The organism is Psychrobacter proteolyticus (assembly GCF_003350005.1).
Lineage (GTDB): Bacteria > Pseudomonadota > Gammaproteobacteria > Pseudomonadales > Moraxellaceae > Psychrobacter > Psychrobacter proteolyticus.
Genome location: NZ_QLKS01000001.1, coordinates 115,343 through 229,935, shown reverse-complemented (window position 1 = coordinate 229,935; position 114,593 = coordinate 115,343). Strand labels below are relative to the sequence as shown.

General features: G+C 43.1%; 88 protein-coding genes and 2 pseudogenes (1 of these 90 cut by a window edge). 59 read left to right on the top strand and 31 right to left on the bottom strand.

What is annotated here, in order from left to right:
• Positions 1 to 941: YadA family autotransporter adhesin (locus DXK30_RS12860; protein WP_211181311.1), on the top strand; the 941-nt coding region annotated here is incomplete at its 5' end.
• Positions 942 to 1,071: 130 nt separating this feature from the next.
• Here DXK30_RS12860 and folE read toward each other — a convergent pair.
• Positions 1,072 to 1,668 carry a GTP cyclohydrolase I FolE gene (folE, locus tag DXK30_RS00885; RefSeq protein WP_191113649.1) on the bottom strand — a complete coding sequence of 199 codons (597 nt, stop codon included), beginning with the start codon at positions 1,666 to 1,668 and terminating at the stop codon, positions 1,072 to 1,074.
• Between the two features lie 543 nt (positions 1,669 to 2,211).
• On the opposite strand from folE, the gene DXK30_RS00880 reads away from it, so the two are divergent.
• Together DXK30_RS00880 and DXK30_RS00875 are read left to right on the top strand one after the other, a co-directional pair.
• The gene (locus DXK30_RS00880; protein WP_114700054.1) at positions 2,212 to 3,021 is read left to right on the top strand and encodes an enoyl-ACP reductase FabI; all 810 of its coding nucleotides are present in this window, start codon (positions 2,212 to 2,214) and stop codon (positions 3,019 to 3,021) included.
• Between the two features lie 134 nt (positions 3,022 to 3,155).
• Positions 3,156 to 3,851: a YoaK family protein gene (locus tag DXK30_RS00875; protein WP_057760330.1), complete on the top strand. Its 696-nt coding sequence runs from the start codon at positions 3,156 to 3,158 to the stop codon at positions 3,849 to 3,851.
• Between the two features lie 93 nt (positions 3,852 to 3,944).
• Here the strand turns inward: DXK30_RS00875 and DXK30_RS12750 are convergent, their stop codons facing one another.
• On the bottom strand, positions 3,945 to 4,097 hold the full coding sequence (locus DXK30_RS12750) for a hypothetical protein (RefSeq protein ID WP_166739249.1): 153 nt from the start codon (positions 4,095 to 4,097) through the stop codon (positions 3,945 to 3,947).
• Between the two features lie 466 nt (positions 4,098 to 4,563).
• Here DXK30_RS12750 and DXK30_RS00870 point away from each other — a divergent pair, with 466 nt between their 5' ends.
• The 6 genes from DXK30_RS00870 (at position 4,564) to DXK30_RS00845 (ending at position 13,794) form a co-directional block, all read left to right on the top strand.
• Complete coding sequence (locus DXK30_RS00870; RefSeq protein ID WP_114700053.1) at positions 4,564 to 5,985, top strand: SLC13 family permease; 1,422 nt, start codon at positions 4,564 to 4,566, stop codon at positions 5,983 to 5,985.
• Positions 5,986 to 6,143: 158 nt separating this feature from the next.
• On the top strand, positions 6,144 to 7,142 hold the full coding sequence (locus tag DXK30_RS00865) for an alpha/beta fold hydrolase (RefSeq protein ID WP_114700650.1): 999 nt from the start codon (positions 6,144 to 6,146) through the stop codon (positions 7,140 to 7,142).
• On the top strand, positions 7,135 to 7,929 hold the full coding sequence (locus DXK30_RS00860) for a metallophosphoesterase family protein (protein WP_114700052.1): 795 nt from the start codon (positions 7,135 to 7,137) through the stop codon (positions 7,927 to 7,929). Before DXK30_RS00865 ends, DXK30_RS00860 begins: the two co-directional genes overlap by 8 nt.
• 85 nt (positions 7,930 to 8,014) lie before the next feature.
• Positions 8,015 to 8,605: a DUF1543 domain-containing protein gene (locus tag DXK30_RS00855; RefSeq protein WP_114700051.1), complete on the top strand. Its 591-nt coding sequence runs from the start codon at positions 8,015 to 8,017 to the stop codon at positions 8,603 to 8,605.
• 206 nt (positions 8,606 to 8,811) lie between these two features.
• Entirely contained in the window at positions 8,812 to 13,044 is a 4,233-nt protein-coding gene (gene hrpA / locus DXK30_RS00850; protein ID WP_227670824.1) for an ATP-dependent RNA helicase HrpA, read from the top strand.
• A 147-nt stretch (positions 13,045 to 13,191) separates the two neighbouring features.
• Positions 13,192 to 13,794, top strand: a complete 603-nt coding sequence (locus DXK30_RS00845) for an SAM-dependent methyltransferase (protein ID WP_201637793.1) — start codon at positions 13,192 to 13,194, stop codon at positions 13,792 to 13,794.
• Between the two features lie 150 nt (positions 13,795 to 13,944).
• Here the strand turns inward: DXK30_RS00845 and DXK30_RS00840 are convergent, their stop codons facing one another.
• Complete coding sequence (locus DXK30_RS00840; protein WP_114700050.1) at positions 13,945 to 14,274, bottom strand: hypothetical protein; 330 nt, start codon at positions 14,272 to 14,274, stop codon at positions 13,945 to 13,947.
• 264 nt (positions 14,275 to 14,538) lie between these two features.
• Positions 14,539 to 15,390 carry an AraC family transcriptional regulator gene (locus DXK30_RS00835; RefSeq protein WP_114700049.1) on the bottom strand — a complete coding sequence of 284 codons (852 nt, stop codon included), beginning with the start codon at positions 15,388 to 15,390 and terminating at the stop codon, positions 14,539 to 14,541.
• A 166-nt stretch (positions 15,391 to 15,556) separates the two neighbouring features.
• On the opposite strand from DXK30_RS00835, the gene DXK30_RS00830 reads away from it, so the two are divergent.
• Positions 15,557 to 15,970: an organic hydroperoxide resistance protein gene (locus DXK30_RS00830; RefSeq protein ID WP_114700048.1), complete on the top strand. Its 414-nt coding sequence runs from the start codon at positions 15,557 to 15,559 to the stop codon at positions 15,968 to 15,970.
• Positions 15,971 to 16,110: 140 nt separating this feature from the next.
• Here the strand turns inward: DXK30_RS00830 and DXK30_RS00825 are convergent, their stop codons facing one another.
• Entirely contained in the window at positions 16,111 to 16,782 is a 672-nt protein-coding gene (locus DXK30_RS00825; protein ID WP_114700047.1) for a hypothetical protein, read from the bottom strand.
• A 300-nt stretch (positions 16,783 to 17,082) separates the two neighbouring features.
• Entirely contained in the window at positions 17,083 to 17,991 is a 909-nt protein-coding gene (locus tag DXK30_RS00820; RefSeq protein WP_114700046.1) for a DMT family transporter, read from the bottom strand.
• A gap of 323 nt (positions 17,992 to 18,314) precedes the next feature.
• Here DXK30_RS00820 and DXK30_RS00815 point away from each other — a divergent pair, with 323 nt between their 5' ends.
• Positions 18,315 to 18,998, top strand: coding sequence for a DUF421 domain-containing protein (locus DXK30_RS00815; protein ID WP_114700045.1), 684 nt, complete (start codon positions 18,315 to 18,317; stop codon positions 18,996 to 18,998).
• A 192-nt stretch (positions 18,999 to 19,190) separates the two neighbouring features.
• On the opposite strand, the gene DXK30_RS00810 is transcribed toward DXK30_RS00815, so the two are convergent.
• From DXK30_RS00810 to pnuC, 3 genes are all read right to left on the bottom strand, one after another.
• Positions 19,191 to 19,715, bottom strand: coding sequence for a TIGR00645 family protein (locus DXK30_RS00810; protein WP_101204361.1), 525 nt, complete (start codon positions 19,713 to 19,715; stop codon positions 19,191 to 19,193).
• Between the two features lie 95 nt (positions 19,716 to 19,810).
• Positions 19,811 to 20,419 (bottom strand): AAA family ATPase, encoded by a 609-nt coding sequence (locus DXK30_RS00805; RefSeq protein ID WP_114700044.1) that lies wholly within the window; start codon positions 20,417 to 20,419, stop codon positions 19,811 to 19,813.
• Positions 20,370 to 21,080: a nicotinamide riboside transporter PnuC gene (gene pnuC, locus DXK30_RS00800; protein WP_114700043.1), complete on the bottom strand. Its 711-nt coding sequence runs from the start codon at positions 21,078 to 21,080 to the stop codon at positions 20,370 to 20,372. Before pnuC ends, DXK30_RS00805 begins: the two co-directional genes overlap by 50 nt.
• A 309-nt stretch (positions 21,081 to 21,389) precedes the next feature.
• On the opposite strand from pnuC, the gene DXK30_RS00795 reads away from it, so the two are divergent.
• The 6 genes from DXK30_RS00795 to DXK30_RS00770 all read left to right on the top strand — a co-directional run bounded on the left by DXK30_RS00795 (position 21,390) and on the right by DXK30_RS00770 (position 29,087).
• Entirely contained in the window at positions 21,390 to 22,535 is a 1,146-nt protein-coding gene (locus tag DXK30_RS00795) for a beta-ketoacyl-ACP synthase III (protein WP_057760302.1), read from the top strand.
• Positions 22,536 to 22,769: 234 nt separating this feature from the next.
• Positions 22,770 to 23,858 carry a peptide chain release factor 1 gene (gene prfA, locus DXK30_RS00790; protein WP_114700042.1) on the top strand — a complete coding sequence of 363 codons (1,089 nt, stop codon included), beginning with the start codon at positions 22,770 to 22,772 and terminating at the stop codon, positions 23,856 to 23,858.
• A 109-nt stretch (positions 23,859 to 23,967) separates the two neighbouring features.
• Entirely contained in the window at positions 23,968 to 24,321 is a 354-nt protein-coding gene (locus DXK30_RS00785) for a hypothetical protein (RefSeq protein ID WP_162799498.1), read from the top strand.
• 52 nt (positions 24,322 to 24,373) lie between these two features.
• Positions 24,374 to 25,909 carry a lysine--tRNA ligase gene (gene lysS / locus DXK30_RS00780; protein WP_114700040.1) on the top strand — a complete coding sequence of 512 codons (1,536 nt, stop codon included), beginning with the start codon at positions 24,374 to 24,376 and terminating at the stop codon, positions 25,907 to 25,909.
• 173 nt (positions 25,910 to 26,082) lie between these two features.
• Positions 26,083 to 27,954, top strand: a complete 1,872-nt coding sequence (gene dnaX / locus DXK30_RS00775) for a DNA polymerase III subunit gamma/tau (RefSeq protein ID WP_114700039.1) — start codon at positions 26,083 to 26,085, stop codon at positions 27,952 to 27,954.
• 233 nt (positions 27,955 to 28,187) lie between these two features.
• The gene (locus DXK30_RS00770) at positions 28,188 to 29,087 is read left to right on the top strand and encodes a LysR family transcriptional regulator (protein ID WP_114700038.1); all 900 of its coding nucleotides are present in this window, start codon (positions 28,188 to 28,190) and stop codon (positions 29,085 to 29,087) included.
• Between the two features lie 120 nt (positions 29,088 to 29,207).
• Here the strand turns inward: DXK30_RS00770 and DXK30_RS00765 are convergent, their stop codons facing one another.
• The gene (locus DXK30_RS00765) at positions 29,208 to 30,389 is read right to left on the bottom strand and encodes an aspartate aminotransferase family protein (RefSeq protein WP_114700037.1); all 1,182 of its coding nucleotides are present in this window, start codon (positions 30,387 to 30,389) and stop codon (positions 29,208 to 29,210) included.
• A gap of 40 nt (positions 30,390 to 30,429) precedes the next feature.
• A complete protein-coding gene (locus DXK30_RS00760; RefSeq protein WP_057760289.1) occupies positions 30,430 to 30,621 on the bottom strand; it encodes a DNA gyrase inhibitor YacG in 192 nt (63 codons plus the stop codon).
• Positions 30,622 to 30,810: 189 nt separating this feature from the next.
• On the opposite strand from DXK30_RS00760, the gene DXK30_RS00755 reads away from it, so the two are divergent.
• Positions 30,811 to 31,485: a class I SAM-dependent methyltransferase gene (locus DXK30_RS00755; RefSeq protein ID WP_114700036.1), complete on the top strand. Its 675-nt coding sequence runs from the start codon at positions 30,811 to 30,813 to the stop codon at positions 31,483 to 31,485.
• Between the two features lie 134 nt (positions 31,486 to 31,619).
• Here the strand turns inward: DXK30_RS00755 and DXK30_RS00750 are convergent, their stop codons facing one another.
• Complete coding sequence (locus DXK30_RS00750) at positions 31,620 to 33,014, bottom strand: ABC1 kinase family protein (RefSeq protein WP_114700648.1); 1,395 nt, start codon at positions 33,012 to 33,014, stop codon at positions 31,620 to 31,622.
• 449 nt (positions 33,015 to 33,463) lie between these two features.
• Positions 33,464 to 34,780, bottom strand: coding sequence for a phosphoribosylamine--glycine ligase (purD, locus tag DXK30_RS00745; RefSeq protein ID WP_114700647.1), 1,317 nt, complete (start codon positions 34,778 to 34,780; stop codon positions 33,464 to 33,466).
• Between the two features lie 458 nt (positions 34,781 to 35,238).
• Here purD and DXK30_RS00740 point away from each other — a divergent pair, with 458 nt between their 5' ends.
• Positions 35,239 to 40,086, top strand: coding sequence for an NAD-glutamate dehydrogenase (locus tag DXK30_RS00740; protein ID WP_114700035.1), 4,848 nt, complete (start codon positions 35,239 to 35,241; stop codon positions 40,084 to 40,086).
• A 124-nt stretch (positions 40,087 to 40,210) separates the two neighbouring features.
• On the opposite strand, the gene DXK30_RS00735 is transcribed toward DXK30_RS00740, so the two are convergent.
• The 6 genes from DXK30_RS00735 to DXK30_RS00710 form a co-directional block, all read right to left on the bottom strand.
• Positions 40,211 to 44,101 carry an AAA family ATPase gene (locus DXK30_RS00735; RefSeq protein ID WP_114700034.1) on the bottom strand — a complete coding sequence of 1,297 codons (3,891 nt, stop codon included), beginning with the start codon at positions 44,099 to 44,101 and terminating at the stop codon, positions 40,211 to 40,213.
• A gap of 83 nt (positions 44,102 to 44,184) precedes the next feature.
• Positions 44,185 to 45,807 carry an exonuclease SbcCD subunit D C-terminal domain-containing protein gene (locus DXK30_RS00730; protein WP_227670739.1) on the bottom strand — a complete coding sequence of 541 codons (1,623 nt, stop codon included), beginning with the start codon at positions 45,805 to 45,807 and terminating at the stop codon, positions 44,185 to 44,187.
• 152 nt (positions 45,808 to 45,959) lie between these two features.
• The gene (gene cysG / locus DXK30_RS00725) at positions 45,960 to 47,600 is read right to left on the bottom strand and encodes a siroheme synthase CysG (RefSeq protein ID WP_114700032.1); all 1,641 of its coding nucleotides are present in this window, start codon (positions 47,598 to 47,600) and stop codon (positions 45,960 to 45,962) included.
• 288 nt (positions 47,601 to 47,888) lie between these two features.
• Entirely contained in the window at positions 47,889 to 48,527 is a 639-nt protein-coding gene (locus DXK30_RS00720) for a phosphoadenosine phosphosulfate reductase domain-containing protein (protein WP_114700031.1), read from the bottom strand.
• 84 nt (positions 48,528 to 48,611) lie between these two features.
• Positions 48,612 to 49,232, bottom strand: coding sequence for a DUF934 domain-containing protein (locus DXK30_RS00715; protein ID WP_114700030.1), 621 nt, complete (start codon positions 49,230 to 49,232; stop codon positions 48,612 to 48,614).
• Complete coding sequence (locus DXK30_RS00710) at positions 49,225 to 50,916, bottom strand: nitrite/sulfite reductase (RefSeq protein WP_114700029.1); 1,692 nt, start codon at positions 50,914 to 50,916, stop codon at positions 49,225 to 49,227. The genes DXK30_RS00715 and DXK30_RS00710 overlap by 8 nt, the downstream gene beginning before the upstream one ends.
• A gap of 343 nt (positions 50,917 to 51,259) precedes the next feature.
• Between DXK30_RS00710 and sat the strand changes: the two genes are divergently transcribed.
• Complete coding sequence (gene sat / locus DXK30_RS00705; protein ID WP_114700028.1) at positions 51,260 to 52,510, top strand: sulfate adenylyltransferase; 1,251 nt, start codon at positions 51,260 to 51,262, stop codon at positions 52,508 to 52,510.
• Positions 52,511 to 52,645: 135 nt separating this feature from the next.
• Here the strand turns inward: sat and DXK30_RS00700 are convergent, their stop codons facing one another.
• A complete protein-coding gene (locus DXK30_RS00700) occupies positions 52,646 to 53,188 on the bottom strand; it encodes a hypothetical protein (protein WP_114700027.1) in 543 nt (180 codons plus the stop codon).
• A gap of 370 nt (positions 53,189 to 53,558) precedes the next feature.
• Between DXK30_RS00700 and DXK30_RS00695 the strand changes: the two genes are divergently transcribed.
• The 5 genes from DXK30_RS00695 to DXK30_RS00675 all read left to right on the top strand — a co-directional run bounded on the left by DXK30_RS00695 (position 53,559) and on the right by DXK30_RS00675 (position 58,925).
• Positions 53,559 to 54,686 carry a sulfate ABC transporter substrate-binding protein gene (locus DXK30_RS00695; protein ID WP_114700026.1) on the top strand — a complete coding sequence of 376 codons (1,128 nt, stop codon included), beginning with the start codon at positions 53,559 to 53,561 and terminating at the stop codon, positions 54,684 to 54,686.
• 268 nt (positions 54,687 to 54,954) lie between these two features.
• Entirely contained in the window at positions 54,955 to 56,046 is a 1,092-nt protein-coding gene (locus tag DXK30_RS00690) for a sulfate ABC transporter substrate-binding protein (protein ID WP_102093604.1), read from the top strand.
• Between the two features lie 223 nt (positions 56,047 to 56,269).
• On the top strand, positions 56,270 to 57,154 hold the full coding sequence (gene cysT, locus DXK30_RS00685; RefSeq protein WP_114700025.1) for a sulfate ABC transporter permease subunit CysT: 885 nt from the start codon (positions 56,270 to 56,272) through the stop codon (positions 57,152 to 57,154).
• Between the two features lies 1 nt (position 57,155).
• Positions 57,156 to 58,106, top strand: coding sequence for a sulfate ABC transporter permease subunit CysW (gene cysW, locus DXK30_RS00680; RefSeq protein ID WP_114700024.1), 951 nt, complete (start codon positions 57,156 to 57,158; stop codon positions 58,104 to 58,106).
• A 96-nt stretch (positions 58,107 to 58,202) separates the two neighbouring features.
• Positions 58,203 to 58,925, top strand: coding sequence for a sulfate/molybdate ABC transporter ATP-binding protein (locus tag DXK30_RS00675; RefSeq protein ID WP_114700023.1), 723 nt, complete (start codon positions 58,203 to 58,205; stop codon positions 58,923 to 58,925).
• A 165-nt stretch (positions 58,926 to 59,090) separates the two neighbouring features.
• Here DXK30_RS00675 and DXK30_RS00670 read toward each other — a convergent pair whose 3' ends face one another.
• The gene (locus DXK30_RS00670) at positions 59,091 to 59,420 is read right to left on the bottom strand and encodes an ArsR/SmtB family transcription factor (protein ID WP_114700022.1); all 330 of its coding nucleotides are present in this window, start codon (positions 59,418 to 59,420) and stop codon (positions 59,091 to 59,093) included.
• A 389-nt stretch (positions 59,421 to 59,809) separates the two neighbouring features.
• On the opposite strand from DXK30_RS00670, the gene DXK30_RS00665 reads away from it, so the two are divergent.
• From DXK30_RS00665 to bfr (DXK30_RS00655), 3 genes are all read left to right on the top strand, one after another.
• A complete protein-coding gene (locus DXK30_RS00665) occupies positions 59,810 to 60,001 on the top strand; it encodes a (2Fe-2S)-binding protein (protein WP_101205900.1) in 192 nt (63 codons plus the stop codon).
• Positions 60,002 to 60,363: 362 nt separating this feature from the next.
• Positions 60,364 to 60,852 carry a bacterioferritin gene (gene bfr / locus DXK30_RS00660; protein WP_114700021.1) on the top strand — a complete coding sequence of 163 codons (489 nt, stop codon included), beginning with the start codon at positions 60,364 to 60,366 and terminating at the stop codon, positions 60,850 to 60,852.
• Between the two features lie 68 nt (positions 60,853 to 60,920).
• Positions 60,921 to 61,400 carry a bacterioferritin gene (bfr, locus tag DXK30_RS00655; protein ID WP_114700020.1) on the top strand — a complete coding sequence of 160 codons (480 nt, stop codon included), beginning with the start codon at positions 60,921 to 60,923 and terminating at the stop codon, positions 61,398 to 61,400.
• Positions 61,401 to 61,581: 181 nt separating this feature from the next.
• Here bfr (DXK30_RS00655) and DXK30_RS00650 read toward each other — a convergent pair whose 3' ends face one another.
• Entirely contained in the window at positions 61,582 to 62,958 is a 1,377-nt protein-coding gene (locus DXK30_RS00650) for a DHA2 family efflux MFS transporter permease subunit (protein ID WP_114700019.1), read from the bottom strand.
• 342 nt (positions 62,959 to 63,300) lie between these two features.
• Between DXK30_RS00650 and yghU the strand changes: the two genes are divergently transcribed.
• The 5 genes from yghU to uvrA all read left to right on the top strand — a co-directional run bounded on the left by yghU (position 63,301) and on the right by uvrA (position 72,182).
• Positions 63,301 to 64,122, top strand: coding sequence for a glutathione-dependent disulfide-bond oxidoreductase (gene yghU, locus DXK30_RS00645; RefSeq protein ID WP_114700018.1), 822 nt, complete (start codon positions 63,301 to 63,303; stop codon positions 64,120 to 64,122).
• Positions 64,123 to 64,386: 264 nt separating this feature from the next.
• Entirely contained in the window at positions 64,387 to 65,682 is a 1,296-nt protein-coding gene (locus tag DXK30_RS00640; RefSeq protein WP_227670741.1) for a DUF1176 domain-containing protein, read from the top strand.
• Positions 65,683 to 66,266: 584 nt separating this feature from the next.
• Positions 66,267 to 67,937, top strand: a complete 1,671-nt coding sequence (locus DXK30_RS00635; protein WP_114700017.1) for a DEAD/DEAH box helicase — start codon at positions 66,267 to 66,269, stop codon at positions 67,935 to 67,937.
• A gap of 182 nt (positions 67,938 to 68,119) precedes the next feature.
• Positions 68,120 to 69,364, top strand: a complete 1,245-nt coding sequence (locus tag DXK30_RS00630) for a DUF819 family protein (RefSeq protein WP_114700016.1) — start codon at positions 68,120 to 68,122, stop codon at positions 69,362 to 69,364.
• Positions 69,365 to 69,614: 250 nt separating this feature from the next.
• Positions 69,615 to 72,182 carry an excinuclease ABC subunit UvrA gene (uvrA, locus tag DXK30_RS00625; protein WP_114700015.1) on the top strand — a complete coding sequence of 856 codons (2,568 nt, stop codon included), beginning with the start codon at positions 69,615 to 69,617 and terminating at the stop codon, positions 72,180 to 72,182.
• A 37-nt stretch (positions 72,183 to 72,219) separates the two neighbouring features.
• On the opposite strand, the gene DXK30_RS00620 is transcribed toward uvrA, so the two are convergent.
• The 3 genes and pseudogenes from DXK30_RS00620 to DXK30_RS12790 all read right to left on the bottom strand — a co-directional run.
• Complete coding sequence (locus DXK30_RS00620; protein ID WP_114700014.1) at positions 72,220 to 72,960, bottom strand: peptidase; 741 nt, start codon at positions 72,958 to 72,960, stop codon at positions 72,220 to 72,222.
• 35 nt (positions 72,961 to 72,995) lie between these two features.
• Complete coding sequence (locus DXK30_RS00615; RefSeq protein WP_114700013.1) at positions 72,996 to 73,781, bottom strand: transglutaminase family protein; 786 nt, start codon at positions 73,779 to 73,781, stop codon at positions 72,996 to 72,998.
• Between the two features lie 951 nt (positions 73,782 to 74,732).
• Positions 74,733 to 76,331: pseudogene (locus tag DXK30_RS12790) on the bottom strand (circularly permuted type 2 ATP-grasp protein); the annotation flags it as partial.
• A 230-nt stretch (positions 76,332 to 76,561) separates the two neighbouring features.
• Here DXK30_RS12790 and DXK30_RS12785 point away from each other — a divergent pair.
• Complete coding sequence (locus tag DXK30_RS12785; RefSeq protein ID WP_227670742.1) at positions 76,562 to 76,699, top strand: hypothetical protein; 138 nt, start codon at positions 76,562 to 76,564, stop codon at positions 76,697 to 76,699.
• Positions 76,675 to 77,169, top strand: coding sequence for a GDSL-type esterase/lipase family protein (locus DXK30_RS00605; protein WP_227670743.1), 495 nt, complete (start codon positions 76,675 to 76,677; stop codon positions 77,167 to 77,169). Before DXK30_RS12785 ends, DXK30_RS00605 begins: the two co-directional genes overlap by 25 nt.
• A gap of 184 nt (positions 77,170 to 77,353) precedes the next feature.
• Here the strand turns inward: DXK30_RS00605 and DXK30_RS00600 are convergent, their stop codons facing one another.
• Positions 77,354 to 78,454 (bottom strand): DUF2855 family protein, encoded by a 1,101-nt coding sequence (locus DXK30_RS00600; RefSeq protein WP_114700012.1) that lies wholly within the window; start codon positions 78,452 to 78,454, stop codon positions 77,354 to 77,356.
• 33 nt (positions 78,455 to 78,487) lie between these two features.
• Positions 78,488 to 79,927, bottom strand: a complete 1,440-nt coding sequence (locus tag DXK30_RS00595) for an NAD(P)-binding protein (RefSeq protein WP_114700011.1) — start codon at positions 79,925 to 79,927, stop codon at positions 78,488 to 78,490.
• A gap of 118 nt (positions 79,928 to 80,045) precedes the next feature.
• Between DXK30_RS00595 and DXK30_RS00590 the strand changes: the two genes are divergently transcribed.
• The 4 genes from DXK30_RS00590 to DXK30_RS12955 all read left to right on the top strand — a co-directional run bounded on the left by DXK30_RS00590 (position 80,046) and on the right by DXK30_RS12955 (position 82,512).
• Positions 80,046 to 80,618: a TetR/AcrR family transcriptional regulator gene (locus tag DXK30_RS00590; protein ID WP_114700010.1), complete on the top strand. Its 573-nt coding sequence runs from the start codon at positions 80,046 to 80,048 to the stop codon at positions 80,616 to 80,618.
• Between the two features lie 83 nt (positions 80,619 to 80,701).
• Positions 80,702 to 81,445 carry a M90 family metallopeptidase gene (locus DXK30_RS00585; RefSeq protein WP_114700009.1) on the top strand — a complete coding sequence of 248 codons (744 nt, stop codon included), beginning with the start codon at positions 80,702 to 80,704 and terminating at the stop codon, positions 81,443 to 81,445.
• 74 nt (positions 81,446 to 81,519) lie between these two features.
• The gene (locus DXK30_RS12960) at positions 81,520 to 81,843 is read left to right on the top strand and encodes a hypothetical protein (RefSeq protein WP_240314047.1); all 324 of its coding nucleotides are present in this window, start codon (positions 81,520 to 81,522) and stop codon (positions 81,841 to 81,843) included.
• A 24-nt stretch (positions 81,844 to 81,867) separates the two neighbouring features.
• Entirely contained in the window at positions 81,868 to 82,512 is a 645-nt protein-coding gene (locus DXK30_RS12955; RefSeq protein ID WP_240314045.1) for a type II toxin-antitoxin system death-on-curing family toxin, read from the top strand.
• A gap of 146 nt (positions 82,513 to 82,658) precedes the next feature.
• On the opposite strand, the gene DXK30_RS00575 is transcribed toward DXK30_RS12955, so the two are convergent.
• Positions 82,659 to 83,327: a hypothetical protein gene (locus DXK30_RS00575; protein WP_114700008.1), complete on the bottom strand. Its 669-nt coding sequence runs from the start codon at positions 83,325 to 83,327 to the stop codon at positions 82,659 to 82,661.
• Positions 83,328 to 83,529: 202 nt separating this feature from the next.
• Between DXK30_RS00575 and DXK30_RS00570 the strand changes: the two genes are divergently transcribed.
• The 4 genes from DXK30_RS00570 to DXK30_RS00555 all read left to right on the top strand — a co-directional run bounded on the left by DXK30_RS00570 (position 83,530) and on the right by DXK30_RS00555 (position 91,013).
• Positions 83,530 to 84,021: a hypothetical protein gene (locus DXK30_RS00570; protein WP_227670744.1), complete on the top strand. Its 492-nt coding sequence runs from the start codon at positions 83,530 to 83,532 to the stop codon at positions 84,019 to 84,021.
• A 1,309-nt stretch (positions 84,022 to 85,330) separates the two neighbouring features.
• Positions 85,331 to 86,596, top strand: a complete 1,266-nt coding sequence (locus DXK30_RS00565; protein ID WP_114700007.1) for a tyrosine-type recombinase/integrase — start codon at positions 85,331 to 85,333, stop codon at positions 86,594 to 86,596.
• Between the two features lie 212 nt (positions 86,597 to 86,808).
• Positions 86,809 to 89,589 (top strand): phosphoenolpyruvate carboxylase, encoded by a 2,781-nt coding sequence (gene ppc / locus DXK30_RS00560; RefSeq protein WP_114700006.1) that lies wholly within the window; start codon positions 86,809 to 86,811, stop codon positions 89,587 to 89,589.
• Positions 89,590 to 89,846: 257 nt separating this feature from the next.
• The gene (locus DXK30_RS00555; RefSeq protein ID WP_114700005.1) at positions 89,847 to 91,013 is read left to right on the top strand and encodes a TauD/TfdA family dioxygenase; all 1,167 of its coding nucleotides are present in this window, start codon (positions 89,847 to 89,849) and stop codon (positions 91,011 to 91,013) included.
• Between the two features lie 222 nt (positions 91,014 to 91,235).
• On the opposite strand, the gene DXK30_RS00550 is transcribed toward DXK30_RS00555, so the two are convergent.
• Together DXK30_RS00550 and DXK30_RS00545 are read right to left on the bottom strand one after the other, a co-directional pair.
• On the bottom strand, positions 91,236 to 91,688 hold the full coding sequence (locus DXK30_RS00550) for a hypothetical protein (protein ID WP_114700004.1): 453 nt from the start codon (positions 91,686 to 91,688) through the stop codon (positions 91,236 to 91,238).
• Positions 91,689 to 91,849: 161 nt separating this feature from the next.
• Complete coding sequence (locus DXK30_RS00545; protein WP_114700003.1) at positions 91,850 to 92,785, bottom strand: hypothetical protein; 936 nt, start codon at positions 92,783 to 92,785, stop codon at positions 91,850 to 91,852.
• 226 nt (positions 92,786 to 93,011) lie between these two features.
• On the opposite strand from DXK30_RS00545, the gene DXK30_RS00540 reads away from it, so the two are divergent.
• From DXK30_RS00540 to DXK30_RS00480, 13 genes and pseudogenes are all read left to right on the top strand, one after another.
• Positions 93,012 to 94,037 (top strand): LysR family transcriptional regulator, encoded by a 1,026-nt coding sequence (locus DXK30_RS00540; protein ID WP_114700002.1) that lies wholly within the window; start codon positions 93,012 to 93,014, stop codon positions 94,035 to 94,037.
• Between the two features lie 284 nt (positions 94,038 to 94,321).
• Entirely contained in the window at positions 94,322 to 95,608 is a 1,287-nt protein-coding gene (locus DXK30_RS00535; RefSeq protein ID WP_114700001.1) for an NRAMP family divalent metal transporter, read from the top strand.
• A 380-nt stretch (positions 95,609 to 95,988) separates the two neighbouring features.
• Positions 95,989 to 96,882 carry a methylisocitrate lyase gene (prpB, locus tag DXK30_RS00530; protein ID WP_114700000.1) on the top strand — a complete coding sequence of 298 codons (894 nt, stop codon included), beginning with the start codon at positions 95,989 to 95,991 and terminating at the stop codon, positions 96,880 to 96,882.
• Positions 96,883 to 96,982: 100 nt separating this feature from the next.
• Positions 96,983 to 97,639 carry a DUF2059 domain-containing protein gene (locus DXK30_RS00525; RefSeq protein ID WP_114699999.1) on the top strand — a complete coding sequence of 219 codons (657 nt, stop codon included), beginning with the start codon at positions 96,983 to 96,985 and terminating at the stop codon, positions 97,637 to 97,639.
• A gap of 96 nt (positions 97,640 to 97,735) precedes the next feature.
• Positions 97,736 to 98,863 carry a bifunctional 2-methylcitrate synthase/citrate synthase gene (prpC, locus tag DXK30_RS00520; RefSeq protein WP_114699998.1) on the top strand — a complete coding sequence of 376 codons (1,128 nt, stop codon included), beginning with the start codon at positions 97,736 to 97,738 and terminating at the stop codon, positions 98,861 to 98,863.
• Positions 98,864 to 99,160: 297 nt separating this feature from the next.
• Entirely contained in the window at positions 99,161 to 101,794 is a 2,634-nt protein-coding gene (acnD, locus tag DXK30_RS00515) for a Fe/S-dependent 2-methylisocitrate dehydratase AcnD (protein WP_201508035.1), read from the top strand.
• A 228-nt stretch (positions 101,795 to 102,022) separates the two neighbouring features.
• A pseudogene (locus DXK30_RS00510) lies at positions 102,023 to 102,283 on the top strand (type II toxin-antitoxin system Phd/YefM family antitoxin); the annotation flags it as partial.
• A 107-nt stretch (positions 102,284 to 102,390) separates the two neighbouring features.
• Positions 102,391 to 102,651, top strand: coding sequence for a Txe/YoeB family addiction module toxin (locus DXK30_RS00505; protein ID WP_037025847.1), 261 nt, complete (start codon positions 102,391 to 102,393; stop codon positions 102,649 to 102,651).
• A gap of 80 nt (positions 102,652 to 102,731) precedes the next feature.
• Positions 102,732 to 104,003 carry a 2-methylaconitate cis-trans isomerase PrpF gene (gene prpF / locus DXK30_RS00500; protein ID WP_114699995.1) on the top strand — a complete coding sequence of 424 codons (1,272 nt, stop codon included), beginning with the start codon at positions 102,732 to 102,734 and terminating at the stop codon, positions 104,001 to 104,003.
• Positions 104,004 to 104,076: 73 nt separating this feature from the next.
• Positions 104,077 to 104,841, top strand: a complete 765-nt coding sequence (locus tag DXK30_RS00495; protein ID WP_114699994.1) for a hypothetical protein — start codon at positions 104,077 to 104,079, stop codon at positions 104,839 to 104,841.
• 32 nt (positions 104,842 to 104,873) lie between these two features.
• Entirely contained in the window at positions 104,874 to 106,727 is a 1,854-nt protein-coding gene (locus tag DXK30_RS00490) for an ABC transporter ATP-binding protein (RefSeq protein ID WP_114699993.1), read from the top strand.
• A gap of 71 nt (positions 106,728 to 106,798) precedes the next feature.
• Positions 106,799 to 107,425 (top strand): GNAT family N-acetyltransferase, encoded by a 627-nt coding sequence (locus DXK30_RS00485; protein ID WP_057760177.1) that lies wholly within the window; start codon positions 106,799 to 106,801, stop codon positions 107,423 to 107,425.
• Between the two features lie 154 nt (positions 107,426 to 107,579).
• Entirely contained in the window at positions 107,580 to 109,133 is a 1,554-nt protein-coding gene (locus DXK30_RS00480; protein WP_114699992.1) for a bifunctional 2-methylcitrate dehydratase/aconitate hydratase, read from the top strand.
• A 38-nt stretch (positions 109,134 to 109,171) separates the two neighbouring features.
• On the opposite strand, the gene DXK30_RS00475 is transcribed toward DXK30_RS00480, so the two are convergent.
• Entirely contained in the window at positions 109,172 to 109,963 is a 792-nt protein-coding gene (locus DXK30_RS00475; RefSeq protein WP_240314044.1) for an SDR family oxidoreductase, read from the bottom strand.
• Positions 109,964 to 110,182: 219 nt separating this feature from the next.
• Here DXK30_RS00475 and DXK30_RS00470 point away from each other — a divergent pair, with 219 nt between their 5' ends.
• From DXK30_RS00470 to DXK30_RS00460, 3 genes are all read left to right on the top strand, one after another.
• Positions 110,183 to 111,583, top strand: coding sequence for a DUF2868 domain-containing protein (locus DXK30_RS00470; protein ID WP_114699991.1), 1,401 nt, complete (start codon positions 110,183 to 110,185; stop codon positions 111,581 to 111,583).
• A 145-nt stretch (positions 111,584 to 111,728) separates the two neighbouring features.
• Positions 111,729 to 112,700 (top strand): sterol desaturase family protein, encoded by a 972-nt coding sequence (locus DXK30_RS00465; protein WP_114699990.1) that lies wholly within the window; start codon positions 111,729 to 111,731, stop codon positions 112,698 to 112,700.
• Positions 112,701 to 112,940: 240 nt separating this feature from the next.
• On the top strand, positions 112,941 to 114,593 hold the 5' portion of the coding sequence (locus DXK30_RS00460; RefSeq protein ID WP_114699989.1) for a DUF3482 domain-containing protein. 21 nt of this gene lie beyond the right edge of the window; only the first 1,653 of its 1,674 coding nucleotides appear in the window; it begins with the start codon at positions 112,941 to 112,943; its stop codon lies beyond the right edge, outside the window.

Sequence of the window (114,593 nt, the reverse complement as noted above, 5' to 3'; positions counted from 1 at the left end):
TGACTGGCGCTAAAGGTGAAACTGGTGCTCAAGGTATTCAAGGTCTGACTGGCGCTAAAGGTGAAACTGGTGCTCAAGGTATTCAAGGTCTGACTGGCGCTAAAGGTGAAACTGGTGCTCAAGGTATTCAAGGTCTGACTGGTGCTAAAGGCGAAGCGGGTAAGGATGCTAACATCAATGTTGCTGTACAGACCTCTAATAGCACAGCCACACCAGCCCAAGCGACAGGCAAAGATGCTATCGCGATAGGTAATGGGGCAGTAGCTGAAGGCAGTCAGTCTATTAGTATCGGTGTAGGTAATTTGGTAACAGGTAAAAACTCTGGTGCCATTGGTGATCCAAGCACAGTCAGTGGTTCAGGCAGCTATAGCTTTGGTAATAATAATACGGTAACTGGCAATAACACGGTCGTTTTAGGAAACGGCATTAGTACCGCAGTCAACAATGCAGTCGTTGTTGGAAGTGATTCAACATCAAACCGTGATAACACAGTGTCGGTTGGATCAGCGGGTAGTGAGCGTCAAATCATCAACGTAGCAGATGGAACCCAGAACACAGATGCAATCAATCTCAGACAATTGAATACAGCAAGTGTTAAAGCAGTAACCGATGCTAACACTTACACGGACAACAAATACGATGTCCTGAATAGTAGTTTTCAAAGCTATTCTAATGACGTGAACCGCCGAGTGGATGATGTAGAGAAAACGGCAAACAGTGGTGTGGCAATCTCTTTAGCGACACAACAGGCTATTCCCAATCTAAGCCCAGGCAATGTTGCTGTGTTTGGTGGCATGGGTCATTACGAAGGAGAAAGTGCTATTGCTATTGGTGCGGCTACAATGTTAGAAAACGGTCGCACATCAGTTAGTGGCGCCTTTGGCTTTGCTGATTCAAGATTCGGTGGGCGAGTCGGCGTATCTTATATCTTTGGTCAATAAGTATTTTTTAGTTCATTCCTATATTAAACTATTTGTAACCACACACTAGGTTTTAACCAAATAAAAAGGACGCATAAGCGTCCTTTTTATTTGGTTGTTATTCACAACAGCCTAAGCAATTAACAGCGACTTAAAACGCTGGCTGACGCTTAGGTACCGCACCTAAAAATTCATTACGTGCTTGATTATTGTGTTGATATTCGCCAAGCATCGCGGTGCTGCGCGTGGTTGAATGCTGTTTGCTAACACCGCGCATCATCATACACATATGCGATGCGTCCATAACGACTGCTACGCCGCGGCAGCCAGTAACATCCATGATGGTCTGCGCAATCTGCTCACTTAGGTTTTCTTGTATCTGCAAACGACGAGCAAACATATCGACGATACGGGCAAATTTTGACAGTCCCAGTACTTGGCCGTCAGGTAAGTAGCCGATATGAGCGACACCATGGAACGGTAGCATATGATGCTCACACAGTGAATAAAACTCAATGTTCTGTACCAGTACCAGCTCGCGATTGGCTGATGGAAACACAGCATCATTGACCACTTCTTCTATGCTTTGATGATAGCCTTGGGTCAGATGGGCAAAGGCCTTTGCAGCACGTACAGGCGTATCTAGCAAACCCGGACGATCTAAGTCTTCGCCAGTTGAAGCAATCAGTTGGCGATAAGATTCGGTACTTTCTTTATAATCTGGGGTTATGATGGGGGTGTTACTCATAAGTTTGGCAGCCATCCAAAATGTGGGTGTAGCTTAACGTTGAATCCTATCATGTGAGGATTCTTATAAAAATTGTGCAAGCTGGGAAGGGCTGTGATTATACTCGAAATCTGCTGAACTTCATACTGCTGTGGCTAGCAGTTGAGTCTTTAATCAATAAAGGAGTGTTTGGTACTCAGTCTGAACGGTTACAGTATTAATATTCGAAGTGCAGTTTTTCTCATAAAATAAGCAAACTACTATAGTTTGGGTATTTTATCTTGAAGCGTTGATGCTAAAATGCAATCTAATAACTCACGAAAAACTCTCATTGTCGATACTACTTCAAGTGATAAACTGCTATATAGTCATTTTGACATCATTAGTTGTTTTTATTAGTCAATTCAATAACAAGAACCAAATACAGTTTACGACTGTTTACTTAAATTAATTCGTGTATAATAACTCATCTTTTCATTTGTACTATTTAGTAGTCTCAATCTTCTAATTACTCTAAATAAATTCTTATTCTAAATCGTCTCGATTGATTCAAAAGGAAATCTTATGCTACTGCAAGGACAAAGATTTGTCGTAACTGGCATCGCAAGTAAACTCTCTATCGCTTGGGCTATCGCAGAAGCGCTGCACCGCGAAGGGGCTTCACTAATTCTGACTTACCCGAATGACAAAATCAAAAAACGCGTCGATATGGCTGCTGAAAAGTTTGAAGCAGATTTGGTTCTAGAATGTGACGTAGCTTCTGATGAGTCAATTGCTGCATGCTTTGAGCAAGTGACTGCTCACTGGGGCGACGGTATTGATGGTGTGGTACATGCCATTGGCTTTGCACCGATGGATCAGTTGGATGGGGATTTTGTTAGCGCAACGACTCGTGAAGGCAGTCACATCGCGCATGATATCTCTAGCTATAGCTTCGTTGCATTGGCTAAAGCGGCTCGTGAGTTACTAGCCATGCGCCATGGTTCTATGTTGACATTGACCTACGAAGGCAGCATTTCAGTATTGCCAAACTACAATGTCATGGGTATGGCAAAAGCCAGTTTAGAAGCCAGCGTTCGTTATTTAGCAACGTCTATGGGCGGTGAAGGTATCCGTGTTAATGCGATATCTGCAGGTCCTATCCGCACGCTAGCGGCTAGTGGCATTAAGTCTTTCCGTAAAATGCTCGATATCAGCGAAAAAATTGCGCCATTACAACGCAACATTACACAGACAGAAGTAGGTAACGCCGCATTATTCCTATTGTCTCCGTGGGCATCTGGTATCACAGGTGAGATTATGTTCGTTGATGCGGGTTTCAATACAGTTGCTATCAGCGAGCAGTTGATGATGCTTGATGAACCAGCACAGTAATTGTTATAGATGATTCGTTTGATAATAGAAAAGGCAGCCAATTGGCTGTCTTTTCTAGTTATACTATGAGTCTTTTTGGCTACGTGCTTTTTTAGCAATGCGCCTTTTTAGCTACGTGCCTTTGGACGAGGGATATGATAACCAAGTTACCAAAGTGGATACTATGGGGCGGGGCAGTATTGGCATTTAGTGCTGGTTGCGTGAATACGACGGCGTTAATGGGGTTTGCCAATTTATCAGTGTCGCATGTCACGGGCAATGTAAGCTTGTTTGCAGCGGCTATCGCTCATTCAGACGCGCGTAGTATTTTATATATTGGTACCTTGTTGCTGTCCTTTTTGGCAGGGGCTATACTAAGCGGCTTTGTCATTGGACAGACCTCATTGAAACTCGGTCGTCGTTATGGACGAGCGCTATATCTAGAAGCAGCACTACTTTTAGTTAGTTATTGGCTATATCAGCAGCATGATTACTTGGGGCAATTAGCAGCAGCAATGGCATGTGGACTGCAAAATGCGATGGTCGCAACTTATAGTGGGGCGGTCATTCGTACCACCCACTTGACAGGGCTGACCTCAGACATGGGGGCGGCAATTGGTAATTGGCTTGCTGGCCGTTCTATTAGTAAGCCAACCTTGGGGTTCCAAGCCATTATCTGGTATTGCTTCTGCGGCGGTAGCGCAGTAGGCGCTTTCTTGTTTGCAAAAGTCAGTTATGATGCTTTGTTTGTTCCCATCGCCATTGTGTCGACAGCAGCATTTGTATACAACTATGTCTCAGATCATCTGCCAGAGGTTAGAGAACCAAAAAAAGATAGGCGCTTATCATAGTGATAAACGCCTATTGTGTTCATTATTGACCGTATTGGTTTTTGCATGTTTATTTAGGTGTAGAATAGCGAGCTATCAAAACACGTTTTGGGCTTATTCTTTATGATCTTCGTGCTCATGCATCCCTTGCATCATATCGAGCATAGAGTCATCAGTACGTTGCTGATCTTCTTTGGCTAGGCCATCTTGATTGATGTCTTTTGGTGCCATTTTGGTCGTTGAGTCTGTTTTATTTGAGTCTGTCATAAAGTACTCCAGTAGTTTTATTTACTTCTTAATAGAGATGTTTTAATTAAATCTTTATTTGTTGACGCTCGTATTTAGTAGCGCTTGGCTTTTATTTAACTTATCTAGTATGCAGTGTGACCATAGTCTTGTACATATACAGAGTACACTTGTTTAGTGACTATGTGTAACTAATGCTGCAATCAACCATGCAGCTGATCACATGGTTAATGACTAAGTTTGCGAATTACTAGCATAAGTTGTAGAAAAGCGAGTTTCGACGTATATATCCCAAGTGATGTCTGCAGATAATTAGATTTAAAATATCATTAAAAACAAGTATTAATAAAAATCTGTAAGTTTCCTAGCAGTACTTTCGATTTTAGATTTACTTCAATGGTCATGTGTCTATTAAAATACACTAACCGATAATTTATGTTTTATTTTTAGGTTTCTTACACCGTCTTTGATTCAATAAGGACATTCTATGTCAGAGCAAAAGCTAGATAGCCATCTTCCTAATGATGGCAATGAATATTTATTTACTGATACTTTCCCAAAAGGTACAGGCAAAGGGCTGATCGTTGTCGCTATTGCCGCGATTGTTGCGTTGATTATTTATAATGTATTGCCGTTCGATATCAATGCTAATAAAGGTCTCGCAGTCTTGTTTTTTATTGGGGTACTTTGGCTTACAGAAGCTGTTCATGTAACCATAACGGCGCTACTTGTCGTAGTAATCGGAGCCTTGGTTGGTATACCAGATTTCGATGCTGAAATTGGACTGCAAAGCTTTGCCAATCCTACTATTTATCTGTTCTTTGGTGGTTTTGCTTTGGCAGCAGCATTGCATGTGCAGCAGCTAGACAAAAAGATCGCACTAAAGATTCTATCGATGTCTGGTGGCAAACTGAGTACAGCTGTATTTTTGATATTTGGTGTGACGGCATTTTTGTCGATGTGGATATCGAATACTGCTACAGCTGCGATGATGCTCCCATTGGCACTCGGTATCTTGACACAAGTTGATCGTGAAAAAGACCGCGGTACGTTTGTTTTTGTACTATTAGGTATTGCTTATTCAGCCAGCCTTGGTGGTCTAGGTACGATTGTTGGTTCGCCGCCCAATGCTATTGCAGCAAAGGCGCTCGATATTGCCTTTGTAGACTGGATGAAGTTTGGTATTCCGATGATGTTGGTACTGTTACCATTATTGTTGGGTGCGATGTATGTGTTCCTAAAGCCGAACCTAAATCGTACTATTGTCCTCGTTGACGATGCGCCGATTGCTTGGAACAAGCCACGTATCGTCACTATCATCGTCTTTATCGTTACGGCATTGAGCTGGATATTCTCCAAAAAGATCGGAGCAGCTTTAGATATCACGGATACTGATGCTATCGTTGCACTAACAGCAGCGGCAGCAGTAGTGAGCTTAGGGTTAGTGTCTTGGAAGCAAGTATCAGATAATACGGATTGGGGTGTGCTCATGTTGTTTGGTGGCGGTATTGCGCTATCGACAATTTTGAAAGTATCTGGGGCGTCTTTGGTACTAGGGGAAACTGTAGCAACTGCGTTGTCTTCGGCACCACTTATCGTTGTGATGATGGCTGTCTCAGCATTCATTATTTTCTTGACAGAATTTGCTTCCAATACAGCCTCGGCAGCATTGTTAGTACCTGTATTTGCTGCTATTGCAGGGCAGATGGGTTTGCCACATGAGGTACTCGTATTGGTCATTGGTATTGGTGCATCGTGTGCCTTTATGTTGCCAGTTGCAACGCCGCCAAATGCTATTGTGTTCGGTACAGGTTTGATCAAACAGACAGAAATGATTCGTACAGGTATCATATTAAATATCATTGCCACTATCGTTATCGGGCTATGGGCGTACTTTTTCTTGATATAATCAAGTAGTCATTACAGTCGTAGTCATATTTGCTTAGCGAAAATGAAACCCCAATGTTCAAGACAAATTGAACGTTGGGGTTTTTTATGGCTTATCGTATGAGATAACGGTATAGAATGTTTATTATTAACGTCATCTTATTGAATGGAATTGATTACATGACACAGTATTTATTAAAAGCAACTGTTCTGATATTACTAGGCGCAATTGCCGTGTTAATGGTATTTATAGCAAAATACTGGGCACCTGATCGTACCGTCGCTGAGCTAAAACAATGGCAACTACCCAACAGCGAATTTATAGACATACAAGGTATGCAGGCACATGTATCACAGTCAGCTAATTGTCATAAAAATCGTGACAATGCAGCCGAAAAAAACCGACCTGAAACCATCGTTTTATTGCATGGTACATCGGCAAGTTTGCATACATGGGAAGGTTGGACCAAGGCTCTGTCTGATCAATACTGTGTCGTGAGTATGGATTTGCCAGGGTTTGGTTTGACCGGTCCTTATGTGGACGAAAGCACGCGATACAGCAGCGAAAATTATGCGGCGTTTGTTATTGAAGTACTCAATCATTTGAAATTGGATCGTGTCACGCTAGCCGGTAATTCATTGGGAGGCAAGGTAGCGTGGCGTACTGCAGCTTTGTATCCTGAGCGTGTCAGTCAATTGATATTGGTAGACTCAGTTGGTTATCCAGCAACGCCAAAACATGTCCCTATTGGTTTTAAACTTGCTAAATATCCAATGATGTCACCAATTTTAAATCGTATCCTACCCAGAAGTGTTGTTGAGAAAAGCGTTTTAAGCGTGTATGCCGATGACAGCAAAGTCGATGAGAAGTTGATTAATAGATACTATGAACTGACCTTGCGCCAAGGTAATCGGCAGGCTTTGAGTCGTCGCCTAAATGAGACTGATGATGACAGTGATCAAGCTCAAATAAAGCAGCTGGACATACCGACTTTGATCTTATGGGGTGCAAAAGATGATCTTATTCCTGTAGAAAACGCTGCGTTATTTCATAGAGATATACGTAATAGTCAGCTTAAGATATTTGATAACTTAGGTCATGTACCGCACGAAGAAGATCCGTTAGCAACCGTTGACGTTGTAAAGCAGTTTTTGATTAGTGAGTCAGAAAATGGATAACTTAGAAAAGAAACGGATAACAACCATCGCTGCGATTTCAGATATTCATAGTAATGTTTACGCCCTTGAAGCTGTGCTTGCCGATATAAGATATCGAGATGTTGATCAGATTGTCAATCTTGGTGATATTTTATACGGGCCAATAGCACCTCATGCTACCTATGAGCTATTAATGGCAAATCGAGATGATATTATTACCATTAGAGGTAATCAGGATAGACAGATTTATGAAGCCACTACGGCAGAAATTGCTAATAGTCCAACCATGGGTTTTATTATCAAAGATCTCTCTAAAAAAGCGATTGAATGGATGCGGTCTTTGCCATTTGATTTTCATGTCAGTGAGGATGTATACCTCTGCCACGGTTCGCCGACCGATGACATGATATATTTACTAGAGGATATCGAAACGGGTCAACCAATAGTGCGTAATGATGCGACTATATTGGCGTTACTTGATGGTATTGATAATGATCTTATCTTATGTGGTCATACACATATCCCGCGAACAGTAGTACTATCGTCAGGACAAACTATTGTGAATAGTGGTAGCGTTGGCTATCCAGCTTACGAAGATGATTTGCCTATTATTCATAAGATGCAAACTTATTCGCCTCATGCTAATTATGCTCTTATCAAGTGTATTGAGACTCAACAAGGTAAACATTGGCAAACTGAGCATGTCAAGGTGGCTTATAACCATGAAGCAGCAGCAAATATGGCTCTAAGAAACGGACGTGAAGATTGGGCATTTGTATTGAAGACGGGTAGAGTAGTTCCAGTATGACAGTACTTAAAAACATTCTATCCTAGCAATGACAGCATTACCTTTAGATTAACTATGGATTTTGATTTAATAGAGATTACGTAAAATGCTAACACTATATATGGTTCAACTGGGCGGTCGTCCTAAAGGCCGTCTGATTGAGCAACACGATATTTTTTTTGGCGCAGCCAGTCAGGTGAGTAACTTGATAGCAGATATCAATGAACATTGGCCTGAGGTAAAAAATAAATGGCATATTGATTCATATCGAGCGATTACCAAAGTTAATGATTACACTATCAAACTTATTGAGTCAGATGAGCAAGTAAGCAAAAATACTGATTTAAAGTTATTCTTTATCAATCTAGGTGGTTATCAGCAGGACAGTTTTGAAGAATTCCATTATAAGCTACTCATCGTTGCACCTAACCAAGCTGACGCGATCAAACAAGCAAAAAAAAGTGATTTCTATAAGCAATTTACTTTTAAAGATGAAACGTTACCTTTCGATGCAGCTTCTCATATTGATGATAAGTTTGCAGTAGATATAGATGACATATATAACGTAAATGATCTTATCTCAAGTGTTCAGCTTTCGATTGAGCCTATTAGTGATACAGATGAGCTGAATGCTAAAGAAGACAAAGAGTACGTCGGCTATCTAAGCATCAAGAATTTAAAGCGATTGGCATTATAATAGGTTTGTCTAAAGCTTATAAAAGTAGATTTATATATACCTGATTAAATGAACTTAATGGATAGTTTAAGTTCGGATACGTTCTGTAATGTGTGATAGTTTCAGCATTATTGATACAAGAGTAATCAGGACTCGACTAACTTGAATCATACTCCAATTACCCCCATAATCTAACCACTTCTACATAATAAATAGCCTAAGCAAATATGCCCAATACTTCTAAGCCCAATATTCCTGAAAACAGCGATTCAGATACATCTACTGTAAATGAAACTCAAGATACTAAGAAGCCAGCAGTACCACTGGCGGATCTACCAGTACTTGCAAAGGATAGCTATTACTTAAGCCGTCTTGAGCGAGAGCTGGCACGTGCTGCTGTGTCTAAAAATAAAAAATCTAATCATGATTCTGAGCGAAAGAACAACTCAGATGATGTACTCGCCAAGAAACGTGCTCAGTACGAGAAAATAAAAACGCGTTCTCAAGAAGCTGTGCAAGCACGTATCGATAGTATTCCAAGTGATTTACCTGCCAAGCTAAATCTAGATCTGCCTGTTAGCCAACGTGCAGAAGACTTAGTGCAAGCGATTATCGATAATCAAGTTATTATTGTCGCTGGTGAGACAGGTTCTGGTAAAACGACGCAGCTGCCTAAGCTTGCGATGTTGGCAGGACGCGGTATCACTGGGCAGATAGGGCACACACAGCCAAGACGACTAGCCGCTCGCAGCGTGGCAAACCGTATTGCAGAGGAGCTGGGCGAGCCATTAGGTAATACGGTCAGTTTTAAAATTCGCTTTAATGAGCAAGGGACAGCACAATCTGTTGTAAAGCTCATGACGGATGGTATCTTACTCGCTGAATTGGGTCACGATCGGTTTTTGAGCAAGTACGATACGATTATTATCGATGAGGCGCACGAGCGTAGCTTAAACATTGATTTTATTATGGGTTATCTCAAAAAGATGCTGCCCAAGCGTCCAGATTTAAAAGTCATTATTACCTCGGCGACCCTTGATACCAAGCGCTTTAGTGAATACTTCAGCCGTTATGACAATAAGCTCAAACGGCAGGTCCCTGCGCCTATTTTTAATGTAGAAGGGCGTAGTTTTCCAGTAGAAGTCCGTTATCGTCCGTTGACAGATGAGCCAGTAAATAGCTCGGAAGACGACAGCTATGATGATTTTGAAGAGAACCTGCCGCGCGCTGTGGTTGCCGCTGTCGAAGAGTGCTTTAGCGACGCGCAGAGTAAAGGTCACGCCGATCAAGCTGATATTTTGATATTTGCTGCGACTGAAGCGGAGATTCGCGAAACTCAAGAGGTGCTTGAGCGTCATGGTCCGCGCCATACAGAAGTGCTGCCCTTGTTTGCACGGCAGACGTATGAAGAGCAGCAGCGTATCTTTCAGCCATCGGGTCGAGGTCGCCGTATTGTTATCGCAACCAACGTTGCTGAGACTGCATTGACCGTGCCGGGTATTCGCTATGTGATTGACTTAGGTTTTGCGCGGATTTCACGTTATTCGTATCGCTCGCGCGTACAGCGTTTACCGATTGAAGCAATTTCCCAAGCAGCGGCCAATCAGCGTAAAGGTCGCTGTGGCCGTGTTGCTCCAGGTGTTTGTATTCGTCTTTATAGTGAAGAAGATTTTAGTGGTCGCCCTGAGTTTACTGAGCCTGAGATTCTACGTACCAACTTAGCGTCAGTAATCCTGCAAATGGCCAATCTACGTCTAGGTAGTGTGGATGACTTTGAGTTCATTGAGCCGCCTGATAGCCGATTGGTTACTGATGGTCATAAATTGCTAGATGAATTGGGCGCTATTACTTCTAAGAAAGACATTGCTGCTCAGGACAAAACCAACAAGCCAAAAACTAGAAAAGGGCTTGATCATCTGCGTTTGACAGCAACTGGTCAGAAAATGGCACGTATGCCAATCGATCCAAGGCTAGCACGTATGCTGGTGGCTGGTTCTGATTTTGATTGTATTCGTGAAATGCTGATCGTTGTGGCCGCGCTCGCTGTACAGGATCCACGCGAGCGGCCTGCCAATAAACGCACACAAGCCGATCAAAAGCATGCGGTCTTCCGTCAAGACGACTCTGACTTTCTGTTTTATTTAAGTCTGTGGAAGGCGCTGTTTGAAAAAGATGAAGACGGCAATAAACTGTCTGGCAATCAGCGTAAGCAGTTTGCTAAGAAGAACTACCTGAGCTTCCCGCGTGTACGTGAATGGCATCAGACACACCGTCAATTGGTACAAATGGTCACTGAGCTGAAGCTAACTGATGTTAATGAGTCAAAAGCTGCTGATAAAAATGTGGCTGTCAATGATCCGACAGCGATCGAAGATGAAGAGTTAAAAGCGGTCAAATATGCCAATCTGCATAGAGCGTTATTGACGGGTTTATTGTCTATCATCGCGCATAAGACCGAAAGCCGCGGTGAGTATTTAGCTGCGCGTCAGCAAAAGGCCAAGATATTCCCAGCCAGTACGGTGTTTAAACAAATACCCCCTTGGGTGATGGCGTTTGAGATGGTGGAGACTTCACAAGTCTTTATGCGTACTGTTGCCAAAATCGAACCAGAATGGATTATCTCAGCGGCAGGCGATCTACTTAAATATCATTACTTTGAACCGCATTGGTCCAAGAAAACTGGGCGTGTCAAAGCCTACGCACAGATTAGTCTGTTTGGACTGATTATTGTTAGTAAGCAGCTGACCAACTATGAGCAAGTTAACTTAGTTGAATCACGAGAGATATTTATCCGTGATGGTTTGGTGACAGGTAACTTTGGTCGCAATGCACCATTTTTGCAACATAATATGGACAAGATTGCTCATGTTGAGCGTATCGAAGATAAGCTGCGCCGCCGTGATTTGTTGGTTGATGAAGAGACGCTCTATCAGTTCTATGATAAGAAAATCCCTGAGCATGTCGCCAGTCGTAAAGCGTTTGAGGATTGGCGTGCAGAAGTCGAAAAGCATGATGCCAAACATCTATTTTTTACTGATCAAGATGTGCTTAATAGCCAAGCGCCGACCACAGGGGATTTCCCAGAAGTGTGGAAGTTGGGCGATCTAAAGCTGCCGCTCCGTTATGTCTTTGATCCAGCCAGCGATGATGATGGCGTGACCATACGTGTACCGCTTGCCGCATTACCACAGCTCGACGCGATTGAGCTACTGTGGGGTGTGCCCGGTTGGCGCTATGAATTGGTATTGCAGCTACTCAAGTCGCTACCAAAAGAGATACGTCGTCAAATCGTACCGATACCTAATACTGCAGACAGTTTGTTTGATGAATTGCAGCCAAAGGGTGGACAAGGATTGCTGAAGCAGCTGTGTCAGGCATTGCATCGTCGGGGTATTATGTCGGTGACGCCAGAGAACTTCAATCCATCTACGATTGATCGCTATTTGCAACCACAAATCTGCGTGGTCGATGAGAAAAACCGTATCATCGAAAAAGGCCGTGATCTACAAACCCTACAGATTCGTCATGCATCTGAGACCAGTCAAGCGGTAAATGAGCAGCAAGGCGTGCATACTGATTTCCCTGAGCATTTTGCTTTTAGCAAAAATCATCATAGCGCAGGCGTGGTAATGAAACAGTTTGCAGCACTCGTCGCTGATGAAGCGGGAGAAGCTGTATCGATTCATCAATACACTGATGTCAATGCAGCACTTCAGGCACATCGTATCGGGGTGCTGACTTTAATCAAAGGCAAACTTGGTGCAAAGAAAAAGCAGTTAACGAGCCAAATCGACAGTATATTTAAACTGGCATTTGCGCCACTTGGCGACATGGATAAACTCAAAACGATTGTTATAGATGCTGCGTTAGACGCGGCTCTCGAAGAGCACTACGTCTTATTTGATCATGCTGAAAATTTACCAGAAAGTGCGGATGATATTGCAGTCGGATTGAGCGAAGAGCTACCGTTTACCTCTGAGGAGTATACTCAGACGCTCGAAGTGGTAGTGAATAACTTCTTATTAACTGGTCAAAGCGTTATCAAAACGCTTAAGAATGTCTACACTCGTTGGCAACGTATTCGCCAAGGGTTATTGATGCTAGATCGTGAAATATTTGGGGAGTCTATCGATGATATTGAAGATCAGTTAGAAGATTTACATTTGGCTGATTTTGTTTATCGGATGGATTATAGCCATTGGCAACAGTATCCACGCTATCTCGAAGCGTTACAGATTCGACTAGAGCGTTTGGAGCACAACCTCGACGCCGACCTCGATGGTGTATACGCGCTTGACTTGCATATGGAGCGGCTAGCAGGACGTGCGGACAAAGAAGCCATCAGTGAGTATCGCTGGATGGTGGAGGAATACCGTATTCAACTGTTTGCCCAGCCTATGAAAACTCGTATGGCAGTGTCGCCCAAGCGTCTAAGCAAAATGTGGGACAAGGTAAGTTAGGCTAAATCTTAGGTTTGTATGGTACGTTATGTTATAGAGCACACATTGATCTTAAGATACGGGCTTTATAACTAAGCGTTCTAAATGCCATATGTTACCTACTAAATTGGATATCAATCTCAAATAAAAGGACAATTAAAATGTGGGATGAACGCTATAGCGGTACAGAGTTCGCATTTGGCACCGAACGAACCTAATGATTTTTTGAGAGAGACATTTGAGCAGATACCTGTAGGTGGACACGTACTTTGTCTAGCAGAGGGCGAGGGTAGGAATGCAGTATTTTTAGCTGAGCAAGGCTTCAAGGTAACTGCGATGGATATGTCCAAAGTAGGTCTGAACAAAGCGAACAAGTTGGCCAAGGATAGAGGGGTAGCTATCACCACCCAAGTAGCTGATTTAGCAGATTACAACTTTGGTCAGGATAAATGGGACGCCATAGTTTCTATCTGGGCACACGTGCCCAAAACGGTACGTCAATATGTACATGCACAAGTTGGCACTGCTCTCAAGCCAGATGGAGTATTTATCGTCGAAGCTTATACAGAACGACAGCTTGAAACAGAGGCAGTCGGTGGACCATCAGCCAGTCAAAGGGAGCGTTTTGGCTCTTTAGAGAACTTTCAACATGAGCTTGTAGGGCTGAAAGAGATTGTTGGTGTAGAGAAGTTGCGTATGGTATCAGAAGGAAAGCGGCATCAAGGGCTTAGCGCTGTAGTACAGTTTGTTGGCAAAAAAGTTAGCAACTAGCCGTTGTAAGTTAAATCTATTAGTCGTTTTAGTAGCTATATACATAGTTAGAGAAGATAGTTTGCAAACCACCTTCTCTATAAGCTATTGAGGCTTAATGACTAGTATTTAATGATTGGTACTTGATAATTGATACTTAATGATTGGCACTTAATGACTAATCTTTTCTGTCAGTACACCCATGCTATAAAGCACATACGCAATCACAGTTAATGCGACGATAAATGGAGTAAGTATCCAAATCACAATATTAATTAAAAGTGATGGTAACAATCCATTGAACAGCTCAATATCTGGTGCGAAAAAATCGGTCATAATATCGACTGCACGCTTAGCAATAGGGAATAGCAAAGTGCTAAAAGCCAACATGTAAATGTACTTGCTAAAGCCAGGGTCACTCATGACTACCATAAAGTAGAACACTGTAAAAAACGTGATGCCAAGTGCCCAGCATTTGAGAGTGTAGCTTAAACGAATCATGTTATCTCATCCCTAAGCTTTCTATTGATCGCTTTACATCGAGCGTATACAGAGTAAAGCTGCTCCTATACATTCATTATTTTAAATATATATAATATGTTATAATACGAATATATGGTTGAGTCAACCAATTTTTCTATTTATTTAAAATATTTCATGAATTATTAAATTTAAAAATGATGTTTTTTGGGGAAGAATTCCATAGATATAATGAAAAATAGCCTAAGCGAATTAATTTTATTTTATTAGAAAATAAAATTACAACTACAACTCATTACTTGGGCTCACACCAAATAGTCGCTTATATTCTCGGCTAAACTGACTAGGGCTTTCGTAACCTACTTGCATCGCTATTTGTGATATTTGCGTACCATATATCTTAATTAAGCGTCTGGCTTCCATTAAACGTAAGCTTTTTTGATACTGTAGCGGACTCAGCTGGGTTATTTCTTTAAAGTGCTGATGAAACCCTGAGACACTCATGCCGCATTTACTAGCCAAGCTCTCAACCATAATAGGTTCATCTAGATGTGCCTTTATCCAGTCAGTCGCTTGGGCAATGCGGTGTGTATGGCTACCGCTAACGACCAATTGCTTAAGTTTGTTGCCTTGCTCAGCCAAGAGTAGGCGATAGTATATTTCTTGTCGAATTAAAGAAGACAGAAAATCAATATCGTTTGGATAATCAAGCAAGCGTATCAATCGCTCAAATGCGTCCATTATGGTGTCATCTAAGTGCCACTTTATCCCTAAATGACTACCTGTCATTGGTTGTGTCGTGGGTATTTGTGATAAGACGTCTCTAATTATAGCTAAATCTAATTTCATTGATAAAACAATGACAGGGTTCTTTATCGAAGCGTGTTTAATATGCATACTTAGCGGTATATTAACGGGACAGAACATTAAGTTACTATTGTCAAACCTTTGACAGTCAGCACCCAAGTAAATCTCTCGTTCTCCTTGTAGAACAATACAAATACTTGGCTCTTGAATATAGCTCACGGCTTTGCTTGGTTTGTCCGCGCAGTAAAAGAACAAACCTGAAACAGCAGATTCGATGGTTTTATTTCTAGGTAGTACTGCTAAAAGTTGGTCAATAGTCGTTTGATTCATCACGAGTGCTTATTTTATAAGATTGCCTGATAGTATAAATATTTGTAGGATTAGGCAAGAGTTATAGAGATTTGTTCTAACGTATGAGTTCAGAGGATTCTATAATAATCTCATCGCAACAGCGTAAGTACGACCTCTAATAATATGAAACAAGGAATAATTATTCATGAAAATATTTTATAAAACGCGCGCAACTGCTACTGGTGGACGTTCTGGCCATACTGGATTAGACGATGGTTCGTTAGGATTTGACTTGGTATCTTTTCAAGAGCAAGACAAAGAAGGCGTGAACCCAGAACAGCTTTTTGCCATGGGTTACGCGGCTTGTTTTGATAGCGCTTTGAGCATGACTGCACAGCACATGAAATTGCCTGTTACGGCTTCAAAAACTTCTGCGCAAGTGGGTATCGGTATGAAAGCTGACGGTAGCTATAACTTAGAGATAGAGTTGTCTGTAGAAGTATCAGGTATTGATGAAGCGCAGGCGCAGCAGCTGATAGAAGCCACGCATCAGGTGTGCCCGTATTCTAATGCTACTCGCGGCAATGTCGATACTCATCTAGAAGTGACTGTTGTTTAAGTTATTACTCGATTGAGAAAAATCTCCTTCTCCAATTTATCTGTCTAAATACCAAACAAAAAAATCCAGTGTTAGATGTTTGAAGCAAACGTCTAACACTGGATCAATGCACCTCTGATATTTATTAGGTGAACTGCTGATTAACTCTCTAGTTGATCAATCATACTTTGATATTTCTCTTTTTTGCCAACCAGTTTACTACGCTCTTTTTCTGTATTGGCATCTGCTTTTTCAGAATCTTCTGCTTTTTTATCGAAAGTTTCCAGTTCTGCATTGACACCATCAAGCAGTTTATTTAATAACATAGCAACGGCTTTTTCAGATACCCCGTGTGTCATGCCAGACGCTTCAGACTTAAGGTCGTCTTTTAACTTAGCCGCCCACTGATAGACATTGGCTACGGCCGCGCTATATTTATCTTCTTTATCTTCTTTATCTTCTTTATCCGACTTATCGCTATCCGATTTTACCTCTTCCGATTTTTCACCATCAGGTTTATTGCCTTTATCAGATATAAAATCATCTTTTAGCTTAGAAGCCCACTGATAGATATTGGCGATCGTCACACTCTTATCTTCTTTGTCCGAATTATCGTCTTTGTCCGACTTATCAGACTTATCGTCTTTGTCAGATTCATCAGACTTGAAGTCTTTATCAAATATATCCTCTTTATTAGACTTGTCGTCTTTGGCGTCGTGTTCATCTTCAGAGATTACATCATCGCCTTTTAGGACTTCTACAGAGGTCACAGCACTATTTTTAGGAGCTTCTACTGACTCATGTTCATTGTTATTAGAAGAGTTATTTGACATAGTTTTTAACCTTTTTAATATTATTTATTGGAATATATTGATACTCGATATTAAGCCAGTAAGCCATGCTATTCAGTATTTTAATGTAAATGTATGATGTAAATTTTTGCGTTTTCCCTCTCTATATTTACTGAATTAGCTGCCATAAGTAACAAAAGTAGTGCATAAAGTTTTTTCTATGACTATGACAGACTGATTAGAAGCTATTGAAGTAAAAAAATCGAAAAGTGCTGTAGTTAAATGTCTGACTTTCACTAATGATGAGTCGCTATATACTATCTTGAGCTGTACTCTTATTAACTACTTTTTATTTAAGGTAAACACCAAGACCGCACCCAAAATAACCGTGCTTGCAATGATAAATGGCATAGTTAACTGCTCAGATAAAAATATCACACCTAGCAACGCAGCAATCACAGGGACACATAGCTGAACGATAGCGGCTTGTGTGTTTTTTAATAGAGGCATCGCTGTATACCAGATACTGTAACCCAAACCTGAGGCGATCGCTCCTGATGCACAGGCGAGTAATACACCTTCAGTCGTAATACCCTCCAAATTGATATTTTTAAAACCCAAGTTATCTAGATACGTCATACCTACCAGTAATAGTATAGGCACAGCGACTAAACTACGCACAAAATTAAACCCTGTTGCTCGTAGCGGTGAGATACATGATTTGCCGCGTATACTATATACTCCCCAAGCTACACCGCTCATGGCCATCAACGCTGCAGCCAATGGTGACGGTATGGCAGCTGATGGCAACATCAGATATACAAATCCTGCCACTGCAACGACAAATGCTAACCATTGTAGCGCGCTTAATTGCTCCTTTTTGTAGATACCCCAGCCAATCATCGTCAGCTGAACCGCTGAAAACAAAATCAATGCACCAGTGCCAGTATCCAGCTCTACATATGCAATCGAAAAGCACAGCGCATAAATTACCAAGCTGACGCTACTTAACCAACTGCCTTTATCATTTAATATAGCTTGAACAGTAGGGTTGTCATGATTGGACGTTTGGCGTCGCAGTCTGTAAGCATGTATAGCCATGATAATGCCTAGACAAGCCGTCGCACTAACTAGCCTGATGATTGTAAAGCTCCAAGCGTCGATATAGCCTTCTGCCAATGCCATTCGGCAAAACAGGGAGTTTGCGGCAAAGGCAATTAACGCAATAGTGGTATAAATAGTGGCTTTCAAAAGTAGTTCCTACAATGAATAAATGACACAAAATAGGCAAACATAGGATTTTAGTTTTAGGTCGTAAGGTATGCTGTTATAACGAATGCTTATTCTTTAGCAAAGATAATAGATCTATAACTTATCAATCTAATCCATAGCTGTCTCACAAGACACGATATTTTGTCGTACTTGTGGCAAAAAATCTCTTTTAAATCAGAATAACGATAGTTGTATTGACGATAAGGTCTAAAAATAGGGATGATGTGCTTCGCGTCAAACGAACTATTAGAACAACATTCATTAAACACAATAAATCAGACAAATAAATAGGAAAAGATAGTATGAATTGGGCAAGTATTTTTATTTATGACACAACTTGGTTGTTTGCCGTAGAAATTTTAATACGTGTCACTGTAATGTTTGTATTAATTATCACATTTTTACGCTTCACTGGTAAGCGCGGCGTTCGTCAGCTCTCTATTTTTGAGCTAACCATTATTTTATCGCTAGGCTCTATTGCAGGTGACCCTATGTTCACCGAAGACCTGCCTATTATCCAAGCGGTACTCATCATGGGTACGGTCATTTCACTCTATAGGCTGTGTACTTGGGCGATGATGAAGTTCCAGCCTTTTGAGGACCTGCTAGAGGGGCGCTCAATGTATATTGTAGAAGATGGCATGCTGGTGCTTGATAAGATTAAACAGGGGGAAATGTCACATGATGAGTTTTTTGCTGAAATGCGCCAACAAGGTGTTGAGCATTTAGGCCAAGTGCGTACTGGTTTACTCGAAGCTGATGGCAATTTTAGTATTTTATTGCACACCTCTGAAAAAACAGACTACGGGATGCCGCTTTTCCCCAAGCAATACCGACCGGTCGAGCAAGTAGAAGCAGGGGTTTATTATGCTTGTATGTATTGCGGTTACGTCAATGAAATATCTAACCCCAATCAGTGTTGCCCGCGCTGCGAGGATAATTGCAATAACTGGGCTAAAGCGTTAAACAATAAGATAGTTAAATAATATAACTATAATACCTTTTGCATGTTGCCGCCTCCTAAGTGTCTTTAATCCACAGCTGCCGAGATAGCAGAGTGTAGCTTTAAAAGACATCATAGAGAGGGCATGAAGAGAAAATGTGCAAGGAATATAGAATAACTGTGAAAGGGCGAAAGTCGATATTCTCAGATAATTATTTTTCGATTATTAATGTGTTTAATGCTTTTTCGTGTCGCCAACGACTTTATCCATAATAGCGAATAACAAGCCAGACAATACAAAGGTCATATGAATAATAACCTTCCACATGAGTTTGTCAGCATCAAGTTCACTCATTCCGCTAGATATATCCATAAAGGATTTCAAAAGATCAATCGCGGAGATAGCAACGATTGCTCCGATGACTTTGAGCTTTAGGCCCGAAAAGTCTACTTTGCCCATCCAGCTAGGACGATCATCATGAGTACCCGTATCGATTTTTGAAACAAAAATCTCATAGCCACTGAATATAATGATAAGCAATAAACTGGCAACTAGAGAGATATCAACCAATACCAATATATCTACGATCACACTGGCTTCAGAGGCCGTCAGAATGTCAGCGAACATGTACCATAGCTTTTGGACAAACTTAATAAATAATAAAATAATGCCTAACACCAACCCTAGATAAAAAGGCGCCAGTATCCAGCGGCTATTAAATATGGTTTTTTCTAAATAAAGCTCAAACTTCTTTAGCATGGGTATCTCTTAAGTTTTAAAGACACAAAAGTCTTAAAGACAAAAAATTGTAAATACACAAATAACGTTGATTATGGGTATGGTTCATTTTAGTTTTAGTCATGCGATATTTTATCTATATCAGCGAGCTGCGCTACTACTTGCCGCACGCGCGCTTTTCTATCGCCACTGATGCGTTGAAATGGTTTTTGATGCTTGCTTAATTGACTGGCGAAATAAGCACTTATCTCATCACGTTGATGCGGAATGTCTCTCAGGTCATCGGCGACCCATGGCGTATCAACATCAGTCAATAATATCAAATCATAATGATGCGCCAACGCTGCTTGCTCAAGGGCCATAGGACAGTCGCCATAATACCAATAAGAATAAACCATCAGCTCAAACAAACTGGTATCACAAAACAAATAACGACTGGCATTATTCGTCTGAGCGACTTGTTTGGCTAAGGTATTCTGTAGCGTAATCTGCCCCTGTGCGATAGGGAGTAGATCCTCCCACGTACAAGTCAGCTGATCGTTGTCCCATTTTGCCTGTAAGTAGGTGCGCATATATTCTGACACCCAAGAACTATCAAAATGCGCGGCCAAATCACGACATAAGGTCGTCTTACCCGTACTTTCTGCCCCTAAAACCGCGACGTTGATGACAGGTTTAGGCGTATGCTGCTCGAGGTTGTACACGGTAGCGTCGTTGCCATTCATAGTATGCCCAGATTGCGATAAGAGTGAAGACTACATATTGTAGCGCGGTAAAAGTGAAACCTTTATAAAAGTATAGTGGTACCGATATCGCATCAGCGATGATCCATAATATCCAATGCTCGATTTTGCGCCGTGCCATGAGCCACATCGCCATCAAGAACAAAGCCGTAGTGAGCATGTCAGTATAGTCTACCCAAGTAAATAGATGGATTCCAAGTACCGCACCATCGAAACTAAAGCCATTATTAATTACTGGCCGGAAATAATAAACCAACCCTACAAAAGCTATCGTTCCCGCTGCCAAAGCAGAAAGTATCGGGATGTCACCTACATGTAAATGTTCAATACGGACATTATTGGCATTTGACTGCTTGTGCTCAACAGACTGGTTTTTCTTATTTTTTGACCAGTTAATCCAGCCATACAAGCTCATCACGGTATAGTAAGCATTGATGAACATATCGCCAAACAGCTGCCACTTCCACAGTAGGTACACAAATATAGCAGTGCTGACCAGACCGATAGGGAAAACTAGGATATTGGTTTTGCTGGCGAGTAAGACACTTGCTACGCCGAAGACAACAGCAATCAATTCAAGAATGATGAATATCGTAGAGTAGTCAGCGTATTGACCAAATAACCAGTTGAGAAGTTCTGCCATTAGCGTTCCTAAGTATAAGTGTGTGTCAAAGTTCCGAGTAAAAATTTCTGAGTAATTAGTATCGTTCGATGAGTAATACAAAATAAAATGATGCCAATTATAACGTAGCTATCGAAAAAGGACGGCTGTCTTTGCTAATTTATGGCAAGAAACAGATTATTTGTAACAAAGTATTAGAAAAATTATAATATTCAGGCATAATAAACACACTGATTTTAAGTTTACAGTTATTCACTGAATTGAATGGCTATTATTTTTCCACTTTTATGCTTATTCCAAGCACCACAGTAGTAGACAAGGAAGCTTATCATGACGACTTGTATCACAGGCACTGGTCTTTATATCCCACCTTACAGCATTAGTAACGAAGAGCTAGTTGAGTCATTTAACCAGTATGTTGAAAACTATAATACCGAACATGCTGAAGAGATAGCTGCAGAGACAGTGACGGCACTTGAGCCTTCTTCAGCTGCCTTCATCGAAAAAGTATCTGGCATCAAATCACGTTATGTGATGGAAAAAGAAGGTATCTTAAATACTGAAATCATGGCGCCAGTTATCCCTTACCGTAACTTGGGCGAAGAGTTGTCAGTAATGGCCGAAATGGGTGCAGCAGCACTGAGAGACGCTTTGGCTGATGCTGGACTTGAGGCCAATGACTTAGACGGTATTATCCTTGCTTGCTCAAACTTTCAGCGTACTTATCCTGCGGTTGCTATCGAAATCCAAAACGAAATTGGTATGATTGGCGGCTTTGCTTATGATATGAACGTTGCGTGTAGTGCGGCGACTTTTGGTCTGTCACAAGCACATGGTTCTATCATCTCTGGTTTGGCCAAGCGTATTGCTGTGGTCAACGTTGAGATTACCTCAGCGCATCTAAACTGGCGTAACCGTGACAGCCACTTTATCTTCGGTGATGTAGCGACGGCTTCTATTGTTGAAGAGTTAGATACGCCAAAAGGTTACGAGATTCTAAATTCTAAGCTATTTACTCAGTTTTCGACCAACATCAAAAACGAATATGGCTTTATGGATCGCTCAGAGTATCTAGCAGCGCAGACTGAAATGTATCCAGATATCAAAGCACCGGTTACTGATAAGCTGTTTTTGCAAAACGGTCGTAAAGTATTCCGTGAAGTCTGTCCGAAAGTATCAGAGATTATCACTGAGCACTTGCAAGAAAACGACATCCCAACATCTGATGTTAAGATGATGTGGCTGCATCAAGCCAATGCCAATATGTTGGATTTGATTCTACGTACCGTGGTCGGTAAAGATGCCGATAAATCAATTGCACCGAGTGTTATTGCTGAATTTGCCAATACCAGCTCAGCGAGTCCTATGATTGTATTCCATCGCCACAAAGATGACTTAGTATCAGGCGATTTGGGCGTTATTTGCTCATTTGGTGCAGGTTACTCTATTGGTTCGGTGCTAGTTCGCAAGGTCTAATACTTTAACTGTTTGCCCTGATAAAAATAGCTAAGAGTCTTCTTAGCTATTTTTTTGTCTGTTGTTTTTGCTATTGAAATTAAGCTGTGACATCTAAATATAAACAGAGATGTTTGAGAAGATAGCATCGAGATTACCGACAATATCAACAAGAATGATTAGAGGTTTTAATTTACCCCAAAAAATTTGCTATAATCACGGGCTTACTCCTCTTATCCAATTAAAAGTCCTTTTATGAAAGAATCCTTACGCCTGCGTTTAGACCAGATGGTAGACCGTTATGAAGAGGTCACCGCTTTACTATCAGATCCTAGTGTCATCAGTGATAATAATAAGTTCCGTGAATTGTCTGTTGAGCACAGCGACTTGATGGACATCACGACGCTGTGGCAAAACTACGTAGGTGCAGAAACGGATCAGGCTGATGCTGAGGCGATGCTAGCTGATGCGACAGATCCTGACATGAAAGAGATGATGGTCGATGAGATTGAGACGGCACGTGATACCATCGTCGAGATGGAAGAAGCACTCAATCTCATGATGCTACCAAAAGATCCCAACGATAAAGTACCAGCATTTTTGGAGATTCGTGCAGGGACAGGCGGCGATGAGGCAGCGATTTTCTCTGGTGACTTGTTCCGTATGTACCAAAAATACGCGCAAAGCCAGGGCTGGACACTAGAAGTGCTCTCTGCAAATGAAGGTGAGCATGGCGGTTATAAAGAAATCATCACTCGCGTATCTGGCAATAGTGTATATGGACGTTTAAAGTTTGAATCGGGCGCTCACCGCGTACAGCGTGTCCCTGAAACCGAGAGCCAAGGTCGTGTTCATACGTCAGCTTGTACGGTTGCGGTCATGCCAGAAGTTGAGATTGATGATACCGTCGATATCAATCCTGCTGATATCAAAATGGATACTTTTCGCTCAAGTGGCGCTGGTGGTCAGCACGTTAACACGACTGACTCTGCCGTACGTTTGACGCACATTCCGACAGGCACCGTGGTAGAGTGTCAGCAAGAGCGTAGCCAACACAAAAACCGTGCACATGCTATGAAAATGTTGGTCTCTAAAATTCAACAAGCCAAAGTGCAAGCACAGGTCGATGTGGCCGACTCTATACGTCGTGACTTGGTCGGTAGTGGCGATCGCTCAGAGCGTATCCGTACCTATAATTTTCCACAAGGCCGCATGACCGATCACCGTATCAACCTTACTTTATACAAGCTTGACTCTATTATGGAAGGCGACTTGAATGAGATTCTTGATGCATTGTTGCGTGAGCATCAGGCTGATTTGATGGCCAGTATCGGTGGTGAGTAGTTGCTTTCTAAACGTCAATAAATTGAAATGATTTTTAGATGGAAATAGTCAGTAAATCCATATTTTACATGTGAGAAATATAATGAATAATCGCTTAGCTGGATATCTTATGGTTTTCTTGTCTTTGTTCTTTATATCTGCATGTCAGACCTCACCAGTTGCTAGTGATCAAAAAAATACTATTGATTTCTCCGAAAAACTTACAAAAGAATGCCTTGCAAAAGGTGGTAAGTACACCAAGGAAGGTCGACTACAAGCATATCGCTGTGTACAACAGTTTTCAGATGCTGGAAAGTCTTGTAGTGACAGTTCTGAGTGTCAAGGCAGTTGTACAAGTTCAGACACCAGTATTGAGGCTGGTACATCAAACGTAACAGGAATATGTGCTGCCAACGATAGCCCTTTTGGCTGCCACCAAACCATTGAAGGCGGTATTGCTAAAGGATTTTTGTGCGTAGATTAATCACGCAATTTTTCCAAATATAAAAACTAATTTATCAACATTTGAGAGTGTTATGTCAAAATCCAACAATCAGAATCAAGACCAAGCTCCAACCTTAGAAGATGCTAACGAGCTAATCGCCCAGCTGCAATCCAAGCTAGACGATATCAGTGCTTCAGGTAAACAGCCGTATCCTAATACGTTCAAACGCACTGATTATGCGCAAGACTTACAGACGGCTTTTGATGGTGTATCAAAACAAGAAATCGAAGAGAAAGCTGCGAATGGTGAAAAAACACAAGTAAACGTGGCAGGTCGAGTCATGCTCAACCGTGGTTCGTTCATCGTAATCCAAGACATGACAGGTCGTATTCAGTTATATGTAGCACGTAAAGAGCTTGATGAGGAGACGCGTGCGAGCATCAAATCATTAGATTTGGGTGACATCGTTGGTGTATCAGGCTATATCGGTCGCTCAGGTAAAGGCGATTTGTATGTGCATATTGAAGAAATTACACTACTGACCAAATCACTACGTCCAATGCCAAACAAATTCCATGGCTTGGCTGATGTAGAAGCGCGCTATCGCAATCGTCATCTTGATTTGATGACCAATGAGACGACTCGCAACACCTTTATGCTTCGCAGTCAGATCGTCAGCGGTATTCGTCAATTTATGCTCAATGAGCGTTTTATGGAAGTTGAAACGCCAATGATGCATCCAATCCCAGGCGGCGCAGTAGCCCGTCCGTTTGAGACGCATCATAATGCATTAGACATGCCTTTATATTTACGTATCGCGCCTGAGCTTTATCTTAAGCGTTTGGTCGTTGGTGGGTTCGAAAGAGTATTTGAGATTAACCGTAGTTTCCGTAATGAAGGGGTTTCAACCCGTCATAACCCTGAATTTACCATGATTGAGTTCTATCAAGCATACGCTGATTATCATGACTTGATGGATTTGACTGAGCGTCTGTTTAATCAGTTAGCAATAGATGTGTTGGGCACAACAGAGCTGACTTATCAAGAAGAAGCCATTAGCCTAAAAGCACCATTTGCTCGTCTGTCAATGTCTGATGCGATTGCAAAATATGCTGAAAACTTTGACATGACACGTATCAATGATCGCGAATACCTAGCAGAATATGCATCTACGACACTTAAGCAGCAAGTCAAAGATGTGTTTGGTGTGGGTAAGCTACAGACAATTATCTTTGAAGAAACGGCTGAGCATCAATTACGTCAGCCAACGTTCATTACTGAGTACCCAGCTGAGACATCACCACTAGCGCGCCGTAGTGATGACAATCCTGAGATTACTGATCGTTTTGAGCTGTTCGTTGGTGGTCGTGAGTTAGCTAATGGTTTTAGCGAGCTTAATGACCCAGCAGACCAAGCCGAGCGTTTCCGTGGTCAAGTTGCTGAAAAAGACGCGGGCGATGATGAAGCCATGCATTTCGATGAAGAGTATATCGAAGCATTGTCTTACGGTTTGCCACCGACAGCTGGTGAAGGTATTGGTATCGATCGTCTAGTAATGCTATTTACCGACTCTGCTAGTATCCGTGATGTGATCTTGTTCCCGCACATGCGCCGCAAAAGTGACTAATGCAAAAGTGACTAATGATTAATCAGCCATTAACCAAAGTCGCTTATTAAGCGCGGTCAAGTCATAATCAAATTTGTGAGAAGCCAGACGAATGCGCTGGCTTTTTGCTATAATAAATATCGAAAAACAGCATTTGAAATAAGCACTTTAACTACTTGGCACAATGGATAGCTATGTCGCAGCAATATCAAGTTTTAGCTCGCAAATATCGACCCAAAAACTTTCATGAGTTGATTGGGCAGACGCATGTCTCGCAAGCGCTGATTAATGCGATTGATTATAATCGTTTGCATCATGCCTATCTGTTTACAGGCACACGTGGTGTGGGCAAAACGACAATTGCACGTATTTTGTCTAAATGTTTGAACTGTGATACGGGTATTACTAGCACACCGTGCGGCGTATGTGATAACTGTGTTGCTATTGATCAGGGGCGTTTCATTGATCTTATCGAGATTGATGCCGCTTCTCGTACCAAGGTCGAAGACACGCGTGAGCTGTTAGATAATGTCCCTTATGCGCCAAGCCAAGGACGTTATAAGGTCTATCTGATTGATGAAGTACATATGCTGTCTACGCACAGTTTTAATGCGCTACTTAAAACGTTAGAAGAGCCACCTGAACACGTGAAGTTTTTGCTGGCGACGACTGATCCACAAAAGCTGCCAATTACGATTATTTCGCGCTGCTTGCAGTTTGTTCTACGTCCATTACCACAAACGTTGCTTAGCGAGCACTTGGCAAGTATCTTGACTCAAGAGCAGGTTGGCTATACTCAGCCAGCGATTTGGCAGTTGGCAAGTGCAGCCAAAGGTTCTGTACGTGATGCTCTATCATTGACCGATCAAGCCATTGCTTTTGGCCAAGGCGCACTGGATGATGCGACTGTCAATGCAATGCTTGGTCTTATTGATGCCGCTGACTTAGTACGTCTAATCACAGATGTTTATAATCATGATAAGTCTGCGGTTGCTGCTCATATTGAGCAAATGCGTGCGCAAATGGTTGATGCAACTAGCATATTCGATGGGCTCGCTGAGCTATTACATCAATTGGCGTTGACTCAGCTGTTACCTGAGGTCGCTCTTAATGTTAATGAGGCACAAGCAAAAGATATTTATACGCTAGCTCAGCATATCAGCCCTGATGTCTTGCAGCTGTATTATGAGATTGTTGTACAAGCCCGTGAAGGTGTCAAGCTTGCAAGTACACCGATGCAAGCGCTTGAGATGTGCATCTTACGATTACTGGCGTTTCGTCCATTGCCAGTCGATGAAGTCTTGAGTAATACTTATGATAGCAATGGGTCTGCTACCAAAGTACCAGCTATAGAAGCAGTTTCTTCTACATCAGCTCCAGATGCTATTGCACATGAAGCGTCAGCACCGCCACCAGAGCTTTATAATGTTGATTATCAGCCACCAAGTCACGATGAGCTACAAAGCAGTATTGATGGTAATGACAATTTAGCACAGTCAGTGGCTAGTGCTATGCCTGAACCTGTTGTTGAGCCTGAACCAATTGTTGAGCCTGAACCAATTGTTGAGCCTGAACCAATTGTTGAGCCTGGCGCAAATGATTCTCAATTAACAGCCCACTCTGATGAAGATCCACGTACGTTGCTGCGTTGTCCACCTCAAGAACTGACAGGCGAGTGGAACCCAGAAAAGTGGGATTACTGGTTGCAAACTGCTCGTGAAGGCGAGGTATTGGCACAAGATGAGCTAGCACTAGCACGTCAAGGTACAATGACTGGACAATGCAATGGTAAAGCCACGTTTTTGACCAGTGTTGATAGTAAGCATTTGCAGGTCACTTTTCAGCAATTGGCAGCTAAGCTACAACAGCAATTTACGCAAGCTGACATTGACTTGAAAATTGATAGTAGTATCATGCAGACCGAAGATAAAACCCCAGAGCGCCGACAGAAGAGACGTTTAGAGCAAGCGAAAACCGTTGCTGAAACGAAATTGCTGAAAACGCCAGTAATGCAGTATTTAACTGAACGCGGTGAGGGGAAAATGGGTAAAGTGCAGCTGTATTGAGATTTTGGAGCAGTAATTGGTCAAAGTATCTAAAAGTATATTTATATATTGAACATAGTTTTATATTAAATATCAAGGTGATAGCAATATATCACCTTGATATTTTTGTTTTTATTACGGGTCAAAATATATTTATCAAACAAGAGAGAACCATTTGATAACGATAAGATGAATGTAAAGTCGTTATAATGGTTAAGTTATATTAAAAACTGAAATGACGTTTAGGTGAGAATATGTTGGATAATTTACGCGGTATGGCTGTGTTCGCCAGTGTGGTCGGACATGGCTCTTTTAGTGGCTCAGCACGTGAGCTAGGTATTACAACCAGCGCAGTCAGTCAGCAAATTCGTTCATTAGAGAACGAGCTTGGGGTAGTATTGCTACATCGCTCAACTCGTAAGCTAAGCTTAACAGAAGCTGGTGAGAGCTTTTATGAAGCTGCAAAAGATGTCGTCAGTGCAGCAGAGCAAGGGCGTATCAAAGTTAATCAATTGCGTGATGAGCTAGCAGGTAGCTTGCGTGTATCGACGACTCCTGAGCTTGGTGTTAATCATATACTGCCAGCACTCTCTACGTGGATGGCGGCACATGATGATCTTAGTGTCACTTATCTAGCCGACAATCATTATATTGATATGATTGATGAGCGTATTGATATTGCCATTCGCATGAGCCCATCGATTAATGACTCTAGCCTCAGCAGCCATCCGTTAACAGATGTGCGTCAGCTATTGGTTGCTTCACCTCAGTATTTGCGTCAACACAGTAAGCTAAATACACCTAAAGACTTAGCTGAGCATCAGTTGATCTGTATTGAGATTATGAAAGATGCCAATCAGGTTGATATGGTTCAAACTGAAACTGGTAAAAAGACACGTATAAAGATGAATTCACGTATCTATACCAATAATGTGTTTATGGCAACGACGCTGGCTAAAGAAGGTCACGGTTTGGTTAGAATGATGGAGATGGACATAAAAAAAGAGCTGGAGAGTGGAGAGCTGGTAGAAGTGTTGACTGGCTATCAATTACCAAGCTTTGTGCTATATGCGGTCACTTTAAATCGAGACCAACAGCCAGCCAAAATCACTCGTTGTCTAGAAGTACTGAAAAAATACTTCCATGCGAATTAAGTGTTGTTCTCACTATGCACAAAACGTTTTTAGTTAGCAGTAAGTAGTTAGCAAAAAGCCTATAGATAATGAATCATCTATAGGCTTTTTTATTGTCTGTGGTCAAGGTTACAATATGCTTTAGAATGATGGCTTCAATAGATTGATTAAACGCTCAATAACTTGTGTGCTTTCATCACGGCTTATGTTAAGTGGCGGTAGCAAACGTACAACATGACCACCCGTCACATTGATGATCAGCTTTTGCTCATCACGGGCACGATCCACCAGTTTACTACAGTCCGTGTCTTCAGGTAACGCGATACCAATCATCATACCTGCACCGCGACTGCTAACGCCATGTTGGCCCAATTCATCAACGATACTTTCTCTGATGAATAAACCTTCAGTCACTGCATTTTCCATAATGTTACTATTTGCTAGTACGTCATATACGCTATGTACCACACGGCTGGCCAATGGCGTGCCACCATAAGTAGAGCCATGGCTACCAGCGCCAAACAAACCATTGGCACGGCCACGTACCATGCACGCACCAACTGGGAAACCATTACCTAGGCCTTTGGCTGTCGTCAACACATCAGGACGAGCACTGCTATGTTGATAAGCAAAATATTTACCAGTACGGCCATTACCTGTTTGCACTTCATCCAGCATAAATAGCCAGTTATGAGCGTCACATTCTGCTTGTAGCTCTTCAAGATAAGTGAAGCCATTGGCTGCAGTATTCAGACCGCCTTCGCCTTGGATCGGCTCTACAAAGATAGCGCAGATATCATCATGTTCTTGAGCAGCTTGTTTGACAGCATCGATATCGCCAAATGGCACACGAATAAAATCTTCATCTAGCGTATAAAACCCTTCACGCGCCTTCGGATTTGCAGTAGCTGACAAAGATAATAACGTACGACCATGAAATGATTGCTCCATTACGATAACTTTTGGACGTTTAAAACCTTGCTTGTACGCGTATAAACGTGCCAGTTTCAATGCAGCTTCATTGGCTTCGGCACCGCTATTGGCAAAAAACACGCTATCCATTTGGGCGGCGGTACATAGTATCTCTCCAGCACGCTCTTGCCAGTCAATACCGAACAGATTGCTTGTATGAACTAACGTACCTGCCTGCTGTTGAATAGCGTCAGTGACTTGTGGATGGCAATGCCCTAGTCCACATACTGCGATACCAGTTAAGGCATCTAAGTATGGCGTATCGTCTTTTGTATAGAGCCAACTGCCTGCACCGCGGGTAAAGCTGATAGGTTGACGATTATAGGTGGGCATCAGGTAAGTAGCAGACATGTAAAACATCCTTGGTATAATAATTGAGTAAAAGTGTGGGTTATAGCTCGTCAGAAAAAGGCGTGGTTTCTGCAGGTAAGGTGTAATCTTCGTTTGCCCAAGCACCTAAGTCGATTAGCTTGCAGCGACTGCTACAAAAAGGCTTATATTTATTGTCTTGCCAAGCCGTCTGAGTGCCGCAACGTGGGCAAGGGTAGGTCTTTGGGGGCGTATTTGCAGTAGAGTCAGTCATAAGAAAAGAGCAATGTCCTAAATGTTATTAGTATTGGTTGCATATGGCATAAGCATAAAACGCATACGTCATTTAAATTACGACGAAACGAGGCGTACTTGCTATCGCTGTATTACTATTCAATTGGATTGACTATATAATAGCATGGGGCCGAATAATGACAAAAGACAAATGCTTTAAGGATAGTAGATGACCGACAATATTGATCTCACGCATCAGCAAGAGCGTGCCTTTCAACCACAAAAACTGTCAGCACCGCGTGACTTTATTATTCCAAATATCATCAATGACAATAAAGATGAAAAACCGTTAATGCTAGAGATTGGAGCAGGGAAGGGTAAGCATGCACTTAGCTTTGCCGCACAAAATCCTGACAAGCATTTGGTAGCCATTGAACGCACGCGTAACAAATTTGAAGCATTCTCAAAACTAGCCACTCTACAAAATCTATCAAACCTAGCTGCGATTCATGCAGATGCGATTGCATGGACAGTGCATGCCATTAAACCAAACAGCTTGGCTAAAATATTCATTCTTTATCCCAATCCTGAACAGCACAATCCAAATCAGCAATGGCTGAACATGCCTTTTTTTGAGTTTCTACTATCACGCTTGCAGGTGGGTGGAGAAGTGATAGTAGTGACTAATATCGAATCCTATATCGACAATGCAGAATACCAAGCAACTAAAGTGTGGTGTCTACCATCAACATGTTCTCGAGTACCAGCGACTAGTCAGCGAACTCATTTCGAAGTGAAATACCTTGCCCGACAAGAAGTGTGTTGGGAGCTAAGCATTCGTAAGCCGAAATGGTATAAAACAAGATTTGATGATTGGCAGGTAAGTGCTATAAACGAAAAATAATAGCCTAAGCAAATATAGGGCTTATATCAATGATATACAATGAAGGTAGTAGTATTAACTATAAAATAGCCTAAGCAATTAGAATTCAAATAATAGAAAGCCGTCACTAAAGGACAGCTCAAAATTTGCACGGTTTATAAATAAGGTTTTACGAGACTGTTAGAGTTGGTGTGCGCATCTAAAACAGTCAAAAAAGTATATGCACCGATAAACTTGCGGCTAATAAACATAAATTCTTTTGGTGGTAGATTAAATTCAAAAGATTGCATTGCACGTGTGGCCGTAGTGGATAGGCGTGAATGTAGTTTACTGTTGGCCCAAATATAGCGATTCTGCTCATCCAAACATTCACTAGGGATATTAGCGTTTTTCTCAGGGTCACTAAAAGGCTCTGTAGCCAATAAAAATAACGAGGCAATATCTGAACGTACTTTATTACTCATGCTATCGAAAAAGTCATATCCTTTCATAGCAAGGCTCATTGCTTGCTGATCATGGCGATATCCTGCGCGTAGTAGACCACGGGCAATCGTTAATAAGTTGCCATCAAATTGACGAATCGCCCCAAAGTCTAGCAAAACCAATCTATCAATATCTTCTTCGTTTTCGCTAACACGCACCAAGTAATTACCAAAGTTAGGATCGGTCTGCATTTCACCCCATACAAAAATCTCTTGCATCATGATTTCTATGGCTGCTTGACCAATGGCATTTCGACGTTCATGAGGTAATAGCTGCAATGCTTCCGAGACCACAGTGATACCTGGCTCATATGACATACATAGCAGACGCTTTTTAGAATAAGTGCGATTGATCTTAGGCACGATATAGCGCGGATCATCGATTAAACGCTCGTAAAAACGCTCTGTCGTAGCCGCTTCCGCTTCATAATCTACTTCGTGATGGAGTAGGTCACGTATTTCCTCAAACCAAGCATCGAGTGCGCGTGTTTGAGGGACGATATTACTTACTTTTAATAATCGTTTGAACAAGGCAAGATCAGAGTTGATAGCGTCTGCCACACCCGGATACTGAATTTTTAACACAACTTGTTCACCAGTGGCGAGTATGGTCGCACGATGAACCTGAGCAAGAGAAGCGGTTCCGATAGGGACGGGATCAATGTCTAGCTCGTTTAGTTTGTTGCCCAGTAACTGGCGTAATGTTTGCTCAATCGTCGGCCAAGTTAATGTCGCCGTGTCATCATTAAGGGTTTGCAAAGCACGCGTGATCTCTGGCGGCAGTATATGCTCACCATAGATGGCTAGCATTTGACCAATCTTGACGACCGAACCTTTCAATTTACCCAGCTCTGATGCCAGATAATTTGCCTGAGTTTCCATAAACGCCTGATTACGTGCAGTACGTGCCTCTTTGTTTAAGAACATACCAGACACGCTATTACCCGCCCAACGACGACCAATATTCAAAGAAGTTTTTGCAATCGACATACGACGATCAAACCCTGAGGTTTTTAGGCTATCGATTGACTGCTTGTTGCTAAAAGGTTTAGACGTATCATTTGCCATAAGTATAATCATTCATCCAATTGGTATTGATTTGCGGGTTCGAAACCTACAATACAAGGGAGACGTGATGCACAGGTACAAAATTGTATCATATAAAGCGCGTTGGTTTTATGAGCCTGAGCTGGCCATTGATAGTTACTTTGTAAGCTAATATCTAGCGGTAACTATTGATAAATAGGTGCTTACTAATTTGAGTATGATTCATAAATACCTAGAGTTTTCTAGCAAGTTCACTGGTTATTAAAACTTAGTGAAATCTATTTATAGCCAATAGCTAAGTGTCAAAAAGATACTAAAAAATAAGACCTAGCATGATGCTAGGTCGAATAATGATATGGAGCTATAAAATACAGAGGTATTATTAATCAAACATATTGAGCGAAACCTTCGCATTATCTAAAATATTGTCCAAGACGTTACTCAATATGTCTTTTAGTATGCCTTAGCTGTTAAGCATTTTCGCGAGTGATGGCGTGGTGTCCAATATCACGGCGATATTGCGCACCATCGAAGCTAATAGCAGCAGTGACTGCTAATGCTGCTTGCTGAGCATCAGAAATACTATCTGCTAGCGCAGTTACACATAAGACGCGCCCGCCGTTTGTAACGACTTCTTTATCATTATCGTTAGAAAATGCCGTGCCAGCATGGAAAACTTTAACAGCATTGTCGTTGTTAGGATCTAGTTCTGGCAAGCCAGCAATCACATCGCCTTTAGATGAAGTTTCAGGGTAGCCTTTTGATGCGACAACGATACCTAGAGCAGGGCGCGCATCCCATTTTGCTTCACTAGGCAATTGACCTGCCAAACCTTGTTCGACCAAATCGACCATTGATGACTGTAAGCGCATTAAGATAGGCTGCGTTTCTGGATCACCAAAGCGGCAGTTAAACTCGATGACATACGGGTCGCCTGCCTTATCAATCATAAGACCAGCGTATAAGAATCCAGTATAAGGATGGCCTGCGTTTTTCATGGCATCGACTACTGGTTGAATCACTTGCTGTATGACTTTGTTATGAACATCGCTGGTAACAACTGGAGCAGGAGAGTAGGCACCCATACCGCCAGTATTCGGACCAGTATCGCCTTCAAAAGCACGTTTGTGATCTTGGCTGGTTGCCATTGGCAAGATGTTATCACCATCAATCATACAGATAAAGCTGGCTTCTTCACCCTGTAAGAACTGCTCGATAACCACGCGGCTGCCAGCATCACCAAACTTATTATCCGCTAACATATCGTCGATAGCTTCATGTGCTTGTTCGATCGTTTCAGCAACGATAACGCCTTTACCTGCAGCGAGGCCGTCTGCTTTGATAACGATAGGCGCGCCTTGCTCATCGACATAGGCTTTTGCAGCGACTGCGTCTGTAAAACCTTGATAAGCAGCGGTTGGAATGTTGTTTTGCTCCATGAACTCTTTAGCAAAAGTTTTTGAGCCTTCTAACTGTGCACAGTATGCTGTTGGGCCCCATGCTTTGATACCTGCTTCACGACAAGCATCAACAATACCCGTAACCAAAGGCGCTTCTGGACCAACAATTACCATGTCGATATCATTATTTTGACAAAAGGCGATAACAGCACTATGCTCGCCTGTGTCAGCGTCGGTAGCCTCTAGCGTAACGTTTTGGCATTTAGGCTCAAGGGCGGTGCCAGCATTACCAGGAGCGATGTAGACATTTTTTACATTGTCATCTTTTGCACATTGCCATGCCAATGCGTGTTCGCGACCACCTGAGCCAACCACCAAAATATTCATCATACCTTTTGCCCTTAGCATTAAAGTTAATAGTGAGCGAGTCGTACGCTCTTAAATATGTTGGCATATTCTAACAAAAAAATGCCTTCAATTACCATGAGTATCCGCCTGCCAGCACCGAATCATCCATATCGATGTCTAAAACCGCGTTGTCTCATTAGTAAAGGTTATCGACACATCGCTGATTCATGAAATGATGTTGTACACTTTAGCTCGCGCCTTATGTGCGTTACACTTCACTATATTGGTAGTATTAAATTCTGATGGCTACATATTAATAAAAAATAATAGCAAAAAAGGAGAAAATTTCTAACTGTTATAAAAATAAAATAAGTCGCGTGAATGGAAATACTGCACCGTTGCACCAATGATGAATATGCAGTAACAGTGGTCAATCTAAATCGATAAACTTAAATAAATAAATGTTAAACCAAATCTATAAAAAAAGGACGCAGGAAATGCCAAACTCCCTCAGTATCGCAAAAGAGCGCATTAGCCAGATAAGCGATATTGCTACCAGTTATGTACAAAAAGACAAATCGCTATTTGATCATTTTATTCATAGCTATTATCAGCCGCTGCATCAAGAAACTGCAGAGGCGATTAGTAATGCTGACTTGGCGGGCATGGCGCTACATCACTTTACACTACTCAAAGCTTACGACGGCAGCAAGCCGCAGCTGACAGTACTAAACCCAGCAGCAGAAGAGCAGCACTTTCACAGCTCGCACACTGTCATTCAAATCGCAGCTTATGATAGACCATTCTTAGTTGATACGATTTTGATGAGCCTAGAAGCTGAAGGTATCGATGTTCATCGTACTTACAACATCATTATTAGTGTTGAGCGTGATGACAATGGTAATATTACGCATATCGAAGGCGCACATGAAAGTGCCACTTCACATATGTCATTGATTCATTGTGAAATTGCTTACCAAGACAACGAAGACTTGGAAGCACTGCAAAAAATGCTGATGTCAAAAATTGACACGCTTGATACAGTCGTTGGCGATTGGAAACAGATGCGTGCGCAGTTGAATGACATCAAAACGGAGCTTTCGACTAAGCCGCTACCAGAAGTATTCTACTCACAACAAGAAATCCAAGCATTTTTAGATTGGATTTTAGACGATCACTTTATATTCTTAGGATATCGTGAATACCGCTTAGAAGGTGGTCAGTCTATCGAAGTGACTTCTGAGCCGACCGATTTGGATTTATTTGCGATTGGTAACAGTGGTCTGGGTCTATTACGTGGTTCTGAAAAAGACAAGCTATCGGAAAGCTTTAGCCAATTGCCTAGAGGTTTAAAGCAACTGTTGACTGAGCCGCGCGTGTTGATGCTGTCTAAGTCAAGCCGTGTATCACCTGTGCATCGTTCAGTATATATGGACTTTTTGGGCATTCATAAGTTTGATGACAATGGTAACCTAATTGGTGAATACCGCTTTATCGGTTTGCTTACGTCACAAGCCTATCAGCTTACTGTACAGCAAATACCGCTATTGCGCGAAAAAGCCAATAAGATTATGGCGATGGCAGACTTACCACGTGACGGTCACGCTCATCACAAGATGATGCATGTGATTAACACCTTACCGCGTGATGATTTGTTCCAAGCCAGCGTCGAAGAGCTATACCCAATTGTTTCGGGAATTACTCAACTACAAGACAAAAAGAGCTTACGTCTATTCAGCCGTATTGACCATTATCAGCGTTTTGTTTCGTGCTTGGTCTATATCCCGCGTGATAAGTTCAATACCGAGCTACGTATCAAAGTACAAAACGTCCTAAAAGATGCCTATAACGGTATGTCTTCAGGGTTTACCACGGAGTTCAATGAATCTGCGCATGCTCGTGTGCATGTCCACGTACGTACCGTACCTGGTCAAGTAAATGACGTCAATATCGCCACACTTGAAGCCAAATTATCAGCACTCATGCAATCATGGGATGATAATTATCAAAAAATGCTCCTTGATAATGTGGGTGAGCAACAAGCCAATGCTTTAAATCGTCGCTTCTTAAACTATATTCCTGCTGCCTACCAAGAGCGTTTTGATGCTCGTACTGCAGTCGAAGACACGAAGCGTTTGGCGGGGCTGACCGCAGAGCAACCAATGCTTTGGCATTTATACCAGTCAACAGGCGATGCACGTAATCAGCTCCATCTAAAGCTATACGGTCGCGAGCAGCCGGTTATCTTGTCAAAAGTGCTACCAATACTTGAAAACTTTGGTGTGTCAGTTATCTCAGCACAAACTTATGAGTTTGACTTGCCAGAGCAGCCTATCTGGATGCAAGAGTATGAGTTGACCCTAGAGCATGTCGATACGGTCAATATGCAAGTAGTGCGTGGTCAGTTCGAAGACAGCCTCAAACAAATCTGGGCAGGTCGCGTTGAAAGCGACTCATTCAATGAATTGGTACTAACGACCAAGCTCGATACTTATGATGTCGTCGTATTGCGTGCATTGTCTCGCTATATGCTGCAAGCACGTGCCCCATTCTCGAGTGCTTATATTCAGCAAACGGTGGTCAAAAACAGTGATATCAGTGTCGCGTTAGGTAGTTTGTTTGACGCACGTATGAATCCTAAGTATAGCGAAGAAGAGCGCCAAGAAAAGGCTGCTACCATTCAAGAGCAAATCACAGCGGCGCTAGCAGATGTCGATAGTCTAGACGAAGATCGTATCTTGCGCTGGTACTTAGATTTGATCAATGCAATGGTGCGTACCAACTTCTATCAAGTTGATAGCGATGGTCAACGCAAAGATCGTCTGTCATTTAAGTTCTTGGCAGCAGACATTCCAAACTTGCCTAAACCAAAGCCAATGTTTGAGATATTTGTGTATTCACCACGCGTCGAAGCTGTACATTTACGTGGCGGAAAAGTCGCTCGCGGTGGTCTGCGCTGGTCAGATCGTATGGAAGATTTCCGTACAGAAGTACTTGGCCTTGTCAAAGCACAGATGGTCAAAAACGCAGTAATCGTCCCTGTAGGCTCTAAAGGCGGATTTATTGTAAAAACCAAGAGCATGGCTGATGGCCGTGAGGCGTTCCAAGCAGAAGGTATCGCTTGCTATCAGACATTCTTACGCGGCATGCTTGATGTCACAGACAATATTGTAGATGGCAACATCGTCCCGCCAGCCAACACGGTACGCCATGATGAAGACGATCCATACTTGGTTGTCGCAGCAGACAAAGGCACAGCTACTTTCTCTGATATAGCCAACGCGCTAGCAGCAGAGTACAACTTCTGGCTAGATGATGCCTTTGCATCAGGTGGCTCAGTAGGTTATGACCATAAAGCAATGGGTATCACCGCTCGCGGTGGTTGGGAGTCGGTCAAACGTCACTTCCGTATGCGCGGTATGGACATCCAAAACCGTGATGACTTTACCGTTGTCGGTATTGGTGACATGAGTGGGGATGTATTCGGTAATGGCATGTTGCTATCAGCGCATACTAAGCTAGTTGCTGCCTTTAACCATTTGCATATCTTTATTGATCCTAATCCAGATACGGCGGCCTCGTACGCTGAGCGTGCACGCTTGTTTGAGCTACCACGCTCCTCATGGGCAGATTATGAAGCATCATTAATCAGTCAAGGTGGTGGTATCTTCTCGCGCCAAGACAAAACCATCGCTATCAGTCCTGAGATGAAATCGCTCTTCGATATCAGTGAAGACAGCCTTGCACCGAATGATTTGATCAGCGCGTTGTTACGTGCACCTGTTGATCTTATCTGGAATGGTGGTATCGGTACTTATGTCAAAAGTGCAAACGAAACGCATGCTGACGTGGGCGACCGTGCGAATGATTCACTGCGTATCGATGGCAATGAGCTACGTGCAGCCGTCGTTGGTGAAGGTGGTAACTTAGGTTTAACCCAGCAAGGCCGTATCGAGTACGCTCAAACGGGCGGACGTATCTATACAGATGCAATCGATAACTCAGGCGGTGTTAACTGCTCGGATCATGAAGTCAATATCAAAATCCTACTTGGCAAAGTGGTCGAGCAAGGCGATATGACGCTGAAACAACGTAATGAGCTGCTTGAGAGTATGACTGACACTGTAGCAGAATTGGTACTGCGTCAAAACTACTTGCAACCACAAGCGATCGAGCTGAGCCATATCCGTGCAGCAGCTAATTTGAGTGATCATCAGCGCTTTATTCAGATGCTAGAGAGTGAAGGGCGTCTGGATCGTGCGATTGAGTATCTACCATCAGATGAAGAGATTGCGAAGCGTCAAAAAGCGGATACTGGTCTGACCAATCCTGAGCTGGCAGTGGTCTTGGCTTATGGCAAAATGTGGGTTTATGACAATCTACTACTATCTGATTTACCAGATGATCCGTACTTTATCAATGAGCTACGTAAGTACTTCCCAGATGAGCTTGCGTCACGCTTCTTTGATGAGATGACTGAACACCGTTTGCATCGCGAGATTATCAGTACTTACTTGACCAACAGTGTAGTCAACCGCTTAGGTATTGAAGCGCTATTCCGTCTCTTTGAGGAAACCGATCAATCACTAGCCACTATCGTACGTGGTTATGCGATTAGCCGTGATGTATTCAACGTATCGCGCGCTTGGAAAGCACTTGAAGCCCTAGACAATCAAGTTGAGGCGACGTTACTGCTGAACCTTGAGCTACGTCTACGTGATTCACTTGAGCGCGGTGTGGTCTGGTTCATCAATGCCTTCGGTCAAAATCTGCAAGTCGCTGATATGATTAGCCGCTTCAGTGAAAGCGTAGAAAAATTGACTAAGCCAAGTGGTTTTATCGAGCAGCAATTTGCACAATATCTGCAAGAAGACACCACTCGTTTGATGCAAAAAGATCTGTCTGATAATGACGCTACGCTATTTGCGATGCTACCGTATCATGTCGATGCGCTTGATGCTGCATTGCTTGCTGAGCAATATGAGCGTCCTGTTGATGAGATTGCAACTTTATACTTTGAAGCTTATCAAGTATTGCAATTAGACTGGATGATGGAAAATATTGCGAACCTACCACAGCAAGATTATTGGGATCGCCGTGCACGCCATGCGTTAGTGAACGAGCTGTCACGCAGCTTGCGCCTATTGATGGATGCGGTACTCTCAAAACCAGATGCTAAGCAAGCATTTAGTGAGTGGAGAGCGAGACACGTTGATCAGCTTGCAGCAGTCACCACAGAGATGAATAAGTTGGATGAGCTGCATAGCAACGACGAAGAAGGTCAAATTGGTCTTTCGACGTTGTCAGTATTGATGAGTGAGCTTAGTGGTTTAGTTACTAAGTAATGACATAATATCACTCCCAAACTGTCTCACAAAAAAACCACTGTTCTTAATGTTCGGTGGTTTTTTATTACCTAAAAGAAATGACTTAATTGAAAGTATTAAGTAGTAAAGTGATTAACTTAACTTATGATGCTTTTTCACTGACGACTTTATGACACCCTTGACCACTGATTCGACTAAATCCGCCCGAGAGCTTTTCGACCTTGATTTGGGTTAAAATGCGATCTTTTAGCGCCTGAACATGGGATATCACCCCGATTAGTTTGCCCTCTTGCTGTAGGTTGGTCAGCGTATCAAGCGCAATATCTAACGACTCCTCATCCAATGTACCAAATCCTTCATCCAAAAATAGCGAGTCCACGCGTATATTTTGACTGGCCATCTGTGAGAGTCCTAGTGCTAATGCTAGGCTAATGATAAAACCTTCGCCGCCCGAAAGATTCTTAGTGCTACGAATTTCACCACCTTGATAGTTGTCAATCACATTTAGCTCAAGTGGACTGTTATCATCACGAGCCAGCAAATAGCGATCGCTCATTTTTTGCAACTGTGTATTGGCGTGAGTGACCATGAGATCAAAGGTTAGCCCTTGAGCAAAAGTACGGAATTTTTTGCCATCAGATGAGCCAATCAATTTGTGCAGTTGTTGCCAAACTTGCAATTTGTCCTTTTGGGCAGTGATGGCATCAAGCTGTGCCTGTTGGGTGGTTTTCTTATCTTCATTGTCCTTTAGACGCTGATTAATTGCACCGATTGACTCAATTCTTTTATTAAACTCATCTTGGGCTTGCGACTGCTGTTGGGCAAGCGTTTCTCTATCGTCTACTGTTAGCGGATTGGCTTGTTTATCTGCAAGTGCTTTTTTGGTTTCTTCCAATAAAGACTGCGCTTGCTTTAGCACGTAATCAATATGTTCTTGCTGCTGCTTGAGTGTATTGCGTTCATCGATGGGCAGGCGAGCCGCCAAAAATTCTGCTTCCGTATAAAAGCTGGAGGTGGCAAGTGCGTTATTAAATGCGGTATGTTGCGTTTCTAAGGTTTGCGTAGCTGCTTCGATACGATTGGCTAAGTTTTCCTGCTGCTTTATGAGCTGTTGCAAATTATACGTCTCTTTATCCAATTGTCGTTGGGCAACACTGTGCGCCTCTTGTGCTTGCTCTAGAGTGTCTCTAAGCGTACGCTCAGCTGCTTCTAGGTCGGCCGCCTCAAAAACCTCTGCGCGTTCGTCTTGAAACTGGGTTAGTGCAGCTATTTGTTTATTCTTCGCTTGCATTAGACTGTTAAGCGAATCGGTATCTTTTTTGAGCTGTGCTTCTTTATTCTCAATATATGCTTTTATGCGTTCAAGGTCTTTCTGTATTGTCTGCTGTTTGTCCTTATCTTCAGCGAAATCGTCTTTTAGCTGTACGAGGGCGCGGCGGTGCTGACGTAGTTCTTCAAGATAACTATCATAATCTGCATTGCTCAGAATTTTTTGTTGTTTAATGCTAGCCGATAACACCTGTAGGTTCTCGGGAGCACGTTGCAAGGTGCTCAGCGCCTCTGTCGGATAGCTACTGGCAGCATAAGGGTCAATACGCTGCAAAATGGCGGTAATGAGCGTTTGTAGTTCAGCAAAGTTCTCTGTGATTTTATTATCAATACCCGTTATATTACTTTCGGTAATGGTGATTTTGTATCTCTGCTCAGTGATATCATTTGCTAGTACTTGCTGGTCTTGTGAAGCCGTCTCTAGCGTCTTACGCAAACGGCTCATATCTTCAAGAAGTCTGTCGTAGAGTGCTAACGAATCTTTGATACGGTCTTTATATGTCGCTAATTTGTTTTTGCTGGCGGTAAGCACTGGCACGATATCGTTATCACTACCCAACGCCAGTAACGGTTGTATCAAGTTGGCAATAGTACTGTCAGCTAAGTTTTCATCATTCATCTGTTGGCTGATGACATACAGCAGTTCTGTTATGGCGGTATCATGCAGCTGTATTTGCGCAGTGAGTTCGGCTTGCTGATTTTTTTTACTCGCAAGCGTGCTTTGTTTACTTGCCTGCTCAATCTGCTGGGCAGTGATACTTTGATTCAGCTCGGTAATTTGTTCATCTAAAACACTAACATACTGAGCTAATTGGGAGTTTTCGTCATCGGGTAAAAGGTGCGGGTGATTTTGAGCGTAAGGGTGCTCAAGCGCGCCGCATAGAGGACAAGGTGTACCGTCTTGTAAATCGGCAATATAGTTCTCTAGCGCCGTGACCTTTTGTTGTAGTTGTAGCTGATTCAATTTGTCTTGGCGCTTTTCTTGCGTATTTTTGAGGCTTGCTTTTTTCGTTGTAATCAACTTTTCATAGCCATTGATTTCACTCTCTAGCTGCTCGATGTGACTCATGATTTGTATCACTTGTGCGTTAAGGTCACGGCGCTGCTGGTTATGAAAGCGCAGCTGATCGAGCTGCTGGCTAGTGATGTCTATTTGCTCTTGTGTCTCACGCATCTGTGTGACCGATTGCGCTTGAATCAGCTCGCTTTGTGCTTTTTTTAGTGCGATTAATTGCTTTTGGGTGGCTTCATTTTTATCACTTTGTGCTTGTTGGCGTTGCTGTTGTACTACCAATGCGGTTTTGTATTCTTCTAATTCACGTGTTTGGCGTATCTTGTCTTGCGAAAGCACTGAATTTTGATGTATTACCGCTTTTAGGCGACTGCACTTTTCATCAAAAATGGCAATATCGCCGTCTAAATAGCTTAAATTATCCGTACCGGTAAGTTTTTCGGTCAATTGCGCGCTTTGGTTTTCTTTATCTATGGCAATGCTTTTTTGCGCGGCAATATTTTCAAGCAGTTGCTCAGCGTCTGCCTGAAGTGTGTCATGTCTGACACGTGTATCGTTTAAAGCGCGACGTTGCTGGTCAATCTCATTGTCGAGGTCACGTGCTTTCTGAATTTTCGGCCGTGCGATTTGCATTGTGTTTTCTGCATCTTGGCGCTGTGTTAGTTGCTTCTCTAGCTGTGTGCGAGCGCTTTGTGTAAGTGCTTGCTGCTTAGGTAAGTCATACTCAAGCTGCGCTTTTTCTCGATTTAATTCGCTAACATGCTTGCGGGTAGATGATAACTCACCAAACTGACTATCAATCTCCAACGCCTTATTAGCAGCGGTTAAGCGTTTGGCATTAGGGATAAAGTCTTGCTGAGCCTCCTGAGCCTGCACCAAGTCATTTTTATAAGTATTCAGTTTTTCTTTTGACTCTGTCACGCTATCTAGCCACTTTATCTTTTCGGCTAAATCTTGAATGGTCTGCTGCTGCTCACTTTGGGCACTTTGATATGATTTTAAATCGGATTTTAGCTGATTTTCTTCATCGGTATTTAAGAGCATCAAGCCATCTAAACCGTATTGCAGTTTGCTGAGAATTTCTTCTTCGGTACGTTTCTTATCATGAACCTGTGTTGAAATAGTCGCGTAAATATCAGTGCCCGTAATTTTCTCTAATATATCAGCGCGTTCATCAGCCTTTGCCTTTAGAAATGCTGAAAAACTGCCCTGAGCCAGCAATATAGAGCGAGTGAACTGCTGAAAATCCATCCGAGTCAGTTCAATGATCTTGTTTTTGGTATGCTTTAAGGTGCTCTCTAACAGCTCATCCTCTTTTGACGAGTCATCAACGTTTATCTTAGCGATTTCATGAGTCGCATCTTGCAGATTGCCATCTGCTTTATTGTAAGCACGGCGCTGTCCCCAGCGGCAACGATACTGCTCGCCATTTAAGTCAATCACTACTTCAGCGAAACACTCTGCCGTCTGCCTCGTCATCACCTCATTACTGCTCTTACTGATGCTATTAATCCTTGGCGTCTCACCATATAGCGCTAAGCAAATAGCATCCAAGATGGTGGTCTTGCCAGCACCTGTTTGCCCAGTGATAGCAAAGATGCCTTCATTGGTAAAGGCAGTATCAGCAAAATCAATATGCCATTCACCTTTGAGGGAGTTGAGGTTTTTTAGTCTGAGTTCGATTAGGCGCATGGATAAGTCTTAGTATTAGTAATAGCCGCAACTGCGAAAAATTGAGAGAGATAAGGAAGTATGGTCATAATATGTCACTTATATCATTCCGCCTGTTTGTCTTCATGACGTAAGTTATAAAGTATCTGACCATAGGCATCGCGCAATGAGTCTTTTTGTGAGTCAGGTATGTCATTTATCGTTAAGCAGCGCTCAAAAACCTCCATCTCATTTAAGTCCTGCAAGTTCTCGGAAGTCTGCTGCTGATTGAGCACTTTATTATAGGAATTGGAGTCTTTAGTTATTAGCACTTCAAACACTGTACCTTCTACCATCTCATTAACTTGATCTTTTAGCCCACTGACAATCTCATCGCCTGTATAGACAACCTCTAGCCAAATAGAGTCCGATTGCGTAAGCGCTCTAATGGTTTGATCAATCGTGGTTAGGTCACCAGATATTTGCGCCAGCTGTTGGAATTTTGGGATGGGCAGGGACACTACTTGCATTTGATTAGCGTCATCGCGATGCAGTATTTTATTGCTAGTCACGGCGTCAGTAGAAGTTTCTCGAATGCTTTTATATTGCTCAGGCTGAATAGGAGTATTTTCTACGACAGTAGATTTTTTAACTTCCTCATCTTCTAATGGCTCATCAAAGCCAAACAAATCATCCATAAAAGGCAGTGCCTGACTCGCCACTTTTTTAGCGGTTTTTTCTGCTAATTTATCTACTGTTTTTTGAGCTTTGACGACTCCAATGTCAGCAGCTGTATTGATAGCATGAGGAGTAATACTATTAGGTGCGACGTTTAGCTCTGAGATGTCATTATTAAAATGTTCTGCGGCACCAAACTGTACCAGCAACACTTGCTTTTGCTGTTTAGCCTCTCCAAAGCCCATAGCGATAGGTGAGCCTGAATAGCGAATACTCTCACGACCGCCAACGCGCTGCGGCACGTGCAAATGCCCAAGTGCCACGTAATCGAAGCCATCATTGAACATATCGGCGGAGATTTTACCTAGTGATCCGACATATAGCTCGCGTACACCATCATCCTCGGTTGTTCTGCCACCAGACGCGAATAGATGTCCTGTCGCGATGATAGGAATATATCGCTGATGCATTTTGATTAAGTCGGCTTGCTTAGACTTCGCAATGTCTGCAACATTGTCATAATGCGCGCAAATACCAGCGATAACATTGGCGTCTTTGCTATCTGCGGACTCGCCAGCGCTACTGCTACGCACATCCCGATCGCGCAAATAGGGCACAGCGGCGATAATACAATGAGGGTTGTTGTCGTCATCACCCAAGACCAATACTTCATCATTCAAATCATCACAAGCCGTGCCAATCACATGCACATTCAAAAATTTAAGCACATTGCTTGGCGCGTCTAAAAATGTCGGTGAGTCATGATTACCTGCGACAATAACCACATGCTGACAGCATGAGCGTGAGACCTTACCCAAAAATTCATAATACAGCGCTTGGGCTTTATTACTTGGTGTCATGGTATCGAAAATATCACCAGCGACGATTAATATATCTACCTTCTGTGCGCTAATAGTGTCTTGTAACCACTGCAAAAACGACTCAAACTCTTCATAACGAAGGCGTCCATATAGACGTCGCCCCAAATGCCAGTCTGAAGTATGGAGTATGGTCAAAGGTTTCATTTGCGTGGTTAAAGAAGAAGGCAAGCTAGCATCGGGTATGGGCATAAGTAGACTATAAGTGTGAGCAGTAGAAAGTATTCATTCTAGCAAGAATCGTTGAGATTTGCGCTGTTGCCAAAAGAAAACCCTACCAATAATATACTGGTAGGGTTTTCTTTTTATTCAAGACTAAGCGTTTTGCAGATTAAAGGTAAGCGTTAGTCAATAATCAGTTGCTCCAGACCATCTCCTTGCTGCGTTGCAAGATTTGCGACCATCGATAGGGCGTGCGCTTGTTGGTCTATTGGTTGTTTTACTGCTTTACCTCTCGACCCTTCACGCAACCAATTTTTAGCTATATCATCGCTGTTTTGACTGTGCTGCTGATTTTGCAAATTATACCAAGCCAAATCATGATGCAAGCTGACTACGTCGCCCATAATTAGGAGGGCAGGCGTTGGCAATTGTGCTTGTTCTTGTTTGGCAACAATCGTTGCAAGCGTACCTGTCAATACCTGCTGATTGGGCATACTCGCATTAGAGACGATAGCAATCGGTGTCTCGCTACTGCGTCCAGCGTCAACCAAGCCTTCAGTCAAACGTGCCAGCGAGTGCAGACCCATGTAAAATACGACTGTCTCATCAGTATTTAAAAAGTTCTCAAAATTACTGTTGGGTGCACCAGCCTTCAAAAACCCCGTCACAAAACGCACTGACTGTGAATGGTCACGGTGAGTTAAAGGAATGCCTGCATAGCTAGCAGCGGCGTTGGCAGCAGTGATACCTGGTACGACTTGATATGGCACATTATGCGCTCGTAGGCTTTCGATCTCTTCTCCGCCACGTCCAAAGATAAACGGATCACCACCTTTTAAACGCACGACACGGCGACCTTGTTTGGCATGGTTGACAAGTAGCTCATTGATGCCTAATTGCGCAACTGTATGGTTGCTGCGTTTTTTACCAACAAATACCTTATCAGCATCACGGCGACATAAGTCTAAGACCTGCGGTGAGACTAACGCATCATAAAACACCACATCCGCTTGCTGCATTAACCGCAAAGCTTTAAAGGTCAACAGCTCTGGATCACCAGGGCCTGCGCCCACAATATAGACTTCACCAATGGCTGGTAAGTTTTTTTCTGACTCATCCGATGCGACGTTCTTGATGGCATCTGACTCTCTAACCGAATTTGTATCGTCGCTTTTCTTACTGATAGCAGCCGCAGTACTATCTAAATCAGCTTGCAGTTGTGCAGTGGCTTCAGTTTCATTACCAGCAAACATCAGCTGACTGACTTGGCCTTCAAATGCGCGCTCCCAAAACTGACGACGTCCAGTAAGCGTGGGTATTTTGGCTTTTACCTCACTGCGGAATTCACCTGCCAACTTTGCTAATTTTCCGTAGCCTTGCGGGATTAACGTCTCAAGGCGTGCCCGTAATAAGCGTGCTAGCACAGGCGCTTTACCATTTGATGAGATACCAATCACAATAGGATTGCGATCGATAATCGCTGGAAAGATAAAGTCACATAAATGCGGGGTATCGACCACATTGACTGGAATGTTTAGCTCAGTCGCATCTGCATGAATTTGGTGGTTCAGCGTCTCATCGTCAGTCGCGGCAATGATTACCCGTGCGCCTGACATATAAGCTTTATTATAATTCTCATAGATAAACTGGTGCTTATCGTCCGTTAGCAAAGCTTGTAGCTCGTGGCTGATATCAGGTGCAAGTATAGTGATACAGGCACCTGCACGGCTGAGCAAATCAGCTTTACGCAGTGCCACTTCGCCGCCGCCCACGATGAGCACTTTACGGTCTTCTAATTTAAAAAATAGCGGGAAGGTGTTCATAATGTCACCATATATTTAATTGTTTATTATAAAAAGGTAGAAAAGATATAAGGAATGCCGCCATTATGAGGTATCACAGGCACACTCTCATCTAGTGAATTGGCATTAGTATATTCGTTTTTGAGATATTAATTCATATTTTAGCTAATAATAGGAATAGCGGTAAATTTCCAATATAGTAAAAAAGGGTACAAAAAAATCCCGCTTAACGACTCTATTAAGAGCCAAGCGGGATTTTTTATTTATATAGCTAGTGCTCAGAAAGTAGTAGCTACAGTCAGTGCCTTACTATAGCTGAGTATGCAAGCCACACTCACGGCTTTCTTCTACTTTCGTTGGATCAAAGTAGTCATGCTCATTTGGTAAGTTATGCTCTTCTAGATATACGTCTAAATCAGCATCTGTTTTTTCAAACAATGGCGCTACTTTTAGCACGCCGTCTTTTGATAAGCTAAGTACATCAAGACCTTGGCGGAACTCAGTTTGGTCTTTACGAATAGCATTGAACCACACATCTGGCTTTAGCTCATCTAATGCACGGCGGAACGGCTCAAGTTTAACTTGCTCAGTGAACTCGTCATGCTGTGGGTTATCGATACCTGGGATACCATTCATCGTCGCGTCACGGTGTGCAGCCGTTTGCTTAGGAATGTAGGTAACGACATTTAGGTTCAAGTCATGGATAAGCTTGTTGGCAAACTGATAAGTAGCATCAGTGTTGTAGCCTGAGTCTACCCACAATACTGTGATATCAGGACGCTGTTTGGCAACCAAGTGCAAAATAGCCGACTCATATGGACGGAAGTTTGTCGTGATGATTGGGTTTTTTGCTTGAGTCAGTGCCCACTCAACGATTTGCTCAGGTGATTTACCTTGCAGGTCTTGGTTGGCTTGGTCAAGATCTAGATTTGGGTGTAATTGGCTCATAATACGTTCCTTAATGGTTGTTAATATAAAAGTGTTTATTAAAAATATTGGGCATTACTATAAAGATTGTGGTCAATGCTAAAACTATGCGACTGAAGGCTCCGACGATTGTGCAAACATCGGTAAATCTGAAGCACTTCGGCCATCATAGCTACTGGCAAGGGCAGTAAAGGCTTGCTCAATACCAAATTTAGAATCGGCTTCTAGGTCATGCTCGCTCAAGACAAAGCTATCAACGCCCGTGCGTAGCATATAAGCAATTTGATCGCGGCCAAACGCGCCAGCCACTCGAATCTCGCCTGTGTAACCGATTTGGCGCAGCGTACGTGCAAAGCTAAAGTGACGGCCATCAGCGAATTTCGGCACATCAATCACGATAAGTGCGTGCGTTGATAAGAACTCACTAAGTCCTTCTAGTGCATCAGCGTCAGTATCGGCAGTAACCCACAATCCAAGTCGGCTACTGTGCTGTACGATCAACTCATAGACTTCTTTGATCAGACCACCAGCTTGTGCGCCTGTCGTATCTAACAGATCAACGAGTGGCACGATGACGTCCGGCTTCTCTTGTTTTTGTAGTAGCTCAAGCAACGTAATGTTAGTCGATACAATGCTTTCTGGCAGTGCATCAGTAGTAAGTACATGCCACGTATCTTGACTGCCAATATCGACGCCATGACTGTCCAAAATATGGTGATTAGCCATAGACCTTCTCCTTAAATGGATCAATACCAACGCGCTCAACCAATTGCCCAAAGCTTTCTACATCATTGTCAGTACTGGCACGTAAGTCTACATAGACATCAACGATCTGCTGTATGGTGTTAGCAACCTCAAGAGCAGGCACAGATTTGCCTAAGATTTTGCCAAGTTTGGCATCGTCGCTAGAGTTGCCGCCAAGGCTAATCTGATACCAATGTTCGCCTTTTTTATCGACGCCCAAGATACCAATATCGCCTGTATGGTGGTGTGCACAAGCATTGATACAGCCAGACATGTTCAGGCGAATCTCACCCAAGTCATATAGATAGTCTAGGTCATCAAACTGCTTTTCGATTTGTTCAGCGATGTTGTGCGTCGTTGCATTGGCAAGCGAGCAGTAATCCCAACCTGGGCAGACAATCATATCCGTTAGGGTATTGATGTTTGCGCGCGCTAAATGCAATTCTGATAGCTGCTGCCATAACTCATAAAGCTTGTTGGTCTCCACATCAGCGAATACTAGATTCTGCTGATAAGTACCACGTAGCTCACCAAAGCTGTATTTGTCAGACAGGTCAGCCAGAGCATCCATTTGTGATTCACTGACATCACCGGATGGTACATATTTGCCATCGACCAAGCCTGCCTTAAGAGAAATAACCACGGCACGATAGCCAGCTATTTTGTGCGCTACGGTGTTTTGGTTGTACCAGTTGGCAAAGTCTTTATCAGCGTTTAGTTGCTGTTGTAGCTCAGACTGTACTTGTAGTGCGTCGAACGATGCATAGTCAGGCTCACTAAAGAAGCCAGTTGCCGTTGCAAAATTCTCATCAGTCAAAGTAAGCGGACCATCTTTGGTGTGGGCTTCCCACTCGGCATTGACCAATTTGGCAAAGGCTGGACCGCCCATGCTTTCGACCAAAATTTTGATACGTGATCTGTATTTGCTGCCTTTGTCACGGCGACCGTGCAAGTTATAGACACGCAAGATGGCGTCTAAATAACTAAGCAAATGCTGACGTGGCAAGAATTTATTGATAACTTTACCAAGGACAGGGATACGTCCAAGACCGCCACCAACCAATACTTCAAAACCAATCTCGCCTTCGTCATTGGTTTTTACATGTAGACCGACGTCATGTACTTGGGTTGCCGCACGGTCATCATTGGTGCCGATCACAGCAATTTTAAATTTACGCGGCAAAAAAGCAAACTCAGGGTGGAAGGTTGACCACTGACGAATAATTTCACAATAAGGACGTGGGTCAGCGATTTCTTCTTTATGAATACCAGCATATGGATCGGTGGTGGTATTACGGATACAGTTGCCTGAGGTTTGGATGGCATGCATCTGTACTGAGGCTAATTCAGCCAAAATATCTGGCACATCTTCTAGCTTTGGCCAGTTCAGCTGGATATTGGTACGAGTGGTAAAGTGGCCATAGCCTTTATCATACTTGCGAGTAATTTCGGCCAATTTGCGCAACTGGTAGCTGGCAAGCAAACCGTAAGGAATGGCAATACGCAACATCGGCGCATAACGCTGGATGTATAGGCCGTTTTGCAACCGCAGTGGCAAAAACTGCTCTTCTGGCAGCTCACCTGCCAAAAACCGCTCGGTTTGGTCGCGAAATTGGGCAACTCGTTCCTCTACCAAAGTCTGGTCAGCGTAATTATATTGATACATGACGTAATCTCAGTTTTGTTTTTAATCTTAAAATCAGCGACGAAAATGATTTGCGTGTGTAATAGGTTTTATTGCCGTTCGCAATGTAAATAATTCAGCTATACATCATATAAGCTTGTACCCAGAAACATAAATTCCTTTCAGACATATCCATATCCAAACACAGCATAAATTTTCATAACGAAAGTTAGGTAGCCTATGCGTATCAAATTTAATGCCCAATCGTTAGCACGCTATTTATTATCTATCGACGGCTTTCTTCTCAGTTTTGTACATTTAATCGCTGTTGCATTTTTGCTCATTTCTTCCAACCATTCTTTTTATAAGAGGTTTTAATAACTATATGTCTCAAACTCAAAGCCCAACCCAATCAAAACTTGTTCCTCCACACGGTAGTGCAGAGCTTAAGCCACTATTATTAAACGGTGCAGCACGCGATCAAGCATTAGAGCTTGCCAGCACATTACCAACCATCACTTTAAGCTCACGTGAGCGCGGTGATTTAATCATGTTCGGTATCGGCGGTTTTACTCCGTTAAATGGCTTTATGAATCAAGCGGACTGGCAGGGCGTGGTAGACAACATGCGTCTTCAAAGCGGTGAAAACGCAGGTTTGTTTTGGCCAATCCCTATCACTTTGTCTGCGCCAAAAGAGACTGCGGATAATTTGAGTCAAGGTGACAAAGTAGCCTTGGTCGCTCAAGATGGCGAAGTCATGGGTATCTTAACAGTAGAAGAAACCTATACCATCGATAAAGAGCATGAGTGTCAGCAAGTATTTACGACCACGGATTCAGAGCATCCAGGCGTACAACAAGTATTGAACCAAGAAGCCGTCAATATTGCCGGTAGTGTTGAAGTACTTAGCGAAGGTGAGTTCCCAACGTTATATCCAGAAATCTACAAAACGCCAGCAGAAACGCGCGCAATTTTGGATGCTAAAGGCTGGAAAACAGTGGCGGCATTCCAAACGCGTAACCCGATGCACCGCTCACATGAGTATCTGGCCAAGATTGCGATTGAGATCTGTGATGGTGTGTTGATTCATTCACTATTAGGGGCATTGAAACCTGGCGACATCCCAGCAGAAGTTCGTCAAGAAGCCATCAAAACGCTAATTGATAACTACTTTAGACAAGATACTGTTATCCAAGCAGGTTATCCGTTAGATATGCGCTATGCTGGCCCACGTGAGGCATTATTGCATGCGCTATTCCGTCAAAACTATGGCTGTAGCCATCTGATTGTTGGTCGTGACCATGCGGGTGTCGGCGATTACTATGGTGCGTTTGATGCGCAAACGATTTTTGAGCACGTTGGTAAAGATGACCTTATCACTCAGCCGCTCAAAATTGGCTGGACGTTCTGGTGTAATGCTTGTAATGCGATGGCCTCTGACAAGACTTGCCCGCATGACGCCTCTGAGCACGTTAAAGTGTCAGGTACCAAGCTGCGTAAAGCACTATCAGAAGACGAAGATGTACCAGAAAACTTTAGCCGTCCAGAAGTCTTACAGATTTTGCGTGACTACTATGCCGGCATCGCAAAAGAAGAGCGTGCTGAAGTTAAATTAACGGGTGCATCTGCTGTATAAGGGCAGATCATCAGTATAAATAACTTGTACTAAGCCAGTCATAAAAAAGGTGTCAGACTTATAGTCTGACACCTTTTTGTTTTTAGCATTATTTTAAAATGAAAAGCACGTCCTAACACATGTTAGCGCTGTCTATTAAATCTCCAAACCTACTGCCAGCTTTTTATATTCTCCAGCAAGTGAGCCACCACCTGAGCAAAAATAGTTCAGTGCATATTTATCTGGGCTGTCGATGATGAGCTTGTCATCCTTAAATTGAAAAAAAGCCGTACTGTCATTTACTTTTGCCTGAAAAATCGTACCGTGAGCAGTATCTTGCCCCATGAGTGTTGCCTTAACATCGAAATGACAAGTAGGTTTTTTAATATCGCTGCGTGAACGAACTTTAATATCAATCTGTTGATCACCATCTGCTCGTACTATCACGCCAACCCAATCATAGCCTTGCGCTCGTTTGTCGTAGTCAGCAGTAGCGTAATCCGCTGAAACCTTGTCTCCAAGAATATTGTTGTTACTCATTGGCATGGCTAGTGTTTCACTAGTGACTATTTTAACAGCGCTGTGGCTATCACTATTCACCGTAGGCGACATACTATTACAGCCTGTTAAAGCAGCTAGGGTAGAGGTCATCATTAATAGCCCTACAATAGAATGAAATTGATTGTATGAAGTATTCATATAAGGGCCTTTGGTCAAGTAGGAGGGTAAGATTTGAATAGTAGCGAGATGATGAAAGTATCATTGATACAGCAAACTTTATAACGTACAAACAATGGTACAGCCTACCCAAATCATAGTCTACTTAATAAACCTGTCAGCAATTACTCAACCCATTTTATTCTTAACGATGCAAAATGATGCAAAACGATTGCTAGTATCACTTATGCCAACTTCACTAGTCGATAAGCTAATTCGTCACTAAGCGTTTGCTATTTATGCTGCTAGCATAGCTTGCATCATCCCGACAACTGAACTCAAAAGATTGTAGGCCCTGTGATGATGGTCAAGATTTTGACAAAACGCTTCTACTACTTTTATCGAGAGCATCATGCAAAAAAAATTTCAACAAATCAGCATTGCTAGCATTCAATCAACTAATAATAAGCCTGTAAAAGCACGTGTACTTGCCACCAGCGGCATGCTTGCAGCAGCGATGATAATGACAGGCTGCAGTCCAACCGAAGCGACGCAAGATGACGCGGCAAATAATGCCAGTGGCGAGACGCAAGATGTCAATCTACTCAACGTTTCCTATGATGTGTCTCGCGACTTTTATAAAGACTACAACACCTTATTCAGTACCGACTATCAGAGGACTCACCCAAATAGCAAAGTAAATATCAATCAGTCGCATGGCGGCTCTAGTAAGCAAGCGCTTTCTGTCGCTAATGGTCTGCAAGCGGATGTAGTGACGTTTAACCAAGAGAGCGATATGAATCTATTGGTGGAGAAAGGTTTGGTCGCTGCTGACTGGCAACAAGCACTCCCAAATAATGCCGTGCCGTACACCAGCACCATGGTGCTACTGGTCCGTGCTGGTAATCCAAAAAATATCAAAGACTGGTCGGATTTGGCCCGTAATGATATCGATGTGGTCATCCCGAACCCGAAAACCAGTGGTACAGCGCGTTATGCCTTCTTAGGTGCTTATGGCTATGGCTTGCACCAATTTAAAGAAAGTAGTAATGAAAACCCTGTAAAAACCAATGACTTTATCAAGAAGTTGCTGGCAAACGTGGTCACTTATGACAATGGCGCACGCGCTGCGACGACTAGCTTTACCCAGCGTGGTCTAGGTGATGTGCTGATCACGACCGAAAACGAAGCACATTTGACTGCACAGCAATTTGCAAAGGGTAACGTTGATATCGTATATCCGAGCTATTCGATTACGATTGCCAACCCAGTAGCGGTCGTAACGGCAGTGACTGAAAAATCTGGTAAGACAGAAGCGGCAAGTGCTTATCTGAAAGGTTTATGGGATAAACCTGCCCAAGAGCTCATGGCAAAAATGTATATGCGTCCAAGTGATGAGCAGATTCTAGCTGCTCACAAAGATACTTTGCCTGATATTGAAACGTTTGAACCTGTGGCTGTGTTTGGCTCATGGGCAGAGATTATGGATGCTTTCTTTGTAGATGGTGGCCGTTTTGATCAGCTGGCAAGCACGAATTAGTCGTTAATTTTTAGTTTATAGAACTATCTATCTTAGCTGCTTTTGGTAAAACACGGACAAGATAGATAGGGGACATGCCAGTATTAAAACCATCAATAAACAAACAGTCAGTTATACATATAGATTCTTTTAACAACTTATTGATATATCTGGCTTTGTTTACTGGTTATTCCCTTTTGGCAATAACATACGCATATTCATCATTAAACATAATAAGATGGCGCTGTTAGCATACTTGCATTACACAACAGACATCTTTGAGGTATTTATGACAGACGTAGCTCGTTATCAACAGAAAAGTAAAACTCTTAGTGCCTTGAGTATTGCTGGCGTTGCTTTGACCCTTGGTCTAGCTGGCTGTAGCAACAGTGAGACTACTGAGGCCGCAGCTGATGGTTCAGCGACGACAGAAGGGCAAAATATCGAGCTACTTAATGTCTCATACGATGTGGCACGTGACTTCTATAAAGACTACAACCCATTGTTTGTTGAGCACTATAAAGCTGAAAACCCAGACAGCAATATCCTAATCAAACAGTCACATGGCGGCTCAAGTAAGCAGGCACTGTCTGTTGCCAACGGTCTACAAGCAGATGTTGCCACCATGAACCAAGGCTCTGATATTGAGCTGCTTGAGAAAAAAGGCTTGGTTGAGTCAGATTGGGAAAGCAAATTCCCAGACAACGCGGTTCCGTTTACCAGTACGATCGTATTTTTGGTACGTAAAGACAATCCAAAAAACATCAAAGACTGGGAAGACTTGACCAAAGACGGTGTTGAGATTGTCATGGCCAATCCAAAGGTGACGGGTAACGGTCGTTATGCATTCTTGGGTGCATACGGTTATGGTCTACATGCTTTTAATAAAGATGAAACAAAAGCTAAAGGCTACGTAAAAGACATGCTAAAAAATGTCAAAGTCTATGAAAACGGCGGACGTGCCGCGACAACGACGTTCGTACAGCGCGGTATTGGTGATGTATTGGTCACGTTTGAAAACGAAGCCAACCTTGCAGCGACTGATTTTGGTGCAGGTCAAGTAGACATCGTTTATCCAAAATACTCGATCAAGTCAGAAAGCCCTGTGGCAGTTGTGAAGACGGTAACAGATAAAAAAGGCACTACAGACGCTGCCAAAGCGTATCTTGATTACTTATGGAGTGAGCCTGCTCAGCAGCTAGCGGCCAATCTATATCTACGTCCTAGCGTTAAGAGCGTGCTTGACAAAAACGGTGACAAATTACCGCCAGTTGAGACTTTCCGCCCGAACGATGCCTTTGGCACATGGGATGAGATCATGAGCACTTACTTCAGCGATGGCGGTGTATTTGACCAATTGGCAATTAACGCACCTCAGTAATCACCTGCTGAGTAGTTAGAGCAGCTACTGCGCTAATCACTGAAACGGATTAACTCAATTATTCGTACAGTCAGTCATGAAACACCCCATAAAGGACATGGTCGTACGCACTATGTCCTTTATATCATAAGCCGACCAATAATAATTTTGATAACAATGGTAATAATGGTCTTACAGTGAGCACCCTCGCTAAGTACCATCAGTTAGGCAATAGGACATCACTATGAGTGCAACATCTTCTTCTGCCAGTAAGCCCGGCAATAAAAAAGGTTGGCTGACCCGCTTGCGTCAGCGCAATGTGCTACCCGGGTTCGGTCTGAGCATGGGTATTACTGTCTTTAGTTTGTCGTTATTGGTGGTACTACCGTTTGCCATGATGGCCTATACCACGACGCAGATGGGTTGGGCAGGCTTTTGGGAAACCATTACCCAGCCACAAGTCACTGCCGCTATCAAGCTAAGCTTATGGATGTCGTTTTTGGCGATGCTGACCAATATGGTATTTGGCACATTAGTCGCATGGGTACTTGTCCGCTACGAGTTTTGGGGTAAGTCACTGATTAATGCTTTAGTCGATTTGCCATTTGCACTACCAACGGCCGTTACAGGTATCTCGCTTGCCACTTTATATGCGCCTAATGGCTTGATTGGTCAATGGTTTGCCAAGTTCGATATTCAGGTTGCCTTTACGCCAATAGGTATTTGGCTAGCACTGGTTGTGGTCAGCTTTCCCTTTATCGTCCGTGCAGTGCAGCCCGTACTCGCTGAGCTGTCCGTTGAGTTTGAAGAAGCGGCTGCGGTATTGGGCGCTAATCGTCTGACGACTTTTCGTAAAGTAATTTTACCAGAGCTATTGCCAGCCTTGCTGATGGGCGCAGGTATGATGTTTGCCCGTGCCACTGGTGAGTATGGCTCAGTTATCTTTATCGCAGGTAATATTCCGATGCAGTCTGAGATTTTGCCGCTTATCATTATCAGTAAACTTGAGCAGTTTGATATTCAAGGTGCTTCTGCGGTTGCATTATTTATGCTACTCATATCATTTGTTATCTTGCTGACCATCAATATCATGCAGTGGAAACTGTCGCGCCGTGTAGGAGCTCGCTAATATGCAAATATCTAATAGCTACGACTACCAAAGCAACGCTGCGACCAAAGATACCCCATGGATACGTCGCACCTTTATTGCCATTGCTGTGCTATTCATGATTGTCATGTTGGTCATTCCATTACTGGCTGTGTTTTACGAAGCCTTTAAAAATGGTTGGCAGTTATATATCGCCTCGCTGGTCGATCCTGAAGCCTTACAAGCCATCAAGCTAACCCTTATAACGGCAGGAATTGTCTTACCAATTAATATGGTAATGGGCATTGCGATTGCATGGTTGGTCACGCGCTATCAGTTTAAAGGTAAGCAGCTGGTCACCACTTTGCTAGATTTGCCATTTTCGGTATCACCAGTAGTTGCAGGTTTGATGTTTGTGCTGCTGTTTGGACTGAACTCTACTATCGGCGGTTGGCTTGAGAGTATGGGTTTTCAAGTGATCTATGCGGTGCCTGGTATCATTTTGGCGACGTTGTTTGTGACCTTTCCTTTTGTTGCACGTGAGCTGATTCCATTGATGCAGACTCAAGGCGACTCTGAGGAGCAAGCAGCGCTAACATTAGGCGCGACTGGTTGGCAGACGTTTTGGCATGTGACACTGCCTAATATCAAATGGGCGCTGCTATATGGTTTGATTCTGACCAATGCCCGCGCGATGGGTGAGTTTGGTGCCGTCAGTGTGGTATCTGGTCACATTCGCGGCGAGACCAACACCATGCCGCTATTGGTTGAGATTGCCTATAACGATTATAACTTTACCGCTGCGTTTGCCTTATCGAGCATATTGGCTGCATTGGCCTTGGTGACGCTACTGATTCAGCAAGTCATGACCAAGATACAAGAGCGTAAATTTGCCAAGTCTGAGCGGCTGGCGGCTGCACCTGAGCTGCCAGTGAGTGCTAACGCCACTGCCGCTACTGAATCGACGAGTGCGGACAGTACTGGCAAGGTATAACTGCCATTATCTGATAAATGATGTTAATACTACGGATGCAGTCGCTACTCAGCTACTTGCCACGATACGACAAAAGATATAATAAGAGATACGATTATGAGCATTGAGATTCGCAACGTTAATAAAAAATTCGGCAATTTTACCGCTTTAGACAATATAAATATCACTGTGCCGACTGGCAAGCTGACGACGTTACTAGGTCCATCAGGCTGCGGTAAGACCACTTTGCTACGTATTATCGCGGGTCTAGAGTATGCTGACTCTGGGCAGGTATTGTTCGATGAGCTGGATGTGACCAATACCCCAGTCCAAAAGCGCCATATTGGCTTTATGTTTCAGCATTATGCCTTGTTTCGCCATAAGAACATCGCGGATAATGTGGCCTTTGGATTGACCTTGTTGCCAAAAAACGAGCGTCCGAGTAAAGCTGATATCAATAAGCGCGTAGCAGAGCTCTTAGACCTCGTACAGCTACCCCAGGTTGCCAATGCTTATCCGCATCAGCTATCAGGTGGCCAGCGTCAGCGCATTGCATTAGCACGTGCACTTGCTGTTAAACCAAAGCTGCTGCTGCTAGATGAGCCGTTTGGTGCACTAGATGCCAAAGTACGTAAAGAGCTGCGCACATGGCTAAAAAACATCCACCATGAGCTTGGTATCACTAGCATCATGGTGACGCACGATCAAGAAGAAGCACGTGCGGTATCAGATGAGATCGTCGTGATGAATCAGGGCCGAGTAGAGCAGGTGGGCACGTCAGAGGAGCTGATACACCAGCCAGCCAACGCCTTTATCAGCGATTTCTTAGATATTGTATAATTATTTGACCTAGCGCAATTTAGGTTGAATAATCAATAGTTGAACAAAAAAAAGACCTACGAGAGTAGGTCTTTTTTGGTTTGGCGCATGGGCGCAGATCTATTGTCTCAAGCGCTTTTTATAAAGCGCAGTCAAAGAGCTAAAAGTCTAAGCGGACAATAGTATCTAAGCAAGATCCGATACATCTATACCGGTCCCTCTAGGAGAGATTTGCTCGTAGGTGATGTCTAAGATATCTTGACACCAATCTGGTAAATCATCAGCGACCTCATACCACATCCAAGTACCGTCACGTACACAGCTTAAAATACCCAGTTTTTTCAAATGGTTTAGGTGACGTGATATCGTCGGTTGTGGCTGGTCAAGCATATCTACCAAATCACCCACGCAACGTGCTTCTTTTTTAAAAAGAATTTGAAATATTTTTAGACGTGTCGGATCAGATAGGACTTTGAATAAATCAATAGGTCGTATCGTAAAATTATTATCAGACATAGGAGAATTCCAATGGGCTTCGTTAATAGGGGTTCAATATAACAGCAGTTATCTACAAAATCGATTAAAAAATAAGCAAATTTACAGTTCATCGTCAATTCACTACCTTTGACAATATTCGGTTACACGCACACTTATATCCGCTTACATAAATGAAATGCCTGTAATACAAGGATACTGTCTCAACGAATAAATATATCGAATGTGATTGAAAATGATAATAATTATCGTTATTATACTGCAAGCGATAAACGTGATTTCAACAACTAATTTTTAATTGCTAGAAAACAGTAAATTATCCGTTTATCAATGACACTTATCACAAAAGTTTTTTATACAAGTGTCGTATGCTGTCATTATCGAATAGTGGTATTCCGAGGAGCCAATCCATGTACGTATGTATCTGCAACAACGTAAAAGAAAAGCAAATCAAAGCAGCTATTGCTGCAGGTGTTGATACGCTCGATGGTCTAAAAGATACGCTCGATGTAGCAACGTGCTGTGGCTGTTGTGAGCCGATGGTCAATGACTACCTAGACGAACACCATGCAAAACTCGATAATCTAGCATACGCCGTTTAAATATTATCAATCATATACCTTGTAATATAATACGATAAAATATATTCAATATTCTGCATCTAAATTTATTATACATAAAGGGTTGGGTGCAAGCGTCCATATAATCTCACTCAAACGCCAGCACGAACTATATTAAATAGTCTCATGCCAGTTGTAGCTAATTATGATTCTCAATTAGCATCTTATTCTTAGTTCATAACGTTACACCCTATACTGCGCCTGTATGCTACTATATTTACCTGAGATTATAAGCCATTTTATTGATTTTGATTTTTACTGATCAGTTTGCCAATTATGCTATCCTTATATAATAAATTGTGGATGTATGGTGATCGGTAAAAATAAATAGGGGAGTACGCGTTATGATAGGTAGCCAGAAAGTCATTGATTATTTGAATTTCTTACTAGGTGGTGAGCTTGCCGCTCGTGACCAATATTTTATCCATTCAGAGATGTACGCTGAGTGGCACTATGGCAAGTTATACGACCGTATCCATCATGAAATGGAAGACGAAACGCTACACGCACAGAATATCATTCGCCGTATCTTGATGTTGAGTGGCACGCCAAAGATGTCGGTCGATGCCATCCATATCGGTGCGACTGTCCCTGAGATGTTGCAGTTTGACCTAGATTTAGAGTACCAAGTACAGAAGCATCTAAAAGAGGGCATCGCACTTTGCGAAGCAGAGCATGACTATGTCACGCGTGAGATGCTGGTTGAGCAATTGAAAGACACCGAAGAAGACCATGCGCATTGGCTTGAGCAGCAGCTCCGTCTCATCGACATGATTGGTCTACCGAATTATCTACAAAGCCAAATGGCTGAAGTCACTCCTAATATTGCCTGATATCATCCTACGTATGAATAGCATTCACAGTATTTAGCATAAATAATAGAGATAAAGGGAGAAAGGTAATGACAGGGGATAAAGAAGTTATTCGCGCGTTAAATAAAGTACTTGGGCAGTCATTGATTGCCATCAACCAGTATTTTTTGCATGCACGTATTGCACGTCATTGGGGGCTAGAAGCACTTAATGACTCATTGTATAAGCAATCTATTGCTGAGATGAAATGGTCAGACGACCTAATCGCTCGTATTTTGCTGTTAGGCGGTTTGCCAAACTTGCAGGAACTGGGCAAGGTATTGGTCGGTGAAGATGTACCAGAAATCATTGAGTGCAACCTACGCCTTGAGAGACAAAAGTTCGATATTATTACTGATGCCGTCACCTTATGTGAGACAAAGTCGGACTATGTTTCTCGCCAGCTATTAGTCACGCTAAAAGATGGCAATGAAGATTATGAAGATTGGTTAGAGACGCAGCAGGACTTAATCGAGAGTATTGGTGTAGAGCGCTACATCCAATCGCAAATGAGTGATGATGACGCATAATAGTACTTATTATTAATGTAAGTCGTAATAAAAAGCCAGTATGAGATTGATAACACAATCGCATACTGGCTTTTTTCTGTCTATAGATAAGCTATTTTTAACGTTTCGGATATACAGAATAGAGACGTGCCGTACGTAAAGTCTCACTCAATAGAAAGCTTGTCTCGATTGAAGAAACGCCCTAGTATAAACCGCGTCCATCTTCAGGTTTCAGACGTAAAAAATACAGCCCCGAGAGAATGGTCAAAATACCCAATATCCAATAAGTGGTTTGGAACGCCACTAGTGTATCCATTTGCAGACGCTCACGTAATAAATTCAATACAGCAGCACCGAAGGCAATACCAAAGCTAATCGCTAACTGCTGATTGACTGCCATTAAGCTGTTACCGCTACTAGTCTGTGTTCCCTGTAAATCGCCAATCGTAATCGTATTCATCGCGCTAAACTGCATAGAGTTGCAGGCGCCCATGACGGTCAAGATCGGTATAAACCATAGCCACTGCGACGCATCGTTAAACTGCGCTAGTACAATGATAAGCGAACCCATAAACAAGGTATTGTAGACCAGCACTTTACGGTAGCTAAACCGTTGAATAATCTTGCTAACCCAAGGTTTGATACCTATAGCACCAACCGCAATCGGGGCAAGCAACCAACCTGCCTGCGAAGGTGAGTACTCAAACACCACCTGAAGTAATAAGGGCAGCAAAAAGGGCACGGCACTGATGCCAAGCCGCGTAAACAAATTACCTGTAATACCAATTCGAAAGGTGCGAATATCAAACAGGCTCAGTGGAAACAGGGGAGCTGCTCGCCGTTTAGCATGCCAGATATACGCGCCGATCAATAGACTTGCGCCTAACCCAAGCAACAACCCATAAACTCCGCGACCTGTCTGTGAACCAAACTCGACAGCCAGTGTGAATCCACAAGCAGCGGCGGCAAACAATACAAACCCTGTCCAATCAAGGCGCTTAGTATCTTCATATAGCGCTGGAACCAGTTTTTTGCCCATGATAAAACCTGCCACACCCATCGGTATATTGATCAAAAATATCCAGTGCCAGCTGGCATATTGCACGATATAGCCACCTAATACTGGACCGACTAGTGGTGCAACCAACGCAGGTATCACAGCAAAATTCATCACAGTGAGTAGCTTATTGCGCGGATAAGACTTGACCAATATTAAACGAGCGACAGGCGTCATCATGGCACCGCCGATACCCTGTACCACACGTGAGGCAACCAAAAAATCTAATGTTTGCGAAGCCGCGCACAGTAATGAGCCAACACAAAAAATAATGACCGCGGATAAAAAAACGCGGCGTGTGCCATATTTATCCGCTAAAAAACCACTGATAGGGATAAAAATCGCGAGGGTCAATGCATAGCTAATGACTGCCCACTGCATCTTTAGTGGTGACTCACCCAGTGCTTGCGCCATTTGTGGCAATGAGGTGTTCAAGATAGTGGCGTCTAAAATTTGCATAAATAGCGCTACCGCTAGTACATAAGGCAGGTATTTATCTTGAGTCTGGGTGAGCGTTACCATGTAAGTCCCATTGAACGTCTCGTTATAAAGTAAGAAAATAGCGTATTTGCGAGCAGATCACTATGCAAGCTGAGTAGTATAAGAAAGCCTGGCTCATAATAAAAGTGACTCAAAGTAACTGATATAAGATAACTTATATAAGAGCAACGATGCGAAGGGTAGCTAATAAAAAGGCAAAGAGGTGAAATAAGACAAAAAATTCGATGCGTGCTAATAGCTTATCTTCTTTTACTTTAGCAGTAGAAACACAACATTGATTACAAGAGAGGACTTTAATAACGTTACGAGTTCTCGTTATAGTAAACCTTCGCGGCAGTCATAAATACAAACCGAGGATAAATTATGAGTCAAGATAATAATAAATACGTACCACCCAAAGTTTGGACACAAGATAAAGATAATGGCGGCAAGTTTGCTAGTATTAATAGTCCAACGTCTGGAGCTCGCTATGATAAAGAGCTGCCCGTTGGTGATGCCCCGTTACAGCTGTACTCGTTAAATACGCCAAATGGTGTCAAGGTAAACATACTACTAGAAGAGCTGGCAGAGCTTGGTATTGACGCAGCAGCATATGATGCCTACAAAATCGACATCTCTAAAGGTGAGCAGTTTGGCTCAGGGTTTGTAGAGATAAACCCTAATTCAAAGATTCCAGCTTTAGTCGATCATTCTACTGATACAGCGGGGGAGCCGATAGCACTGTTTGAGTCGGGCGCAATCTTAATGTATTTAGCAGAAAAATTTGATAGATTTCTGCCACTGGCTACTGGCAAAGCGCGAGCAGATTGTTTGTCTTGGATTATGTGGCAAATGGGTAGTGCGCCTTTCTTAGGCGGCGGCTTTGGGCACTTTTATGCATATGCGCCTGAACCTCTAGAGTATCCAATCAACCGCTATACGATGGAAACCAAGCGTCAGCTTGATGTATTAGATACGCATCTAAAAGACCATGAGTACCTGTGCGGCAATGATGAATCTGATTACAACATTGCGGATATGATTGTCTGGTCTTGGTATGGCCAGTTGGCACTAGGTAAGCTCTATGACGCAGCAGAGTTTTTACAAGTAGAGGACTACAAACACTTGCAGCGTTGGGCTAAGAAAATCGCTGAACGTCCTGCAGTTAAACGTGCAGTAGCACTAGAACTAAAACCAATCAACTAAACCAAGTACTCAATACAGTTTAGATCTAGCAGTAGAGTTTAAACATAAGTAAATCTTAGATACAGTAGCAAGGCTGATAAGCAAATAGTTTATCAGCCTTTTTGTTTTTATTCATAAAAATGGATATATCGGATGCTAGGTCTTTCTTTTGTCTTTACACAATGATACATTAGTACAACAGATAGAAACACTAGTGCGTTAAGATAGCCGAGCACCATTACAATAGACAGGTGTTTATACTTCTTCTACTGAAAGGTGATGATTATGAAAAACAATAATTATATAAACGATATGTCGCTATCAAGAGGCGCTGATTTAACTGGTGTTAGTAGGTCAGTTATTACCTATGACGATAATAAGTATGATGACAATAGCTATAAAGATAGTGCCCAGTCTAATAAAAATCTCAAAAACATCACTGTAAAGCATTATTCAGAAAACATACCTAAAAAAATAAAAGAACAACCCACCTATATGATAAAAAATAAAATATTACTGCCTGTATTTGCAGCGCTTAGCACAGCTTTATTTAGTACCACCAGTATGGCCAGTACATCGACTGAGTTTACTAGTCAAGACTGGCAAGTCGCCTGTGATAATACGCGTACGTGCCGGCTGGCAGGGTATCAAGCAGAGAATAACAGTGAGTTTCCGGTTTCTATATTGCTCGTACGCCGCGCAGGTGCGAATGCTGGCGTGGATGGTAAAGTAAAGCTTGGCGGGGCAAAGGACAGCTCGTCTAAAGCCCTAATGCAGCTCGGCAACCGTCATCGCATCTCGTTGTTTATTAATGATAAAGACTATGGTGAGACGAAGCCATATTCAGCCGCTGCAGGTAACGCTGAGCTTACTCAAGCGCAGGTAACTGCATTGTTAGAGGCGTTGACTAAATCTAGTAAGATTACGTTGGCCTTGCGCAATTCACGTTGGCAGCTCTCTGACAAAGGTGCCAGTGCTGCCATGCTAAAAGCCGATGAGTTCCAAGGTCGCGTTGGTACATCTAGTGCTTTTATCAAAAATAATGACGTTACCAAGTCTGATAATAGCGTTTTATCTCCTAAAACTGCACCAGTACTACGCTTTATCCTGCCCAGTGCTAAATCGAATAGCAGTAACGACGATAGAAAGTTCGTGATGAAGTCTTCTCAACTTGCTTCGTTGATGAAAAGCACAATGAAAGATGCAGACAGCGTTTGTCCCAATCTTTCAGATAAGTCACCGTGGCGTGTTAGCCGTCTAAATAGTAAGCAACTGCTAGCACAGCATGATTGCTGGAAAGGAGCGTATAATGCAGGTGCGGGCATCTGGGTACTTAACGACAGTAAGCCTTATAAGCCAACGTTGATAACGACCAATGCTACTGGCTACGATAAAGGCAAGCTTACGTCTGTACAGAAAGGACGCGGCATCGGGGATTGCATGAGCAAAACCGACTGGCTATGGACGGGCCGTGCATTTGAAAAAAGTCATGAAAGCACCACAGGACTTTGCCGCTTAATTGAGGCGGGCGGGGCATGGCAGCTACCTACTTATGTAACAGAAGTCAAAGTAGTACGATAGATAAATAGCGAGTAGTTCATTTGCTTTAGTTATTAAATAATCAACTAAATGCGTTTGTTATCAACAATATTAGTGCTTATTTACTCAGTAATTGAAGAAATAGGTACATATATTTTTTTATTGTGCTATACTGCGTCGCCACGTTAGCTTAGGCTTTCGTGAATTATGAGATTGATAACATCGCCTGCGATTTTGGGTCTAGGATGACCATAAGTAATTGTTGCCGATGATTTTGTGTACTTAAATAACCTTTAAAAATATCCGTTATTTTTGACTCATATCTTATCTACTGGCCTATAACTAGGGTCTAGATTGGTTGCTGTTTGCCTTTATCTGCTTTGGACAAAGCATTGATAATGAGCGTATATCAAGCAAGGATAAGACACTCGGCACTACCACCAAAATACGTCAGACAGCACGAACGCATTTATTATAAAGACGCTAAGCTCTATTGGCTTGGTTTCTAATTATCGACAATTTTATATTGCTCGGTAATGCTAATAAGAGCAGCGTGGTGAACGGTTATCAGTGGTATGCATCAAGTTTGCTGAATTTACAGCAACTTATACTTACCAAGGATTCTTATGACTGACATCTTATCTGCAATCGCCGCTGAAAACGGCATCATCGAAAGCACTGACACTCCAAATACTGATAATAATACTCAAGCGGCTGCTACTGACGCCACTGAAGAAAACAAAATTACCTTTACTGATCTTGGCATTGCTAAGCCAATTCTTACTGCGCTTGATCGCAGTGGCTATACCAATCCAACCCCTATTCAAGAACAAGCCATTCCTTTTGCTCTAGCAGGTCGTGACCTTTTATTGTCAGCGCAAACTGGTAGTGGTAAAACAGCGGCTTTCGTTATCCCTGTACTTGACCGTTTGAGCCGTGCCACTAGCTTTGACAAACTAACCAAAGCACTTATCCTAACGCCAACGCGTGAACTTGCTCAGCAAGTACATGATAGCGTTCGCACTTATTCTAAAGATATGCGCGGTCTATTTTGTGTGCCACTAGTTGGCGGCGCACCATACAACGGTCAGATCACTGCTTTGAAAAAAGGCGTTCAAGTAATCGTTGCAACTCCTGGTCGTCTACTTGACCATATCAATGCAGGTCGCGTTGACTTGTCAAACCTAGAAGTATTGGTACTTGATGAAGCTGACCGTATGCTAGACATGGGTTTTGCGGATGATATTAGTGATATCCTTCGTGCAGCGCCAATCGATCGTCAAACGATCATGTGTTCAGCAACTTGGGATGGCCCAGTAGGTAAAATCGCTGCCAGCTTCACTAAGAATCCTGAGCGCGTATCAATCAAAGTAGAATCTGCACACATCGAAGAAAAAGTGTACTACTGTGATGATTTTGATCACAAAAACCGTTTACTTGACAAAATCGTTTGCCAGCAAGATATGGAACAAATCATTATCTTTGCTGCTACCAAACGTAGCACTGAGAAATTGGCTAAGCAGCTACAAGAAGCGGGTCATAAAGCAAGCTTCCTACATGGTGATTTGCCACAGAGCAAGCGTAACCGTATCGTTCAAGACTTGCGTAATGGTAAAGTAAAAATTCTAGTAGCGACTGACGTTGCTGCACGTGGTCTAGATATTCCAGCTATCTCGCACGTTATCAACTATGACTTGCCGCGTCAGACTGAAGATTACGTCCATCGTATCGGTCGTTGTGGTCGTGCTGGTCGTACTGGTGTTGCTATCAGCCTATGTAGCATGGATGATCGTCCACAGCTTAACGCTATCAACCGTTATCTAGATCGCAAAATGGAAGTATGTGTTATCGAAGGTATGGAGCCTAAGAAAACTTACGTACCTAGCGAAAACAAAGGTAATGGTCGTGGCCGTGGTCGTGGTCGTTCTAACGGCGGTGGCGGTCAAGGCCGTGGTCGTTCTAGCGGTGGCTATGCTGGTAAATCTAGCGGTGGTGGTCAAGGTCGTGGTCGTTCAAGCGACAGCGCTCCAACTGGTCAACGCGCTAGCAACGACAGCGGTTATCAAGGTAAGCCACGTGATTCATCTGGCAAACCAAATGAGCGTTCAGGTGGCAAGCCTTATCAAGGCAAGCGCACTGGTGGCCCAAGCCGCGGTGATAGCAATGGCGTTCCACGTGGTGAGCGTGCTGCAACTGGTCGCGGTCGTCCAAGCGGCAGCCAAGGTCGTCCAGCTGGTCGTTCTGACAGCCGTGGCCAAGGCCGTCCAAACGGCGGCAACCGTGGTAACAACTCGTAATACAGCTATATTTAACGATTAAAATCATTGATTCATTAATCGTCTAAAGATAGCACTAAAAAAGCCAGATACTTGTTATCTGGCTTTTTTGCGTTTGATAATTCTGTATTTGTCCTTGTATGAGTTTTTTGCCTTGCCTATACTGATTTATTTTTGCCCGTTGTAACTCTTGGAGCGCCTTGATGCCTGCCACCTCAAATTTAGCAATTGATAATTTGCCATTAGCCTTTGGCATCATCATGGCCATTATTGGTCTGGTTTTTTATACCCAAGGCTTACCGGGTAAGTTTTGGCGTCGATTTTATGCAGTACTGCCTGGTATTGTACTTTGCTGCTTTATACCAGCCACTCTAAATAGCTTAGGCGTGTTTGCCGATGGTATTGGTTCGCAAATTTATGGCTTTACTGCCACTTACTTACTGCCAGCAAGTTTGCTATTGATGACCTTATCCATGGATGTGCCTAAAATACTGGGCTTAGGCTGGAAAGCGATTGCTATGTTTTTTGCTGCGAGTATCGCTATCGTCATCAGTGGTCCGATCAGTTTGGGAGTCGCTAAGTGGATATCGCCTGCGATGTTTACCGATGACACACTATGGCGTGGGTTTTCTGCTGTAGCAGGCAGTTGGATTGGCGGCGCAGCCAACCAAGCAGCGATGAAGGAGCTGTTTGGGGTCAGTGATGATTTGTTTGGTATGATGATTTTGGTCGATACCACCAATGCCTCACTGTGGCTGCTAGCTATCTTAGTGATGGCAAAACATAGCGACAAGATAGACCGCTTTTTGCGTGCTGATACCAGTAGTATTGATAAAGTGGTCAAAGCGGTCGAAAGCTATGAGCGTGATCATGCCCGCCCAGCAACCATCAATGACTTGATGGTGATGTTTGGCTTATGCTTTGCAATGGTCGGAGTAGCGCACTTTGTCGGTGGCCAGATTGCAGATTTCTTTGCGCCTTATAGTTGGGCCGTTCAGTATAGCTTTGCCAGCTCGTTCTTTTGGATGGTGGTAATTATTACGGTAATAGGCGTTATATTTTCGTTTACTAAAATACGTAGGTTAGATCATGTTGGCGCGTCAAAAATCGGCACGGTATTTATTTTTGTATTAATCGCCGCAATCGGTATGCAAATCAATCTGGCTGGTATTGTCTCACAGTGGCGTTTACTGCTAATTGGCTTACTATGGATGAGCATCCATGTTGTTATCATTTTTGCTGTCGCTAGAATCATTCGTGCACCATTTTTCTTTTTGGCGGTTGGCTCTAATGCTAATACAGGCGGTGCGTCGTCAGCGCCAATTGTCGCCACAGCCTTTCATCCATCACTGGCGCCTGTTGGCGTATTCTTAGGTATTTTAGGTTACGCAGTAGGGACATTTGGCGGTTATATCAGCACCCAATTGATGCGCTTGGTGGTGTCTTAATGTCTAAGTTGTCTGTATCTTAATAGCATTTTTGCTAAACAAAACCCGCGTTGATGCGGGTTTTTTATTATTAATGATTGGGTGACTTGAGTTATCGTTTTGTCTATCTATGCTATTGATACGTAAACCTCGCCATGACCTTCCATGAGTACGTGTTAACCTTTCTGCTAATTGAATGAAGACAACTAATTAAATAAATAAAACTAAGCACGTTAAGAATAAACAACGATTCGATAGGAACAATAACGTTATGGCTAACCCAAAAAAATTAGAAGAAAAGACAAATAAAAAAACCGTAGTAAAGAACGCTCTCTATAACCCTGACCAAGAAAATATTCAGGTCAGAGGCGCACGCGTACACAACTTGAAGAACGTCGATGTTGATTTGCCTCGCAATGCATTAGTAGTCTTCACCGGTATATCCGGCTCAGGGAAATCGTCATTGGCATTTGGTACGTTGTTTGCTGAGTCACAACGCCGCTATCTTGATTCGGTATCCCCTTATGCAAGACGACTCATTGATCAGGTCGATGAGCCGGATGTTGATACCATAGAAGGGTTGCCACCAGCAGTCGCCTTGCAGCAAAAGCGAGGTACGCCTTCAGTGCGCTCGTCCGTGGGTAGCGTAACGACGATATCCAATGGTCTGCGTATGCTGTACTCACGAGCAGGAGAGTATCCCGCAGATCAAGGGATACTCTACGCCGATGCGTTCTCTCCCAATACCCCAGATGGTGCTTGCCCGACTTGTTCAGGTATTGGCCGCGTATTTGAGGTCACTGAAGAGCTGCTGGTGCCAGACAATACCAAGACCATCCGTGAGCGTGCGATTGCAGCATGGCCACCAGCGTGGCAAGGTCAAAACCTTAGCCGTATATTGACCACATTAGGTTACGATATTGATAAACCATGGCATACACTGCCGAAAAAGACGCGTGACTGGATCTTGTTTACGGATGATACACCGACGGTGCCTGTCTATCCTGAATACAACATCGAACAAACGCGCGATGCGATTAAGAAAGACGAAAAGCCAAACTACATGGGCACGTTCACCAGTGCCAAAAACTTCATTTTGCACTCTTTTGCCACTACCCAAAGCCCACGTACTAAAAAGCGCGTCTCGCAGTTTATGCAAATATCTGAGTGCCCAGAATGTCATGGCAAAAAATTAAAGAAAGAATCGCTATCGGTTAAGTTTGCAGGATTGGATATTGGTGAGCTATCACAGCTAACACTGACGGAAATGGCACAAAAATTAGAAATAACTGCACGTACCAAAGTAGCCGACGAGACACCAAACCGCGAAAAAGCCATCGTTGCCCAACGTATTGCCAGTGATATTCTCTCACGTGTTGAAGCGCTGACAAGGTTAGGGTTAGGCTACCTCTCGCTTGAACGTACCACACCGACTCTCTCTCCCGGTGAGCTACAGCGGTTGCGCTTAGCCACTCAAATTCGCTCGCAGCTCTTTGGCGTAGTCTATGTCCTTGATGAGCCATCGGCAGGTTTGCATCCTGCTGATACTCAAGCATTGTTAGGTGCATTAGATGAGCTAATCGCGGCTGGTAATTCAGTGTTTGTCGTTGAGCATGACGTTAGTGTCATCAGACATGCCGATTGGATAGTCGATGTCGGACCAAAGGCAGGCACACATGGCGGCGAGATTGTCTATAGTGGACCTATAGAAGGCCTTCATAAGGTTACACAGTCGTATACTGGTCAATATCTCTTTGCCAATGCTACGTCTAACGCACAGTCAAAATCTAATACAAGGCAGCCAGCAGCCTGGCTCAAGCTTGCTAACATTGAGCGAAATAACATAACAGGATTAGATGTTGAGTTCCCGCTTGGGGTGATGACCAGCGTCACAGGGGTCTCAGGCTCAGGCAAATCAAGCCTCGTCAGTCAAGCATTGGTAGAGCTTATCAGTGAAGCGTTGGGGCAGAAGACAGTTACAGAAGCGCCTGTTGGTGAAGCAGATTTACTTGAGCAAGAGCTTGAGTCAGTAACTGGCGGTGAAATTGTCGATGGCATGGAGCATATCCGTCGTCTTATTAATATCAATCAAAAAGCAATTGGTCGTACACCGCGCTCTAACTTGGCAACCTATACGGGTTTGTTTGACGATGTGCGGAAGATTTTTGCGGCGACTAAGCAAGCAAAATCTCATGGTTATGATGCTGGCAGGTTCTCATTTAACACGACCAAAGGTCGCTGCCCAAATTGCGAAGGTTTAGGGTTTGTCAGTGTTGAATTATTATTCCTACCAAGCGTTTATGCACCTTGTCAGGTTTGTCATGGTCAACGCTATGACGAGGATACGCTGGCAATCACTTATCGAGATAAAAACATCGCTGAAGTATTAAACTTAACCGTTGAAGCAGCTCATGATTTTTTTGTTGATGAGGTACCTATTTTGCGTGCATTAGAGGCGTTGCTACAAGTTGGACTTGGCTACTTACGTCTGGGTCAGCCTGCCACCGAATTATCAGGCGGTGAAGCACAGCGTATTAAGCTTGCCACTGAGTTGCAGCGTGTGCAACGAGGCGACACGCTATACATATTGGATGAGCCAACCACAGGTCTACATCCTGCTGACGTGTCTATGCTCATGATGCAGTTAAATGGTCTTGTCGATGCAGGCAATACCGTCATCATGGTTGAACATGATATGCAAGTGGCTAGCAATAGCGATTGGATTATCGATATCGGACCAGAGGCAGGGGATGAGGGCGGTGTAGTCGTCGCTCAAGGTACACCACATGACGTTGCCCAATCAAAAGACAGCCGTACAGCACCATTTTTGCTAGTGTAACAATAATACTTCAGGTTTATTTGATAGTGAAAAAAGACTATCCCCAATAACCATTAGGACATTTAGGCAATTCAACCAAAATACGACGTAGCTCTTCTGACCATTGACGACGAATGCTATTGAAATATTCATCACTTTCATCAATACGTCGGCCATTAGGCAGGATTAGGCTGTCATTGTTATAAAGTACAAAATCTATTGGCATGCCTACTGATAAGTTGGATTGAATGGTTGAATCAAATGACAGCATCAACGCACGTGCTGCGTGCCTCACATCCGTATTGTAGCTGACAGAACGATCTAGAATAGGTTTGCCATACTTGCTTTCACCCAATTGAAAAAACGGGGTATCTTCAGTGGCTTTGATACAATTCCCTTCAGGATAAATCAGGTATAACTCAGGTGGCTGTCCTTTAATTTGACCACCCAGCATAAAAGAGCTAGTAAATGCGCCGTCGACATCAGCATTAGCGACTGCTTTTGCATGATTCATAATATTACGCATACATTCACCAACCATTTGGGCGGCATCAAATAAAGTCGCTACCGTATTAAGGTTACTCTCAAGACGCTGGTCAATATCGTTTTGCAGTTTGTTAAATACCGCCTGCGATGTGGCCAGACTACCAGCTGTCTGCAATATCATAAAGCGTTCACCCTCGACGCCATATTGATAGAGCTTTCTAAAGGTCGAAATATGGTCAACGCCAGCATTGGTGCGAGTGTCACTAGCGAAAACCATTCCTTCTTTAAGACGAATAGCGGCACAATAAGTCATAACAGATCCTTGTTGAAGACAAGCATAAAAATAGCTTATGATAGTCTTGAGACCAACACTTGACTGTAAAGATTTTCGTAACCGCCGCCCATACGTACACCGCGCACAGGTGCAGTATCTAAATAGTCTCGACCAATGGCGACGTAGACGTGAGAGCTTGGTTGAAACAACTGATTTGATATATCAAAGGTATACCAGTAACCATCTAACCATACTTCTGCCCACGCATGACTGGCCATGTGGTTCTCGGTATCGTCATAAAGATAGCCTGACACATAGCGTGCTGGGATATGCTGATCACGTAAACAGCCTAAAAATACATGAGTGTGATCTTGGCACACGCCAGCGCTCGTTGCAAAAGACTCAGCAGCAGTTGTACCTACATGAGTCACATCTTTCACAAAAGGCATTTTCATGATGAGTGCATTAGCCATTGCTTTTAAGCTGTCATGGGTGGGGGTTTTTAAATAGGGCGCTGCAAATTCACGCATCTCTTGTGAACATTTGGTCAATGGCGTTTGTACAGTAAACAGCAGATAGGGGACATGATCCATATCTTCTAAACGTTGGGTCTCTGTATCAATCTCCACGATACCTGACGCTTGCATTTGTAAATTATTATGCGCCTCATTACGGCTTAGCGTGAGCCAGTCATTACCAAAGCCATCCTTTTGATTAGTCGCCACTTTAGGGAGCATAACCTCCCATTCATGAATAATTTGATGCGGCATCTGCATGGGAGTCATACGTATATATTGGACACTGCGCTGTGCAAGCTCGCCGTAATAATAGTTGGTTTGATGGCTGATTCGAAGTTTCATGATGGCTTCCTATTGTTCTGTTTATTTCATATGTATAGTCAACCCTACATAAATTGGATATAGCGTCAGGCTTGCTTACTCTACTACTGGTAGTACTGTTACTCGCCTTCCTAGCATCCAGATTATCTTGAATCGACTGTATCATTAGTACCTGTAATCACCTTGCGATTAGACACCCTGACGCAAAATTATATTAAACTCTTTACTAATCAGCTCAAAATCACTAAATTTCTTCGACCTAATCATCTGATTGGCCAGACGTGTCAGCTCACGCCAGCGCGTATTCTCCGGCAACTCATTAATCCAGTATTTAAATTCAAGACTGACTTCTATTGAATCCTCTTCTAGTAGCACAGCCCGCTCAAGCTGCTCAAAATGACGTCCCAATTGCCAAAAGCAGGTCACTGTTGGATGCTCTTGTTTCATAGCGGCATTACACGCGTGTAGCTGTAAGGTCGCTGCCCGATAGGTGCCAGCGCTTGAAAGCCGCTTAATCAAGTTATATAACTCAGCGGTGTCTTTGCCAATGACGCCTTTGGCCTCCTGCACATTGTCATCTATCGATTGAACGATGTTCGGTATGATATTTCGTTCCAAATCAGACAGCATCTGCGCTTTCATGGTCTTAAACGATTCATCCCCATCCGCGTCAAAACCTAAATGGCTGATTAAGTGCTTCAGCTGTGATTTTTTGAGATCGTCTTTGACCAATTTTTTCATGACATCATCATAGTAATACAGGCGCTCGCTGTATCGGCCTAGCCATATTAGATAACTGGCAGTGGAGAGTAGCAGGATCATGGGTGCGTCATCTAGCATCTCATAGCCCGCTTCTAGAGGCTGTACACGATCATAGTAATTGGCGTGATCTGAGTTGTTGGCATCTAAAGGCACAGACGTGTATTTGCCAGCTTGACCATTACCGTTTGGTTTCTTGGTTTCAGATTGTAGGTGACTGTCATCGACGACCCACGTGTCCTTGATACCGCCACCTTGTGATGAGTTGACGACTAATGAGCCTTCAACCATGGCCACACGAGTCAAACCACCTGGCACAATATCTACTGAGCCATCGCCGTGACTTAGGATAAAGGGACGCAAATCAATGTGGCGCGGTGCGATGCCATCGATGACAGCGGTAGGATTGGTAGATAGTGAAATAGTCGGCTGGGCAATGAAACCGGCTGGGTTTTCAAGTAGGCGCAGGCGATACTCTTCAATCTCCTTTTTGGTAGAGGTTGGACCAATGAGCATGCCATAGCCACCTGAGCCTTGGGTTTCTTTTACGACCAGCTTATCTAAGTTATCAAGCACGTATTTGAGCTCATCAGGCTTACGGCATTGATAGGTCTCTATATTGGGTAGAATAGGCTCTTCATTCAAATAGAATTTAATCATATCTGGTACAAAAGGATATAAACTCTTATCATCAGCCACACCTGTACCGGGCGCATTCACGATAACAACATTACCAGCTCGGTAAGCACTCATCAGCCCTGATACGCCCAGTATCGAGTCAGATTGAAAGGCGAGCGGGTCGATATAGGGGTCGTCAATGCGTCGGTAAATAACATCGACTTGCACCTTGCCACGAATACCCTGCATGTAGACTTTACTGTCCTCAACCACCAAATCATAACCATGTACTAGGGGTACGTTCATCTCGTGTGCTAAAAATGCATGTTCATAGTAGGCGCTATTGAAGCGACCAGGCGTCAAGATGACGATTTGTGGATCATATTTGGAGGTCGAGCTAGCAAGACAGGCTTTGAGACGGTTGGGGTAATCGCTGATGCCCATAATATCGGTATCAGAAAACATATCAGACAATAGTGTCTCGGATATTTTACGGCTCTCAAGCATGTATGAGACACCTGACGGGGTACGTAGATTATCCTCTAACACACAGAACTTGCCAGACTCATCACGAATCAAATCAATACCACTGATGTGTGAGTAGATTGGTTTGTCCAGTTCAATACCCATCATCCAAGGCTCATAGCAGCCGCTGGCATAGACATAGCTGGCAGGCACGATGTCGGCCTTCATAATCGCTTGGTCATGATAGATATCGTGCAAGAATGCATTGAGGGCGGTGATGCGCTGCTTACAGCCAGCTTCTATCTGTCGCCACTCACTGGCAGCGATAATGCGGGGGATAATATCAAACGGTATCATTCGCTCGATGTTTTTAGCATCGCTATAGACGGTAAAGGTGACGCCTTTGCGATAAAAAATGTTTTCGGCTTGTTCGTTAAGATAGTTGAGGGCATCCATGTTGATATTATCAAGCCAGTTGCCAACGGTTTGTGCCACTGGGCGATACTTACCCTTACTGATCTGTAGCTCATCAAAACTTTGTGATTTTTTCTTAGGCTCTTCTAAAGCATCTTTTTTTCTTAAGGTATCTTTGACCGTTGTTGAAACAGGACTTTTAGTATTGTCATTGGGCGCTTTGATGGATTGACTCTGATTTTGGGTTAGATGGTCAACGTTTTCTTTGTTTTGAATGTTATCGCTAGACTGACTTTGAGATGCTATTTTATTCATAAATACCTCACGTATCCTTGGTAAAGTTATACTTTATGATGAATACACTGTCTATGCTAAGCCGCGTAGCAATGGTATTGCGCCCAACAGGTAATCTATCCCCTGTATTCACTATACAATGGTTACTGAGCAATATACAACAAAAGTTAGATAATGAGTTTTGAGCAATCTCAACTTATTAACGCAAATAAATTTAGCTCAATTAATAGGGATATAGGAGTGGAACAGATATGAGTTTAGGCGGTAGGTTTTTATCGCTGGCAAGCATAGGACTTGCCGCTACTATTGGTATGGCAGGCTGTGGTAGCAAACCACAACAAGATATCTTGCCCGCTGGTAGTACGTGGTCGCACTTGGTGACTCCTTAACCTATGGCAACGACGCAAATCCTGAAACTGTGTATCCTAGGGTGCTAGCAGAGCTAAGCAAATGGAGGGTTATCAATGCGGGTGTCAATGGTGACACTTCTGCAGATGTGCTTAATCGAGTGAATGAGATCACTGAGCAAAACCCAGATTTAGTCTTACTGGGTGTGGGTGGTAATGACGTATTGCAGCGCATTGCACCTGATACCACTCGTGCTAATATCATTGCGACTATAGACACCTTACAATCTAAAAACATTGATGTTGTTCTAATCGCTGAGCCGTATTTCAGTACTAGTGCTTTGTTTGGTAAGGCAAGTGATAATCCACTGTATGAAGATATTGCGGAAGCTGAAGGCCTACCTCTATATTCTGATGGCTGGTCCACTGTACTGTCAGATGAGGCTCTAAAGTCTGATAAAATTCATGCCAATGCTGCAGACAGTTCGCTGAAGGGTTGCATGATTATCTAAAAGACGAAGGGTGGGTGCGCTAAACCAAAATTTAAACCACAGTTTTTAAGCTTAAAGATTATGAGTAGGGTGTATGTCTGTAGTTAGTATATAACGCACACAAAAAGCAGAGAGTTTATTGGCAAGACTCTCTGCTTTTTTATTTGTATTTTGCTAATGACAAATAGTCGATAAATTTAATAGCCTAGTCTTTTTCATTGTCACCCATGACGACTACCAAACCTTCATCAGCGGCTATCTTACCTTCGCAGATATCTTTATAAACCTCTAGTAAGCCACTGACTCCATCAAGCTCCTGAATCTTTAACCACACACTAGTTTTTGCAGTGCTATTCATGATGTAGCGCATAGAGCGTTTATTGAACTCTTCAGGGCCCCATTCTTTCATACGTTGCTGTACATGACTGGGCGCAAAAAACTGCTGGCTACGCGCTTGAATGATACCTTCGGTATGACGTGGCTCGTCCCAGTGCGTAAGACCGACATTGCTGGTATAACGCATGTTGTCGCCTAAGTGTCTATGTAGACGGCTGAGCACGTCAGTATTGGCCGACATATCGACAATGACCGTTGGTTTACTAGCGTCAATCTGCTCAAGCGTGTCATAGCTAAGCACACTGTTATAAGCGTCAATTGACTTAACAAAATCTATATTACGGTTTGATGTGAGACCGATAACATACGGTGCATCTTTATCATCAACCAAGCCGTATGCTAAGCCAGTACTGGTCTTACTCGATGCACTGATAATCACCACTTGCTCTGCACCAAACCAGTCATTACTCTTCAATAGGTCATGTAAGCAGAATGAGGTTAAGTGCAATACGAACAGTAGCATGCGCTGATTGTCATTGGCACGGTCATAACCAGGTTCATGATTGACGCGCTGATACATATTGTAGCCAGGTGGCAGCTCGGCACGATGGGCACTACCATCGAGCAGGCTGGTTTGCGTGACTCGCTTGGGGGTAATCACCAATTCGCTGGCAGGCGGAAAGTAACCGAATAAGCGCTCACCGACAGGTAGTGCATCGCTATTTGATTCGATCACATCACCAAATCCCCATACTGGAATAATACCCCATTTCTCAGGCTCGTCACCATTTGGCGGAAAAAACTGCCAATAGCGTAATTGGTCACCCATGACTGCATAAGTAATATTATTCGCAGTAAAAGCAAAGCGGTCAACTTTGACACGTACTTCGCCATCACCTAGGGTATGTACAGGCGTCTCTTGCAGGCGAGCTTGGGTTAAGTTTGCTTTATTGGTCTGAAATTCTTGCATGGACATTTCCTCTTTTATTTTATAGTTATCAGATTAAGCATTAGCAGTTTTGGCTTGACGCGCTGCCGTAATTTGCATGATTTCACTCATGAGCTTAGGCATGTTTGCAGCAGCTTTTGGTCCTGCTTCTTTTAGACGCTTAAGGATGGCAAGCTCTTCAGGCGGGGTGTCTTCGCTGGCTCGTACCAATTTGGTGAAGCCATCTAATCGATTGTTAATCATCCATTCACGTAGCGCAGGCTCTTTTGACCAACGCATCTGATTCTGCATTTGTTTAACAAGGCCAACCAAAAAGTCCGTATCATGATTCGGGATTGGCACCACTTGGCACAACTCATTTTTGACAGTTTCGTCATCGTAATTGGCCTCGATGTGGGCGATGAACGCGGCACTAAATACAGGCTGATAGGTACGTACGGTTTGCACCACCACGGTATCACCTTTGAATACATCGTATGTCTCTGTCACTGGTACTGCCCGTGCAGAGCAGTCGATATGCATGGTGTTGGGGGTGGTGGCAATGCTGTCATCACCAAAATAAATCTTGTCAGTATCTAAGCGAGTCACGCGACCTTTACGCACAATGTTTTTAACCCTACGTAACTGCTTAAGCTCTTCACTGCTAATGGTAGCGCCATGGAACATTTGCGGGCGTACGTTTGGATCAATCCGCATTAATACGCCGCCTTTTTCTAATCGATTAAACAGGTCTTCGATGTTTTCTGCCTCAGCAATCGCTTCTGCTTGAGTAGCCTGCGCCCCTATAGTATGGGTGAAAAAATCACGAGAGGGTTGGGTGTTTTTACGATCGATCAGCCAAGCATCTCTTGGCATAATCCACGTGATATGGTCTGGGTCAATTTGGTTCTCAAATAGCCATAAAACCGCATCAATACCTGTTTTTCCGCCGCCAATGATGACGTAACCATCACGGGGTTTGGTTAGACTCGGCAAATAATTTAACGGGCCAAACTTAACACCATCAGCAATCTCAAAGTTTGGGGTATGGGTTGCTGGTACTGAGGTTTTAAAATAAGTGCCATCAATGATTTTCTTATTGACCTTAACTTCATAGCTGGTATCAGACAGCAACGATGAAAACTTGCCGTCGCCTTTGTACTCACACATCGGGAAGTACTTCACGCGGCCACTTGGTAAAAACGTGTGCTTCATGACTTTATCAAAGTACGCCATGACTTCTGCCCCTGACGCCAGCTCAGACAAGCCTTTATTTAAACCAATCTTATCAATCATACCGCCACAAAGCTCACGTGAGCTCACGCCATAAAAAGATGACGGCTGATGTAAGGTGACAAACGAATAGGCATCGTTCCAATGACCACCTGGTTTATGATGTTTATCGACGATAATAATATTAGCATCTGTTTCTGTGAGCAGCACATCGGCAAAAGCCATACCCACCGCGCCACTACCAATGATTAGATAATCCGTTTCTAGCTGTTGAATACTCATAGCGTCCTTACTCTAAGTTGAATTTTTATCAATACAATCAATTCATAATCGTTTGTGCATAACAGTGTTATATACTAGAATAACACTGTTATAATTGTCAAGACATAGTGAGAATCTAATGGATGCCAGAACCAAAATACTAAACGCCGCATCTGAGCTTTTCTTAGAGGGGGGCGGGGATGCCCTAAGCGTGCGAGCTATCTCTAAACGTGCAGGATTGTCCACCATCGGTATATACAGTCATTTCCAAGGTAAGCAAGGCATACTAGATGCGCTGTACATAGAAGGGTTTAATCTCGTTCGTGAAGCCATGGATGTCATTCCAGAAGGCAGGGCAAGCAAAGAACAAGTGCTAGAGGCGTGCCTAGGGTATCTCAATGTAGGCGAGAAATATGAAGCGCATTATCGGCTGATTTTTGGGGAGTCTGATGCAGGATATCAGCCCTCAATCGAAGCCATTGCAGCAAGAGATAGCGCATTTTCAAAGTTGGTTCGGGTGGCAGGCTCTTATTTATCAGAAGAGGCTAGCGTGACGCAACGTCGGCAAATAGCGTTAGATATCTGGGCCATCGTACATGGGTACGTCAGTATTAGTCACCATGTAGTGTTCGCCGATGGACTGGAGCTAGACTGGAAGACGATGGCACTTCGTGTGGTTGAAGTACAGTTGGATGCCATAAAGTCTTCTTAATAACGATATTGGTATATTTGTGGCAAGTGAGTGCATGCTAGGCTGAGTTATTTCAATATCTTAAGGTTTAAGGATAGAAAATTATGTTTGGCATCATAAAAGACTGGCGTGAGCAGCGCATACTAGATAATAGGGAATTTACCCATTCCGATTGGATGGAGGCAGCTAAACGTATCGTGATACTCGACAGATTAAGTGTTGACGAGATGACGCATTTATTCGAGCTCGCGACGTTGTTTTTGGCTGATAAATCTATCACTGGTGCACAAGGTTTTGAGATTACCAATGCTGTCAGACAATCGATTGCACTGCAAGCGTGTTTGCCGATCTTAAACTTAGGCCTTGAGTGGTATGCTGGCTGGTCATCGATTATTATTTATCCTGGCTCGTACAAAAGCAACAGCACCACGGTAGATGAGCTTGGTGTCGTCCATGAAGGCAGTCAACATCGTAGTGGGGAAGCATGGCTGCGAGGGCCTGTCATTCTTTCATGGAAGGATGCCAAGCACTCAGGCGAACGTGATGGACACAACGTTGTCATTCATGAATTTGTCCATAAGCTTGATATGATGAATGGGCGTGCCAATGGCTTTCCGCCGATGCAACCTGATATGGATCCTGCTCGGTGGACGCAGATTATGTCGCGAGATTTTGAGGACTTTCAGACACACCGTAAATCAGGGCTTGATCGTTATGGTGCGACCAATCCTGCGGAGTTTTTTGCGGTACTCAGTGAAGTGTTTTTTGAAACCCCGCAAAAGCTCATCGATGCTTATCCAGATATCTATGAGATTATGGTGAAATTCTTTCGTCAGACCCCGTTATGAGTGATATTTATAGAGATTGTGACAGTAAACTGTATTCAAGACAGCATAAGCATGTTGGAGTTGGGGAGGCTGAGATGAGTAACGCTATAAATGATGATATGGCAAAAGTAGAGATCTATGAAAGTGCCGATGGAAAGGCGCAAGTAGATGTACGTTTTGAGCAAGAGACCGTCTGGTTGTCGCAAGCACAAATGACTGAGTTATTTGGTCGTGACCAATCAGTGGTTTCTCGTCATATCGCCAATGCCATAAAAGACGAAGAAATCGATGAAAAAAGCAATATGCAAAAAATGCATATTGCAAATTCAGACCGTCCGGTGACTTTTTATGACTTAGATGTGGTCATATCAGTAGGTTATCGCATCAAATTTCCTCAAGGTGTGCAATTTAGACGTTGAGCAACGCAGCGCTTACGTGAATACTTGGTACAAGGCTATACGCTCAATCAACAGCGCTTCGATAAAAACTCTATTGAATTGCAACAAGCGCTAAAACTAATCAAAAAAACGGCACAAAGTCCCGAGCTTAGAACCGACGAAGGTCGCGGACTGGTTGAGATTATAAGTCGCTATACGCAGACGTTTTTATGGTTACAGCGCTATGATGAAGGTTTACTGGATAGTCCTGCAGGACAAGATGGTGGTGTCTTACCCAGTACGACTGAGGCGATGGCAGCGCTAACTGATTTGAAAGCGCAGCTGATAGATAGGGGTGAGGCGACTGAATTATTTGCTAAACCTCGTGGTGATGGTTTGGATAGTGTATTGGGTAATTTACAACAAACGGTCTTTGGTGAGCCTGCGTACCCAACTATCGAGAGTAAAGCGGCACATCTACTGTACTTTATGGTAAAAAACCATCCTTTTACTGATGGTAATAAACGCAGCGGCGCTTTTTTGTTCGTGGATTTTTTACACCGTAATCACCGACTGCTGAATGATAAAGGCGACATGGTCATCAATAATACCGGGCTTGCGGCATTAACCTTATTAGTCGCTGAATCTGACCCCAATCAAAAAGAAACTTTGATCAAGTTGATTATGAATATGTTGTCGTTAGAAGGCTAATAAACAAGCTTGTCATCAAAAACCAAGCAACATAAGTTGTAAAATATATCTTAATATTTGAATATATGGTATTTATAATCAGATGGCGTAGGCTGCCAATTTAAACAAGCCTTATAAAAGTAGTCAGTCAATCGTTTCTATACACTCTAAACCGTCCATTGGTCATTAATAATCGCCACCAGATAACGCTTGCCTTGATACTCATCAAATACCAAGCGTAGTACCCGCCAGTCCATACCATCATACTCATCCGTGCCTTTATAATAAAACTCTACAACGTCTGACGCTTGGTATATTTCTTTCAAGTTGTTGATAGAATTACCGTTATTTTTGAATTCATTGACATTGATACTGGCACTATTGAACTTTTTACCATCCACCCAAGTATCCAGATAAGCAGGCAACGGCGTTACCAATAGGTCGCCAGTACCGTCTTTTTCGCCCCAAGTAAATTGGATGTTAGACTGCTGTAAATACTGTGCAAATTGCCCACGACTAAAGACTTTATCTGACTCAGGCCGTACATAAGCGTACATCGAAAAACGAACGCCACGTATTGGATGGATGTCATTAGTGATTCTAGAAAAGTCCTTATTTCCCAGTGCGCGCTGTATACGTAACGCTTGCTGCCTAAGGGTTTGCTGACTGATATCAGCATTACTAGGCGTTGACGAGATACTGGTTGGTTGAGATACAATGGCTTCACTAGACTCAGAAGCAGACTGGCAACCCGTAGCAGCTAGCGTGAATAACAGAAGGCTGCTAGAGGCTAATGTCGCAGATTTTTCCTTAAAAAAAGCAGGTAACGTCATCATAAAATCATCCTTAGCACAGTTTATAGCGAAAGAAATATCGCTATAAACTGTCATGGGAACCGGTAAAAAATACCATAAAAGCGATATGTAATCGATATTTTGGTAAGTAAACCTGAATGATACGATAATACAGCAGAGTCCGAATATAGGTATGATGTAATAGTCGGTAACACTTATAGGATAAAAGCTCGCAGAGAATAAAATGCCAACATATAAATCGCTGACATTACTATTGACCATAGGACTGATGCCTGTCGGTCACGCTATAGCGGATGTATCAAAAGTAGATCAGAAAAAAAATGCCATGTCTGATATCAAGATTGCGACCATCACAAAAATGTACCAACAGGATATTGATGACCAAGGTATGAGTCATCCTGTAGTGCTGCAGCAATACGCTGATGCTGACTTGCAAGAAGCCATGCAACTTGAGCAAGCGTATTTTGATAAAACTCAGACGTCCTGCAATATAGATTACGATGTACTTTGGAACTCGCAAGATCCTGACTATACACAAGACAAGAAGTTTTCAATCACTGATCAAGGTTTGGTTCAGGTCAGCTTGGCGCAAGGTAGCGATATTTATTATGAGTTATCATGTGATGACAATGATAAAGATTGCCAAATCGCAGATGTAATCTTAGATGACGATGGCAAAACGTTGCGTAAGCATTTGCTTGAAACTTGTCGTTAGTAAGATTCTATAACTAATAATAAATCTAATCTAAGGTATAAGAATGATATGGTATAAATGGTTTTGCGCTTAACTGCTAAAACCATTGGTTTGTTTTCGCATAATGTATATTATGTTAAATGAAGTCTATTAAGTCGTAGGCTCAGGTCTTACTAACTATAGAATCATGACGATCATGCATTTCTGATACTGCTAGGTATAAACATCCTACTAAACTGTTTAGCTCTCGCCGACTAACTCTGTCCTGTCTAATTTAACGGAATCTTTTGGATGATAGCTCACACCTGTTGAGGTTTACTCTTCATAATTTTCATGGGTGCATTATTTCATCAGTTAATTTTAACTTTTGCTGAATGGTAGAACTTGGACTCAATATATAACTGGTTATCAATACTCTATACTTCGCTAAAATACTAATGGCTATGTCCAAATGCGTTATTAGCTTTTTATTCGATATGATCATGGCTATTCGTCTGCGATAGTTTATTTATTATCTATGTCCGCGGGTTAAATCCTTAATATAGAAAAGCTAATCGCCTATTTTTGATAACCATCGTTTGTGTGGCTAGACATCTACTAAGATTACCAACCTATATCTAATTGCAAAAACTCAGCCAGACGTTATAACTCCTTCGAATATTTCTAATCTTATCTAACCTTCAAACTCTATGTCCAAGTCATCACATATAATCTTTTAAATTTAAATCATAGACAGATTGTTAAATCATTAGAACTGACGCTATTTTCTTTTGCGTAGCGATAAATTTCATCTACCCACAAACAGCAGTTCTCTATTTATTATTGCCAAGCTATTTTTAAGATGAATGAGCTATCTATTGATATTTTTTAATATATTCAGCCTTTCGTTATATATTTTCTATAAACCCCTCAAAATTGGTGCATTCTGAATTTGCACATAACAGTACTATGACCCTGATTTTTATATTCTGTGCGAGTACAGGAGCATGTGTTTTGTAGAGAATATGCTCAAACCCTTGCCGAATCAATCATGGACACCATAATCGCATTTAACTATGTACCGAAATAACTGGTAGAAATGCCGTGTAACCCTTTCAGCGCATGGCCTACTCACTATTTGGTCACTATGCTATAATTATCCCCAAGTGAACCTTGGGAATAATTAAGTATTAAAACTATTATTCTATAAGTCTTTAATAATAATATTAGCGAACACCAGTGTCCATGACAGTGTCCAATACTTCTGTATTTTTCTATAGAATAGACTTTTTATAAGTCATCAATCATAAACCTATCATGAACCTTAATTATCATATTACGGATATACATTATGGCTATCGACACTGCAAACGATATCAACAAGCTAGAATGCCGAGACAAAGATTATTCTGTCAGCGTCTCGGGTGTGGCTGGCTTAAGTCTTCGTATTTATCCAAATGGCAAAAAGGAATACTACTTACGTTATTCCCATCCGCATATCGAGGGCAAACGCCCTAGGATGATGTTGGGTAAGACTGAGGATGTCAGCCTCCATGAGGTTAAGTATAAAGCAGACACCATTCTTGATATGGTCGCCAAAGGCTCTGACCTAAAAGCTATCCAGCAAAAAGAGCAAACCAATAAATATACTCACCTAAAAAACGCACCATTTTCTGAGATTGCAAAAGCATGGCGAGAACACAAAACAGCAGGTCGCAATCAAAGTAAATCTAAAAAACCGTCATACAGTGACTCCACCCTCAAGTTTTGGGATTTATGTCTCGGATATATGTGCCAAGAAATTGGTGATTTAAGAATGGACGATATCACCAGTGAGATGATACTGAGTGTGTGCGAGTCGATTCAAAACAATGAAAATCAAGCAACTTTCGTTGGTGCAAGCACTCGTCTATATACTGAAAAAGTGTTTTCATTTGCTGTTGCTCGAGGGTTGTGCGATAGAAATGTGGCAATTGATACCCGTGGTGAGCTTGCACCTGCCAATTCAGGCAATCACTTGCCAGCCATCACCAAACCAGATCAATTTGCGACGCTTCTAAAAGATATGTCTGATTTTAGAGGTGCAAGCAAGATCACACTAGAGGCTATGAATTTATTACCTTATGTGTTTGTACGTAGTATCGATCTGCGCTCGATGCGTTGGGATGACATCGATTGGGACAATAACACATGGGCATTCTCCCCGACCAAAGGCGAAGGTCGTGACGATATGGTCTCGCACTTAGTTGTTCCCTTAGCCACGCAAGTGATTACGCGATTACGAAACATTCAGTCAATTACTGGGCATAAGGAATATGTATTTGCCTCGATGCGCGGTTCAAGCAATGCCTATATCAGTAAAGCGACGTTGGTACAGATATTCCATCGGCTTGGATACAAAGATGTGCAGTGTGCGCATGGATTTCGAGCATCCGCTAAAACTTTGCTCATGGAACAGCCTGAGCTACGCTATTCAGATATCGTCACAGAATTACAGCTAGGCCATCGAATCAAAGACACACATGGTGGGGCTTACAACAGACTCGATGAAATCGATACTAGGGTACAGATGATGCAAGATTGGGCAGATTATATAGATAATCTTCGGAGTCGTTAGAGAAATAACCTAAATAAGCTTTGTCTGATGACTGCCGAAAAACAGACTTAGCCATATATTAGTAATAGTGTCATAAAGGTTGATTAGCAAAAAAGTTGCTATCAACATCAAGCAGGCCTCACCTATTTATGTTAAATTGCAAAAAACCATAAGGATATTACGTATAAGATAACCATAGTATTGTATCCACTCATTTGATAGGAAGGTTGAAGATGGCACTAGATAACAACGTACTACGTAAACGCACCAGCTTGTTGGGTTCATTATTAGGCGATGCTATTTCTCGCCAATCTGGTGAGCAGACGCTAGATACGATTGAGACGCTGCGCAAAGGCTTTATTCAACAGCGCCGTGAGCCGAATGAGGCGCATAAACAGCAGCTTATCGATTTTATTGCTTCTTTGGATAATCAAACCTTAAAAAACGTCATACGCGGCTTTTCTATCTATTTTTTCCTAGCCAATCTAAGCGAAGAGAATTATTTGCGTGAGCAGCGTCATGCGCAGCGTATGCAGTCTGAGCAAAGCTGGGAAGGGTCATTTCGTCGTACCTTGCTTGAGTGTCGTGAGCGCAATATCGAGCCTGTTCAAATGCAAGAGTTGATTGATCAGCTAAAGTTTACACCTGTATTTACGGCGCATCCTACCGAAGCACGTCGCCGTACCACGATGAATATTTTACAAAGTCTATTCACACATAGTGATGCTTTAAATAACGTCTCTGAAAACAGCTTTGCCTACGAGCAAGCCAAAGAGCAAACTGCGCAAACGATTGATCTATTATGGTCTTCTGATGAAGTACGCACCCGTAAGCCATTGGTATATGACGAGATTAATAACGGTCTGCATTATTTTAACGCCAGTTTATTCAATGCCATTCCTAAAGTATATCGTAATATCAAAAAAGCCATTGTCGATATCTATCCGGAGCTTACAGACTATCCACTGCCTGCCTTTATGAGCTTTGGTTCATGGATTGGTGGCGATAGAGATGGCAATCCTTTTGTGACTTTTGAGACCACAGAACTTGCCGTATTGATGCATGCGGATACCGTGCTGCGTCACTATCAAGTACTACTCAAAAAACTGCGTCGACAGCTGATTCATAGTGACACCATTGTCACCGTTTCACCTGACGTCTATACCAAAATCAAAAGTTATGATGAGCTCGATCAGCGTGTGTTTGACTATAACCTCGATGACTATGGCAATGAGCCTTATCGTCGCCTGCTCTCTATCATTCTGACTAAAGTTAAAGCCACCAATCGCCGCATTCAAAGCAAAGGCACGGATGTCGAAGCTGAAAAAGATGCCTATGCCAATCCAGAAGAATTACTAGAAGACCTGCGCATTATCCGTCAAAGTGTCAATACACACGATACGGCACACGCAGAAGGATTACTGCTAGATGTCATTCGTTTGGTCAAAACTTGCGGCTTTCATTTGGCGGCGCTCGATATCCGTCAAGAGTCGTCATACCATGGCGAAGTGATTGCAGATATCTTTGCTAGTGCCTCCAACCTGCCTGATTATCAGACGTTAAGCGAAACCGAACGTCAAGAATGGTTGACGCGCTTGCTAGAAAAACCAGGCACGCCGCTTATCTATACTGATAACCTGACAGACAAAACGCGTGAACAATTGTCACTGATGAATTCGGTCGCTACTCTACGCAAACTGGTGGGACAGGCTACTTTTGGTAGCTATGTGATCTCGATGACCAATAATGCTAGCCAGCTACTAGAAGTATTGCTGTTCATGCGGTTTGCAGGCTTATGCAGAATTGATGACGAAGGTCAGTTGTCTGCTGATTTGCCAGTTGCACCATTGTTTGAAACCATCGAAGATCTCAAAAATATCGATAAAATCTTGCCTGCCGTATTAGATAATCCACTGTATCGTGGACTGCTACGGAACACGGATAACACGCAAGAGATTATGCTGGGTTATTCAGACTCATCAAAAGACGGCGGCATTATCACCTCTGCATGGCAGCTTTATAGTGCACAGCAAACCATTAATAACATTGCTGAGCAATATGGTATCAAAACGCGATTATTCCATGGTCGTGGCGGATCTGTGAGCCGTGGTGGCGGATCAACGCACAAAGCCATTGCGGCACAGCCAGCTGGTACGTTACATGGTCAGATTAAAGTGACCGAACAAGGCGAAGTACTTTATGCTAAGTATGCCAATACGGATACCGCTGTGTTTGAGCTGACCATGGCGATCACGGGTACACTAAAAGCCTGCTCGACAAGGTTTGTTGTACAACCGACTGAGTTGCCAGAGTATGAAGCGCTGTTTGCACGCTTAGCGGATGCAGGTGAACAACGCTATCGCGAGCTAACCGATCATACCGAAGGGTTTTATAAATTCTACTCTGAGGTCACCCCAGTACAAGAAATCTCTTTATTAAACATTGGCTCACGTCCTGCCCATCGTAAAAAAGGCCTACCAAGTAAGACTACCTTGCGAGCGATTCCTTGGGTATTTGGCTGGTCATTGGCACGCTTTACCCTACCTGCTTGGTATGGCGTTGGTAGTGCGCTAGATAGCGTCAAAAAAGACGAAGCATTGATGAAAGAGATGAACAAACACTGGCCTTTCTTTAGCGTGTTTATCAGTAATATCGAGATGGCTTTTACCAAAGCCAATATGAATATTGCCGAGGCCTATAGTCAACTGTGTGATGATGAGCCGTTACGCGAAAAAATCATGACAGCGGTCACCGATGAATATACGCTGACCAATTCAGGATTAAACTCTCTGCTTGAGCAAGACTCTTTATTATCCAATCAGCAAAACCTTGCCTCATCTCTGCAATGGCGCGACGCTTATCTAGACCCGATTAACTATATCCAGATTGAGCTGTTGAAGCGTGCTAGACAACAGGACACCCCGAACGATTTGGCACATGGCGACCTTAATGTAGAAGATCCATTGATCCGTAGTATCAATGCGCTGGCTGCAGGGTTACGTAATACTGGTTAGGGTAGCTTTTCGATAATTAGCCTTCAGATAAACAGAACGCTCCTATTAATTGTCGCTAAATATTGAGGTTTCGTTCACGGAGCCTCAAATTTTTTAAAACCCTTCAAAAAATAGCACACTAAATCCAAATCACAATTTAGTACTGCATTGATTGATATTACCTATTAGGTGATTCGTAATTCATTGTTTGAATAACCGATCCGAACAAGATACCGTAAAATATATTTTTAATTCATCTATATGTAGGGTCTGCTCCAATGGAAACGCCTCAATCAACACCATTTCTAGACGTATTAGTAAAAAATGACTACCAAATAGAATCCGTTGCGCTCATTGACCACGCCATTCAAATACGCTGGAATGATGGTGTCGGCAGTACGTACCACTATATCTGGCTGCGTGATAACTGCCCATCGGCTTTTCATCCGCACACTGGCGAGCGTAGCTTTGATTTGCTGAGTGTCTCAAAAGATATCCATCCACTCTCTGTCTCTTTTGATGATACAACGCTAACGATTGAATGGTCAGAACAAGCGCATATCAGCCACTTTGATCAGAGTTGGTTACGTGAGTTTGGGTATTCTAGTGCATTGGCCAAGGATCATAGCAGTCCTTATGAAAGTTGGGATGGCACGTTTATTGACCACATTCCGATGTATGACCAGCAGAGCATCATGACCAGTGACAGCGCTTTATATGAGTGGATGAGTGCGCTGGATAAATATGGGCTTACCATTATTAATAATATGCCAGATGACTCTGACGCTGGTGTACAGACCGCCATGCGAGTTGATTATTTACGGCAGACTAATTTTGGCATGACCTTTGATGTCATATCAGAGAAGTCGCCGATCAATTTGGCTTATACCTCTCTCTCATTACCTTTGCATACCGACTTGCCAAATCAGGAGTTACCTCCAGGCTATCAATTCTTGCATTTTTTGAGTAATGAAAGTATAGGCGGCGAATCTACTTTCGTAGATGGACTAAGGGTGTTAGAAGGGTTAAGAGAAGAGCAGCCTGAGTATTTTCGCTTGCTTGCCGAATATGCCATCCCCTTTCGTTTTCATGACACTGCCCATGATATCCGTGAGCACCACCCCGTCATCAATCTAGACAACTTTGGCAATATTGTCGAAATTAAATACAACGCGCATCTTGCAGATGTTTTTGATTTGCCAAGTGACGTTATGTACGACTACTACCTTGCTTATCGAGAGCTGATGGCTCAATTAAAAGACAGTCGCTATAAAATTGAATTAAAATTAGCAGCGGGTCAAATGGTGGTTTTTGATAACCGCCGAATCCTGCATGGGCGTAACGCATTTGATGAAAATATCGGTGAGCGTCGTCTCAAAGGCTGTTATGTTGACCGCTCAGAATTTAAAAGCCGTTTACGAACCATCAAAAAGCAGCTGGCTTAAAATGATCCGCAAGCTAGCTGATGCTGTGATAAAAATAGAAAGTGCAACGGTTGTCGCTTTCATGGATGTAGTGTTGAGTGCAACAGATGACATACAACAAAGCCTGGAGCACTGACCTCACGCAAAAGCCCCATTTCTCTTATGTTTAGAGAAATGGGGCTTGATGTTATTTAATTACTAACGTATACCTATCAATATAATTTTATAGTGCTAATAGCGGTTCTAATATCTGGATGCACGATATAAGGTTTTATGTGCTTCTATTCTAAAGTCCTCAGCGCTGACAGCAGACGTCATACCAGGTGCACTGTACTTAGCTTGTATAATCTTTTCTTCCTCATGGAATAGCACACTCTGTGCCTCTTGTTTAAAATCATGATAGCTAATGACAGTGTCATTTTTATGATTATCAGTAACTATAGGTTTGCTAGGCTGATTTTGACCATCCAAATGCTGCTGTACAGTCTGATTAGCATTAGCCTCTTTAGTAATATTGCTCACTGTTAAACCATTATTAGTAGGCGACGCTTGAGATAGCGTTGAAGAAATACGGTTAGAAATATAGAAAGTAGTTATTAGGACAATAAAGATTACACTGATGATAGCGAAGATAAGACTGCGTGGTCTAATACTTTTTGACTCAATATTATTATTAACATTTTCTGATTCATTCATAGTTACGTACCATATAATTCATATCATCAACGGTACATAACCGTCTACTTTACATAATGATACGAATTATCTGTTGTATTGCAACATATTATGGTGTGAGCGTCTCGAATAGTTTGATAACGGTTATCTAACTGCCTAAAATAAGTCTCAACCTAACCATTCTAATCACTTGCTTCTCGATACAGTGTGGTCTGTGATTCTTGCCTAAAGTCCTCATAGGTAATGGCTGATTCAGTCTCTGAAGTAAGCTCTATAGGCTCTTCTGCTGGCGTTCCTTTTCCGTTGTTTGGGGCATCCTGTGTTGCTGATTCTAATGGTGTGTCACTATCATTGGTATCAGCAGCTAGCTGATTGTCATCGTTGGTAGCGATTGGCTCAGCGCTAACAACTGGCAAGCTGTCTGTGGCAATTTTAGTCTCTGAACCGCGGTTGTTACTCTCGTCATCAGACGTAGAAGTTGATAAAATCCCTGTAAAAATAAGCATGAATACAATCGCAGCGATCAATAATGATCCAAAAACCATACCAAGGATGATGGGCTGCTTACTGCTTTTCACCGTAGTCTTTGTTTTTGTTACTTCTTCATCGTTCGGTTCTGTTGATACAATCTGAGTATCAAAATCATTATCTCTAAGTATGCTAGGCGTATAAGTCGCTTGGTCAGTAGCAGATAACGATTTTTCTTCGTCACTATCCGCTAAGTGTTGGTCATCTGGATAGTTATCAAATAAAACATTGTCGATATCATCTTTACTAGTAGCATCTTTTGTATTGGATGTATCATTTCTTGTTGCGGGGTTTTGGTTTGAAAAATCAAAGGTGGCATTTGTCGTTATGTTCTCTAGTAACTCTAACGTTTGCTCTTGAGCGCTGCTTTCATCTTTAAATGGCAGTCGCTCTGCTACGTTTTCATTTGTACTGTCCAGTAGCATTGGATCAGCTACTGCGTTATTCTGCTTAGCACCTTTAGAACTGTGCACGCGATCGATAAAACGTTCATAGATATTATTGCTAGAACGTTTGTGCGACTTTTTATTCACTATTTTGGCTAACTCTTTTTCAAAATCAGTGCCACTGTCTTTCTTATCGTCGCTCATAGAATGATACCAAGCCGGTCTATCCTACCGGCATTAAATGACTGCTAAAACGCAGTTATGACTATTTCGTTAGAGTGTAACTACTTTATTAGCCACCAATATAGTTGCTCACATCCCTATCTTCAAGCGTAATTTATTCGATAGTGCTAATATTTGTGCAAATTGTATGAATAATAAAATGAATCAACATTAAAAATATTCTGCGTGCCATAACAGGTTTATTCATATGGATTTAAGACAGCTTAACGCGTTCATTGCTATTGCAGACTTGCGCAGCTTTAGCGCTGCCGCCACTAAGACAGGACTGTCACAGCCGAGCCTGAGTCGCTTGCTAAAACAGTTAGAGACTGACATGGGCGTGGTGCTTATTGATCGCTACCACAGACCACTACATCTGACTGAAGCGGGCAGTTTTTTCTACGATAAAATAAGCACCATATTGACCGAGATTGATACGGTGACCAGTATGACCCAGCGTCTATCAGCACCTAGCAGCGTTTTAAATATAGGTTTTGTGCCCTCAGTGCTATATGGCCTGCTGCCTGAAATTATTGCCACGCTTAAACAGTCTAGCCCTGATATCGACGTTAATTTAAAAGACATTAGCTCATACCAACAAATGGATGCCCTCAAGTCTGGTGAGATTGATATTGGCTTTGGCCGATTTTCCCATCAAGACCCATGGATTCAGCAAATCCTGCTACGTCATGAGCGCTACGTGGTGGCATTGCCAAAATCACATCCGCTTGCCAATGTACGTAAGCAGCGCTTGATAGACCTAGCGAACAATCGCTTAATTTTATACCATCAAACACATTTGCCAGTATCGTCCACGGTGACGACAGAGGCAATGACCCAAGTGAGTGACAAGCTATCTACAAATAGAATCAACCGTGCTGCTACTCATGAAGCAGCACCTAGCGAGCCTATTACTGAGCCTTTACTACATCTATTTGCGCAGTATGGCATCTCACCTTTTATGACTACGACAGTCAGCGATTTGCAGGTAGCATTGGGACTGGTCGCGGCAGGCGAAGGTATTACATTGGTGCCTGCCAGCTTGCAAACCGTACGTACGGAACAGATCAGCTACCAACGTTTGGTTCATGAAAATGTCACCTCCCCTATTTATTTGCATACCCTCAAAGACTTCGTACACCCAAAAATACCTGACTTGCTCACAGCCATTTATCACGTCTACGAACAGCGCGGCATTACTTATCGGCAGCAAAATTTTGTGTCACAGGCCTAAATGGGCAGATATCCGATGAATATTGTGTTATAAAGAACCGCCAAAAATAATTCATTTTAAATATTGATATTATTTTATAAGTATGCTAACTAACAAGAATAGCAATGCAAACAAATAGTAATAATAACTAGAATAATCATTCTCCTAGACAGTGTTGGTGTGATAAAGTCGATACGATGTAAATCGTTTTATATTTAGACGATTTATAGGACGTTCTTTCATGATCATTGGCAAGCTGACACAGGTAAGTGATAATTTGCTGTTTTAACCATTTCGAGGTATTCATGTCCACACAACAACTCAACAACCCAAGTGCCCCTAACGATAGCGTTGCCTCGCAACAAGAGGGCTTTAGCTGGCGCATCTTTGGCCCAGGCATTTTGATGGCGACTGCTGCCATTGGTGGTTCGCATTTGATTTCGTCAACACAGGCCGGCGCTATCTATGGCTGGCAATTGGCCATTATGATTGTATTGGCCAACGTGTTTAAGTATCCGTTTTTTCGCTTTGCAACTGACTACGTCTACGATACTGGCGAGAGTTTGATTGCAGGCTATGCCAAACGCTCAAAGGTATACCTTTGGGTATATTTTATTCTTTCTATCTTGTCAGCGGTTATTAGTACGGGTGCGGTTTCACTTATTGCGGCCGTAATTTTGGGCTTTATGTTGCCAGCCTCACTTGGTCTGTCGACAATGGCGTTATCTCTCATTATCGTCGCGGTCTCTTGGTTCTTTTTGATTGCAGGGCATTATAAGTTGCTCGATGGTGTGACTAAGTGGATTATGATTGCGCTTACCACGGCTACTGTTGCTGCAGTTATCATTGCTGCTGGCAAGCCAACCGTTATGGCAGTAGATTTTGTGGCGGCCTCTCCTTGGAATTTAGCCACGTTAGGCTTCATCGTAGCACTCATGGGTTGGATGCCAGCACCGCTAGAGTTTGCAGCGATTACCTCTATGTGGACCTCTGCCAAAGTCAAAGCAGATCACACCACGCATAGTCAAGGCTTGTTAGATTTTAATGTTGGCTATGCAGTTTCAGCGATATTAGCATTGTTCTTCTTATCGTTAGGTGTGTTTGTCCAGTACGGATCAGGACAAGAGATTGAATTGGTTGGCGGTGCTTATATCAACCAGTTGATCAATATGTATACCGCAACCATTGGTGAATGGTCGAGATTGCTGGTCGCTTTCGTCGCCTTTATGTGTATGTTTGGCACGACCATCACCTGTGCTGATGGCTATGGACGTGCTAATGCTGAATGCTGGCGCCTGCTAAAAGGTGAAAGCGAAATCAATAAAAAGCAGATCGCTTTTTGGACGACCTATGCCATCGGTGGTGGTCTAGTGATTATCACTTTCTTCACAGGACAACTAGGCGCTATGCTTAAGTTTGCCATGATATCGGCGTTCGTTTCTGCGCCTATTTTTGGTTGGTTAAACTACTCATTGGTTAAAAAGCATAAGAAACTGTCAGCAGGTATGAACGCCCTGTCTATCGCAGGCTTGATATTCTTAGCAGGCTTCGCGTTATTGTTCTTGGCCAATATGGCAGGTCTATTTTCTTAAGCTTTTGCTTACTATAAGACTCAGCACTTAACAATCTTATTTAATTATTTAAGCGAAACATAAGCCCTAATAGCCTAGCTGTTGGGGCTTTTTAATGAGTGTAATTATACTAATAAGACAATACACTTTTAGTAATTGTAACTAAATGTAAAAAATAGAAGATTCTAAAAGTTGTGATTTTAAGCAATATGAATACTTATCATAAGAAATTACCAATAACTGCATAATGCTATTTGAATAATGAATACTATTAAATATACTACATTTAATTATTATTTAAATTAAATACTAGCTGATAACCCAAACTTTTCAGGCATGAATAATTGAGTATAATCAACTACAACAATTAGAATATTTTCCCTCCATGTAAGGACAATCATATGACTTCATCTTCAGCAGGCGCGCGCTTTCGCAGTGCCCTCACTCAAAAAAATGATAATAACCAACCATTACAGATTGCAGGCGCCATCAATGCCTATACAGCGATGATGGCGACCCAAGTTGGTCATCAAGCGTTGTACCTCTCTGGTGCTGGCGTGGCCAATGCCTCATTTGGTTTACCTGATCTCGGTATGACCAGCCTTGATAACGTACTAGAAGATGCTCGCCGTATTACCGACGCTGTTGACACACCGCTATTGGTTGATATCGATACTGGCTTTGGTGGCGCATTTAACATCGCTCAAACCATCAGAAAGATGGAAAAAGCAGGCGTCGCGGCAGTACATATCGAAGATCAAGTGGCACAAAAGCGCTGTGGTCATCGCCCTAACAAAGAAATCGTTAGTATCTCAGAGATGGTCGACCGTCTGAAGGCGGCATTGGACGCAAAAACTGACCCTGACTTTGTAGTGATGGCTCGTACAGATGCCCTATCAGTAGAAGGTTTGGACGCTGCTGTTGAACGTGCCGTCGCATTTCAAGAAGCGGGCGCAGATATGATTTTTGCAGAAGCGCTAACCGATATCGAGATGTATCGTAAGTTCACTGATGTACTCGATATTCCAGTACTGGCAAACATGACAGAGTTTGGTCAAACAGATCTATATACCACTGATCAGTTGTATAGTGTGGGTGTGGAGATGGTGCTATACCCCCTATCTGCCTTCCGCGCTATGAACAAAGCGGCATTGAATGTTTATCAGCATTTATTAGATGATGGCACGCAAGACAAAGTCGTCGATACTATGCAGACTCGCATGGAGCTCTATGATTTCTTGAACTATCATGAGTTTGAGCAGACACTAGACAAGCTATTTGCTGATAATAAGTAGTTAACAACTAATAACTGCCAATTAGCAACGCCGAAACGATAAACCATCCCTGTGGACTCTATCGTTTCAAAACCAGTCCTTATTCACCTTTAGGTTATTTATGCCATTTTTTACTGCTCATACGGTTGTCAAATCCTCACTACTTAGTAGCACGCTTGCGGCGCTGTTATTCATGACAGGCTGTGATAAAACACCAGAAACCGTTGATGATACTACCAGTGATACGAGCGAGACTGTTGTTAGCGAAAGCGAAGCTGCAACATCAGAGACTGATGCTCAAAACGATTTGATCATGACGACGATTACATTAGATACCGTCAACAGCCTATTGTTTGCACCAATCATCAATAGCGGTGCGCTCAGTGAAGAGCAAGTTAGTTGCCTTGAGTCGCGAGACAAAGACTTGGGTAAAACCGAAGTCGATCGCTTTTATAAGAGTCAGTTTACCGATGCGGAGTTAAAAGAGTTAGATGACTTTTATACGTCGGATGTAGGGAAAAAACTGCTTGCTTTTGGCAATGAGCAATTACGTGTCATGAATGGCGAAGAAGTAGCAACGCCAATGGCTGACCCTACCCCAGAAGAAATGACTGAGATTCAGACATTTATGGAGTCACCACTGGGTGCCAAATATATGAAGATCAACAATGCAGAAGGCGAAGGCAGCGCAATGGAAGTCTTAAATGGCCCTATTGAAGCTGAATTTGAGCGTTGTAACGTCGATTTAGACGGTCCACAGCCTGAACAGCCTGCATAACGCTAAACTGGCGCTATAGTCAGTCATTAACCAATAAATTTATTATCAGAAACACTGTTTTCACTCAAAAAAGCTACCAACAAAAGGAATGTAAACATGGCAGCACAGAAAGAACTTTCAGGCGCAGGTCTACGTGGACAAGTCGCTGGTAAAACCTCTCTATCTACCGTCGGCAAATCAGGCTCCGGTCTGACCTATCGCGGTTATGATGTATCAGAGCTGGCAGATAAATGTATTTTTGAAGAAGTGGCTTATTTACTGCTATATGGCAACTTGCCTACTCAAAGCGAGCTTGATGCCTATCAAGCCAAACTAAAAAGCTTACGCGGCCTACCACAAGCACTTAAAGACGTGCTTGAACGTATCCCAGCTGATGCGCATCCAATGGATGTGCTACGTACTGGCTGCTCCATGCTTGGCAACCTTGAGACCGAAACTGATTTTGCTCAGCAAAACGATCAAACTGACCGTATGCTAGCGGCCTTTCCGTCGATTATCAACTATTGGTATCGTTTTACTCACGATAATGTACGTATCGAGACCGATACAGATGATGCCACTATTGGCGGACATTTCTTACATTTGCTCAAAGGCGAAAAACCAAACGAGCTACACGAAAAAGTGATGAACGTCTCGCTGATCCTTTATGCAGAGCATGAGTTTAACGCGTCGACCTTTACCGCTCGTGTGTGTGCATCTACCTTATCTGACATTCATTCTTGTATTACTGGTGCAATCGGTTCACTACGCGGACCATTGCATGGTGGAGCGAATGAAGCTGCGATGGATATGATTGAAGGCTTTAGCTCACCTGATGAAGCTGAAGAAGAGATGATGGGTATGTTAGCTCGTAAAGACAAAATCATGGGCTTTGGTCATGCGATCTATAGCGAGTCAGATCCACGTAACGTGGTGATTAAAGGTTGGGCTGAGAAGCTAGCTGCGGACGTTGGTGACGAAGTGTTGTACCCAGTATCAGTACGCTGTGAAGAAGTCATGTGGCGTGAGAAAAAACTGTTCTGTAATGCTGACTTTTTCCATGCTTCTGCCTATCACTTCATGGGTATTCCAACCAAACTGTTCACCCCTATCTTTGTCTGCTCACGATTGACTGGTTGGGCAGCACACGTGTTTGAGCAACGTGCCAATAACCGTATCATTCGTCCAAGTGCGGAATATACCGGTGAAGAGCTGCGTCCTGTACCAGAGATGAGTGCGCGTTAAGTTGATTCCTTTTAAATAGTTATTGTTACGTACTTACTATCAGCTAGCGGCAGTGCTAGCTGATATAGGTATGATGATTGAGCCTTGCTATGAGTTTTTCAGGTTTAATCGTCATACACTATCTTTTTTATAGACTATGCCCTTTTAATTTTCAATATCGCTTCTTTAGCAAAGCCTACAAAAGCAAACGATGATTTTGCTAAAGGAATGAATTTTTACCCGATATCAACGCTTAACTACTTATTATAATTAGCCAACAGCCAAAGGTGACTTATGGACAACGCCCTAGTACAACCAATGAACGAACAATTCAAAAAGCCACTTCCCGGTACTGACCTTTATTACTTTGACACCCGCGAGGCCGTCGAGAGTATCGAAGCTGGCGCTTATGACAAACTACCATTTTGCTCAAAAGTATTGTGTGAAAACCTAGTACGCCGTTGCCCACCAGAAGAGCTAACCGATGCGCTAAAACAGCATATCGAAGGCAAGCAAGATCTAGACTTTCCTTGGTACCCTGCCCGCGTGGTCTGTCATGATATCTTGGGTCAGACGGCCTTTGTTGATTTGGCAGGTTTGCGTGATGCTATCGCTGAGCAAGGCGGTGATCCGTCTAAAGTAAACCCTATCGTGCCAACTCAGCTTATCGTTGACCATTCATTGGCCGTTGAGCACGCAGGCTTCGAAGATGACGCGTTTGAGAAAAACCGCGCGATTGAAGAGCGCCGCAACGATGACCGTTTTCACTTCATCAACTGGTGTCAGTATGCCTTTGACAATGTAAACGTCGTACCGCCTGGTAATGGCATTATGCATCAGATTAACTTAGAGAAAATGTCACCTGTCGTACAGGTCGTGCACAACAAATCCGGTGAAGAAGTCGCGTTTGCCGATACGCTAGTTGGTACTGATAGCCATACGCCGATGGTCGATGCACTAGGTGTGATCTCAATCGGGGTTGGCGGTCTAGAAGCCGAAAGCGTCATGCTAGGTAACCCATCATATATGCGCCTACCTGATTATGTGGGTGTTAAATTAACAGGCAAATTGCAAAAAGGCATTACCGGTACGGATCTCGTACTGGCGATGACTGAGTTCTTACGCGACGCAGGTGTGGTCTCTACCTATATCGAATTCTTCGGTGACGGTGCACGCCAGCTAAGCGTCGGTGACCGCGCTTCTATCTCCAATATGACGCCTGAATATGGTGCCACTGCCGCGATGTTCTATATCGATGAGCAAACCACTGATTATCTACGTTTGACTGGTCGCTCTGAGGAACAGATTAAATTGGTTGAGCAGTATGCCAAGCAAACGGGCTTATGGGCTGACGGCATGGAAAAAGCCGAATACGCACGCGTCCTTGAGTTTGATTTGTCATCAGTCGTACGTAATATGGCAGGCCCATCGCGACCACATGCCCGTGTATCGACTACTGACTTGGTTGCCAAAGGTATTGCTCATGGCGCTGACGAAAAACTGCCTGAACCTAAAGACGGTCTCATGCCAGATGGCGCAGTGATTATCGCTGCTATCACCAGCTGTACCAATACTTCAAACCCACGCAACATGGTAGCCGCAGGCCTTGTCGCTCGTAACGCGAATGCTAAAGGTTTATTGCGTAAGCCTTGGGTTAAATCATCACTCGCACCCGGCTCAAAAACCGTCAAAATGTATTTAGAAGAAGCTGGTCTAATGCCAGAATTGCAAGAAATTGGCTTTGATGTAGTCGGTTTCGCTTGTACGACCTGTAACGGTATGAGCGGTGCGCTAGACCCTGATATCGAAAAAGAAATCATCGACAATGATTTATTTACCACAGCAGTACTCTCTGGCAACCGTAACTTCGACGGTCGTATCCATCCGTATGCCAAGCAAGCATTTTTGGCATCGCCGCCACTGGTTATTGCTTATGCCATCGCTGGTAACATCCGTTTTGATATCGAAAAAGACTCATTGGGCAAAGACCAAGACGGCAATGACGTGTATCTAAAAGACATCTGGTTTGATGATGAAGAAGTAGATGCTATTGTTGCCGCGGCTGTTAAGCCTGAGCAATTCAATGCCGTATATATCCCAATGTTTGATGAAGCCAAAAAAGACACAGGTAAGGCACTAAGCCCATTGTATGACTGGCGTGAAATGACGACCTATATTCGCCGTCCGCCGTATTGGGAAGGCAAAATGGCCAAGAAAAATAAACTGACAGGCCTACGTCCGCTTGCAGTTCTTGGTGATAACATCACAACCGACCATATGTCACCCTCAAATGCTATTCTTGGCTCATCAGCAGCTGGTGAGTACCTCGATACTATGGGCTTGCCTGCTGAGGACTACAACTCATACGCGACCCATCGCGGCGACCATTTAACCGCGCAACGTGCCACTTTTGCCAACCCTAAACTATTGAACGAAATGGTACGCGATGAAGATGGCGAAGTTGTCCAAGGCTCACTGGCGCGCGTCGAACCAGAAGGTCAAGTCATGCGCATGTGGGAGGCAATTGAGACCTATATGAACCGTGAGCAGCCGCTTATCATCATCGCAGGTGATGGCTATGGTCAAGGCTCAAGCCGTGACTGGGCTGCCAAAGGCGTGCGTCTCGCTGGCGTAGAAGCCGTCGTCGCTGAGGACTTTGAGCGTATTCATCGTCAAAACTTAGTTGGCATGGGAGCGCTACCTTTACAGTTCGAAGAAGGTACGACTCGCCATACGCTAAATATCGATGGTACGGAAACCTTTGATATCACAGGTGAAGTCTCTGCTGGCGGGTTGATGACTCTAGTAATCCATCGTGCCGATGGTAGTACCACTGAGACGCCGATTATCTGCCGCTTAGATACGGCTGATGAAGTGAAAATGTACAACGCAGGTGGTATGCTACAACGCTTTGCTAAAGAGTTTATCGAAGGGACTTTAGATATTGTCTAAGAGTCTCTTGTAGGTTTTAGCATGATAAATAGAAAAGTATAGAAGTCGCCGATGTTGTATAACCTTATATGACATCGGCTTTTATTTGCTTTTGCGTTCTATACACTGAGTTTTATTACTTACTCCTAAGTATTGGATAGTAGCTAAATATTGAGTTTACTTAATTAATGGCGTAATATGTACTATATATTGTACAAGTTATGCAGAATATCATGAAAGGAGTAAGCCATGAGGGTCGTTAGTTTTTCAGAAGCCAGAAAGCACCTAAAGTCCGTCCTAGATACGGTAAACGATGATGCCAACGCCACTATCGTGACCCGCCGTGATGCTGATGATGCCGTTGTGATGTCGCTTGATTATTACAATAGCCTGATGGAAACCGTTTATCTACTAAAATCTCCTGCTAATGCGGCGCACTTAGCGGACTCTATTGCCCAATATAAAGCTGGCAAGACTGTTACGCGTGAGCTAATTGATACGGTAGAAGATAGTGATAAAGGTGATGGTAGCAGCGATGACAATGAGCTTATGGATAGCGACATTGAAAATGCTTGAACTCAAAGACTGTAATCCATCCAAAGGCAAAGGTTCTAACAATGAGTGAACAACTAGCATGGACAGATGCTGCGTGGAAAGACTATCTATACTGGCAAACGCAAGACAAAAAAACACTCAAACGCATTAACAAACTCATCACCGAATGTAAGCGTAATCCGTTTGAAGGCATTGGCAAGCCTGAACCCCTAAAAGAAAACCTATCCGGATTTTGGTCAAGACGCATCGATGACGCCAATCGGTTGGTATATGCCGTCGATGATAACTACCTCACGATTATTTCTTGTCGCTATCATTATTAACGAGCGTTTTTAATCGTACATGTTTGCTTGCTGATGGCACCATACCTAATCTTATAACAATATAAAAAGGACTTAATACAGTGGCCCAAACCAATTCTAAATCAAAACCCTCTTTTGCCCCGCAAATATCCGTTCCTGCTACCTATATGCGCGGTGGTACCTCAAAAGGTACGTTCTTTAAACTATCTGATTTACCTGAGTGTTGCCAAGTCGCTGGCAAGTCACGTGATAACTTCCTATTACGGGTCATCGGCAGCCCAGATCCTTACGGCAAGCAAATCGATGGATTGGGTAATGGCAGCTCTAGTACCTCAAAGACGGTTATTTTATCAGCCTCTGACAGACCAGACCATGATGTAAATTACCTGTTCGGACAAGTCAATATTGCCAAGCCAATGATTGACTGGGCGGGTAACTGTGGCAACTTAACCGCGGCCGTTGGTGCCTGTGCCATTAATATGGGTCTAGTTGATGCTGACAAGATTGATAACAGCATCGATGAAGATGTAGATAGTGGTATTTGTGAAGTACGCATTTGGCAAGAAAATATCGGAAAAACCATCATTGCCCATGTGCCAGTCTATAAAGACGCAAATAACAAAGTACAGGTTCAAGAGACGGGCGATTTTGAATTAGACGGAGTGACTTTCCCAGCAGCTGAAGTCAAAATTGAGTTTATCGATCCTGTAGATGCCACTAGCGATATGTTCCCTACTGGTAACTTAGTCGATGACTTCGATGTGACAGACTGCGGTCTAAATGCTGATAGCGTCAAAGCCACCTTTATCAGCGCAGGTATCCCAACCATCTTTATGAAAGCTGAAGATTTAGGCTTTACGGGTACTGAATTACAAGGTGACATCAATAGCGATGGTGACATCAATAGCGATGGTGAGCTACTTGCCAAACTTGAGAAAATCCGTGCCACAGGCGGCGTTGCGATGGGATTATTCAAAGACGTGAGCGAGGCACAGACCAGCCAGCATATTCCTAAGGTCGCTTGGGTAGGTGCAGCACAGAGCTATACCGCCTCTAGTGGTAAGTCGGTCGATGCAGAAGAGATTGACTTAGTCGTACGTGCCATGAGTATGGGTCAATTGCATCACGCCATGATGGGTACAGCAGCAGTTGCTATCGCCGCTGCGGCAACCACACAAGGCACACTCGTCAATCAAGCAGCAGGCGCTGGCGAGCTGACAGAGGTACGTTTTGGCCATCCATCAGGTACATTACTCGTAGGTGGTAAGACTGAACTGGTCGATGGCCGCTGGCAGGCCAAAAAAGTGTCGATGAGCCGCTCAGCAAGGCGTATCATGGTTGGTGAAGTTTTTGTGCCAGCGGATGCATTTTAATTTTGATGATATTGTTCTCTGACATATTTTAAACCTCCAATAGCTAGATTAATAAAATAAAGGCTAAAATTATATGGTATTTAATGAAGTCATTGAACGAATGAATTTGTTTACACTTTCAGCAGTAAGAACGTCGGATTTAGCAATTTCAGCAAAAAAAATGATGAATTGGGATAAAGAAGCATGGTCTACCTCTCCTTGTTTGTCTACTGCAGCTAATAGACCAGACTTAGATGAAAAACTATTACCGTTGGTACATGATTTATCAAATGAGTTAAGTGTAACTATTTCTTTGATCTTTAGAGAACCTGAACCCTCTGATATTTCAGAACATGGCGGTGTAAAATTTGGTCATGAGAAAGAATTTACACCTATTGAACATATAGTAGGTACTCAAATAATTCTATACAACTTCTGCCTTCTTGAAGCTTATGAATTCGACTTGTATAAAAAATTATTAGATAAAAATAAGGAAAATTTTCTAGATGAGAAAGTTTCTTTAAAAGACATTCTTAATAGGGGTTCAGACAAGCTACTTGCGGGAATTCTTGAACGTGAGCAAAATAAGCATGAGAGAATGGGCGTAAGAAACAGAGTTAATAATTGGAATAAACTTGGTGTAGAACCTATACCCGAAGAATGGGTAAAAGCATATGAGGATATTTCAAATAGAAGGAATACACTGACTCATGAAGCTCATCCAGATGATGTAACTTTAATTGAAGCAATTATTTGTTTTCATCGCATGAGGCTAATAGCAAGAAAGATAGCAATACACTTCGAAGACGATACCATAACCCTTTGTCAAAGTCCTTTAGACGATTATCCTGAAATTTAGAAAAACTTGAAATAAAATTATAAAAATTACATATGCCGACATCTCCCCAACCCCGCCGCGTACAGTTGGACAAAAAGCCTCCCGTCGAAAAAAAAGAACGGCGGGCACTGCTGTGGGATATTCTAAAAAAACTGGCGGTATTTGCTAAACCTTACCGCGTACTTATCATTGCCACCTTAGTGCTGACCGCCCTAGGCTCCTTTACCGCTCAGGTTAATGCGTTTGTGCTGCGTTATACCGTTGATACGTTGACCGAAATTGCCACGCTTACCGAGCCATGGCAGGCAGGTCTGCGAATGCTAGGGATTATTAGCGCTGTCCTCCTGACCAAAGAGATCCTGTCGATATTTATCTCTTTTGGTCAGCGTTTTTTTGGTGAAAAGATTCGTATCAACTTATCTCGTGATCTGTCTCAAAAAATCATTGAACGCATCCTTACTTACCGGATGGCGTTCTATACCAGCAGTGAGAATGACAGTGGCAAACTGCAAACCCGTATCGATTACGGTGTCAGCAGCTTAACCAGCCTCGTGCAAAACTTCTTTATCGACATGCTACCGCTATTTGCCAATGCAATTGTGGCACTTATTATCATGTTTTCGACCAATTTTTGGGTTGGCATGGTCGGTCTTATTATCATACCCATTTACTTTTTTATCAGTCAAAAGCAAGCACGCCGTCTGCAAGGTTTTCGTCGGCAGATGCGCGGGTTTCGAGAAGCCAAAAGCGGTTTGGTGATCTCTTTGATTAATTCAATCAGCGTGGTGAAATCCTTTGTCCGTGAATCTATCGAGGCTGAAAAGCACTTAGCCATTCAAAAGGAAATGACGGACAATCAACTGCGCATTCGTAGTATTGGCTTTATTTATGATGCCATCAAAACCTTTATCGAGCAGATTGGGGTGGTGGTTATCATCCTTCTCACCGCTTATTTTGTGCTACAAGGTGAGATGACCATTGGTATGATTTTGTTTCATGTCATGCTATTTCAAAATGTCGCCGCCCCTATCCGTCAATTGCACCGCATCTACGACCAGATCAATAATGCATTGACCTATGCCGAAGGGTTTTTTGATATTTTAGAAGATGACAAACAAGTCGAAAACATCGATGGCATCAGTAGCGAAAACCTAAAGGGTCATATCGAGCTTAAAAACGTTGATTTTACCTATCCTAATGGTACACAAGCGCTAAAGAATGTCAGCTTTACTATCAAGCCCAACCGTATCACTGCGTTGGTTGGCCTTTCTGGCGCTGGCAAGAGCACCATCATCAATCTACTGGTCAAGTTCTATGCGCCAGACGCTGGCACTATTTGTCTAGACGGGCATGATTTGGCCGACTGTGATACCCACGAGTTGCGTCAGCGTATCGGCCTAGTCCTACAGAGCAATCATATTTTTTCGGGTACGATCAGTGAAAACATCCGCTATGGGGATATGAATGCTAGCGAAGATGACATCATCGTGGCTGCAAAAAAAGCCTCTATCCACGAGCAGATCATAGGGTTAGCTGATGGCTATGAGAGCACTGCTAAGTCCTTATCAGGTGGTCAGCAGCAGCGGATTGCGCTGGCAAGGATGTTTTTAAAAGACCCGCCTATTGTGTTTTTGGACGAGCCGACAGCCAGTCTAGATGCTATCGCCAGTCAGCAGGTCAAAAAAAGCCTAGATCTGATCAAAAAAGACCGTACCGTCATTATGGTCTCGCACAATATCGCCCAAATTATCGATGCCGACGATCTCGTGGTGATAGAAAATGGCGAAGTGGTTGAGACAGGTACACATGAGGTACTTTATGCCCAACGCGGCAAATACTTTGAAATCTTTAGCGCCATGTCTGATAGCTTAAATTTAGACAAAATCAGCCAGACCCTAAACGGTTAGGAATGGTTAATGCTTGCCTAAATCGTTATAATGCCAATCTTTTACTGCCTATTGCCAGAAGCTAGCCCATTATGACTTGTGAATTTTCTTTAAAAACCTTTGACGAGCTGACCTCAGTTGATCTTTATCATATTTTAAAGGCGCGCTCGCAAGTGTTTGTCGTCGAACAAAACTGTGCCTATCAAGATATGGATGAAGTGGATTTTGATTGCTTGCACCTAATCGCTCATCAAAACGCAGCATTGGTGGGCTATTGCCGTATCATTCCACCTGAGTTTAATAAGCTAAAATCCAACTTATCAGTAGCTGATCCTGCGATTAAGACCAACCACACCGCGATGCCAGCCATCGGTAGAGTGCTTGTACTATCAGAGCATAGAGGTGATGGGCTAGCACGGCAGATGATGAATCAGGCTATTGCACAGTGCCGCAAAAAGTACGGTAAAAAGCGCCCGATTATCATCTCGGCACAGGTTTACTTACTTAGTTTTTATGAGTCGTTAGGTTTTGTACCTGAAGGAGAGCATTATCTCGAGGACAATATCGAGCATGTGAAAATGGTGCTATACGTTGCTAAGAAAAACAAAATCAAAAAAGAGAGCACGGACACTGCGTCAACCACAACCAAAGTGTTAAGTTTCCTGCTGTTTATCATGGCCGCTTTGTTTGTTTTAGGTCTGTTGTACTTAATGATTTAGACCGCTTGTAAGGTCTTAATTCTTAACATAATTCAAATTGGTTGTTCCATATTGAGTATGCTACTTTTAAATAACGATTCCTTTAAAAGGACGGCTGAGCCAATCAGCTCAGTCTCAGTCAAGGAAGTAGCACACTCAGGATGAGGAACCAACCATGTCAAATAATCACTTAGATAACTCTTCAAATACAGCCAATTCAAATAAAAATGATGCGACGGTAGAGAGCAACGTCCGTCCAGAATACGACGATGAAATTCAAAAAATTGCCGATTACGTTCTTAATTATTCAATAGACGAGCAGTCTCCAAACCCTACTGATGCGTGGAATACCGCGCGCCACTGTCTAATGGACACGCTTGGCTGTGGCTTACTTGCGCTGCGCTTCCCTGAGTGCAACAAGCACTTAGGGCCTGACTGCCCCGATCAAATAACGCCGCATGGCGCTCGTGTCCCTGGCACCTCCTATAGGCTAGACCCCATCAAAGCTGCTTTTGACATTGGCTGTATGGTGCGCTGGCTTGACTATAACGATACGTGGCTTGCTGCTGAATGGGGCCATCCTTCTGATAATCTGGGTGGTATCTTGGCAGTCGCCGACTATATTAGTCAAAAAAATATCAGCCAAGGGAAAACCCCGCTTACGATGAAAACCGTGCTTGAAGCCATGATCATGGCGCATGAGATTCAAGGTGTACTGGCACTAGAAAACTCATTCAACCGTGTGGGGCTCGATCATGTTTTTTTGGTCAAGTTAGCATCAACAGCCGTCGTCGCAAAACTTTATCAGCTACCACGTGAGCGCATCATGGCAGCGATCTCACAAGCCATCGTCGATGGTCAGGCACTACGCACCTATCGTCATGCACCCAATGCTGGCAGCCGAAAATCATGGGCGGCAGGCGATGCAACCAGTCGTGCGGTACGTCTGGTCGATATAACGGCACGTGGTGAAATGGGTATCCCTGGCGCATTAACTGCACCGCAGTGGGGATTCTATGATGTGCTATTTAGCCATACCAATAAGGATCTAGTGACCAAGCCTGAAGGCGAACGTCGCTTTAAATTCCAGCGTGATTTTGGTAGTTATGTGATGGAAAATATCTTATTTAAAATAAGCTTTCCTGCTGAGTTTCATGCTCAGACCGCCTGTGAAGCGGCGGTTATTCTGCACCCACATATCAAAGACAGAATTGACGATATCGACAAAATCGTCCTGACCACCCATGACTCAGCGATTCGCATCATCTCAAAAGAAGGCGCGCTTGCCAATCCAGCAGATAGAGATCATTGCTTACAGTATATGGTCGCTGTGCCGTTGTTGACAGGTGATCTGATGGCAGAGAACTACGAGGATGACTATCACGAACAGCATTTGTCAATCGATGAGCTACGTAGCAAGATGGTCGTAGAGGAAAACGCGCAGTATTCAAAAGACTATCATGACCCCAGTAAACGCTCTATCGCTAATGCCATTCAAGTATTTTTTAACGATGGCAGCAGTACAGAAAAAGTGGCTGTTGAATACCCTATTGGCCACAAACGCCGCCGAGCTGAGGGCATCCCTGTACTGGAAGCAAAGTTCCGCGCCAGTCTGGCCACTCGTTTTATCGAAAGTCGTTGTCAGCAGATCGTTGAGCTATGCGACGATCAAGAAAGACTAGAACAGACGCCTGTTAATGAGTTTATGTCGCTGTTTGAAGCGTATTAGATTTATGGCTCACTAGTACGCTAGCGTCAGTTTAACGGCTACCAAGGTATTGACTCTCCAGACCAATCGACAAAACTGCCTGATTGAGCTGCAGTCATACCTGAGAGCACTTCTAGTAAGCATTCCGCGCTATACGCTGGCGAGAACAGATGCCCTTCAGCGACGTTGCCTTGAAACGGCGCGGACAGTTGGGTATTCACGGTGCCTGGTTGCATGACCACCACGCACACATCTTTAAGTGATCTGCTCCATTCGATACTCAGGTTTTTCATTCCCATATTGAGAGCGGCCTTGCTCATTCTATAGCTATACCAGCCGCCTAGCTGATTGTCAGTGATACTACCGACGCGGGCTGATACGGTCGAAAAAATAGCAGGATGGTTGTCGCTGCGATTAGCCTTGGCGAGCAACGGTTTGATGTGTTTGGCTATCAGCAAACTGGCTAGCGCATTGATTTGCATGTTTTGCAAAAAGAACTCTGATTCCATCTGTCGCAAGGCCTTTTCTGGCTGCGCGGTCTCTGTATGTAATAGTCCCACGCAATTAATTACCCAATCCACATGACCGACTGTCTGCTTAATGGTATCGGCAGCTTTTTTGATGCTGTCCTCATCACTGACATTCATCGGTAGCCAGTGCAGGTTTTCTGCTTCAATATTCGGCTCATTGCGATGATAAGTGGCAAAGACTTGTGTACGATGGCTTTGATTAGATTGACTGTCCGTTTGATTAGCCACCGCTCCTTGTATTAGCTGCTGCACCATGGCTTGACCAATACCGCCTGTTCCGCCGATGATAAGATAGATTTTATTATTCATTTCGTTATTCATATGGCACCTTCCTTTTTTTGATATGTCTTTTTTATACGCTTTTTGACACGATTGGGTTTCATTTATTCATTTTGGCTGACTTTATGAGGGTTTACTATGATAAAAATAATACAAGTCATCCTCATTCTATATACGCTACAATAATCTATAACGATTAGAACGCGCATTTTTTGCTTCCTATTTCTTATATTGACGCTTTCATACGGATATTATCGCATTATGCTATCACCCCAAGATCAACTGACCGAGCTGGTACGTGCTTTAGAGACCGATCAGCACGTCTTTGCCACTGACCCGTTATTAATCACGGAAAAGCTTCAGGGCGAGAATGGCACGCCTATTCAAAAGCTACATCGACGGGCGTCACGTATAGACAGCAACGGGGCGCTTGCACGTGTACTAGGCAAGATTGACGGCCGTATAAAAGGCATTATGATCGTTATGAGCGTGGTGTGGTGTATCTCAGGGTTTTTAGGGTTATTTACGTTATTGCAGTCTAATGTTGTGAACTTCTTTTATGTGTTGGTCTGTCTACTTGGTTTTCATACCATTATGCTTGGTGGCTGGCTTGCCATGACCCTTGTCAATCGAGATCAGCAATCGCCCAGTTGGTTTGCGAGCTTTGTCAGTCCAAGTTATCTCATACGTGGTAAGGACGATGTGACCAAGGCAGCCGTAGATCTTTATGAGCGGCAGTTGCAGCACAGCGGTATGCGCTGGTATTTGGGGCGGTTTAGTCATCAGCTGTGGCTGGCGACATTGACCGGTATGCTGCTTGCGATTATATTCTTGTTGGTTGTACGTCAGTATAGCTTTAGCTGGGAGTCAACCCTACTCTCCGATCAGGCGCTTGTGAGCTTGACTCAGGTATTAGGCTGGCTACCGAGTATGGTGGGATTTGGTGTACCAGACAGTACAGCGATCGCACAGAGCAGGCTTGTGACAGAAGCCATGCCGCTATCTGTTGCACGGCAGTGGGCAGGATTACTGGTTGGTAGCTTGCTGATGTACGGCATTGTACCGCGAGCGATAGCATGGGCGTTCTGTGCAATGATGTTCCGCCGCAAAAAAATGCGTTTGGATATCAAACAACCCTATTATCAAAAAATCCTAAATTTTTGGCAGCGGCACGTGGTGGATGCTGATGACTTTACTGAGGCACCAGCCCCTATCGCTCCAAAAGCGACGGTCAGTGTGGGCAAGAAGTTAGTTGCGCTGCTTGAATACCCTGCAAATCAGGACAAATGGTGGCAGTCAGGGCTTGATGGCAGCAACCATGATTTTGAACAATCAAGCGAAGTTGAGGATTTTGGTATCGTCGATGACCGTGATGATATGACACGGCTTAAAAACTACTTAGATGCGCATCCGGTGCAAGTTTTAATTGGCATTCATAGCAATGCACTGCCCGACCGCGGTACGCTACGCAAACTCGATCAACTCGCTGCTCACGCAAAAGATGGTCTTATTGTACAACTGCTTAGCGATACCAACTCTGCTGCTGACTTAACTGACGCACGTACCGATGATGAGCCGTCAGACAAACAAGCCGTTCGCTATCAACAGTGGCAAACAGCGCTCTCTGCACGAAAAATTGGCTTGGTTGATATAGATACTTAATACATTCTAATTTTTAATCTATTACTCATATCTTAACTTATCATTATGACTAGCATGATATACAATAAATAAATATTATAGGTCTTAATAGCTGTAACGTCATATCAAGATGACAAGGATGTTTTATAGTGGCTAGGAGCCCAAGATGGCAGCAGACAATTCTCTCATGACCTTAGGTCAGTATGGTCAACTATTGGATGGATACCGAGAGGCATTAAACCAAAGTATCTTAACGGCTGCGCCAGAGTCGTGGCAGCCAATGCTAGCGAGCATTTTGCCTGCGTATTGGCAAGAGTGGCTGCTACCGCTGGCTGGAGGTCCATTTTTCTTGTTATTTTTGGCAGAATGGCTCTATCAGTCCAAGCGCGGCAATAGTAAAAGCTTTAGCTGGCGCCGTGCGATGACCAATTTTAGCTTGGGTGGCTCTTATTTAGGGTTTGAATTGATTGTTCAAGCGATTATCGTCATACCTATCTGCTTATGGTTATATCAATATCGCTTATTTACTATTGAGGTGACATGGCTTACCGCCATACCTATATTCGTCGCAGTTGAGTTTAGCTATTATTGGTTCCATCGCGCGTCACACCGTATGAATTGGTTTTGGTCAGCGCATGTCGTGCACCATTCAGATGACCATATGAATCTGTCCACCGCCATGCGTCAAAGCGTGCTGTACTCTGTAACGGGTTGGTGGTTGTTTTTTGTCCCGCTGATGATGTTGGGCGTACATCCTGTCTGGGTATTCTTCTTTTATGCGTTAGATTTGATTTATCAATTCTTTATCCATACCGAAACCGTGGGAAAATTCCCCAAATGGGTGGAGTATGTTTTTGATACCCCATCCAATCACCGTGCCCATCATGGCACCAATAACGAATACATTGATCAAAATTACGGTGGTGTTCTTATTATTTTTGATCGCTGGTTTGGTACTTATGTAGAAGAAAATACCGTCAACAACCCAGTTAAATACGGTGCCGTTGGTGAAACCAGTCACGACAATATCATTAGCCTGATATTTGGCGTCTTTTACCGTATGTGGCAGCGGTTTTTTCGTGCCAAGGGCATCAAGAAAAAGCTAAAGGTACTGCTGCGTCCACCTAGTGCTGTCTAATATAGTCAATTCTCTATAAATTGGATACGGTGTCAGTCTCGCTTAGCCTACTATTTGTAGTACTTTCACTCGTCTTTCTTGTAGCCAAAGTATATTGAACCGACTAGAGCATGATTATAAATGCGTAGATTACGATTTATGATATGGACAATACGCATTCATAACCGATACCCAATCAGATTTGTTTTACAATAAATGGCTACTGTGTGTTTTTGCCATCAATAAATATAAGACGTTACTATGAATAATGACAATAAAAATAATCATGAGAATGATAAGCCTGCAGGTCTCTTTGCAGACAAGGCTTATGAGCCAACCCCTGATGTCTCAAGCACTCCTTCAGACAACACTTTAAAACCTACAGTAGCTCAGTCAATAGCTACTCAGGATAATCAACCTGTATCAACCGAAGCATCAGCAACGACAGCACCAGTGTCAAAGATGACAAGGAAAACCATTGCCAGTGGTGAACCGCTCAAATTGGCGGTCGTTGGTCATACCAATACAGGTAAAACCTCTATACTGCGCACGTTATTGCGAGACGTATATTTTGGTGAAGTCAAAAACGAAGCTGCAACCACACGTCACGTTGAGCAAGCACAGCTGACAGACAGTCGAACTGGTGAAGTGCTAGTGGCATTATACGATACGCCTGGTCTGGAAGATGCTTCAGGGCTTATGGACTGGCTAGAGGACAACACTGCTAGTCGCCGTGATGGTATTGAACGCTTACAGCAGTTTTTGGCGGCGGATATTGCTCAAGCTTCAGACAGCTACGAGTTGCCCTATGATTATAGCCAAGAAGCCAAAGTGATTCGTCAGCTACTGACAAGTGATATGGCCATCTACGTGGTAGATGCTCGTGAGCCTGTATTGGGTAAATATAAAGATGAGCTAGCGATTTTGTCTTGGGCTGCGATTCCTGTCATGCCTGTTTTTAATTTTACCGACAGTCAGAATGCCAATATCGACGACTGGCAAACGATGCTGGCAAGACGCAATCTGCATATCTCAACGCGTTTCGATTCGGTCGCGTTTGAGTTTGAAGATGAAATGCGCCTATGGAAAAACCTAGCCACCATGCTCACCCACTCTGAGATGCTTGAGCAGCTGATGCAACGACGGACTGAGGATTGGGCGCAGCTGTATGACGAGGCCAATATTATCATCGCTGATTTTTTATTGAATGTTGCTGCCTTTGTACGCGAGATCAATGAAGATGACGACCCACTTCCTGTCTTAGAACAAATGCAAGAAGCGGTCAGGCAAAGTGAGCGTGCGATGCAGCATAACTTACTTAACCTTTATAAGTTTTATGACAATGCCGTCGCAGCAACACCGCTTGAACTACAAGCCTATCAACAAGATCCTTTTGACCCTGAACTACTCAAAAGCTACGGCATTCGTACCACTTCTGGGGCAGCAGCTGGTGCGCTTCTAGGACTAGGTATCGATGCAGCAGCCCTAGGTACGACTCTGGGATTGGGTGCCGCTATAGGTGGTATTGCAGGCGGGCTGCTATCGAATACCAGCAGTATTGCCGATAGGATTACTGGGGTAAAACGCTTGTATATTGATCCTGCAACGTTAACATTGCTAGCCACGCGAGCATTAGACTTGCTTACAGCCTTACGTCATCGTGGTCATGCTGCCACGGATGCCACTCAGTTATTATATAAGGGCGAAAACAGCAGTCTTGGAACGTCGTTAACTGACGACGGTGACCATGCAGATGAAGACAATAATCCAATTACTGTATGGCCAGCACATAAATTACCAAGCGAACTCAAAAAAGCGCGTGGTAAACCACAATGGTCATCGCTTAGTAGCGGTAAGTCCGAACAAGCTCAGTTATTACGCACAGACATGGCATGGTCTTTTTCAGGTAAGTTA

Coding starts and splice junctions, on each gene's coding strand:
- DXK30_RS00805 (WP_114700044.1), bottom strand. CDS start 20,419: ATGAATGGCAACGACGCTACCGTGTACAACCTCGAGCAGCATACGCCT.
- DXK30_RS00830 (WP_114700048.1), top strand. CDS start 15,557: ATGAAAATATTTTATAAAACGCGCGCAACTGCTACTGGTGGACGTTCT.
- DXK30_RS00545 (WP_114700003.1), bottom strand. CDS start 92,785: ATGAGCGACGATAAGAAAGACAGTGGCACTGATTTTGAAAAAGAGTTA.
- DXK30_RS12785 (WP_227670742.1), top strand. CDS start 76,562: ATGAGTTTAGGCGGTAGGTTTTTATCGCTGGCAAGCATAGGACTTGCC.
- DXK30_RS00535 (WP_114700001.1), top strand. CDS start 94,322: ATGTCCACACAACAACTCAACAACCCAAGTGCCCCTAACGATAGCGTT.
- DXK30_RS00600 (WP_114700012.1), bottom strand. CDS start 78,454: ATGCAAGAATTTCAGACCAATAAAGCAAACTTAACCCAAGCTCGCCTG.
- DXK30_RS00635 (WP_114700017.1), top strand. CDS start 66,267: ATGACTGACATCTTATCTGCAATCGCCGCTGAAAACGGCATCATCGAA.
- DXK30_RS00575 (WP_114700008.1), bottom strand. CDS start 83,327: ATGATGACGTTACCTGCTTTTTTTAAGGAAAAATCTGCGACATTAGCC.
- DXK30_RS00700 (WP_114700027.1), bottom strand. CDS start 53,188: ATGAATACTTCATACAATCAATTTCATTCTATTGTAGGGCTATTAATG.
- hrpA (WP_227670824.1), top strand. CDS start 8,812: ATGCCCAATACTTCTAAGCCCAATATTCCTGAAAACAGCGATTCAGAT.
- DXK30_RS00495 (WP_114699994.1), top strand. CDS start 104,077: ATGGTATTTAATGAAGTCATTGAACGAATGAATTTGTTTACACTTTCA.
- DXK30_RS00875 (WP_057760330.1), top strand. CDS start 3,156: ATGATAACCAAGTTACCAAAGTGGATACTATGGGGCGGGGCAGTATTG.
- DXK30_RS00570 (WP_227670744.1), top strand. CDS start 83,530: ATGCCAACATATAAATCGCTGACATTACTATTGACCATAGGACTGATG.
- DXK30_RS00760 (WP_057760289.1), bottom strand. CDS start 30,621: ATGACTGACTCTACTGCAAATACGCCCCCAAAGACCTACCCTTGCCCA.
- DXK30_RS00550 (WP_114700004.1), bottom strand. CDS start 91,688: ATGAATGAATCAGAAAATGTTAATAATAATATTGAGTCAAAAAGTATT.
- DXK30_RS12960 (WP_240314047.1), top strand. CDS start 81,520: ATGAGTAACGCTATAAATGATGATATGGCAAAAGTAGAGATCTATGAA.
- DXK30_RS00675 (WP_114700023.1), top strand. CDS start 58,203: ATGAGCATTGAGATTCGCAACGTTAATAAAAAATTCGGCAATTTTACC.
- cysG (WP_114700032.1), bottom strand. CDS start 47,600: ATGAACACCTTCCCGCTATTTTTTAAATTAGAAGACCGTAAAGTGCTC.
- DXK30_RS00720 (WP_114700031.1), bottom strand. CDS start 48,527: ATGAGCCAATTACACCCAAATCTAGATCTTGACCAAGCCAACCAAGAC.
- lysS (WP_114700040.1), top strand. CDS start 24,374: ATGTCAAAATCCAACAATCAGAATCAAGACCAAGCTCCAACCTTAGAA.
- DXK30_RS00590 (WP_114700010.1), top strand. CDS start 80,046: ATGGATGCCAGAACCAAAATACTAAACGCCGCATCTGAGCTTTTCTTA.
- DXK30_RS00740 (WP_114700035.1), top strand. CDS start 35,239: ATGCCAAACTCCCTCAGTATCGCAAAAGAGCGCATTAGCCAGATAAGC.
- DXK30_RS00730 (WP_227670739.1), bottom strand. CDS start 45,807: ATGCCCATACCCGATGCTAGCTTGCCTTCTTCTTTAACCACGCAAATG.
- DXK30_RS00620 (WP_114700014.1), bottom strand. CDS start 72,960: ATGACTTATTGTGCCGCTATTCGTCTTAAAGAAGGAATGGTTTTCGCT.
- DXK30_RS00855 (WP_114700051.1), top strand. CDS start 8,015: ATGCTAACACTATATATGGTTCAACTGGGCGGTCGTCCTAAAGGCCGT.
- DXK30_RS00825 (WP_114700047.1), bottom strand. CDS start 16,782: ATGTCAAATAACTCTTCTAATAACAATGAACATGAGTCAGTAGAAGCT.
- DXK30_RS00715 (WP_114700030.1), bottom strand. CDS start 49,232: ATGGCTAATCACCATATTTTGGACAGTCATGGCGTCGATATTGGCAGT.
- DXK30_RS00770 (WP_114700038.1), top strand. CDS start 28,188: ATGTTGGATAATTTACGCGGTATGGCTGTGTTCGCCAGTGTGGTCGGA.
- sat (WP_114700028.1), top strand. CDS start 51,260: ATGTCTCAAACTCAAAGCCCAACCCAATCAAAACTTGTTCCTCCACAC.
- DXK30_RS00490 (WP_114699993.1), top strand. CDS start 104,874: ATGCCGACATCTCCCCAACCCCGCCGCGTACAGTTGGACAAAAAGCCT.
- ppc (WP_114700006.1), top strand. CDS start 86,809: ATGGCACTAGATAACAACGTACTACGTAAACGCACCAGCTTGTTGGGT.
- DXK30_RS00475 (WP_240314044.1), bottom strand. CDS start 109,963: ATGAATAACGAAATGAATAATAAAATCTATCTTATCATCGGCGGAACA.
- DXK30_RS12750 (WP_166739249.1), bottom strand. CDS start 4,097: ATGACAGACTCAAATAAAACAGACTCAACGACCAAAATGGCACCAAAA.
- DXK30_RS00690 (WP_102093604.1), top strand. CDS start 54,955: ATGACAGACGTAGCTCGTTATCAACAGAAAAGTAAAACTCTTAGTGCC.
- DXK30_RS00640 (WP_227670741.1), top strand. CDS start 64,387: ATGAAAAACAATAATTATATAAACGATATGTCGCTATCAAGAGGCGCT.
- dnaX (WP_114700039.1), top strand. CDS start 26,083: ATGTCGCAGCAATATCAAGTTTTAGCTCGCAAATATCGACCCAAAAAC.
- cysT (WP_114700025.1), top strand. CDS start 56,270: ATGAGTGCAACATCTTCTTCTGCCAGTAAGCCCGGCAATAAAAAAGGT.
- DXK30_RS00630 (WP_114700016.1), top strand. CDS start 68,120: ATGCCTGCCACCTCAAATTTAGCAATTGATAATTTGCCATTAGCCTTT.
- DXK30_RS00810 (WP_101204361.1), bottom strand. CDS start 19,715: ATGCTAAAGAAGTTTGAGCTTTATTTAGAAAAAACCATATTTAATAGC.
- bfr (WP_114700020.1), top strand. CDS start 60,921: ATGACAGGGGATAAAGAAGTTATTCGCGCGTTAAATAAAGTACTTGGG.
- purD (WP_114700647.1), bottom strand. CDS start 34,780: ATGAATATTTTGGTGGTTGGCTCAGGTGGTCGCGAACACGCATTGGCA.
- bfr (WP_114700021.1), top strand. CDS start 60,364: ATGATAGGTAGCCAGAAAGTCATTGATTATTTGAATTTCTTACTAGGT.
- folE (WP_191113649.1), bottom strand. CDS start 1,668: ATGAGTAACACCCCCATCATAACCCCAGATTATAAAGAAAGTACCGAA.
- DXK30_RS00555 (WP_114700005.1), top strand. CDS start 89,847: ATGGAAACGCCTCAATCAACACCATTTCTAGACGTATTAGTAAAAAAT.
- cysW (WP_114700024.1), top strand. CDS start 57,156: ATGCAAATATCTAATAGCTACGACTACCAAAGCAACGCTGCGACCAAA.
- DXK30_RS00815 (WP_114700045.1), top strand. CDS start 18,315: ATGAATTGGGCAAGTATTTTTATTTATGACACAACTTGGTTGTTTGCC.
- yghU (WP_114700018.1), top strand. CDS start 63,301: ATGAGTCAAGATAATAATAAATACGTACCACCCAAAGTTTGGACACAA.
- prpC (WP_114699998.1), top strand. CDS start 97,736: ATGGCAGCACAGAAAGAACTTTCAGGCGCAGGTCTACGTGGACAAGTC.
- DXK30_RS00755 (WP_114700036.1), top strand. CDS start 30,811: ATGACCGACAATATTGATCTCACGCATCAGCAAGAGCGTGCCTTTCAA.
- pnuC (WP_114700043.1), bottom strand. CDS start 21,080: ATGGCAGAACTTCTCAACTGGTTATTTGGTCAATACGCTGACTACTCT.
- DXK30_RS00525 (WP_114699999.1), top strand. CDS start 96,983: ATGCCATTTTTTACTGCTCATACGGTTGTCAAATCCTCACTACTTAGT.
- DXK30_RS00750 (WP_114700648.1), bottom strand. CDS start 33,014: ATGGCAAATGATACGTCTAAACCTTTTAGCAACAAGCAGTCAATCGAT.
- DXK30_RS00565 (WP_114700007.1), top strand. CDS start 85,331: ATGGCTATCGACACTGCAAACGATATCAACAAGCTAGAATGCCGAGAC.
- DXK30_RS00595 (WP_114700011.1), bottom strand. CDS start 79,927: ATGAGTATTCAACAGCTAGAAACGGATTATCTAATCATTGGTAGTGGC.
- DXK30_RS00845 (WP_201637793.1), top strand. CDS start 13,192: ATGAACGCTATAGCGGTACAGAGTTCGCATTTGGCACCGAACGAACCT.
- DXK30_RS00840 (WP_114700050.1), bottom strand. CDS start 14,274: ATGATTCGTTTAAGCTACACTCTCAAATGCTGGGCACTTGGCATCACG.
- DXK30_RS00505 (WP_037025847.1), top strand. CDS start 102,391: ATGAGTGAACAACTAGCATGGACAGATGCTGCGTGGAAAGACTATCTA.
- DXK30_RS00735 (WP_114700034.1), bottom strand. CDS start 44,101: ATGCGCCTAATCGAACTCAGACTAAAAAACCTCAACTCCCTCAAAGGT.
- DXK30_RS00585 (WP_114700009.1), top strand. CDS start 80,702: ATGTTTGGCATCATAAAAGACTGGCGTGAGCAGCGCATACTAGATAAT.
- DXK30_RS00540 (WP_114700002.1), top strand. CDS start 93,012: ATGGATTTAAGACAGCTTAACGCGTTCATTGCTATTGCAGACTTGCGC.
- DXK30_RS00785 (WP_162799498.1), top strand. CDS start 23,968: ATGGTTTTCTTGTCTTTGTTCTTTATATCTGCATGTCAGACCTCACCA.
- DXK30_RS00835 (WP_114700049.1), bottom strand. CDS start 15,390: ATGAATCAAACGACTATTGACCAACTTTTAGCAGTACTACCTAGAAAT.
- DXK30_RS00765 (WP_114700037.1), bottom strand. CDS start 30,389: ATGTCTGCTACTTACCTGATGCCCACCTATAATCGTCAACCTATCAGC.
- acnD (WP_201508035.1), top strand. CDS start 99,161: ATGAACGAACAATTCAAAAAGCCACTTCCCGGTACTGACCTTTATTAC.
- DXK30_RS00480 (WP_114699992.1), top strand. CDS start 107,580: ATGTCAAATAATCACTTAGATAACTCTTCAAATACAGCCAATTCAAAT.
- DXK30_RS00860 (WP_114700052.1), top strand. CDS start 7,135: ATGGATAACTTAGAAAAGAAACGGATAACAACCATCGCTGCGATTTCA.
- DXK30_RS00615 (WP_114700013.1), bottom strand. CDS start 73,781: ATGAAACTTCGAATCAGCCATCAAACCAACTATTATTACGGCGAGCTT.
- DXK30_RS00470 (WP_114699991.1), top strand. CDS start 110,183: ATGCTATCACCCCAAGATCAACTGACCGAGCTGGTACGTGCTTTAGAG.
- DXK30_RS00670 (WP_114700022.1), bottom strand. CDS start 59,420: ATGTCTGATAATAATTTTACGATACGACCTATTGATTTATTCAAAGTC.
- DXK30_RS00795 (WP_057760302.1), top strand. CDS start 21,390: ATGACGACTTGTATCACAGGCACTGGTCTTTATATCCCACCTTACAGC.
- DXK30_RS00465 (WP_114699990.1), top strand. CDS start 111,729: ATGGCAGCAGACAATTCTCTCATGACCTTAGGTCAGTATGGTCAACTA.
- DXK30_RS00695 (WP_114700026.1), top strand. CDS start 53,559: ATGCAAAAAAAATTTCAACAAATCAGCATTGCTAGCATTCAATCAACT.
- prpB (WP_114700000.1), top strand. CDS start 95,989: ATGACTTCATCTTCAGCAGGCGCGCGCTTTCGCAGTGCCCTCACTCAA.
- DXK30_RS00485 (WP_057760177.1), top strand. CDS start 106,799: ATGACTTGTGAATTTTCTTTAAAAACCTTTGACGAGCTGACCTCAGTT.
- DXK30_RS00865 (WP_114700650.1), top strand. CDS start 6,144: ATGACACAGTATTTATTAAAAGCAACTGTTCTGATATTACTAGGCGCA.
- uvrA (WP_114700015.1), top strand. CDS start 69,615: ATGGCTAACCCAAAAAAATTAGAAGAAAAGACAAATAAAAAAACCGTA.
- prfA (WP_114700042.1), top strand. CDS start 22,770: ATGAAAGAATCCTTACGCCTGCGTTTAGACCAGATGGTAGACCGTTAT.
- DXK30_RS00650 (WP_114700019.1), bottom strand. CDS start 62,958: ATGGTAACGCTCACCCAGACTCAAGATAAATACCTGCCTTATGTACTA.
- DXK30_RS00880 (WP_114700054.1), top strand. CDS start 2,212: ATGCTACTGCAAGGACAAAGATTTGTCGTAACTGGCATCGCAAGTAAA.
- DXK30_RS00870 (WP_114700053.1), top strand. CDS start 4,564: ATGTCAGAGCAAAAGCTAGATAGCCATCTTCCTAATGATGGCAATGAA.
- DXK30_RS00710 (WP_114700029.1), bottom strand. CDS start 50,916: ATGTATCAATATAATTACGCTGACCAGACTTTGGTAGAGGAACGAGTT.
- DXK30_RS00665 (WP_101205900.1), top strand. CDS start 59,810: ATGTACGTATGTATCTGCAACAACGTAAAAGAAAAGCAAATCAAAGCA.